The following is a 115343-nucleotide window of genomic DNA, read 5'->3' on the forward strand; positions in this document are numbered from 1 at the left end:
GGCAACCGATGAGAAAAGCCCGTCCCGACATCAGTCGGAACGGGCTTCGTTCGGTGGGACTCCTGATTGAGTACTCAAAGCATGAAATCGCAGGTCGTAAGGTGGAAGCTACCGTCGAGCTGGCACTGGCCTGCGCACGAGAGGCGCGGGAGTCGGGCAAACCGGACCGTTTGAGTAAGCCCGCACCTGTGAAAGTCCGGCGGCTCGAGCCGCATGACGTCGCGCTTGTCTGCCAGCTCTACGAAGACGGCAAGACGGTCTACGAGGTGGCTGCGGAGGTCGGAATCAGCCGGCAACGCGTATCGAGTGTCCTGAAGCGAGCTGGTGTGCAGATGCGGCGACGCTCTCCCACGGCCAAGCAGATCGTTGAGATGCGACGGCTGTACGAGCAGGGCCTGTCACTGGCACAAGTCGGCGAACGAACCGGCTTTGATCACGGCACCGTCTGGCGGTACCTCAAGGAAGCCGGGGTGACCCTTCGTAACAGCAGCGGCCGGCCGGCTCAAGCTGAAACTAAGGCGGAGCTGTCACAGTGAGAGGGAACGGGTGGGCAGAAAGCGAGCGATTCATGACCACCGCACTTACCTACCTGCGCGTCAGCAGCACCAAACAACTCCGGCCCGATCTGGGCCCAGAAGGACTCTCGATTCCCGCCCAGCGCGCGGCATGTGAGGCCACAGCCCGCGAGCACGGCATGGAGATCGTCAAGGAGTTCGTCGAACCCGGACGGTCGGGAACCACCATCACGGCACGGCCAGCACTACAGAGCCTGCTCGAGCGAGCCGCCAACGACCCGGCCGTCGACCACGTCATCGTCTACGACCTATCTCGTCTGGCGCGTAACCGAGCCGACGATGTCGCGATTGTCACGCAGCTCGCGAGCAATGGCGTCACGCTGAGTAGTGCAACAGAGAACGTAGACGCCACACCAGTTGGACAACTCACGCATGGCCTCATTGCCGCCGTTAACGAGTACCGCTCTTCACGAGACGGCGCTGACATCGCGTACAAGATGGGCGAGAAAGCCAAACGCGGCGGGACACTCGGGCGCACCCATCGGCTATACCAACACCCTTGTTCGCCGTGACGGCCGTGACTCACGCAGCATCGACGTCGACCCGATCCGAGGACCACTGATCCGACAGGCCTTCGAGTTGTTCGTCACCGATCGCTACGGCTACGAGCAGCTCGCCGACCTCATGCTCGAACGTGGCCTGAGCCGGAGAGATCACGACCTGACTCGGCTCCGCGCTCGATCGGCAAGACCGGCATCGCCCGACTACTTACTAGCCGCTACTACCTAGGCCTCATCACCCATGCCGGTACCGAACGAACAGGACAACACCAGCCGCTCGTCAGTCAACGGCTGTTCAACCAGGCGCAGGCAGTCATCGAGCGGAGGCAGGCCTCTGGCCAGCGACGTAGGAAACTTGACCACTATCTCAAGGGCATCCTCTACTGCGACACCTGTCTGCAAGACAGCAACCACACCCGTCTACTCAGCTACACCGAGACCACCGGACGGAGCGGCCAACGATTCCAATACTACTACTGCGCCAAGCGGGGCAGAGGGCGCCATACGACCTACATCCCGGCTAAGCATGCCGAGCGGCACGTTGTAGGAATATGGAACGAGCTCCGGTTGACGCCAAGCTTCCAAGCGGTACTGCAAGATGCGCTCCACCCAGCGCCAGTGACCCGGCGACCTGGCCGGAGGTATCGATCAGAATCCGTAGAGGTACGGCGAACCATGAACCAGGCAATCTTCACTTCCATCTATCTCCCTGCCGAGGTGACACAGTATGCCTAGGCTGACTCAGCGCCAGTATGACGCCAATTACCAACAGCTCCGCGTTATATGGAAAAGCGATCGTGCTCGGCTGCTGCACCTAAGCCCAACCCACCAAATGGTCCTGCATGAGTACTACCGGTTCACTGAGTCAGTCTGTCCCGACGGTCTCCGCCGACATCGCAAGATAATCGATCGCGCCATTCCCACGTTGGCACAATCCGCAGGCAGGGCATTAAGAACGGTTAATTCCGAGAACTTGAAACTACATCAACCTAAACCGCTAGTGACACCCTTTGCTTAAGGAGCGTCATTCCGGTATTCAAACAACACCTACACGAACTCTCAGGTCCTATTTCTCTGAACTCTCTTCTTCCTCGGTTTTAGTTAAAATCGTCTGCCACTCGGGAGTATCTAACAATATACCTGATGTATTCAGTATTTTGTCACGCCAATATTTGGCCCTTGCAGGATCTTCTTCAATATCGACACGGATAGCAAATAACTGCAACCCGGTGACGAGACAGTGATCACGCCCTTCGCTGTAAGGCAGCATTTGGTCAGGGAAGTCTTTTTCAGTTCGCAGATCTAACTCAATCTCGCGCCATGTGTTCACAACAAGTATTCCCTTGGGCGCAATGCCCAGTTGCTCCATTTCGGTCGCGACCCACTTTTCAAGCTGAGCAGCATACTTCTCAGCCGCACTCTTTTTCACACCCTTAACTTCGACCACCGCACGCCGCTCGGGAAACTCCACTTTCCAATCATCACGCCCTGGTTCCGGCTCCGTAACAGTGCCGCCAAGCAACTGCAGAACTTCCTTTACCTGCAACTCTAGGGCACGACCGGTACCCAGGAACAGTTGATCCTTAGCCTCGGATTCTTCTTGTTCCTGCTTCAAAACAGTCAGCTTAGTGCGCTCCAGCTCCACGCGTGCCTGCTGCTTTGCAACGGACTGACGTAAAGCAATCTGGCCCTTGGTCGCATATTTCTCGGTCCATGCCGGACGAACACTTGTAGCTGTGTTCGACATTTTTTCAATAGCTTCCAATAAATCAGCTTGAATATCTGGAGCCTCGTCAACATAATCTACCTCATCATCATCCCCTTCTTTGGACTCAGCCAATAAATCCAAAGCCGGCATCAAAATTAATAGACCGCCGTCCTTTGTTTTCAACGATGACCCTACAACACGATCCGTTCGATCAACTGCTGCGAACTTTACTCCGGGCGCCGAGGTCATTATCGCCTCATAAGAGGCGAAATCCTTGTACTTCCTCAAGAGGGACGCTAGCGGACCATCACCCTCGGGACTAATTCGAGTTCCGCTCGCTCGCACCAAAGTGAGATCCGAAACAGGCACAGCCGACCATAAATCGACCTTAGCGACCGATCTAGTCGCGGCACGGTTGCGTCCTGTCCCGGAATAACTTACTTGCCCGGTCGCGACGTAACATTCCTGAGGTGGGCGCACAATGACGACAACAGTTCGACCGGCCCTAAGGAACTCAGCCATCTCCGCTCGCCGACGGGCAATATCAGACTTCAGGCTGACTGATTCATTATCAGAAAGACAATACAAACCCTGATATGTCTGTCCGTAAGCCCTTCCGGCGTAGCGATGGAAAGTGGATTCAGGATCCCAAATCACGACATCGAAATCGAACACACTCGTGTCACTCTCGAAAGTACTACGGAGCGTATCCTCCCCGAAGACGGGATCGTAATCAAGTGACAGTAATCTCATGAATCAATTATACTTCACCACCTCGAAACTGGTAAAAAACACGACAACCTAGCGACAAACATTCTAGGGCCGCCAGAATATTCGTGGATGATGGATGTTGACATAATATGGCTGGCTTTCAGCAACTACTCGATTACCCACCACAACGAATACTTCGACGAGATGGCTTCCCGTGTAAGAAGTCGACTCCCAATTCTCACGTTCGTCAGGAGACTCTCTCCTATTTGCGAGACGCCCTTTGAAGAAATCTCCGCGAAGACCTTGCTGATCGCGCGCATGCTTACCGGTGTTCGTCACTCGCCACCAAATACTTGCCGTCGTCGGCGAGACAAGATCGGCATTGAACTTTATCCATCGACCCGGGGAAACGAGGCCTCCATCGGATTGGTAGGGACTTAAGCGTTTGTTTCGCTTATTTCCTAGCTGCACCCAAGCCTTAACTGACACACGGTAGCGAGAATCATGATGGACGTACCAGTTCATTGCATCGGGAGACTGGGCGTGTGAAGTATCACCGAGCTTGACAGCATACGACGCGGCGTTCTTCTGTACCGCCGGGAAATCCCCGCCGAAAATATCGCGCCAGTATTCGGTTGCTTCGACGTCGGTCTCGGCGTCGACTGCCAGCTGGACTGTTTCAGCTGCCGACTTCAACTCGCGTTTGAAGTCCTGGAATGACTCGTTAGTCCATCGAGCAGCCAAGTTCTCGGTAGGTAGAACCGGATTCCATACATCAGGCGCTGATTCGAGGTCGGCAAGGGCGTCGGCCAGTCCTGTGAATACCGACGCCACACGGTCGGCCGTCGTAGAGGAGGAAGCCGGCATGTGCTCCGAGATCAGTACCTGTAGCACGATCGACTTGATTGCACCGCGGACGTCCTGGTTCTCGTCTCGCCAACGCTTCAACATCTTGACTGTCTCTCGAAATTCGACACCCTGATCTTCGCACCAACTCGTGTACTCGCTGGGGGCGGTTGGATGCCAACCACTGGACTTGCGCGGGGCATCGAGGGGCGCGATCGGGTCATCGCTGACTCGTACCGGCACGACATCTACGTGGAAGCTTCCGATCTCATCGTCTGCATACTGAATCCGCACACAGGGTTGCTTCGAGGTGAGTTTGCCCGAATAGCGACCGTTGTCGTCGAGCGTTTGGTAGAGATCCTCGATTGCACTCGTTGCCGAATCCTCAGTCGAAGCGCAGACACAAATGATATCAACGTCGTACTCGCCACCGTCGACCGGTTTGACCGCCGTACCGTTTGCATATGATCCCTGCAGAAACACTTGCTCATCAGTCAGGTTATAGGTGTCTCGTAGGTACTTCATGAGTGTAGAAGAAGAGCTTTCAATTCGATCGACCTGCTTCTGACCGAGTGATATCTTCTCGACAAAACTAGTGAAGCAATCTTCCATGCTCATTTCTACATGTCTCCCCGGTTCCGCCACATAACAGCAACCCATCTCCACGGTTGCGCAGACAGGTGACCTCGAACATCGCGAAGAAAGGTGTCCGCGATTTCACTATTCGACTTCGGATGGGTGTCATTCGGATCAGCGTTGCCCGTCTTCCCGCGCCGATTCCATGCATCTTGTATCAACGGCAATGTCTCAGACTTGGAAGCTGCGACCAGTTTTCGATAGCTTCGACGCATGTACTTCGATTCGCTACCGATCCATCCTTCGTAGTAGTCCAACCGCTCCTGGAGATCGTGAAACCTATCGGTTATCAACCGATCCGTCTCTTTCGTGTTATCCCTACGCCTAAGTCTGTATAGCATCTCTCGCCACTCGAGCGCAGTGCGATACGCTTCGGCAAACATAGTTCGTTTTCGATCCCTGTGAACGAAGGCTCGTGCAATCCATGCGGAAGAAACTGCGACCACAATTGCAGACGTAGCTGCGGTTGCAGCAACGATCAGTTTCACTTCCGTATCAGTCAGACTCAATTAATTCACCTCCGAACCCACATTGTGGCATGAACTTATTATATTCTTTTGAAACTGAGCTTAAAATAGCAATATTGCAATAGCGGCTTTAAGCCGACGGTACAGCTGACCGGTGTCAGAGATTCTATGAGATATCGTACCGATGGCTACCTACCTAATGCGGTTCAAATCACTTTAACGGGGGTGGCTAGCGTATCGTCCAGGTCTGACACGACTCGCCAAGAACACGCAAAAAGGCCACGTCGGTACAACGTGACCCCAGTTGAAACTTGCTCAATTATCGAACACGTGTTCGAGTTGGTGGGACTCCTGATTGAGTACTCAAAGGGGAAAATCGCAGCTCGTAAGGTGGAAACTACCGTTGAGCTGGCGCTGGCTTGTGTGCGTGGCGTGAGAAGTCGGGCAAACCGGACCGTTTGAGTAAGCCCGCACCTGTGAAAGTCCGGCGGCTCGAGCCGCACGACATCGCCCTCATCTGCCAGCTCTACGAAGACGGCAAGACGGTCTACGAGGTAGCTGCGGAGATTGGGGTCAGCCGACAACGCGTCTCGAGTGCCCTGAAGCGGGCGGGCGTGCAGATGCGGCGACGCTCCCCCACGGCCAAACAAATCACTGAGATGCAACAGCTCTACGAGCAGGGCCTGTCACTGGTGCAGGTGGGCGAACGAACCGGCTTCGATCACGGCACCGTCTGGCACCAGCTACGTGCAGCTGGTGTCGTGATGCGAGATACCCAGGGTCGGCCGGCTCAAGCTGAAACTCAGGCGGAGCTGTCACAGTGAGACAGAACGGGTGGGCAGAAAGCGAGCGATTCATGACCACCACTGCACTCACCTACTTGCGCGTCAGTAGCACCAAACAACTCCGACCCGACCTCGGCCCAGAAGGACTCTCCATCCCCGCCCAGCGCGCGGCATGCGAGGCCACAGCCCGCGAGCACGGCATTGAGATCGTGGAGGAGTTCGTTGAACCCGGACGGTCCGGAACCACCATCACGGCACGGCCAGCACGACAGAGCGTGCTCAAGCGATCCGCCGACAACCCGACGAAGTGCAATGCTCGCGTGGACGCGAACCCCCTACCAGCCATACTGACAGTTGCGGGAGGTCGGTGTCCGGTCTTGGTTACATACCCGCCCACCGGACCATCGCGCGGTTTCCGTACCGGACACAGACCCTCCCAGTGGATTACCCTGCTAGCAGACCTGCGTCGACGCGGTGGGTCGTGCCAGTCACATAACGCCCCGCATCGGAGACAAGGTAGAGAATCGCTTCGGCGGCGTCCACCGTTTCGATCATCGGCACGGGGAGGAGATGACTCCCCATCGCCGCAACATCCTCAGGATTGGCCTCCATCCATGCGGCGACTTCGGGGTTGATAACCATCGGTGTCGGCACGCCGGTCGGATGAAATGTGTTGATCCGGATCGAATCCCTGGCTAGCCACGCGACCGTTACGTGCATAATTCCCACGACCGCGTGTTTGCTGGCCGCGTACGCCGTGATGGCCTCCGTCCCGTCACCGCCCCGGCCGCTCAGACCCTGTGTCGAGCTTGTGAGGACGATTGACCCGCCTCGGCCTCCAGCCTTGATGTGCGGGACCGCTGCACGCACTGTGTTCCAAACACCGACCGTGTTGACTTCCAAGATGTCGCGAAACATTTCCCCGTTCGGAGAGTCCGGCGACCCCGGAGCCATGATGCCAGCATTCGCCACGACGATGTCGAGTCTCCCGAACTGGTCACGGGCTTCGTCAAGGGCTTGGGTCAGCGCTCCTGCGTCTCGTACATCGACCTGTGCAGTGAGAATTGTGCCACCGATATCTCGTACCTGGCTCGCGGTCTCGGCCAGGTCATCGGGGCTGGCCATTGCGTAAGGAACGGATTCGATCTGTTTGCAGATGTCCAACCCCACGATCGTCGCCCCTTCGCGCGCCAGGCATAACGCATGCGCCCGGCCCTGCCCTCGCGCGGCACCAGTAACTAGCGCAACCCTTCCTTCAAGCTTGCCCATCACAGATTCCCCTCGTTGTAGGTGCCATCCTCGTTGGTCTGGCCTCTAACTGATGTGATCATAGGTATTGCACTTCTCCTTTGGTGTAAACAACAATATTGGCACTCGCGAAACACATAGAGCGGCAGAGTAATACGGCGCCGCACAAGGCCGTGGGTATTGTTAACGGGTACGCGGCGAGCGGCAGCGGCTGAGTCCTGTTTGCACAGTTCACCACCGATAGTCCATCGCTGTTTCGTCGTGAAAGTCGAGCGGCAAATCGAGAGAGTCCCAATGGCGTACAACCACATGAAATTTGCAAAGTGCTGGACGGATTTAGCAAGCAAGTAGGAGGGTTATCTTCCAGATGGAGACCGTAAGCTGAGCTTGATGAGGATGTTGCTAGAGATTGCGTCGCCAGGGTCAATCGAAAACGACCGACGAGCGTTCGGAAAATGCTGACGTAGTCGCCGAGAGGAACGTGGTAGGCCGGGCCCGTGCCGCCAGGTTGGACACCTTTGTCGAACACCGTCTTTGATTGCGTAACTGTACGCAAGGGGATTAGGTCAAACCCATCGCGATCGTTCAGATGCGCAACGGAGTCAATCGCGAACACTCTGGCCCGATCGATCACAGTTGCCTCCATGGCCAACGTTCAGTCCTGTCTTGTCACAGATCGAATGGTTTGAGCGTAGGCCCGCTTTTACGTGATGCATGTCGCACTATGCAACACTTCCTAGTCGTCACTTACTACAGGGACTCCGGCCCGACATCGGTAGTCCTGTCCTGCCCTTTACCGGTGCAGCTCGGAAGCTGTCAGCGACTAGTTGAGAGACGACGAGCATGCCGCACCAAGGAACTGGCCTCAGTTCAGGGTTGGTCAGCACCCGTTGACCGAGCTCAGGAGTCGTTTTCTGTTGCCTCCAAGTACTTGGAGCGTGTCGGCTCCGGCCATTCAAGCCACCGCTCAGGCGAACCGGGGTAGCGTGTTCGGACCCAGCGGTGACCTGATCCGATCCGGATCAACCCAGCGCGCATCGTCCAATCCCGAGGTATGGCCAGCACCAACGCAAGAAAGCCACCCTCAATGGGACAAGACTGTCGTCGAGTTGGGTTGAGCCATTACCTATCTGATGGCGCACCCAGGTTTGGTCCTTGCACACTGTTGCCGCGGCGAGCGAGTGAGCGCAGATCAAGAATGTACCTTCTATACGAGAAGATTCAGGGTCCGGACCGCGGGTTCGATTCGTCGTTCTCACGCCCAGCGGCACTCCGAAGTCCGCCGCGGCGCCCCTCTCATCATCGAGTCCCAGTTCTCGCCGGGATGCAGTAGCGACCCGGTCGCCGTTCACGCCTGTAACACCCTCAACTGCGCGGTGACCACGATTGACATGGTGCGAATCGCAACGAGAAATGTCAGGAGACTGGGTCTGCATCGACGGCTTGCGCCCCGCAGTTGCAACTAGGTGTCCCACTACGAAACAGACGGCACTTTGAGTACTCCGACGACCGTAGTGTCCATCAGATAAGACTGCTCAATTGAGCGACGAGGAAGGAAACGGTTGTGCCAGAAGCGTTCATCTACGATGCCATCCGAACGCCGCGAGGCAAGGGGCGCGCCACCGGCGCGCTGAACTCGGTCAAACCAGTCACCCTCGCCGCCGAGGTTCTCAAACAGATCACTCTGCGCAATCCTTGCTTGGACCCCGCAGAGATCGTCGATGTGGTCATGGGCAACGCCACGCCAGTCGGGGAACACGGCGCAGACCTCCCCAAGGCTGCGGCGATGAGTGCCGGACTGCCTGATCATGTCACAGGGATGCAGATCAACCGCTTTTGCGCTTCCGGTCTCGAGGCGGTGAATATCGCCGCCCAGAAGGTCCGCTCCGGTTGGGAGGACTTCGTAATCGCGGGCGGCGTCGAGTCGATGTCCAGAGTCCAGATGGGTTCAGACGGCGGCCCCATGATGTCCGACCCGGCTACCATCCTCGACAACCGCCTCGAGCCACAAGGAATATCAGCCGATTTGCTTGCCTCCCTAGAGGGTTTCACTCGCGACGAGATTGATGCCTACTCGGTGCGCTCGCATCAACGTGCCGCGCAGGCCTGGGCCGAAGGCCGGTTTGAACGTTCTGTTGTGCCAGTCATCGATGAGAACGGGGTCGTTCTGCTGGACCACGACCAGGCGATCCGTCCAGACGTCACCACCGAGGCAATCGGTTCGCTTGCTCCCTCGTTCGCAACGTACGGCTCATACGGGTTCGACGCGATGGCTCTAGCTCGCTATCACTGGTTGGAAAGAGTTGACCATGTTCACTCAGCTGGAAGCTCTTCCGGAATCGTGGATGGCGCCAGCGCTGTGTTAGTCGGGACTGAGGACGCCGGCCGACGCTTCGGGCTTACGCCTCGCGCTCGAATTGCCTCAGCTGCGCTGTCCGGTGTCGACGGCACCCTGATGTTGACCGGTCCGACGGCTGCGACATTGAAGCTTTTCGACCGCACAGGACTGACTGTTGACGACATTGACCTCTTCGAGCTTAACGAGGCGTTCGCCGCGGTCGTGCTCAAGTACCAGAGAGACCTTGCAATCCCCGACGAGAAGATCAATGTCAATGGCGGCGCCATCGCGATGGGCCACCCACTCGGAGCGACCGGCGCCATGATTGCCGGGGCTGCTCTCGACGAGCTCGAACGCACCGAGCGCCGGCGCGCGATCGTCACGCTTTGCGCGGGCGGCGGCATGGGCATCGCGACCTTGATCGAACGAGTCTGAACCAATGATTACTAAGGAGATCACTGCCTTGAACAACCCCGATGTCATCACAGTTTCGAAGAACGACGGCATCGTCACATTGACATTCGACGACCCCGCCTCTTCAGCCAACACCATGACGCCCGCTTTCCGCGCGGCGTTAGGCCGCGCCGTCGCCGACCTCGAGGTCGCCTCGGACCTGCGGGGGGTCATCCTGACGTCAGCAAAGCGCTCCTTCTTCGCAGGCGGCGATCTGACGGCTCTTATGAATGTCAACCGCGAAAGTGTCATGGACCTGCACCGCGAGGTCACTGAGATAGTTAGCGTCCTACGACGCCTCGAGCAGCTCGGTAAACCGGTCGTAGCAGCAATCAACGGCGCCGCGATCGGCGGCGGCTTGGAAATCGCTCTCGCGGCTCACTACCGGGTGGCGCTGAACGGCGTCAAGGTCGGCTTCCCTGAAGTCGGCCTCGGTTTGCTGCCTGGTGGCGGCGGAATCGTGCGCACGGTCCGAATGCTCGGCCTCCGGCCCGCCGTCGAGTTGATCCTGGACGGTCGTACCCTTAACGCGATCGACGCGCGCGCTGTCGGCTTGATCGACGCGGTCGTCGACTCCACCGCGGCCCTCATTTCCGCCGCTACCGCCTACATCGACGCTCACCCTGAGGCCATCCAGCCCTGGGATGCCAGAGGCCACCAGATCCCCGGTCCCGACGCCGAAAGGCTCGGCAACGTGCTCGCCGGGTCCGTGCACATTCGCACCAAGGGGGCGCCGATCCCAGCGCCTCGCGCCATCGTCGCTGCTGCCGTTGAGGGCAGTCGAGTATCGTTCGACACGGCCCAGGTGATCGAGACCCGCTATTTTCTTTCACTAGCCACTAGCCGGGTCGCCAAGAACATGATCCAGGGATCATTTATCGACGCCCGGTCTGTGGCCGCCGGAGCCGGCAGGCCACAAGTTGGTGACGTAAAACCCGTAGAAGTGCTGGCCATCGTCGGTGCCGGGATGATGGGTGCGGGTATCGCCTACCAGGCCGCACGGAACGGCATTCAAGTGCGACTCAAAGATGTCGACGCCGCGGCCGCAGATCGAGGCAAACAGTACAGCCGCACTCGAGTGGCGAAGGAAGTCCAGCGGGGAAAGTTGAGCGAGGAACAGGCCGAGGCACTGCTCGATCGGATCGCGGTAGTCACCGACTACAGCGCTTTCTCCGGGGCTGACGCGCTCATCGAGGCGGTCTACGAGGACCCCGACCTGAAGACCCAGACGTTCCGCGAGGCGGAGCCGCACATGGCAGGTGCACTTCTCGCCACAAACACCTCGACACTGCCGATCAGCGAACTTGCAACGGGAGTGGAGCGACGTGCGGACTTCATTGGGATGCACTTCTTTTCCCCGGTGGACAAGATGCCCCTGCTAGAGATTGTGGTCGGCAGCGAGAGCAGCCCACGCACTGTCGCCCGCGCATTCGACCTGGGCGTTGCCCTCGGTAAGACCAACATCATCGTGAACGATAAGCGGGGCTTCTTCACCAGTCGGGTCATAACCAAGTTCACGGACGAGGCGCTGGCCATGCTCGGGGAGGGGATCAGCGCGGCCTCCATCGAACAGGCGGGAGTTCAGGCCGGCTATCCGGTGCCACCGCTGCAACTCTCTGACGAGCTCACAATCACGCTGCCCCACAAGGTCCGCGCGGAGGCGAAAGCCGCCGCTCTGGCGGCGGGCGAGGAATGGGTGGTGCACCCGGCCGAACCGGTGATGACTCGGATGATCGAAGAGTTCGGGCGCTTTGGCCGGTCAACCGGCGGGGCGTTCTACGACTTTGTGGACGGTCACCGCACGGGCCTATGGACTGGCCTGGAGGAGCATTTCCGCAGGCCAGGCTACAAGATCCCGTTCATAGACATCGTCGAACGGATGCTCTTCGCCGAGGCAATTGAGGCGTTGCGGACATTTGACGAGGGCGTAATGACTTCTGTGCCAGACGCCAATGTCGGCTCGCTACTCGGCATAGGGTTTCCGAGCTGGACCGGTGGAGTGATCACCTTTGCGAACGGGTACGAAGGCGGTTTCAAGGGCTTTGTCGCCCGAGCAGCTGAGTTAGCTGAGAGCTACGGGGCCCGATTTGAGGTCCCGTCAGCGATCGTGGAACGCAGCATCGACTCCAACCGCTTCGCCACTTCGCTAACCTAATTCTTGCGGCAGTGTAGGGGGCGCTGCACGACGCAGCCACCGAACGGAGACACAGTCTGCGCTACGTAGCACAGACTGTGTCTCAGACCCGTCGCTCAATATGATTGATGCTGCGTGCAGACGCGGTTCACCCGTTTCGCGATCTGTTAGATTCTGCGCCCCTGGCCCTCCCAGTACGGCCGACGGATTTCGTACTTAAGAACTTTCCCGGACGGGTTGCGCGGCAATTGCTCTATGAATTGCACCCGACGGGGACGACGGAATCCGGCGATCTGGCTTCGGGCCCACTCGATCAATTCGTCCTCAGCGAGACTGTAGCCGTCCCGTACGACGACAAACGCTGTGACCGCCTCGCCCCAGGTCTCGTCGGGAGTCCCGATGACAGCGACGTCAGCGATCGCAGGGTGCTCGGCCAGCACCTTCTCGACCTCGGCAGGATAGACGTTCTCACCGCCGGTGATGATCATGTCCTTGATCCGATCGGTAATGAAGAGGTATCCCTCCTCATCGAGGTGGCCGGCGTCGCCAGTCCGCAACCACGTGCCGTCGCCGGGACGCAGCTCGGCCGTTGCGTCAGGACGGCGCCAGTATTCCTCGGCGCACTGCGCGGACCGGACCCATATTTCACCGAACTGTCCGGCCGACAGCGTCAGCTGGGTGATTGGATCACGGATCTCGATGTCGACCCACGGCAGTGCTTTGCCGACGGAGGCAAGCAGGTGGTCGTGATGCTCTTCGGGCTCAAGTTGGACGATACAGCCTGTCGTCTCAGTTAGCCCAAAGAGCTGCATCAACGGCGCCTCGAAGACGCTCAATGCCCGACGCAGTAGAGGTCCGGTAATAGGCGCCGCACCATAGGCGATCAGCGCCAGCGAGCTGTAGTCGCGCTTGTCGGCCCCAGGCGTATCCAACATCATCTGCAGCATTGCAGGCGCCACCAGAATAGTGCTGATCTGGTCCCTCTCAATTGAATCCAGTAATGCCAGCGGATTGAACTCGCTAAACAGAACGCAGTGGGCGCCTGCAAAGAGGGCCACCAGGGCCCAGGCAGAACCGCCCATATGGAACAGTGGCATCGCGACCGCCACGTTGGCGCCCGGATGCATCTGCCAGCCCCGCGCAGTCTGCGCAAGGTAGCCGATGTTGCGGTTGCGGACGACGACGCCCTTTGGCAGGCCGGTCGTACCAGAAGTATAAAATTGGATGAAGTGGTCGCTCGGATGTGGGGCCCGGTCCGGTTCGATTGCTGGCCACTGATCTCGCCACAGGTCATAGTCGAACCCAATCGTCAGCTTGAACGTCGCGGGCGGCGCAGCCGTCGCGAACTCACGGTCGGTGACCACCACTCTGACGCCAGCATCGATGGCCAGCTCTGCTATGTCGCTTGCGGTTAACCGCCAATTGAAGGGGGCCATCACCGCACCTATCCGGGCACAGGCCAATAAGACTTCGAAGAACTCCGGCAGGTTTCGACCGATATATCCGACACGGTCGCCCTCCTCTACACCGCAACTTGTGAGTCCATTAGCCACGCGCAGGACCCGCTCGAACAGCTGAGCATAGGTAACTGTGCGACCAGCAGCGGTGAGTGCAGCGGCGTCCGGAGAGTCTTGTGCAAGTTCCCTTATGACAGCCACCGGATCGAAGGTCGTCGGGTCGTGAACCGCCGTCTTGGGCTTCATCGGTTGCGGCGTCATAGTTTCTCCCTCTGGCAGGCGCTTCGCTGTACTAGGCATACGGCCTCAGTGTGGCCTTAGGCCGCGCGAAGGTGTGTCCTACATCGCAACACTGGGTCCGAAAGGTCACCCGGACCGGGTCGTGCGCGAAAACTGATGTCGCGTAATGAGACACAGTACCGACGACCGAGACGCCGAAACTTGGGACTACAGCGCTACTGCCACATACGCCCGACCCTGAGAGCTGAAGGTTGTTAATGACCTCCGAATCGCTAAGCAGTATGTTCCGTCCGTCGTCCGTCGCCCTCGTCGGAGCGTCGGACAAATCGACGTTCTCTCGTTACGCTTACGAGAATCTTGTCGACTTCGGCATGTCAGACCGCACCTATGTGGTTAACCGACGCGGTGCTGACGTGCATGGCCGACGATCTGTCACAAGCTGCCAAGAGATCGGTGAGCGGGTCGACATCGCGTTGCTCATGGTGCCTCAGGCCGCGACGTTGGCAGCCTTACACGACGCCGCCGCCGCCGGAATATCCAACGTTGTCGTCCTCTCCAGCGGGTACGGCGAATCTGGCGAGGCTGGGCAGCGTGCCCAGCGGGAGCTGACTGCAACTGCCGCGCGGCTCGGCATTACCCTGCTTGGACCCAACATGCTCGGCTTCGCCAATTTCGTGGACCGCGCGGTGGTCACCGCCATTCCACGGCTGCCGCAAAAGGCCGGTTCTGTTGCGCTGCTATCTCAGAGCGGTGCCAGCAGCATCGCGATGATGGACTTTGCCCGTATGTCTGGCGCTGACCTGTCGTATCTGGTGACGCTAGGAAACGAAGCCATGATCACCACCGGCCATGTACTCGACTATTTAGTCGACGATGAGGCCACCGAGGCAATTGCTGTCTTTATTGAGACCATCCGCGACCCAGCGACCTTCGCGGCTGCCGCTCGCCGCGCGGCAGCCGCTGGTAAACCCATCGTCGCGCTCAAGGCGGGCAGTAGCGATCTGGCCGCCCGCACCGCCCAGGCACACACCGGCGCGCTTGTCGGCGACGACAAGGTCACCAGCGCGGTGCTGCGCGAACTCGGCGTCATCCGGGTAAATTCCATTGAGGACATGCTCACGACCGCGGGCACCGCCGCTGCCCTCGGCCGCCTCCCCCGTTCGGGTGCCTCGGCGGTCTCCATTTCCGGTGGAGCCTGCGACATCCTTGCAGACCGGGCTCAGGACGCCGACATGGAGTTCCCCGAGTTCGCACCTCAAACTCTCCAAAAAATTGCCGCCGTGATGCCTAACTACGGCACAACACACAACCCTCTCGATATCACCGGGGCCGCAGTCATAGATCCCTCCCTGTGGACCTCGACCATCGAGGCGGTCGGCAATGATCCATCTGTGGGCTCGGTGATGGTGGTCTCAACGATTCCGACGGCCGACACGAGTGGGTCGGCACACCAGTTGAGAACACTTGAGGCGATAGCCGCGGGCATCGCCAAATCCGCTGCACCCGGAATTTTGGTCAACCAGGTCGTTCAGGAAATCACGCCATACTCACGGGACCTCCTCGACGCGGTAGGTGTCCGAGCCGCGATCACCGGTTTGTCACAGGCGGTAGACACCGTCTCTCATCTCCAATGGTGGTCTGCGGTGGTGGACCAGGTAAACGCGACATGCGATGTCGACCTGCCCGAGCCATATGACGGCGAGCCACGCGCCGGCGTGTGGTCCGAACACCAGGCCCGGACATTGCTAGCTTCGGCGGGTGTGAATGTCGTGCCATCCGAGCTCACGACCACAGCGGCAGACGCAGTCTCAGCAGCAGCGCGACTGGGCGGCCCGGTGGCGCTGAAGATTGTCTCAGCACAGATCCTTCATAAGAGCGACGTCGGGGGCGTTGCTCTCGGGGTCGAGGGCGAGGAGGCGGTTCACTCGGCCTACACAGCGGTGCGCGCCGCCGGCGAGTCTGTGGCCGATGCCACAATCGACGGGGTCTTGGTCTCCCCGATGCGGTACGGCGGTACCGAACTACTGGTCGGCGTCGTCCGCGACGAACAATGGGGATTGGTACTGGCCGTGGGGTTCGGTGGCGTGCTCGTCGAACTGCTAGGAGACGCGGCGTTGGCAACGCTCCCGGTGACGCAAGCCAAGGTCACCCAGATGCTGCGGTCGTTGCGCGGCCGCCGACTCCTCGAGGGGGTCCGTGGTGCGCCGCCGGCTGACCTTGAAGCGCTGAGCTCGCAAATCGCCCGGATCGCCAATCTCGCATCGTCGCTTGGGGATGAACTGCAATCCCTCGAGGTCAATCCTCTACGCGTCGACGGCAGCCTAGTTGAGGCGCTGGACGCGGTAATAGAGTGGCGCGGCTGAGGCGAACGGAAGAACGCATGAACACTCTCGATCCCCGCACCCCGGTTGTCATCGGGGCTGGTCAGATAAACGACCGCTTCGGCAGTGACGAATACCAAGGTTTGTCCGCCGTGGGCCTTGCCGCAGCGGCCGCCGAGATCGCTGTCGCCGACACACACGCAGCCGGCCGCCTGTCCGAAGCAATCGATACCGTCGCCGGTATTCGGCAGTTCGAGATATCCAAGCCAGGCGTGCCAGTACCCCTGGGACGCTCGAACAACTATCCTCGTTCTGTTGCGAAGCGCCTCGGTGCCGATCCTGCGAGGGCGATCCTCGACGTGGCCGGCGGGCAAGGCCCCCAGCATCTGGTGACCGAGATCGCTGGAGAGATCGCAGCCGGCCGCAGCCGAGTGGCACTACTCTTCGGTTCCGAAGCGATGTCCACCGCGCAGGCTCTGGTCGGCGCCGAGTGCCCTCCGGACTTCACAGAGACAGTTGCGGGCAATCTCGAGGACCGCGGTTACGGGCTGAGCGGCGTCATGTCACGAGAATTTGCGAACCACGGCCTGATCGGCCCGCCTGCCCAATACGCACTACTGGAAAACGCCCGGCGCGCTCGCCTCAAGCTGAGTAGAAGCGCGTACGCCGAGGAGATTGGCCGACTGTTCGCACCATTCACGGCCGTGGCTGCCGTCAATCCGTACGCCGCGGCGCCCACCGCGCGCACCGCCGAGGAATTGATGGCGGTCACCGGAACGAACCGTCTGATTGCCGACCCCTACACCCGCTACGTTGTCTCGCGCGACAAGGTCAATCAAGGAGCGGCGCTCGTCTTAACTTCGATCGAAGCGGCTCGCGAACTAGGTGTCCCCGAGGATCGATGGGTCTACCTGCACGGTCACGCTGACCTCCGCGATCGGCCGATCATGGACCGACCCGACCTTGCCGACAGTCCGGTGGCGAGGCTGGCCTGCGAACTTGCTCTGGAGATGGCCGGCATCACTACCGCGGATGTGACCAGCTGGGACTTCTACAGCTGCTTTCCGGTTCCTGTATTCATGGCGGCGATCGACGGGTTGGGTCTGGACGCTGATGACCCGCGGGGGTTAACCGTGACCGGTGGGTTGCCGTTCTTCGGCGGTGCCGGCAACAACTACTCGATGCATGCGATCGCTGACACCGTCGACCGAGCTCGCCTCAGGCCGGGAACGTTCGGCTTTGTCGGTGCTAACGGCGGGATACTGCACAAGTACTCGGCCGGCGTCTACTCAACCGAGCCGACGCCGTGGCGGGCAGAGCCGTATGTGGAGAGGGCGATGCAGGCAGTCGTCGATAACGCCGCTGAGGTACCGCAGGTGACTCGGGCGGAGGGGTGGTCTCGGATCGAGTCCTACACAATCCTCCACGGCCGGCAGGGCGCTCGTACGGGGTTGCTGATCGGGCGACTGGACGACACGAACGAGCGTTTCGTTGCCCGCACGGCCGAGGATGACGAGCTCCTCGGTGTCTTGGCCGAGACCGAGCAGCCGATCGGCAAGCGGTTCTGGGCCTTTAACGTTGCGGCCGGCAACCGGGCAACAACAACTCCTCGCGCTAGGCTGCCTGTTCGATCTACGCCGGGACTGTTCGCAAGCCACAAGCACGTCGCAGTGGCTCGTGATAACCACCTCCTCGTCGTCACACTCAACCGTCCTGATGCTCGCAACGCTTTGACGCCTCCAGCGCATGAGGAACTGGATTGCATCTTCGATGAGTTCTTCGACGACCCAGACTTGTGGGTCGCAATTATCACCGGTTCCGGGGACCAAGCGTTCTGCGCGGGAAACGACCTGGTCTACTCCGCAACTAGTGGCAAGCCGAACTACCTTCCAGCCTCCGGGTTCGCTGGCCTGACTCACCGCCGCGCTATGACCAAGCCAGTCATCGCCGCAGTGAACGGCTACGCCTTGGGCGGCGGTTTCGAGACCGCTTTGGCAAGTCACCTGTGTGTGGCCGACGAGTCGGCCCAGTTCGGACTTCCCGAGGTGCGGGTCGGGCTCATCGCTGCCGCCGGCGGTGTCGTTCGACTCCCCCGCGCGATCCCGGAGAAGCTTGCGTTGGAATTGTTGGTGACCGGACGTCGCATTGACGCACGAGAGGCCCAGGCCCTAGGCCTGGTCAATCGAATCGCGCCGTCCGGTCAGGCGCTGTCAGTGGCGAAACAACTAGCAGACGAGATTATGGCCAACTCTCCCACCTCTGTGCGCCTCACCCTTGAGCTACACGAGAAGACTCGAGCGATCGCTGACGTGGTTACTGCGGTCAACGCGCGGACAAGCGTGATGAACGACCTTTTCAGCACGGCAGACCTGGTCGAGGGGATGACCGCGTTCGCCGACAAGCGTCCGCCGCGATGGCTCAACCAGTAGATCAAGGCAGAAGTTCCGGCGAGAAGGCCGCGCGTCACCCGGGACCGCAGTCCTAGGGCGCAATGCCACGATGGCGCGTGACTTCGCAAAGCCTTCAGGGCGGGCATGCGGTCTCTTGACACTTCTGTCAGTAATGGCACATGATTTCCGCGACTGCTTTCTTGAACGAGGAGACTTCCGCATGGCCCGAACTGCGACCGATGTGATGGAAGCCCGTGAGCTCTTTCTCACGGGAGAACTCGAGGACGTCGAACATCTCACGCTGCGCGGTGTGCGTCCTGAGATTGCCGAATCATGGCGGCGGTCCGTGCTACACGGCCTTACTCCGACTCAGGCGCTTCCGCGCTACATCACAGGAGCCGACGCCGACGGACGCCTAGCTCGTGCAGCCGAGACCGTCATCACAAAAGCTGAGACCGCTCTCGAAGAAGTCGATGCAGCACTCACCCTTACAGACAACTCGGGACGCCTGCTGAAGCGATGGGTTAAGAGCTCCCGATTTGAGCGTCGCCTCGACCTGCGCCAAGTCATTGTCGGGACTTCGATCGCTGAGGATTCGGTTGGGACCTGCAGCAGCGGAATAGCCGCCGAGATCGGGCGGCCAGTGATGGTGGTTGGTCACGAGCACTACTCGCAGGGCGCGCTGACCATGACAACCGCAGGCGCGCCGATTCGGCACCCGGCCACCAGGAAGCTCCTGGGCACGATCAATTTCACCTGTGATGTACACGACACCCACAGCCTTATGCTGCCTTGGGTCCAGGGACTTGCTTCCGAGATAGAAGAGGCGCTTCTCGATGTCGGCACGGTCCATGAGCAAGTCTTACTCAAGGCATATCTGCGGTCTGGCGCCGATGCGCGCCACCCGGTGATCTGCCTCGATGACCAGACCCTAATCGCCAATGCCGTCGCCTCCCGCATGCTGGGGGCCACTGACCAGGCAGTCCTGTGGGAGATGGCGGCACAGCGGATCAGTCACGTCGAGCCCACGGTCTCTCCACAGACACTGCGCTTGGAAAACACTCAGATGGTGAGAGTCGACGTAGAGATCGTTTCTCATCAGAGCAGGCCAATTGGTGCATTGCTTCGCCTCACCCCTTCCCGTACCCACCGAACTGACAGGTCTGCCTCGCCAGCCCACCAAGCGCTCGGCGACCTGCGCGGCCGAAGCGCGGTGTGGCTTGAGTGGATCGCGCAAGTCCAGGAGTCGGCCTCGACCGGCGCACCGCTTCTACTCTGGGGCGAGCCCGGCACCGGCAAGACCGCCGTTGCGAAAGCAGTTGCCGACGGAACCTCCCACGTCGTTGAACTTGACGCAGCACTGCCCGACACCACATGGACCGATCGCCTTTCTTCGGCTCTGCATTCCCCGGAGGTAGCCTGGGTGATTCTGCGCCGTCTCGATTTACTCGACACCTCAGACGCTATGGCTACGATCCGGCTCGTCACAGGGTCCACCGCACGCGTGATCGCAACGATTGCCTCCGATGAACTTCCGGAACGTGTGAGCGAGCCTAGAACCAGCTTCGGCGCATGGCCCGGTCCAACCCTGGTCGCACCACCGCTGCGCAATAGGGTGGAGGACCTTCCGGATCTACTCACGGCCCTTTCCGTCGAAGTCTCCGGACACTCCCCTCGCTGGAGCGGCGAAGTAGTTCAGATGCTCGGTCGTCAGACCTGGCCCGCGAACCTGCACTCTCTAAGATCAACGGTGCGAGCGGTTCTGGAGCGCAATAAGGGCCCGGAAGTAGGCATTCACCACCTACCGAGTTACATCTCGGCTCACGGGACGCGACGCCAGCTGACCGGCCTCGAGAACATCGAAGCGCACGCTCTAATGGCCGCACTGCGTTCGGCGAATGGCAACAAGCGTGATGCGGCTGACAGGCTGGGTATCGCACGATCAACGCTGTATCGCAAGATGCGAGCGCTGGGACTCGACCTATCGTCGGCGAACTTCTGATCAGCGCGAAAGCTAGAATCGCGCGTATTGAGTGCGCCTCCGTCAGGCACCGGACGAGCGGGCCTCGTGATCGGGACGACCCAGGGCAGACTCGGAAAGCCCGAGTGGACAAGCGGTCCCGCCCGCTACCAACTCGAACGAACGCACGAAGGAGCGATGCCGCTCACGCCTACACCGCACGCGGCATTCACGACCGTGCTCCGACTGCTGAACACCGGCACGTACCCTGGCGTGTCGGTCGCGGCCAGTCGACTACGCCGTGGTGTCGATATGCGCGCGAACGGTGGTGCCATCGCCGCTCATCCATCCCTCTCTCGACGCGTAGTTGATCATCTGCGACCACTTTTCCGACCAACCCGTGTATTCCGCCAAGGCAGACGCTCGGCGGTACAATTCCGCGAGAACCAATTCGACATGGCCCGGCATCTCGCTTCGGCATGCTAATCCATGCTCTTCGAGGATTTCGATTGTTACTTGGACGGCTACCTCTGTCTCAACAAACAGTTGGTGGAGATTATCGACATCCACGAATGTCAGATCACCACCAGAATTTACGCGAATATAAATATTCACACCTCCTCATTGACGCACAAACCTTGATGTTTACATTAGTGGCCGATTCTCTGCAGCGATGCTTTGTCAGTCTCGTTATTTTATCCTGCATCGAGCAATTATCTCCTAGCAAAGAATGTCGGGCTAGTCACCAAAGGACGACTGCAGGAACCCCGCATCGGCACTCGTTAGTTGTGGGGGTCCCCTGCTGGCGTCCAGACTTCTACACGCTTGAGGAGCGCGGTACCGACATGAACTCCCGCTCGTAATACAGTGCCGGCTCGGTACCACTTGCGGAAACCGCAACGACCTCTCCTACCAGAATTGTGTGGTCTCCTGCCGGGTATCGAGCGTGCGACCTGCATTCGAGCGCCACCGGAGCACCCGCTAGTTGTGGTAGCTGAGATCTACTGCGCACAAACTGAGTGCCTCCGAACTTCTCAGCGCCTCGTGTTGCGAAGAGGCGCGCGATAGGCTCGTGCTCCGGCGCGATAATGTGCACCATCCAACGCTGCACCTGCTCAAAGGCACTGTGACACTCGGCACGTTCCGCGAGACACACAAGAACCAGCGGCGGATCCATCGACACCGAGCAAAATGAAGTAGCGGTAAATCCTCTCTCGACCCCAGAATTGTCTACAGTAGTAACGATTGTCACGCCACTGGGGAACCGCGCCATCGCGCTCCGGAATGCGGAGCCGTCTAATACGTCGGTGGTAGCTGACACCGGGATCCTCATTTCTCTTAGACAACGTCATATGAAGACAACTATCAGGGTAGCTCTGTCGATCGATTACAAGTGTTGCAGTCCGCTACAGGCTGGGGGGGAAGCCACAGCGTCAGCAACGGAGCGGTTGTTCGCGTAGGTACACAGGCCGAATCTTCCGCCTATCGAACTCACATCCGACCGGCGCCTAAGGCATATAGCGGCGGGAACGGACGTGTCGCTCGGTGCATCGGCGTCGGCCCCGGACAGGGCGTAGGGGCAATCGAAGCGGCTGACGGACGGGTACGACAGGAAGTTCAGGCGGCCTGTGCATGCACCACCGGGCTCGGCGAGCTGATCATCGTGATTCTCGCAGCGCGCTCGTATGCCGCGACACAAGCCGAAGGCCAGTTCCCGTTATCGGCCAGTCCCACTCGTTCGGCCCGATTCCACAGCTCTCGGCTATTGGCGACGACGTCGGGCGGCGGCGATGGCCACAGCGCCTGCCACGACGTCTACAGCCGCTCCCGCGGAACTGGGTTCAGCTTCCGCGCACTGTTCCACGCGGTAGGTCTGTGTGTGAAGCGACGTAACGAGCTCGATCAACCTCGATCAACGGAGCCGGTCGAACATCCAGCCCCCGGGTGTATCGCATTGCAACACACGTGTAGCGGTGGCAGTAGCGAAGCTGGGACAACCAATCAAGAGAGCGGCCGCACGGCCCAGTATAGGAGAGACGGTTGACTACCAAGAAGAAACTCAGGTTCGGACTGTTCATGCCCCCCCTTCACCGACCTGGCCTCAATCCTGATGTGGCATTCCGCCATAACCTGGAAATCGTCGAGCATCTTGACAACCTCGGTTATGACGAAGTGTGGGTTGGTGAACATCATTCCGGCGGAGTCGAGCTGATCGATTCGCCTGAAGTCTTCATCGCCGCTGCGGCTGAAAGAACCAAGTTCATTAAACTGGGAACGGGCGTTACGTCTCTCCCCTACCATCATCCACTGAATGTCGCCCAGCGTCTGGTGCAGCTCGATTATCAGACTCGTGGTCGCGTGATGTTCGGAGCCGGCCCTGGCCAATTGATCAGTGACGCCTCCATGTACGGCCTTGAGTCGACTCAACTCCGCCCGCGAATGCACGAGGCGCTCGATGTCATTCTCCGCCTCCTACGCGGTGAAACAGTAACCGAGAAGAGCGACTGGTACACCCTCGATCAGGCTCGATTGCACCTTTTGCCCTACTCCGACCTGGATGTTGTCGTCACCGCGGCCATCACGCCGTCTGGTCCGACGTTGGCAGGCAAGCATGGCGTTGGGATGGTGACATTATCGGCGACGAATCCACAAACGGTCGATGCACTTGAGGGCCAGTGGAATATTGCGGAACAGTCAGCGGCGGCTCATGGCAACACAGTGTCGCGCGACAAGTGGCGGCTGGTCGGCATTGTCCATCTGGCACCGACAATGGAAGACGCACGCCGTGATGTCCACTACGGATTTGACGAGATATTTGGCTACCTGCGGCATATCATTCCGGCCGCCATGCCGCCCGAGACACCAACAGTCGATGAACTAATCGATCTGGTGAACGAAACGGGCCTAGGAGTCATCGGGACAGCCGAGCAAGCCGTGCCAGCGATCCAGCGGCTGGTCGACATGTCAGGAGGATTCGGAGCTTTCCTTCTTCAAGGAGGAGATTTCGCGAGTCACGACGCTACGCTGCGCAGCTATCGGATCTTCGCCGAGCACGTGATTCCAAAGTTCACCGGCCTGAGCGACGCTACCCTGGATAGTTTTCAACGATTCGTCAAGTCGGAGACGCACGTCCAGCAAGTGCAGGCTGGTCTGACTGCAGCGTTCGAGCAGCACGCGTCAAACGGTTGAGATCAGGGGCAAATACTTCGAGGTGTCGCTCGCAACTCGCAACACCTGTCAGCCAACACACTTTCTTTTCAGAAGGGCACTTCAAATGGTCGAAAAAGTTGAAGCCATCAACGAGAGCCTGGTCCGCGAAATCAAGCTCGCCAGCGTACCGCGAGCCGAACGCGACGCTAGGAATTATGATCGGCTGCGGAACAAGGTAGTCCTAATAACCGGTGGCGCGAGCGGAATGGGGGCCGCTGAGGCCCGGTTATTCGTTAACGAGGGCGCACGCGTGATCATTGCTGACATCCAGGATGAGCGGGGCAAAGAGTTGGCGGAGGATCTCGGTGACGGAGCCGTCTACACCCATCTCGACGTCCGCTCTGACGCGGACTGGGCCGCCGCTGTTGAGACCTCACTGAGCGCTTTCGGAAGTCTCACCACATTGATCAATAACGCTGGGCTCGCACGGTATGGGCTCATCCAAGATCAGGAATCCGCAGATTGGTCGAGTCTTGTCGACATCATGCTATTTGGCACTTACCGCGGAATCAAAGCTGTGACACCAGCAATTACCAATGCGGGAGGAGGCTCCATTATCGCCATCTCGTCGCTGGACGGGATCGCTTCCCATCCTGGACTTTCGGCATATTCCTCGGCAAAGTTCGCAGTTCGGGGTCTTGTACGGAGCGCTGCTCTCGAACTCGGCCGAAGCAACATCCGGGTTAATGCGATCATCCCAGGATTGATCGACACTCCCCTTATTCGTCCTGAAGGGGCATCGAAAGAGGCGCTGGCGCCGATGGAAGAGCAGGTGCCTCTTGGCTACGCCGCAGATCCTCACGAGATAGCCCTGGCAGCGCTGTACCTTTCGTCGGATGACTCCTGGTATGTGTCGGGGTCCGACCTTACGGTCGACGGCGGTGTAACCGCCAAGGTTCCGCTGGAGGCTCGATGACCAACGCCACTCAGGGTGGGCGATCGACTACCAGGCAGGCAGACTTCTCGCTGGTCATCGACGGAAAGCTGGTGGCTGGGAGCTCGTCTTTCGGTGTCATCAATCCAGCTACCGAGCGCATCGCCGGAGTAGCTCCCGCCGCAGATGAAGCGCAGCTGAACTCGGCAGTGACGGCAGCCTCACTAGCGGCTGGCAGTTCGTGGGCTACCGATGAAGATGCGCGGCGCGAAGCCATGATCGCGGCCGCCGACGCTCTCGAAGCCGAATCGCCACGCATTGCCGAAATTCTCACTGACGAACAAGGCAAACCACTTGCAGATGCCGTGAGAGAGATCGCCACAGCTGGTCTCTGGCTGCGACACTTCGCCCGGTTAGACGACACACCGGAGGTAATACAGGACGACACCGCCGGATATGCCGAGGTTCGGCGCAGCCCACTAGGAGTAGTCGCGGCGATCACCCCATGGAATTTTCCCATTGCCTTGGCAATGTGGAAGATCGCGCCGGCCCTGCGGACCGGAAATACGCTCGTGCTGAAGCCCTCGCCTTACACGCCGCTGGCGACCCTAGCTGTCGGCGAAGTGTTCGCCCGGCACCTGCCTGCCGGGGTGCTCAACGTAGTCACTGGCCCAGACCCGCTTGGCGCGCAGCTGACTGCGCATAAAGCCGTGCGCAAGATAAGTTTCACCGGCTCGACCGCCACGGGCAAACGAGTCGCCGCCGCCGCGGCGGCAGATCTCAAGCGTGTCACGCTGGAACTCGGAGGGAACGACCCAGCAATCATCTTGGACGATGCTGATCCTCAGGCTATTGCTGAGGATCTCTTCTGGGGCGCCTTCCGCAATAACGGCCAGGTCTGCCTTGCTGTGAAGAGGGCCTACGTCCACGAGTCCATCTACAGGGAGGTAGTCGACCTGCTCTCCGACATCGCCAAATCCATCACTGTTGGTGCAGGCCGCGAGCCGGACAGCCAGCTCGGGCCGCTCAACAATCGTCCCCAGTACGAACGAGTGAAGGACCTTACCACCCATGCCCTGGACCGAGGGGCCGCTCGCGCCACTGCCGGCGGAAAGCCGATCAGCGGTGTGGGGTACTTTTTCGAACCGACGATCCTCGAAGGAGTTACCGATGAGGACGAAGTAGTTGCCGAGGAGCAGTTTGGTCCGGTGCTGCCAGTGCTGTCGTTCCGTGGAGAGCAGGAGGCGATTGCCCGCGCCAACTCGACTGACTACGGTCTCACCGCATCGGTCTGGTCACAGGACCCCGAGCGGGCGCGAGCAATCGGCGATCAGCTTGACTGCGGGCAGGTGTCGATCAACCAGCACGGCAGCGCAGTGCGCCCAGATCTACCCTTCGGTGGCCACAAATCGAGTGGACTCGGTGTAGAGAACGGACGATGGGGCCTGGCCGAGTACACCCAACTCCAGGCGGTAGTTGGGCCCTCTCGCCAATAGACATCGCCGCAGTCGGACTTGGACCATTCCAAACGACACCCTGTGTCCCAACTTGGGACACAGGGTGTCGCGTGTCACACACGATGATGTGATAATGACACTCCCACGCAGAACCTAGTGGGGAGGTGGGCGTAAGGAGTTGCCGACAATGGAATGGTCGTTCTCAACAGTCGCGAAGTCACGTCAGGAGTTCTTCGCAACCGGCTCACTGCCGGCGGACACTCCGGTGCCCCTGGCAGTCGCCCATTCGTGGCAACGCTCTCTACGCAGCGGGTTGAAGACAGACAACGCACTGCCCCGGCCCGGCACCTCAACCGAACCGATCGATGGAAAGCTGGTGCGTGCCGCCCGACAGGTACTCCACGAGCGACGGGATGTCGTCACCAACCTGCCGTATGCGATCGTCCTGACGTCCACAGATGGCAGAGTCCTGCTCCGCGCCACAGACAATTCGAGCTTCTCTAGCACTCTCGACGAGATCGGCGTACTACCCGGCTGGAGCGTCGCTGAGGACGCAGTAGGCACTGCGAGCCTCGCCATATTACAAGAAACCGGGAGATCGGTGATCGTCCGCGGCCCTGAGCACTTCTCAGCGCAAGCGCAGCAGATGTCAAGCGCCGCCATACACGTACGCCACCCGGTCACGCAGCGCAAACTCGGCTGCGTGAGCGTAGTATGCTCGTTCGTCGATTCCAGTCCACTCATGCTCTTGTGGGCACAGGAGTTCGCGTCAGACGTAGCGTCGTGCCTGTTGGACATGTCTACTGAGCGTGAACGGGCACTGTTTGCCACATATATCCGCAGCACCAAGAACGGTAGACAGTCGGTAGTCTGTATCGACGACAAAACCGTCGTCGGGAACGCCAAAAGCACCCAACTAATGTCCCAGATCGACCAGCAGTCGTTGTGGGACCTCGCAGCCACTGTCAGGAAATCGTCGGAAACGGTCAGAAGGTCCTTCGACCTAGAGGGACAGGGCCAGGTTCGGGCCGAATGCGCGCCTATCGAGACAAACTCCGGCCTGCACGCCGGAGTCATCATTCGTTTCGACCGAATCGTAGACGCGACCATGCCGGCACCCGCAACGCTGGTCAAGGAAGCTGAAATACCAGCAGTCGAGCGTTCACTCTCGGGGATGGTTGGCCATACACATGCTTGGCGGCGCTTCTGCGCCGATGCTGACGCGGCAATGGCCCGGCCATCGCCCATCTTGGTGGTTGGGGAACCCGGGACTGGAAAGACCACGGCCATTGAGGCACTGTGTCCACATGACCGACACAGCCTTTGCCACACCGCGGAAGAGTGTTATGAAGCGCTCTCCGACGACAACTGCCGTTTCCTACTTATAGAAGATGTAATGTGGATCGACCAGAAACATCTCCGTTCAATCTTGGCGCGGGCACAGCACCAGAACGTCAAAGTCTTAGCGACATACCGCACAGATGTCGGGGCCCGCGCCGCCACCATGCTGCACGACGTCACAACACACTTCAGCGTCGCAGCATTACCGGCCTTACGTGACCGACGTGACGACCTTCCCGAACTACTGCAGGCATTGACCACAGCCGAATGCGGCCGCGCTGGACCCACCTGGCTGCCTGAGACCGTTTCTCTCCTCAACCGCCTGCCTTGGACTCACAACGTCGCTGAGCTCCGCTTTGTGGTTGCCGACGTTCTCCGCAACCGCCGCGACAGAATAGATGTCCGTGTCTGCGACCTTCCCGCCGACATCCAACTCCACAGAAACATGCGCAAGCTGAGCCGCCTCGAAGAGAGCGAGGCTATCGCGATAATCACCGCTATGCGCGACGCTGACGGCAACAAGAAACTCGCAGCCGAGTTCTTAGGGGTCGCGCGCTCAACCCTCTATCGGAAAGCTCGCGCCTTAGGGTTAGATACGTCAAATTTCAACTTCTGACTGCCTCACAATTCTCGGGCAAGATTTCAAGTTGGCCTCGCTTGGGCTTGGTAGTCGATATTTGATGGTTCGAGGCCAGCCACGCCTCAAACCCTGGGCCGATTTACCACTTTAGGTTAGTCGAACTCCAGAGAAGTCGCATACGCCAAGGGTTGTTGAGAAGTTGGCGCGTAGAACCCACCTCGAATGCGCGCGTCCGATACTGAACGGAACCAGCACCGAGAACTGATCCGACTCGAGCACAAGTCGTCGTCGACGTCAATCTCCCGGCTGTCGTTAAAAGACGCATTCAATTCGTCGCGCAGTACAGAGATTCGGGACGTGTATGGCGTGTCCCCCGTGAACCGGTCCGGGTGGTTCTAGAGTCCTGGCGTGTCCCCCGTGAACCGGTCCGGGTGGTTCTAGAGTCCTGATTGCCCTGTTGAGGGCGGAGAAGGGACGATAGGGATCATGGCGGGACGGAAGCGTCACTCGGCTGAGGACATCGTGCGCAAGTTGCGCCGAGCCGATGAACTGGCGGCCGAGGGCAAGAACGGCGAGGAGATCGCCGCCGACCTCGAGGTGTCGGCGGCCACCTTGTACAACTGGCGCCGCCAGTACGGCGGTATGGACGCTGATGCCGCCAAGGAACTCAAGGAGCTACGCGAGCAGAACGGCCGGCTCAAGCGCCTGCTCGCCGACGCCGAGTTGGAGAAAGACGCGCTGCGGGAGATCGCCAAGGGAAAATTCTGAGCCCGACCGCCAAACGCGCCGCGATCGACATGCTCAAAGACGTGAAGAACATGTCAGAACGTATGGCGTGCAGCGTTGTTGGGCTTTCACGGTCTACCTACCGGCGTCTGCCGTTGGCTCAGACACCGGCCGACCCGGACGCTGGTATGCGTGCACAGCTACGCACCTACGCCCGCAAGCACCCGCGACACGGGTTCCGGCGGGCGTGGGCGCACCTGCGGTTCGACGACGGTATCGAGGTGAACAAGAAGAAGGTGCATCGGCTGTGGACGGAGGAGGGCCTGCAGGTGCGCCGGGCGCCGCGGCGCAAACGAGCCGGGCAATCGTCAGTGCCGATCGTGGCGCCGGATGCGCCGAAGGTGGTGTGGGCATTGGACTTTCAGTTTGACTCGACCGTGGATGGCAAGAAGGTCAAGATCGCATCAATGGTCGATGAACACACCCGGATGTCGTTGCTCAACATCGTGGATCGCTCGATCACCGCCGACCGGTTGGTCGAGGAATTGGAGAAGACCTTCGCGATCTGGGGTGGCCCACCCATGGTGCTACGCATGGACAACGGCCCTGAGTTCATCTCAGAGGCGCTCCAGGCGTGCTGTGCAGGGTCGGTAGGCATCTCCTATATTCCGCCCGGCACGCCGTGGAACAACGGGTTCATCGAATCGTTCAACAACCGGCTTCGCGACGAGTGCCTGAACCGCAACTGCTGGCCCACCCTGCTCGAAGCTCGCGTGGTGATCGACGATTTCAAAGACGACCACAACCACCGGCACCGCCACTCGGCGCTGGGCTACCAGACCCCGGCCGAGTACGCTGCCCGATGCACCCACCAGCACCACCCTGTGGGCTGCGAGATCGACTGACCGACAGCTAGAAGAAACTGGCTCTAGAACTGCCTGGACCGGCTATCGGGGACCTGCCATGTAGCGAATTGCAACATCCATATGTTCATCAGAGCGTGAAACTCACAGCAGATACTAGTCCGGCTTCCGCCAAGAGAACCCGAAAGGAATCCTGCTATGAGACGTATTGAGGTGGAACCCGGCGTGTCCATCGCGTATGACGACATCGGCCCCCGGGACGGCCGCGCGATCGTCCTCTTGCACGCTTGGGGGTTCGGCCGCCAAGCCTGGGATCGCCAATCCCGGGCGTGGTCGACCGACAATCGCATCATTGCGGTGGATCTGCGCGGCCACGGAGACTCTGATAAGCCTACGTCGGCGCTGGGTCCTGACCGGTTAGCCGACGATGCGGTGGCTGTACTCGATCACTTGGGCCTCAGCTCCGCTTCACTGGTCGGATGGTCTCTCGGCGGCGCTGTCGCGGTACGTATCGCTAGTCGCTACCCGAGTCGGGTCGAGAGACTGGTTCTAGTTGCTCCCTTTGGGCCGAAATACTTAGCGGGCGAGAATAATCCGTACGGTGTGCCTACCGAGATCGCGGAAGGGGCGCTGTCTGCAGAAGCTCTTTCGGGCGAAGAGTTTCGCCTGGCAACCATCGATCAAATGCCGAAGTCTCCTTACTCGGAGGGGCTGCGCCACGCCCTGATGACACTAGCTCTACGCGCCCCAACCTGGAGCGCCGGAGTCATGCTTGACGAATTCATGCAGCACGATCTGGGGCCCGAACTGCCCTCCGTCCGTGCGTTGACTTTGATTTGCCAAGGCCGAGCCGACGCGATTGCCCCAGCAGAAAGAGTCCAGCAATACCAAGCGGGAATCTCGAATGCGCGAATCGCGTGGTTCGAGGAATCAGGGCATTCGCCAAACCTAGAGGAGACGGCGCAATTCAACACCATCGTAAGTCAGTTCGTAAACCAAACATAAGAGAGCCTCGGCAAGTGAATAGATGCAGATATTTAGTTACCGGTGCGGCGTCAGGCATCGGCGACGCGGTGACACGAGGACTGGTGGCAGACGGACACGAGGTTGTCAGTCTAGACCGCCACGCACCAGTCATTGACGTCGCGGCTCACATTCCCGTCGATTTGGGCGACCGCCACAGCATCGACGCCGCCATCGATGAACTCGACGGGTCCTGGGATGCGCTGATCAACGTAGCCGGCGTTCCAGGAACCTACCCACCGGAAACAGTTTTTGCGGTGAACTTCCTCGGACTTCGGCATCTCACTGAGAGTCTTATCGATCGACTTCGTACGGGAGGATCAGTAGTTTCGGTGGCGTCGACAGCCGGATTTCGCTGGCCTAGTCACATTGAGGAACTAACAAACCTGATTGTTGAAGAAACATCCTTCGACCTTGGCGCTGCCTGGTTTGCGGCATCTGAGCGTAGTGAGGCCGCTTACAGCCTCTCGAAAGAGGCGGTCACTATATACACACTCCACCGCGCGCTTTACTACGCCAAACGAGGCCTCCGCATAAACGCGGTACTCCCCGGACCCGTGCAAACACCGATTCTCGGAGATTTCGAAGCGACCATGGGAAAGTCGCTCCTCGACAGTGTCAAATCACTCTTCGGGCGGCATGCAACCCCTCAGGAAGTGGCCGATGTGGTAATCTTTCTGGTCTCGCCGAACGCTAACTGGGTCAACGGTCAGGCGATCGCAGTCGACCGTGGCATCAGCGCTGCATGGGCGTCAGGGGTGCTGACACCACCGCGATGACCGGCGAGCACTTCCTGCCAGTTCTCGCCTTGGAACGCAAGCGAAGGGAATCGAGATCAACCCAGGCTCCCTGTACTCACCTCGCAATACTCCAATTCCTGCCATTGCACGGTCGGCGATTACCGCGCTTGGTGAGAAGTCGCGACGAGTATGTTCAGCGGGCAGATGAGTACTGTTGTCCTGTTTCAAGCTCCTCAAGAACAGCTTCGCATGGTCGAGGGGAGGGCGGATTCAACCGGTCGCTGCAACAGCGGGATCGGTTGGTCCTGATCGTAGTAGTTCGTCGAGCTTGTAGGCGGGGCTGCGCCAACCGTGCCGCTTGCGGGGTCGGGCGTCGAGTTCGGCGGCGACGTTGGCCAGGATGCCCGGCCCGTGAAACGACAGGTCGGTTCCTTTGGGAAAGTATTGGCGTAGCAGGCCGTTGGTGTTCTCGTTGCTGCCTCGCTGCCAGGGGCTGTGTGGGTCGGCAAAGTAGATCGGCAGCCCGGTCGCTGCGGTGATCGCGGTGTGCAACGCCATCTCCGAGCCCTGATTCCAGGTCAACGACCGCTGCAAGATCTCGGGAATCTGGGGTACCGCCGCGGTCATAGCAGCAGCGACAGTTTCGGCGGTGTGATCCTCGCGAAGGTGCAACAGCATCACGAACCCGGTAGTGCGCTCGACGAGCGTGCCGATCGCCGAGGGGTTACCGGTCCCCATGATCAGGTCACCTTCCCAATGGCCAGGCACCGCCCGATCATCGGCCTCGGCCGGCCGCTCACTGATCGACACCATGTTTTTGAAACGTGCACGGTCAGAGGTGTTGCGTCCCTGCGCTTTACGATGGAACCGCCCGGTACGCAACGCGATCTGGACCTCCTTTTTGAGTCCGCCACGAGCCTGAACGTAGAGCGCCTGATAGATCGTTTCGTGGGACACCTGCATCTCCGGGTCGTCGGGAAACTCCGCCGACAACGATCCCGAGATCTGTGCCGGGCTCTGCCGGACTTTGAGTCGTTCGGCGACTTCAGTGTAAAGACGGGCGCCCTCGACCAACTTGCGTTGTTTGGGGCGCCGCGCTGCGGCCTGGGCCCTGTTCTGCCCAACCAGAGCCCGATAGCAACCCTGCTGGTCTGCTGGTCTGCTGGTCTGCCACGCACCACTTCCCGGCTGATCGTCGAGGGTGCGCGGCCAAGCAGCCGTGCGATCTGCGCCTGGGTGTAGCCGGCGGTGAGCATTTCTTCGATACCGGCAGCGGTCTATCCAGGACAACGGGCCGCTACCGGGGGCGACCGTTGCTTCTAGTTCGGCATTGATCGTCACAGGGCGCACCCCGCCAGCCTGCTTGAACCATCTTTGGCCAGCCTTTTTCGACACGCCGGCAGTTCTGGCTGCCGCCGCGACAGTCAGTCCCTGACGTAATCCGAACCAGAACTGCCCGCGGACCTCAGCAGATATGGTCCGGCCTTGACCGCGACCGCTGGGCAACGAACGCCCCGCAGAGTGCATCCACGCGTAGCCGGTAAACGATGACACCCCGATCGATCGAGCCGCTGCTACAACCGAGGCCCCCGCATCGATCTCAACCCAAAACCGAGCCCGCAACTCCTCCCCAACGCGCACCCCAGCAACAGCCACCAAAGCCTCCACAAGTCAGGCTGTTGCGGCGACCACTTGACCCTGCCGAGCCTTCGCCCCCTGAATCGTCTACCTACACAATACGTGCGGAAAGTTCTGGGGTAGATGGTGGGGCTGAAGTCTACACGAGGGCAATTAACAATTTCTTAGTTCCCTGCTCGCGGCATTGCGTCTGCCGGAGTTTTCGATGCCCCGAACTCGCAGTGCGCGTTCAAGGGCACTGTTGTCGTTCACTAGACGCACCGAGGCCGGCCCGAGATCCGCTACGATCGTCGCCACTATGGCAGCATCGACCGATTTGTTGACGGAATCAGATCCGATATGTTGAATGTGTATTAATCCAGCCGCGTCGGCAGAGGGCAGACACGGTCGTGCCTGATGGCGCTCTTGTAGCGCCAAAGAACTTGCGTCGCCAGTGTGCAATTGTACGCCAACGGCCCCTTTATGATCTCCATCCACGATGACAAGATAGATCACGTCTGAGTTGGCCAGCCGATAAATTGCAACCTCGTTTTGAGGTACTCTCGCGGTCGAAATCCTCTCAACGGATAATCCGTAATCCAGATAGTCGTCCCGGATATCAGTGACCGTTATCATCGACAGACCTTCCGCGGCGGCGAATCTACCGAGTTCGGACAGATTTGGGAGATCCCATCCCGGGGCTCCACCACTTACAACGGTCGCGAACAGCGCGGCCGGTTGACGACCGGCCGCAGCCACCACCTGAACAGCTGCTTCGGCGATGCTGTCCCGCTCGGCGAGTCCCGCTTCGGCAATGCGCACCGGAACGACATGCCCCGGTCGGGTAAAGTCGCGCGGGCCGCTTTCGACGTCCGCCAACAGCGTAGACGTGCGCGCACGATCGCTGGCCGAAATTCCGGTCGTTACCCCGTCTATGGCGTCGACAGTTACACGTGCCCAGAGCTCGACCAAATCAGTCTCGTCGACACCCTCCATCCTGGGTAGTTCCAAGCGATCACAATCGGACGCTGGCAGTGCGACACATAGGAGGCCCGAGCTGTGCCGGACCATGAATGCAACATTCTGCGCTGTCGCGCATTCGGCCGCAAGAATGAGGTAGCCCTGTACCCGTGAGTGATCTCTATCGTCAACGATCATCACGAGGTTGCCTTCAGAGAGCGATTCTGTGGCTCTACGTATGCGTAGTTGAGGATCGGATCCAATCGGGGCGCATCCTCGACGGGTGCTCCCCGCAGTCTTTTGAGCTCGCGTCATGGCGCTCCGTTCGTCGCGGATGTGCGTACCGGGTCCAGCTCCGCATTGCAAGCGGGCAGTTCTCTTGGTTGACGGCTACGTCTTCAGTAGGACCGTGGAAGACCGAAGGTTTCGGCGAGGTTGTTACGCGCCATCTCGTTGCTGATGGGCGCGATCCGGAACTGACGCAGATCCCGCCAGAAGCGTTGCGCGTGAGTCTCCGACGAGATGCCCATCCCACCGAGGACCTGAATGCCGCGATCGGCCGAGGCAACGGCAAGCTCGGAAGTCACGACCTTAACGATGTTCGCCTCCTTGTGGCAGTTCGCACCCGACGCCTCGCGCCAAGCGGCGTCGAATGTAAGTAGCTCGCACTGCTTCTGGGCGAGGGCGGTGTCGGCGATGTAGTGCTGGATGATCTGGTGCCCGCCGATCACCTTTCCGAATGCGGTGCGGGTCGATGCGTATTCGACGGACTCCTCGAGGATGCCGTCCAGCATGCCCAACGCCAGTGCACCGCTCATCACCCGCTCGTTGTTCAGTGAAGCGACGAGCACTTTGAAGCCCTGGTTCTCGACGCCGAGCAGTTGTGAGTCGGACACGAACACGTCGTCGAGGAAGACCTCACATGACCCCATCGCGCGCATGCCCATCTTGGGGATGTATCTCATCTCGATACCCGGCGAGTCCGTCGGGACGAGCAGAAGTGTCGTCGGGGGACGCTTGCCGGGACCTTCAGGATCGCCGCTTCTTGCGAGCAGCAGCAGATACGTGGCCTGCTTTGCTCCAGTGGACCACATCTTCTGCCCGGAGACCTTCCAGCCACCGGGCACCTTGGTGGCACGCGTGCGCATCGCACCGAGCAGATCGGTGCCGCCGCCGGGTTCGGTCACCGCGATGGAGAAGCGGATGCGACCGGCGGCGAGTGCGGGGAGAAGTTCCTTCTTCTGTTCCTCGGTACCGCCGTGGCTCAGCGCCTTCGCACCGGCGAACGAGGGGATGCCCCACACCCAGGACAGGCCGCCGAGGCTTCGCGCGAGCTCCCGGGCCAGGACAGCGGTGTCAACGGCGTCACCACCCTGCCCGCCATACGCCTCGTCGATGCCCATGGCGTGAAAGCCAGCGTCGGCCATGGCATCCCAGAGTTCGAACGGATACTGGTACTCCTGCTTCTCCAGCTCCAGAGCGCGCTCGGGAGGAAAATTCTTGTCCACCCACCCGCGCACGTAGTCGCGGAAGTCACGGCGGGCGTCGTCCAAATCCAACAGCATGGGCTGACCTTACGATTGTGGGGACTCGGTCGACTGTCCCGAAACAGGACAGCCGGGTGCGGAATTGGGTGTCTCAGACCCGCCACACGAGCGGTCCGGGCCGAGAGATGAAGATGGCGGGGATGACCGCGCTGCGGCCCAGCCGGGTCAGTCCGACCGCGAGCTCGGCGATCTCGACCGGGTCGATCATGGTGTCGGCCGGGACCTCACCGGTCAGAGGTGCGGTCATGTCCGTCGCCACGTAACCAGGGCACAACGCAGTGGCACTGACCCCGCCGAGCGACTCCTCTGTGTTCAGCGTCTCGCACAGCGATGTCAACGCGGCCTTGCTCGCGCCATAAGCCGAGTTCAACGGCTCCGAGGCCGTCCCGGTCAGCGACGAGATCGCGATCACCCGACTCGATCCGGCGTCACCCGCGGTAGCCCGGAGCAGAGGCAGCAATTGCTGGATGAGCAGATACGCAGAGCGGACATTGACGGTCAGCAGCTTGTCCAACCTGCGGACCGGGAACTCGTCGAACGGGCCGATCGAGCCCATGCCGGCATTGAGTACCAGGGCGTCGAGGCGACCGAAGCGGTCCCGGTGTGCGGCGGCCAGCCTCGAGACGTCCTCTTCCGACGCCATGTCCGCCACGACCGCGCTCACCTCGCTTGCCGACTCGGCACGCAGCGAGTCCGTCGCCTCGGCGAGAGTGGATTCGGTTCGCGCACTGACGGTGAGATCCCATCCGGCAGAGGCGAACCGGCGGGCAATCTCGAGACCGATCCCCCGTGACGCGCCGGTCACCAGCGCGGTGCGGCTCATCGCGGTGCCATCCGCAGAGCGCCGTCGAGCCGGATGGTCTCACCGTTGAGCATCGGGTTGTCGACGATGTGCGCAACGAGGTCGGCATATTCGGTCGGCCGGCCCAACCGTGAGGGATGGGGGATCTGTTCCTCCAGCGACGCACGAGCGTCGTCGGTCAACCCCTGCAAGATCGGGGTGGCGAACATTCCCGGCGCGATGGTGACAACGCGGATCAACGATTCGGCCAGATCCCTGGCGACCGGCAACGTCATCCCTGCGATCGCCGCCTTGGATGCGGAGTAGGACGCCTGGCCGACCTGCCCGTCGAAAGCGGCCACCGATGCCGTGTTCACGATGACGCCGCGCTCCCCCTCGACGGGGTCGGTGGCCGCGATCGCCTCGGCGGCGAGCCGGATCACGTTGAAGGTCCCCAGCAGGTTGATCGAGATGACGCGCTCGAACCGGTCGAGCGCGAGGGGGCCGCGACGTCCGAGGGTCTTGGCTGGGTCGCCGATGCCCGCGCAGTTGATCGTGATCCGCAGGGGAGCCAGGGACGAGGCGGTCTCGATGGCTGCCGAGATCTGTTCGCTGTCACGCACATCGGCGGGCACGAAGGTGATGCCTTCCGAGCGTTCGGCGACATCCGCGCCGGGCGATCCGGGGAGATCGACGATCACGACCTGCGCTCCGGCGGCGCTGAGCTTTTCGGCGGTGGCGAGGCCGAGACCCGACGCTCCACCGGTGACCAGGGCCGAGCTTCCGCTGACCTTCACTGAGATTCTCCTTGTTGTGAGACCAGAGCAACCCCTGGTCGATGTAGTCGGCCGTCGTGTTCCATCGTGCTGGTGCGCGACGGGTTCACAGTGCGACGGTGGCGGTTCCGGCGACGACGGGAGGTGCATCGCCGTCCGCGGTGACGGGACGGACCCAGACGTCGCAGTCGACCAGCGTCTGACCGTCGGTGTGGCGCACGCCGGTCACCGTTCCGCCGGCCTCGACCGCATCCCCTGCGAAGACATTTGCGGTGAATCGGGTGGACAGGGAACGGATCGACCCGCGCGACCCGGTCCAGCTGGTGAGCATGTTGATGATGTAAGCCATCGTGACACCGCCCTGGTTGACGAATCTGTCGCCCAGACCCGCATCGCGCACAGCCTCGAGATTGAAGTGAATGGGGTTGGGGTCCTGGAAGATCAGAGCCATGATCCGGATCTTGTCGGCGTCCACCGAGTCGACGAGGAAGGCGGGCAGGGCGTCACCGACGCGCGGTTCGGTCGTGAGTGTCATCTACGCTCCTCGCTTGAAGATGAAGCCGTTGACGACCTCGCCGACAGGACCATCGGACGGGTCGTCTCTGTCGTGGAAGGCCGTTCGGACGGTCACGAAGTCCAGGTGACCGCCGTTCCGGGTCTCCTTGCGACTGACGGGCTCGATGGTCGCAGAGACATCGATCGTGGCGCCGACGCGCAACGGCCGGTGCTGGATCACTTCGCAGTTGCCGAACAACAGCACGTCCTGGGCTCGTTGGCCGGCGAGAGCGCACAGCTCGTCGACGCTGATGCCCATCCCCCGCAGGGCAAACACAAGCCCCCACAACGGGTGCGCGTCACCCGAGTCGTCGGTACCGGCTTCCAGCGCGTAATCGGCCAGCACGCTCTGATACGGCTCGATGGTGATACTGGCGCCCGGGAGTTGCTTACCGTCCAGTGACCGCTTGAGGCCCGCAATGTCGGGGAGATCCGCTGCCGACGACCTGGTCCCCGACCCACCGCTGTCACCGGTGGCGTGCGTTGCGTCGGAGGCTTTTTCAGTAGATGGTGTAACCGCCATCGACGATCACCTCGTTTCCGGTGTGGAACGTCAGGGTCGGATCGGCCAGGAAGGCCGCGATGTCGTGGAACTCCTCCGGCTCCGCCCATCGCCGAACCGGCGTCCGGCCGCTAGTCGCCCGGACGAACCGCTCGTCTGCTTGCAAGTGCTCGTTCATGGCGGTCTTGGTCCATCCCGGGATCAGCACGTTGCATCGCACTCGGTGCCGGGCGAGTTCGACCGCCAGTGTCCGGCCGAGGCCGAGCACCCCGGTCTTGCTCGCACCGTAGGCGGCCATACCCGCCCCGCCGTAGCGGCTGATGGTTGACGACACAACGACCATGGAGCCACCGACTCCCTGGTCGACGAACCGCCGCGCCGCCTCGCGAGTACAGAGGAAGGCCCCGTCGAGATTCGTGGCGAGCACATGTCGCCAGGTGTCGAAGGACATGTCCACGATCGGGGTCTCGACCGAGATCCCGGAATTCGCCACGAAACAACCCAGCGGCCCGAGCGTCGTCACCGTCTCGTCCATGGCCGCGATGACGGCCTGCTCGTCGGTCACGTCGCAGCTCACCGCGAGCGCCTTCACCCCGAATGTCTCGATCTCGGCGACGGTCTGCGCATTGCGCTCGGCATTGCGCGCCCAGATCGCCACGTCTGCACCGGCTTTGGCGATGCCGACGGCGAGAGCGCGGCCGATCCCGTTGTTACCGCCAGTGACGACAGCCGTGGTACCGGTGAGATCGGCGGCCATCAGCGCGCCTCCGGCAACTGGATGTCGATGAGCGTGGCCAGTGCCGCGCGATGTGCCGAAGCGGTGCCCAGACCTATGGCGTCGGCCTTCGCGCGCTTGAGGTAGAGATGCGCCGGATGCTCCCAGGTGAAACCGATACCTCCGTGGAGTTGAATGCACTCCTCGGCCGCCTGCTGCGCGACCTCGGAACAGGTGGCCTGCGCCAGGGCAACGGCGATCGGCAGATCCGAGGACCTCGTCGCGGCACACTCGGCGGCGTATCGCGCGACCGCCCTCGCCTGGGTGATGAGCACCCACAGGTCGGCAAGCCGGTGCTTGAGTGCCTGGTAGGACCCGAGCAGACGGGCGAACTGCCGACGAGTCGCCAGATACTCGACGGTGAGATCCAGGCACCTCTCGGCGAGGCCGAGCTGCTCGGAGGCCAGCAGCATCGCTCCGACCCGCAGGGCGGTGAACACGGCCGCGTCGAGCTCGGCGCCCGCGTCGGCGAGACGTCGGCCCTCGGCGCCGTCGAACGAGATGTCCGAGACGGGTCGGGTCATGTCCAGCGACACCGACTCCGTGATCGTCGCGGTATCAGCGGGCACGAGGTAGAGACCGTCTGTGGTGGGCACGAGCAGAATGTCGGCGGCGCCGGCATCGACGACACCGGACACCCGACCCTGCAGACGCCCGCTGTCCACGGTGACCGACGACGGATCGCCGTCGTACGGCGTCGCCGCGAACGGAATGCACAACACCGCCGTCGACTCGCCCGAGGCGATCTGCTCGAGAACGTCGGCCAGGCGCAGTTCGAGCAGCAGGGCGGTGGAAATGCCGGCCGAGCCGAGGAACGGCACGGGAGCGACCGCACGGCCGAGTTCCTCGGCTACCACTGCGGCCTCGCGCCAACTCCCGCCGGCACCGCCCTGTTCTTCGGGGATCGGCATGGCCGCGCAGCCCAGTTCGCCGGCAAGGGTGGACCACAGACTCGTGTCGACGAGATCGGCCGATTCGGTGCGCGCCAGAACTTCTGTCCACCCACACCGTTTGTCCAGCAGCGATCGCACACTCTGGCGTAGGTCATCTTCGATCTCGGTGTAGAGGAGATTGCCGGTTTCCGGCGTCGTGACCGTCATCGGGGAAGATCCTTCCAAGGCGTGTCCTTGTCGGCGCGCGGCTCGGGCGGGAGCTGCAGCACACGTTCGGCGATGATGTTGCGCATGATCTCCGACGTGCCGCCTTCGATCGAGTTGCCCTTGGCCCGCAGGTAGCGCCACCCAGCCGGACTCTCGGAATGTTCGACGATCACCGGCCGGCGCGCCGAGTAGTCGCCGTAGCGAAGTGCCTCGGCGCCGAGGAGATCGAGCTCGAGAGAGGCGATCTGCTGGTTGAGCCGGGCATAGGTGAGCTTCGACCCCGACGCTTCCGGGCCCGGTTGGCCGGCTGCCTGCTTCTGGCCTAGCCGTTCGGCGGTCAGGCGGGCGACCTCCGCCCCGACCCAGAACTGCATGACCTCGTCGTGCAGTGCCGCGGTGCGCAGCTCCGGCCGCGTACGCCAGACCTTGACCAGTTCCCCGATGGCTCCGCTCTCCCGCGGCACGGTGCCGGCAGCGATAGCGACTCGTTCGTTCATCAGGGTGTTCTGGGTGACGGCCCATCCCTGTCCGACGTTGCCGAGTCGATCCTCGTCGGGGATCTCGACTCCGTCGAGGAAGACCTCGTTGAATTCACTCTCACCGGTGATCTGGCGCAGCGGACGCACATCCACACCTGCTGCACTCATGTCGCAGACGAAGAAGGTCAGGCCCTTGTGCTTCGGGACCGAGGTGTCTGTTCGGGTGACCAGGATCGCCCAGCTGGCGTCGTGGGCCAGCGAAGTCCACACCTTCTGGCCGTTGACGACCCACCGGTCGTCCTTGCGGACGGCGCTGGTCGCGACATTGGCGAGGTCCGAGCCTGCTCCCGGTTCGGAGAAGAGTTGGCACCAGATCTCTTCGCCCGTCCACAACGGACGCAACCAGCGAGCCTTCTGTTCGTCGGTTCCGAATCGGAGGATCGTGGGCGCCGCCATCCCGAGACCGATGATGTTGCGATGGGGCTCGTTGTTGGGGGCGCCGGCTTCTGCCAACAGCCGGTCGACCGTGACCTGTAACTCTCGGTCGAGTCCGCGGCCCCCGAGTCCCTCGGGGTAGTGCACCCACGCCAGCCCGGCATCGAACTGGGCACGCAGGAAATCGAACCGCTCGGTCGTCGACGGGTCATGGGCCGCGAGGAGTTCGGAGACGGCGTCGGAGATGGTCGTGCTCATGGGATCTGCTCGAAGTGCGCGATGTCGAGGATCTGTCCGGTCCGGTCATCGGCCCAGACGGCCCGAACCCGCGCGCCGGGCTTGAGCTGGCCGCCGACTGCGGCGGGATCGGAGAGGTCGAGCCCGCTCACATAGTGCATGAGAAGCGTGCTGGCGCCGTCGAGGCGGATCCCGGCGATGGCGTACGGCGGCTTCGGCCCACCGCGGAAGCTCTGCCACGCCACGGTGAACACCTCCACCTCGCCCTCGGGCGGAAGTTCCTGCCACTCATCGGTGGCCACGAAGCAGGCTTCGCAGTATGCCTGCGGAGGGACGAAGACCCGATCGCACTCCGGACACGCGTTGGCGAGGATCTTCTTCTCGGTCAGCCCCTGCATGAAGCGGCCCCAGGTCCGACCGAGGTGCACGTCGTAGTCGAGGTCCCAATGGACCCGCTGGGTCGTGATGGTGCCAGAAGTTTCGGTGGTCATGAGCGCTCGTACCTTTCCAGGACAGCCAGATTCTCGAATTGGAAGAATGTGCCCCCGGTTCCGTGTGCCAGGCCCCGGCGGGCGCCGGGTACCTGCATCTGTTCCGGAGCGTCGCCCATGAGCTGTAGTGCGACGTACACGTAGGGAGCGAGTTCGCCGGCCACGCCGGCATTGGTGCACAGCGGTCCGCCGGACAGGTTGACCGGGATCTTGCCGTCGATACGGGTCGCCCCCGAGCGGATCAGGTCGATGCCCCCGCCGGGCGGCGCGAATCCGAGCGCCTCGAGTTGCATCGGCTGCATCGGCGCATACGGCGAGAACACCTCGACGACGTCGAAGTCGGCAATCGGATCGTAGACATCGGCCAGGCGATACACCTTGCGTGCCAGGATCGAGAGATTCTCCATCGCGGCGAAATCGCTCTTACCGCCGCCGAGGTACGGATCGCTGCTGGTGGCCATGGCGCCGATGAGAACCGGTGTGGGCAGCACCTCGGCGGCCGCCGCCTCGGAACAGATGAGCAGCGCGTTCGCCGACGTGGACACGGGGCACACCATCGCCATGGTCATGGGACTGGACAGCGGACGAGAGTTGACCACGTCCTCGACGGTCAGCGTGTTCCGCAGGTGCGCATAGGGATTGCGCGATGCATGCTCGTGGTCCTGAACCGCGCTGGCCGCGAAGTCCTGCACCGTCGCACCGAACCTGCGCTGATAGGCGCTCGGATAGAACGCGCCCATGTGATACGCACCCATTCCGAGAGGCTGCTCGACGATCATCGGCGAATTCGTGTTGATCGCCGACTGCAGGTCCACCGCACCGTAGAAGGTCGGCCCGCCGATGCACAACACCCGCTGCCGGTCACCGGATCGGACCTGCCGTGCTGCGACCTGCATCAGGTTGCCGCCGGTCGTTCCACCGGTGTTGATCACCGAGACCGGGATGTCGGCGCCCAAGCCGAGTTGCCGGACGATGTGTTTGGCGCCGAGGACGGTTCCCTCGAAGCCGTCGATGTCGCCGATGACGAGTCCGTCGAGTGCAGCCGGGGTGATGCCCGCATGCTCGATGGCCGCCCAGACCGCCTGCTGGATCAGTTCGACGGCCGACGAGGTCTGCTTGCGCGGCGAGGTCGCTTCGGTGATCCCGACACCGCCGATGAATGCTCGTGTAGACATCAGACTCCCTCCACCACCAACACCGTCGCGGTGTCGGCGATCGTTCCGGTCAACGGATCACTCGACTGTGCGACGCCGTGACCGACTCCGCTGTTCTCCAGCGCGTGCACGACCTCGAGCAACCGCAGTGCACCGTTGGCCACACCGGGGTACGAACTACGAACGCCGCCAGACGGATTCACCACGACACCGGGACCATCGAGGCCGAGGGCGCCGAGAACAGGCGCGTGCAGGGCCGGAGTCGGGGCAGTCAGTTCGACGATTCCGATCTGATCATTCGGCGCTGACACTCCGGCACGCCTATATGCCTCGTCGGCAGCACGACGAGTGGGCGCCGCCGGGTCGGTGAGCCAGGTTCCTGACGGAGTGGTGTCGCCGCTGGCCTGCCCCCATCCGGTCAGTACCGCGCGCGTTGTGCGGGCGCGTCGCGCGCGCGGCAGAGATCCAAGGACGACGGCGATCGCGCCGGTGGAATCGGCGGGCAGCATCAGTTCGGTCAGCGGCCCGTTGACCAGGTCCGAACCCAGGACCTCGGACGCGGAGACTGCCTTTGTCCTGGTCGTGTGCGGTGACGTGGCCCCACGCGAGATCTCATCCGCGGCGAGCTCGGCGAGACGGTCACGATCGATCAGACCCGCACCCAGCGCATGGCCGGCATGCAGCCCCCAGACCGTCTCCGCGGAAAGAGCGACCGGACGGTCGAAGTGCGGTTCGAACCCGTAGTTGGAGATCTGCTGGACGAATGCCCGTCGGTCGGAGGTGGAGACCTCAGGGTTGTAGACCCCGACGGCGACCACGACGTCGGCATCGTTGGCCGCGATCGTCTGCGCTGCGGCGACAATTGCCTGGCCGGCATCACCCTCCAGTCGATAGGACTGGCCGAGGTAACCGCCGGAGGCGGCATTGGTCAGGCCACTGGAGATGCTCCGCCCGTCGTAGATGTCGAGGGACGCGGTGATCGACAAGTCGACCTCTTGTTTGCGAATACCGGCCTCACGCAACGCGTTCGACACCGCCTCGAAGACGAGTTCATCGAGGACCGCGTCCGACTCAACCACCAGCGGCGTCGCCGCCATACCAATGATCGGGATCGGATCGGCCGCAGTGGTCGAAGGATTGAGCCTGGTCACATCGACACCCCGCCATCGACCGGGAGGACGACGCCGGTGACATACGCCGCCTGTGCCGACGCCAGGAATCCGACTGCGGGCGCCATCTCGGAGGCCTCGGCGAACCGACCGGCCGGAACCGAAGCCGTCATCTCCGCGAGTTTGTCCGGCGGCACCGCCGCGACCATGGCGGTGGAGGCGTTGGGCGAGATGGCATTGCAGGTGACTCCGAATCGCGCCACCTCTTTGGCAACCGACTTGGTGAAGGCGATGATCCCGCCCTTCGCCGCGGCATAGTTCGACTGTCCGATGTTCCCGTGCATACCGGTGTAGGACGTCACGTTGATGATCCGTCCGGCGCCGGCAGCACGCATGTGCGGGACGACCGAACGAGTCACGTTGAAAGTTCCGGTGGTGTGCACAGCAAGCACCGAATCCCACTGCTCGTCAGTGAGTTTCCAGACGACGGCATCGCGTGCGATCCCGGCGTTGTTGACCGCGACGTCGACTCCACCGGCCCATGCGACGACGTCGTCGACCGCCGACCGGACCGCATCCCCGTTGCTGACGTCAACAGCCGCCAGATGCACGCGGTCAATGCCACCCCATGCCTCGTCGAGCAGTTTCTTGTCGTAATCCAGCACCGCCACACGCGCCCCGGCGGCGTGGAAGTAGCTGGCTATCTGATAGCCGATCCCCTGGGCCCCACCGGTCACCAGGACAGTGGTTCCGTCGAAGTCCGGCGTGATCTGTCCGATGCTCATCAGACCCTCTCGATGATCGTCGCGTTCGCCATACCGCCGCCCTCGCACATCGTCTGAAGTCCGTAGCGCCCGCCAGTGTCCTCGAGGTGGTTGACCAGCGTCGCGAGCAGGCGGACGCCTGATGCCCCCAGCGCGTGTCCGAGCGCAATGGCCCCGCCACGAGGGTTCAGCTTCTCCGGGTCGGCCTTCAGGTCCTGCTGCCACGCCAGCGGCACCGGCGCGAATGCCTCGTTGACCTCATAGGCGTCGATGTCATCGATGCTCAGACCCGAACGCGTCAGCACCTTCTCCGTTGCGGGGATGACACCGGTCAGCATCAGGAGCGGATCGCTGCCCGTGACCGCGAAATCAGTGAACCGGGCACGTGGAGTCAATCCGAGTTCGCCCGCCTTCTTCTCACTCATGATCAACACGGCCGAGGCGGCGTCGGTCAGCGGCGAGGAGTTACCCGGGGTGATACTCCAATTGATCTCCGGGAAGCGTTGCTGCAGGCCGTCGTCGACGAAGGACGGCTTCAGTCCACCGAGTCCCTCGACGGTCGTGGATGCACGCAACGTCTGGTCGGTGTCATGCACGTGACCGTCGACGGTGATCGGCACGATTTCACGCTGAAACCCGCCGGCCTCGGTCACCTGAGCAGCCCGCTGATGCGAGCGGGCGGCGTACTCGTCGAGTGCCTCGCGGTCGAGTTTCCACCGGGCCGCGATGAGTTCGGCTGAAACACCCTGTCCGATCAACCCCTCGGGGTAACGGGCGGACAGCGGACCCCGGTTGGGATCCTGATCCACCGAGCTGTACCCCATGGGGACGCGGCTCATCGATTCCACGCCGCAAGCGACGACGATGTCATAGGCACCGGCGAGAACGCCCTGGGCCGCGAAGTGCACCGCCTGCTGACTCGACCCGCACTGCCGGTCCACGGTGGTACCGGGCACCGACTCCGGGATACCCGCGGCAAGGATGGCATTGCGCGCGATGTTGAGGGCCTGCTCCCCCGCCTGCGACACGCATCCGGCGATGACGTCGTCGATCGTCGCCGGATCGAGGTCGTTGCGCTCGAGCAGGGCGCGCAGCGTCTCGGCCAGAAGGTTCACCGGGTGGATTCCGGATAGTGCGCCTCCTGGCTTACCTTTTCCAGCCCCTGTTCTGACGATGTCGACGATCACCGCTGACTTCATGTGGCACCTTCTCCGTTCGGAATTCGGACCCTCGGCAAGGACTTCCCCGCGGGTCACCCCTGTTCACTCCGGGGAAAGACCCGGCCTTCCAGGCTTGCGTGTTGGTACTCGGCAAGGATGATTGTTACGTCTACTGACGCATGTGTCAATATAGCCTGCCGTGGCCACACGACCGAGCAACTGCAGACGCGTACGAAGAAGGCAGGACACATGTCAATACCTTCTTGAATTGGGGGCTTGTCACCGAGACCCGGCATCGATGCTCGCGGCGGACAGCGGGCACTTCGACATGGGAGCCCTCGCTGGCGCCCCATCCTGGCCCGCCGCGATTGGCACTGTTAGATCTGCGTCGCCTAGCTTGAAACCCGAGGGAGTAGGGGTACCCTCTGCGTCGTGGAGGACACCCGCTACTAGGAGTACCCAGGTGACACGAACGTCAACACGCGTGCGGCTGTCCGCCGATGCTCGACGCGAGAGGATGATCGACGCGGCGCTGGCAATCTTCTCCGAGCGCCCTTACGAGGCCGTATCGACTGCTGAGCTAGCCACCGCCGCGGGCACTACAAGAACGAACCTGAATTATCACTTCGGATCTAAGAAGAACCTCTACATCGCGGCGCTGCGTCGTTTCACCACGTACCCGCTCGGTCTCGCACATTCAGCCTCCGAGACATCAATCGCCAACGAAGCACAGATCGCGTCGACATTCGATCGCTGGTTGAGCTTTATCGAAACGCATCATGAGCCGTTCAAAGTTCTGACCCAGGCGAGCAAGTCATCGTTCTGCGACGACGAAATCGCAGGCCTCCTGGACGATGCACTCAGCACATGGGAAGACCGGCTGCTGATAATGACCGGCCAGTCGCTAACCGACCGTGCCGCACGAGCGCGCGTACGCGCATTCCAAGCAATGATTGGAGCGGCAACCGCCCAGTGGCTAGAAGAGAAGGTGCTATCTAAAGACGAAGTATGTGGGCTCCTCACCCGCGCATTACCCACGCTCTCGTCAGACTGAGTACGAGTCTCGGCCGGGTAAGACCTGCCCCCCCCCGGGGGGCACCCTACGGAAAGCGGGCACGAACATGCTCTGGCGCAAAGCCGAGCGCGAATCACTTTCCGAGGACGGCTGTGAACAGCTGACGATACGCAGTTCGCGCTTCTGCACCGAGAGTGTTCGACGCTCTTGTTCAGAACAGTGACTAAATCACCCCGAGCTCTGAATTGCTACAGCAAAAGAAACAAAGTGCTACACGCATTTAGCCATTGATATTGTATCCGCGGTCGCCCCGTCGCCGCCCGGCGCGGTCACAGCGAGCGGATGACGATGGCGGTCTACGGGCGCGTGAGCGACGATCGTCATGAGGCCGCCCGCCGAGGTGCTTCGTAGGCTGCAGGCAATGCGGCAAGGGTAGTCAATCCCCCCAATGACGAAGCCCGCTCCGACAGGTGTGTCGGAACGGGGTTCGTTCTGTGGAGCTAAGGGGACTCGAACCCCTGACCCCCACACTGCCAGTGTGAAGTAGGACGTACTCGGGTGTCTACTGTGTTTCAGTTCGTGCAGGTAGACGCGGGTTTGTGTGACTCTGCGTCTAGGCCGTATTGGCCCGTGACTCTGAGACATAGGACAGAGTTAGGACACGTTTGGCATGTCCCCGGTTCCTGCCTCGGGGTCTCCATCTGCAAATGCCCGGTAGTCATCGACCGAGTTCCAGACATCAGGCTTGGGCGCCAACCACTCCGGACGCGGGGATAATCGACGGTGGAACTCTCCAGACATTCCCTCGTGGACATACCTCAGCCTCTCCCGGTAGGTGTAGCGCGTCGATGCTAGGCCCCAATGGATGGTCAGAAAGCCAGGTGAGGCAGCCACGAGTACCGACAGCACGAACGCGGCAGTCTGCCAGCCGGCGATGCCCTCCCTGATGTCCTTGGTCCAAACCCCAAGCCCGATTATCGAGCCATAGGTCCAGACAGCCCCTAGGGCTGCCCAGATCATCATGTGCCACTCCGTCGGCACGCGGTGGTACGCGGCCACTCTCCTAGATAGCCGTTCGGCGTCGGCGCACAGTTCCCGGCGTTGGTCGTCTAGACCGTCGATGGACGTCATACCGCCGATGAGGTCCAGGACCTTCTGGAGGCGCCACCCGTAGTAGCGACCAGGCCCCGCCAACGCCAGACCGATGACGACCATGGCGCCGATCGAAGCCCCCGCCAGTGGTCCCGCCAGGACCTCCGCCCAGTTCCGTTGTTCATCCACTACCTCAGTATCGCAACGGCCCCCACCAAGACCCGTTACACGACGCATGTCGTTGCACCGCATCTACACTCATCCCATGTCAGCCGGTGCGCCTGCTTGGGTGAGCATTACTGCATTGGGAGTCGCAGGGTTCGCCGCCCTCGTAGCTCTCGGATCGGCGTGGATCTCGTTCCTCGCCTACCGCGCGACGGGTCCGCGAATCCTGCTCCGCACGGCCCACATCTCGAACGATCCGGGCAGGCAGCGTGTCATCGTCGAGTTCACAGTGGTTAATCGTGGCCGCGGCGAAGTAAACGTGAGTGAGTTTCTACTGACGCCCGCAGGCACCAGGAAAACCCTTCTGACGGTCGGCCACATCGAAGGGAAGCAGCTACCTTTTCGTCTAGTTGGTGGCGCCGAGCAGAGTTGGCAGGCGAACATCCTGCCGGTGGCGCGTGCGTATCACGAGGGGTTACAAAGGAGGACGTACAAGCCCAAATCCAGTTGGCCGACCCATTTTTACTTCAGTGTTCGAACTGGGGACGGGAAGATCGCGCGTGCCCGAGAGCAGCAATTCGATGCCCCCTCGGTGATTGCTGCTGTAGTCGCCAGGACAGCCGATCCGGTGGAAGACGACGATTGAGCCTCTGACGATTGTGGCGGCCCCGGACCCATGAATGGACCCGAGGCCGTCCGTCCTCACGATTCCGTCAGGCGGCGGTGGCCACCCGGTAGATGGCGGCGGGCTGGTAGACCGAAAGGCCGAATCGGCCTTCCACTCGGGCCTGCAACTGGTTGCGCTGGAACAGTTCGCCGGCCTCGGCGGACCACTCGATGTCGATCCGGCGGCCGACAATGTCGATGCTGGCCGCGGCCGGGTCGAGGACCAGGCCCGTCTTAACGGGGAGCGCGGTGGACAGGACCACCCGCAGACCCCAGATCTTCCGCTCGGTCAGATCGATGGGCACCCCGCGGAAGGCGATGGCGTCCGCCGAGGTGGCGGTGAGTTCGATCTCCTCCCATGCCTCGGGCCGCAGGACCGCGACGGTGGGCACATATCCGGCGGCCTCGGCCTTGGTGAGCGCCTTCCGAATCGAGACGATGGCCGAACTCTCGAAGGTCTGCACCTGGAGTCCCGAGGTGGCCAGGATGCCGGTCAGGTTCTCCCCGGTTCCGTCGCCGGCCAGAACCTGGGCCTCCACCGCGCGATCCAGGCCGAACACGAGTTCTTCGGCCGCGAAGCGCTGGAGTCCGGGCGCGTCCTCCAGGATGAACTTTCCGACCGGTTCACTCAGGTGGGCGATGACCACGGCCCCGGACTCGATGGTCTGGGTTCCCACTTCGCTGACCGGCTTCAGGTCACCCTCGGCCACCGGGGCGGCATTGAGGGCGCGCGCGTTCTGGCGCAGGTAGCGCCACGTCGGCACGGGACGGGTGATGGTCGGGATCACGTCCAGGAGACTGGTCGCGGGCCGGCCGGTGGGGATGACGTCTGGACGAATCGGGACGTCGGTGATGGCCTGGCCCGAGGTCGTCAGCGCCTTGGTGCCCATGCCTCCGCCCTGGAAGGCGTTCTCGGTGTCGGCGCCGGTCATCTTGTTGGCGATGGTGGCCGCGAATGCCTTCCGGCCGGCGCCGAGGGTGAGGAACTGGTCCTGGGTCTCCATGGTCTGGATCTCCTTGTGCTTCTTGGTCTTACGAATAAACTTGGAATCGGGGACGGACTTGGTGAGGGCCTCGGCCGGCGCGTCGGAGGTTCCCCACCGCGCGGTGAACTCCGCCTCCGTGGACTTGCCGTGGATGACGTCCGCGAGGTGCTGGGTGCCGTGGCGCAGGGACGGGGTGGACTTCTCCCACGCCTCCAGGTCGCGCTTGTCCAGTCGCGCGCGGTAGTGGGCCTTCTCCACGGCGTCGGCCTCGGCCTCGGTGAGGTCGCGGCCCTCGGCCTCGGCGGCGTCGATGAGGGCCTGGGCGTCGGCCAGGGCCGACTCCAGGGACGCCACGAGACGTTCGCCCACGGTCATCTCCGCGGTCTCGTCGGTGTCGTCCTTGTCGGTGGTCTCGTCGGCCGCGGTGAACTCCGCGGCGGCTTTGCGGGCCTTCACGAGGGCCGGGGTCCCGGCCTTGTCGGCGGCCTTGGAGGCGGTGATGGTCGCCCGGTCATTCGCTGGACGGGCCACCAGGGATACCTCCACGAGGTCCAGAGACTTCAATTCCTGGGCGCCATCGGTGGCCTTGGTGGCCTGGAGGACTCCGTAACCGATGCTCAGAGACTTCACGCGGCGCGACTTCACCGCCTTGTAGGCCGCACGGCCGGTCTCGGTGTCCAGGTCCAGGGCGACGTGGACGCGGAGGCCCTCGTCGGTCTCCTCGGCGGACTTGATCTGGCCCACCTGCATCCGGGGGTCATCGGACTTGTGCTCCCAGAGGACGGGGGTCACGTCACCGTCGGTGATCGACTTCACCGAGGCCGCGAACGCGCCCTTCACCACCCGGTCACCCTGGGCGTCGATATTGCCGTAGGTGCTGGCCCAACCGATGAACTCACCGTCGGCCAGACCGGCCGTTTTCAGGCCGGACAGTTCGTAATTCTTGTGCAGAACATGCACGATTCACCCTCCTAGGGTGTGAGAGATGGAGTAATCGACGAACACGAAATAGGAACTCCCCCTGGGAGTTTTCGTGTCGGATGACGTTCGCGGTCGGACTTCGCGGGCCTCACCGCTGGTGAGGATGGCGGCCGAACTGGCGACGTGCGCTCCGACGCCCACTATACCGGCGCGGTCACCTCCAGCCGGTAGCCGACGGCCGCGAGTAACCACCGGTCGTCGCCGGCGGAGGACTCCCGGAACTCCCGCCGAGAACCGTCTGAGAACACGGTCACCCTGGCCGCGGAGTTGGCATAGCGGGTCACGACGATGCGGGCGCCATTCTCGGCGGCGAACTCGGTGTGCCGATGCCGTTTACTCCCACGCCCCGTTCTGGCGCTCTCGAGAACCCGGCGCGCGGTCGGGCGGTCGTCGGTCATCGGTCCAGCCGCTCGTCGTCGCGGGGATCTCCGGGTGACCCGGCCGGCGGGCCTCCCGCGGCCGCGTCGGCCTGCTGGACGGCCAGGGCGATGAGCTTGTCCGGAGGAAGGCGGTCAGCGAGTGCCCGCGCAAGCTGCCAGACAAGTCGGGCAACGTGGCCGTGTCGGTCGGCTTCGGTGACGATGCGGTCCACCTGGGCGCGGTCGCCGGCGCCGGCCGCGAGTAGTGCCCGCGTCACGAGGGCGCCTAGCGGGTCGGATCGGGTGGGTTCAGTCATGGCGTATGCCCTTCTGTGGGGTGAGAGGTGGCGGTCAGGAATGCGGCGGGGAAACGGACCGCGGTCCGGTCCGGGTTTGAAACGCCAGGAGACCCGGAGTCCTGGGGTCGAGGTCGAGGCGTAGCGGCACGGACCCCCTACCCCCTCGGACCGGGGCCAGGACGGCCGCTGGCCGCATGATGGAAGCCGCAGGACCGAACGTGGCCAGACGTGAGTCGCGAGCCGCGTACGAGGCGCTCACGGCCGCAGTCGCACCGACATGACCACCGCCGGCGGACACCGTCCCAGGAGACCGCGACTAGATCGCCGAACCGCCGGCCGTGGAGGGCGGCCCAGGGTTCGGTGGTCGGCGTTGTCGCGGTGGGCCGGCCGGTCCTCCAGTTGTGGAGGTAGTGCCGAGCGCACCACCCACGGGCATGGACGGGGCGGCCGCAGTCCACAACGGAACAGGAACTCATCGAGGAGACCTCCTCGGGTTGCCTACGCGGGCGGCCTCGTTCGCCTGTCGCTCGCGAAGTCGCTCCCGACCCTCCAGCCATGCGTCGGCGCGCTGGGCAAGCTCCGAGGCCCATTCGCGGATCGCGAGGAGTTCCAAGGCGGCCGGGTCATCACGATGACGCCGGCGCTCGTCTCTGACGGACTCCGGCTTCACTCGGCGGTCCTCCGTTCCACACGGACAGGCGTTCGCCGTTCCGCCTCATCGAGGACCGCGTCCGAGAGTTCGTGCGGGGACAGGACTCCGATCTCGGCGTTGTAGGTGTCACGCTCCCGTTCCGACCTCACCGGTTCGTACGGCCGTTCTCGTCGCGGTCGGACGGTGGCGTGCCCGCACTGACCCAGGCCGGCGGCCACCGCCTCCAGTTCGGCGGGACGGGCCTCGGTGTAGCTCCGATAGACCGCGGCACCCAGGGATGCCAACTCCGCGGCGTCGGTCACGAGGACCTCTCCCGGGAGGGGTTGCGGGATCCGGTTGTCGAGAACGTTCCAGTCGAACAACTGGATCGTGACCGATGCCGAGGTCCGCCCGACGATGGCGCCGTGTCGTTCTACGGTTCGGCACCCGTGCCCACACATGGTGTCGCTGAACAGATGCACCCAGGCCCCTCGTGGGCCGGCGGAGGTGTTTGTCATCGTCGATTCTCCTTGGTTCGGTTCGACCGAAAATCGGTCCTTGTGGCGTATGGGTCCTCCCCTAAAGGGGGGAGGACGCCACACCACACGCCACAAACGTGGACTTGTGGTGTGTTGTGGCGTCGGTTTGTGGCGTGACGCCACACCCTCTGAACTGGGGTTCTGGCGTGGCATGGGGGAAGTTGTGGCGTGGCGCCACACACTGGGCCGAGGGCCTGGGGCCACACGCCGTTTGTGGCGTGGCGCCACAACTTCATTCGTCGGCATCGGAGGCCTCGGATTCAGGGGTGAGGTAAGCCTCCTGGCGTTCGTACTCCGAGGCCATGTCCTGGGTGAATCCCTCTGTGTCGATGCACTTTTCAGTGACCTTGAACCGGGACGACCCGGTGACCGCCTCCACATATTCGTCGCGCTCCAGGCGGGACCAGGCCTTGTAGAACGAGTCCCGGCGAATCCTCAGCGGTGAATCCTGCAACGCCTTCCGCGCGTTGTCCCGCGTGAACCCGGTGGTGGCTTCCCGCCAGTTGACCCAACAGATCCAGGCCAAGCGGCGGGCGTGGGAATCCCTGGGGGTCACGATGCGCGGAGAGGCGAACGGGTCCCCGCCCACGAACTTCCGAGGTACGTCCCCGCCCACCTTCACGACGACCGAGCCATGGGCGGCGACCATGGCGAACTCGGCACTCATGCCGTCGGGGCCGTTCTTCTGTTTCGTGAGGGTGATGGTCCCCAGGGTGTCCGCCTTGCGCTTGTCGCGGTCCACGTGAATCTCGGTCTCCACCGCGCCCTCCAAGGCCGTGGAACCGCGGGCGTGGGAGGTCCCGCGGGCCGCGTGTCGAACTACGAGGATGCACGACCCCGATGCCTCCGCCAGGTCGTCCAGATAGTCGACGAACTTCCCCTGGTCTGTTGCCGAGTTCTCCTCCAGCCCCACCGTGTAGCGCGCCTGGGTATCCACCACGATGACGCTGGGCCGGATGGTGGCCATCTTCTCCACGAGGGCGTCGGTTCGAGGGTCTCCGTCGATTAGTGGCAGAGACGCCCGGAACAGATAGAGACCTGAGACCTCTCGGCCGCCATTGTTCTCCGCCTCCCAGGCCGAGATCCGTTGTTCCATGCCGGTGAGACCCTCACCCACGAGGTAGACCACGCGGCCCGGGAGGGTGGCGCGTCCGTTCCACGGGCGTCCGGTGGCCACGCAGAGGGCCATGTCGAGGACTACGGCCGACTTCCCCACGCCCGGTTCACCGAACACGCTGGCCAGGGTTTGAGCGACCAGCCACTCCGAGACGATCCACCTCGGGGTCGGAAGGTCACGAACCTGGCGCCGGGTCAGCAGGTTCTCATCGACGAACTTAAGCGCTTTGGCGTTGGCCTCGGCCTGACGTTCCGCGCGGGCCTTGGCGCCCCTCATCTCCACGATGCGCTTGGAGTCGTTCACTGGGCACCGCCGACGGTCAGCGCATCGAGACCGCGGAACGGTATGCTGGTCACGACGGTTTGGCGGTCGTCAAGTGTTGGTCTGGGACGCCCCTCGTGGTCAGCGGGGGGCGTTTCTCTGTGTCGGGACATGAGTGTCTCCTGGGACGTAAAGCGTTGTGCCACAAGGGCCGGTACGGTTCCGGGTTGGGTTGGCACTTCACCGCCGGCCGAGGGTGCCGAGGCCCCACCCGACAGTGAACGCGGCGGCCCCGAGGGTGGCGTAGATGAGGGCGGTCATGCCTCCACGCCCAACATGCGGAGCAGTTTGGCCGAAGGGACTCGGACGCGGCGCGTCCCGAGGCGGATCACCGGGAGGTCCCCGTTCCGGACCATGGTGTAGGCGAAGGCCCGGGACACCCCGAGGTAGCGGCCCGCCTCCTCCACGGAAACCGTTGGAACATGGCGGAGTTGGTCAATGTCTGGAGGGGTACTGGTTCGTGTGCTCATGGCACTAACAATCCATCGTTGAGTGCGAACTGTCCAGAGTGTTAGGCTCTCAACATGCGCACACCACGAAAACAGAGAACCGGCGACGTGACCGACGTCCGCCGGGTGGAGGGCGGCCTGGGAGACCTGTTCGGGATCCTCGTCGTCCTGGCCGGCCACGCCCACTCCTACGTCGTCCGGGTGGTCACCGGGAAGGGCGGTCCGCGCCTGGTGGACCTCCAGATACGGTCCGACGCCGACGCCGCGATCACCCCAGAAACGTTGCGCGCCATACCATCCCGGCGCCTAGCCCACGCCGCGGCCCAGTTCGCCGCGACGGCCGACGGCCAGATGGCCACCCCCGCGATGGTCCGGGACCCCGAGTCCCAGACACGGCCCGGTGAGCGCACCGCCCGCGGGAAACTCTCCGATGCCCACTACGAGGAGGTGGCGCAGCGCGTCCGGGCCGCGGTCCTGGGCGGGTTCCCCGTGCGAAAGACGGTATCGGCCGACATGGGTACCTCCATCCAGACGCTTGACCGCTGGATTCGTAGGGCAAAGGATCTCGGCTACCTGGACGAGGACGAACTACCCCGACGGAAGAACCCGGAGACCAACCCATGACCGAAAATCAGCGCCAGAGAGGCCATCGGGCGGACAACTCCGTTCGGCCGAACATGGCGACGGTAACCGTCAACGGACAGAAGAAGAACGTCCAGAAGGGGTGGCGGGCGCGGCCGACTCTCGGCACGGACCCCGTGACCGGAAAACAGGTCCGGCCCACCAAGGTGTTCCCGACCAAAAAGGCGGCCCAGGAATGGGTGGATGAGCAACGGGAACAGTGGCGTGGGCGAACGTGGGCCGCGAAGTCGGACCGCACGTTCGATGACGTGGCGGATCACTGGATCAAGATTCGAGAGGCCGACGACCGGGTCCGCGAGAACACGGTCCGTGCGGATCGGGAGAGCCTGGCCTACGCGCGTCGCACCTTCGGCCAGGTGGCCGTCCAGAAACTCACCCCCGAGGCCCTCACCGAGTGGTCCCTGACGATGACCACCAAGCACGGTACGAACGCGGACGGGACACCCAGGCCCGGGAAGGCCTTGGCGCCCTCCACCAAACGTCGGGCCATCGTCTCGGTGAAGTCCGTCATGGCCCACGCCGTCACGATGAAATGGATCCCCTACGACCCGTCCGCGCATCTTCAGGCCCCGGAACAGAAGGTGATCGTGGCCGTGGCCGAGGGAGACATATGGACGCCGGCCCAGATGACCGAGTTCCTGGACTACGTGGCCGACCATCGTCTGTCCGGTTGTTTCGCACTGACCCTCCTCGGTCTCCGCCGGGAGGAGGTGGGCGGCCTCCGGTGGTGCGATCTGGACCTGGAGGCCGGAGAGCTACGGATACGCCAGGCCCGCGTGGACGTGAACGGCCGGGAGGTCATCGCGGACCCGAAGAACTCCCGGAGTGTCCGGGACCTCCCGGTCCCCCCGCGGGAACTGGCGATGCTGAAGGCGATGAGAACCCACCATCTCCGGGAACGCCTGGCCGTCGGCCGCCCCCTCGTGGAGGAGGACCTTCTCCTCTCCAGAATCGACGGGACCCCGCTCCCGGTCCGGGAGTACACCCGACTATTCACCGACCGACGGAAGGCGGCCAAGCTGCCACCCATCACCCTCCGGAACCTCCGTCACTCCTCGGTGTCACGGATGCGGGCGGCCGGGGTGCCGGCGGACGTGGTGGCCGCCTGGCATGGGCACAGTGAGCGCATGACCCAGGCCGTGTACGGCCGCGTGACCGACGACCGTCTGGCCGCGGCCGCGGTGGTCCTCTCCAATGCCGTAGGACAGAGTTAGGACAGATTGGCCGCGGTCGAGTTCGCCTAGGACACAAGAAAACCCCCTCCGATCCAGGTCGGAGGGGGTTTCTCAATTGTGGAGCTAAGGGGACTCGAACCCCTGACCCCCACACTGCCAGTGTGGTGCGCTACCAGCTGCGCCATAGCCCCGTATTTTGTTGTTCCGCCCTGTTCAAGGGCACTGGCGAAGTTACACCATCTCGGCGATACCAGCCAAATCGCCAGGACGCCGACCCGATTGGTGTCGGGTCGGCGTCCCGCCCCTCAGGAGTTGCCCCTCTAGGAGTTGCCACCGCCCAGGATGCTGTCGAGCCAGGCATTGCCCTCGAGGACGCCGTCGACGGGCTCGCCGTCGTGCAGCACGGTCGGGGTGCCGACCTGGCCGCCCGTCGCCTTCGACAGTTCGTCGGTCGACTTCTGCGCGGTCTCCTTTGCCTGGGCGACCTTCGCGTTGTCGGTGATGCACGTCGCGGTCGCCGGGGTCGCACCCTGTTCGGTCGCCATGCGTGCGAGTTCCGGGCTCGTGATGTTGCCGGTGCCGTCCTCGGGCGGCTGCGCGGCGAACAGCGCACTGTGGAACCGCAGGAACAGGTCGGTGTTCTGCTCGTCGGCCACGCAGGCCAGCGCGCCGGCCGCACGGGAGCTGTAGTCACCGGTCGCCGATCGCGAGTCCAGGAAGTGCAGCGTGTGGTAGCGCACGCGGAGCTTGCCCTCGGTGACGGCCTTGGTGATCGCCGGCCCGGACTGCTGCTCGAAGACCTTGCACACCGGGCACATGGGGTCCTCGAAGACGTCGATCAGCGGCGCGGTCTCCGGACCCACGATCATCGTCGAACTCGACGCCAGCGCGGCCTGATCGGTCTCGCCCTTACCGCGTCCGCTCCACCAGATCCCGCCGATGACGAGGCCCGCGATCACGAGGATGGCCACGCCGCCGAGCACGTACGTCATCGTGTTCGACGGCGCGCTCGGCTGATACTTCGAGTTGGAGGTGCGGGGCACCGATGCTCCCGGCTTGCGCTTCTTGCTCACATTCCGACAATAACGGCGTCGCGCTGAAAATTGTCTGAGGGATGAGCGCGGGCGGTGACCGCCCGAGACCGGACCGAGCCGGTCAGCTCCCCAACGCCGCGTCGACGACCTGCTGCGCCTCTTGTTGCACCTGCGCGAGATGCTCTGCGCCCTTGAACGACTCGGCATAGATCTTGTAGACGTCCTCGGTGCCCGACGGGCGCGCGGCGAACCAGGCGTTCTCCGTCGTCACCTTGAGACCGCCGATCGGCGCGCCGTTGCCGGGCGCCGACGTCATGATCGCCGAGATGGGTTCGCCGGCCAGTTCGGTCGCGGTCACCTGCTCCGGCGACAGCTTCGACAGCACCGCCTTCTGCTCCCGGCTGGCCGGGGCGTCGATCCGTGCGTAGGCCGTCGTGCCGTACTCCTCGGCGAGTTCGGCATACCGCTGCGACGGCGTCTTGCCCGTCACCGCGAGGATCTCCGACGCGAGCAGCGCCATGATGATGCCGTCCTTGTCCGTCGACCACGGGCTGCCGTCGAACGTCAGGAACGACGCGCCGGCGCTCTCCTCACCGCCGAAGGCCACGCGACCGTTCAGCAGGCCGTCGACGAACCACTTGAAGCCCACCGGCACCTCGAGCAGCGGGCGGCCGATCCCGGCGACCACCCGGTCGATCAGCGACGACGACACGAGCGTCTTCCCGACGGCCGCCGACTCCGACCACTGCGGACGGTGGGTGAACAGGTAGTCGATGGCGACCGCGAGATAGTGGTTCGGGTTCATCAGACCGGCGTCGGGCGTGACGATGCCGTGGCGGTCCGAGTCGGCGTCGTTGCCGGTCGCGATGTCATAGGAGTCGCGGGCGGAGATGAGCGAGGCCATCGCGTTGGCCGACGAACAGTCCATCCGGATCTTGCCGTCGGTGTCGAGGGTCATGAACGAGAACGTCGGGTCCACGGTCGGGTTCACGACCGTCAGATGGTCGAGGTTGTATCGCAGCCCCAGCAGGGCCCAATAGCCGACCGATGCGCCGCCCAGCGGGTCCGCGCCGATGCGGATCCCCGCGTCGTGGATGGCCTTCATGTCCACCACGTCGCCGAGACCGTCGATGTAGTTGAGCAGGAACGAGTAGTCCTGGACGTAGTCACCGCTGCGGGCGCGGTCGAACGGGATCCGCGCGACGCCGTCGAGCTTCTGCTCGAGCAGCTCGTTCGCCCGCGCCGCCACCACGGAGGTGATCGAGGTGTCTGCCGGGCCCCCGGTCGGTGGGTTGTATTTGAACCCGCCGTCGCGGGGCGGGTTGTGCGACGGTGTCACGACGATGCCGTCGGACAGCACCCCGGGGTTGTCGCGATTGAACGTGAGGATGGCGCGACTGACCGCGGGCGTCGGCGTGAAGGAGTCGCTCTCGGCGGTGTAGACGGTCACCTCGTTCGCCGCGAGCACCTCGAGCGCCGTGCGCCAGGCAGGCACCGACAGTGCGTGGGTGTCGAAGCCGATGAACAGCGGGCCGGAGATCCCGGCCGAACGCCGGTAGTCGACGATCGCCTGCGTCGTCGCGAGGATGTGGGCTTCGTTGAAGGCGTTGTCGAAGCTCGACCCCCGGTGTCCCGACGTCCCGAACACCACCTGCTGCAACGGGTCTGACGGATCGGGTGTGTTGTCGTAATAGGCACGCACCAGGGCGTCCACATCGACGAGGTCTTCGGGCAGGGCCAAGGTACCAGCGCGAGGATGTGCCATGATCGCGATTCTGCCACTCCACACGCCGTTCGCCCGGTTGACGACCCGATCCGTCCGGTCGCGGAAACCGAATCGCTACGGTGAGACGATCGTCGTCACCGCATCGGAGGGGCCCGCACACATGCTGATCTCGGGATTGCCGGGGCTGTTGTCCCCCGGACGCCGTTCCCCCAGCCTGCTCGTGCTCGTGCTCCCGGGCGGCACGGACAACAGCCGCACACCGTTCAGTCCCTGGCAGCCCTCCGCGCTGCGCATGTACCCGTTCACCTGGTCGCTGCGCCTTCGCTTCGGCCGGTCCGTGCGCGTTCACCAGGTCGGTTATCGCGTCTACGGCTGGAACGGCGACGAGAACTCTCCCATGCTGCCCGCGCGCGCCGCACTCGACGAGATGTGTCGACGACACCCCGGTGTCCCCGTCGTCGCGATCGGCCATTCCATGGGCGGGCGCGTGGCCGCCCACCTCGCCGCCGACCGCCGGGTCATCGGTGTCCTCGGACTCGCGCCCTGGTGGCAGTTCGCCGACTGGCGGCACATCCAGCCCGGCGCGCGGGTCGTCGCGGTACACGGCGATGCCGACACCCGGACCCTGGCGAAGCGGACCCGCAAGGGCATCGACGAGCTATCGACACAGGGGGTCGACGCCGAGTTCATCCCGGTCCCCGACGGCGGTCACGCCATGCTCGACCACATCGGGTTGTGGCAGCGCAGCGCTCTCGACTTCGTCGGTGAGCGGTTGTCCGCGCTACGACCCGCCTGACGCGTCAGCCCTTCCGACGCGCCCCGGCCAGTTCGTCGACGAATTCGGGGTAGAACTCGACGTACTTCTCCCCCGCCAACACGTACAGCGGGTCGTCACCGGTCTCGGCGTACCCCTGCTTGCGCAGCTCGGTGCGCATGTTCTTGAACGTCGACGTGTGCTCGAGTTGCGGGACGATCCGCACGAACAGCGGCAATGCGTAGGCCGGCAGTCCGGTGCGAACGTGCCGCGCCAGCCCGTCCGCGTCGAACGACTCCCCGTCCTGCAAGCTGATGGCGGCCATGCCGGCCTTGCCGTCGACCCCCGGGATCGGCACACCGAACACGACTGCCTCCTCGACGGCCGGGTGGGCGTCGAGCACGGCCTCGACCTCGGTGGTGGCCACGTTCTCACCCTTCCACCGGAAGGTGTCGCCGATGCGGTCGACGAAACCGATGTGCGAGAAACCCTGATCGCGCACGACGTCTCCGCTGTTGAACCACTTGTCGCCCTTACGCTTCGCGTCGCGGACGATCTTCCGCTCGGTCGCCTTCGGATCGGTGTAGCCGTCGAAGGGAACTCGCGAGTTGATCTGCGCCAGAAGCAAACCGGTTCCGCCACGGCCGACCGGCTTCACCCGGCCGTCGGGACCGCGCAGCGGCTCTCCGGTCTCCTCGTCGTATTCGACGATCGTGTACGGCAACGGCGAGAACCCGGCCGTCTTGGACAAGCCGAAGACATTGATGAATCCGATGTTCGCCTCGCTCGCCGCGTACAACTCGACGATGCGGTCGATTCCGAAGCGTTCGGTGAACGCATCCCAGATGTCCGGGCGCAGACCGTTGCCGACGGCGAGGCGCAGGCGGTGCGCACGATCGGTCGGCTTCGGCGGCTGCGCAAGCAGATAGCGGCACAGCTCACCGATGTAGGCGAACGCGGTGGCGTCGTTCTCGATGACCTCGTCGATGAACTTCGACGCCGAGAACTGCTTGCCGATGGCCAGGCACGCGCCCGACGCGAGGACCGACGACACCGAGATCGTGAGTGCGTTGTTGTGATAGAAGGGCAGCGCCGTGTACATGACGTCGTCGCCGCGCAGCCGGATTCCCAGACCACCGATGCCGTTCATGGCCACCAGCCAGCGATAGTGACTCATCTTGCTGGCCTTGGGATACCCGGTGGTGCCGGACGTGAAGATGTAGATTGCGGTCGATCCGACCTCGATCGACTCGGTGACCGCCAGGTCGAGGGGCGAGCAACGCGCGGTCAGGGTGGCGAGCTCGTCGAAGGTGAACTCCTTCGCCGGGCGGCACCCGGCGGGCACCGACTCGAGCGCCTCCAACAGATCGCGCTCGTAGAGAACGACTTTCGGCTCGATCAGACCGAGGCTGTGTTCGAGAACAGTGCCCCGCTGGTTGTAGTTCAGCATACCGCAGATCGCACCCGTCTTGACGATGGCGAGCATGGTGATGACCACATCGGGGTGGTTGCGCGACAGCACGGCGACGACGTCCCCGCGACCGACGCCCTCCCGAATCAGGAAGTCGGCGAGCCGGTTCGCCCGCGCGTTGGCATCGCGATAGGTGATCGAGGTGCCCTCGAACCGGAGAAAATCCCGGTCGGGGTACTTGTCGACGCTCTGCTGGAAGCGCTTGCCGATCGACATCTTGGTCGTCGGCGGCTTGGGCAGCATCTGCGGCAAGGTGCGCAGGATCGTGCCGGCATCACCACGCAGCGACGCGACTCCCGACATCATGTCGGCCAACCGGATGTCCGGCAGGAGTCCCGTTCCCGATGCGTGATCAACCATGCTTTCCAGCCTCTCCTGTGTGTTGGACGACACACACCCTAGCCGGGATTCGTCGTCAATGACACGGCGGGGCGTAATTGTTCCAATCGATCCATGTGCGGTCGGGCCCGGTCACCGCCGCGCAACTCCCAACGCGATCCTCGCTGCGTCGATGTCGGAGCTTGGCGAGCGCCGGGTGACCGGCCACACTGTCCTGATGACCGACACCTCGCGACCGATGAGCGAACGCCCCGCCGGCCCCCTCGACGGCGTCATCGTGCTCGAGTTGGGCACGCTCATCGCGGGCCCCCACGCCGCACGACTGCTGGGCGACATGGGCGCCGAGGTCATCAAGATCGAGGCGCCGGGCAAGCCCGACCCGATCCGCACCTGGGGCCAGGCCGAGGTCGACGGCCACCGCTTCTACTGGACGGTTCACGGGCGCAACAAGAAAGCGGTCACCCTCGACCTGCGGTCCGATCGCGGCCGCGAACTGTTCCTCGGTCTCGCCGAGCGAGCCGACGTCGTCGTCGAGAACTTCCGTCCCGGAACGCTGGAGCGGCTCGGCATCGGACCGGACGTGCTGTCCGCACACAACCCGGGGCTCGTCGTGGTGCGTGTCTCGGGTTACGGCCAGACCGGCCCGGATTCGACCCGCGCCGGTTACGCCTCGGTCGCCGAGGCCGCGAGCGGGCTGCGTCATCTCAACGGCTACCCGGGCCAACTCCCGCCGCGGATCGCCCTCTCGCTGGGCGACACACTGGCGGGGATGTTCGCGGCGCAGGGCGCGCTCGCCGCGCTGTACCGACGTTCGGTGACCGGCAGGGGGCAGGTCGTCGACACCTCGCTCATCGAATCCTGTGTGGCGGTTCAGGAATCGGCTATCGCGGACTACGACGCCGGGGGCGTCGTGCGCGGGCCGTCGGGCACCCGCCTCGACGGCATCGCGCCGTCGAACCTCTACCCCACCAGCGAGGGCACCCACGTCATCATCGCCGCCAACCAGGACTCGGTCTTCGCGAGACTGTGCGCAGCGATGGGACAGCCCGAACTCGCGACCGACGATCGGTTCGCCGATCACGCCGCCCGTGGCCGCAACCAGGACGAACTCGACGCCCTCATCGGCGACTGGTCACGACAGCACTCCCCGGAGAAGTTGACCGAGATCCTAGGCGCGGCAGGCGTTGTCGTGGGTCCGGTGAACACCGTCGCCGAGGTGGTCGCCGACCCGCACCTGAAGGAGCGCGGGATGATCGCCGAACACTACGACGAACGTGCCCAGCGCACCGTGCTCGGACCCGGCGTCGTGCCGCAGTTCAGCGACACCCCCGGCGGCATCCGCAACGCCGGTCCCCCGGCCCCCGGTTGCGACAACGAGACCGTCTACGGCGGGTTGCTGGGGTTGTCCGAAGACGAGGTCGCGGCGTTGCGGGAGGCCGGGGTCATCTGACACTCGGCTACGGTCGAGGCATGTCACTGGTCGCGACCGGGCTCTCGCGCACCTTCGGACGGCACACCGCCGTCGTCGATGCGAGCCTCGAACTCAGATCCGGCAGGATCACCGGCCTCGTCGGCCCCAACGGGGCCGGCAAGACGACTCTGCTCCTGCTCCTCGCCGGCCTGCTCGCCCCCGACACCGGCTCGATCACGGTCGACGACGCCCCGGTGCAGCCGACCGACATGCGTCGGCTGACCGGGTGGATGCCGGACATCTTCGGCACCTGGGAGAGTCTCACGGCGCGCGAGATCCTGACGACGTTCGGCAAGCTCTACGGAATGCCCACCACCCAGGCCCGGCAACGCGCCGCTGAACTCCTCGAGCTGGTCCACCTGACCGATCTCGCGACGCGGCCGGCACACGAGTTGTCGCGCGGCCAGAAACAGCGACTCGGCTTCGCCCGCGCCCTGGTGCATCGGCCCCGGATCCTCCTGCTCGACGAGCCGGCCTCCGGCATGGACCCGCGGTCGCGGATGGACTTGCGCAGTCAGTTACGCCGCCTCGCCGACGATGGATGCTCGATCCTCGTGTCGTCGCACATTCTCTCCGAGCTCGAGGAGATGGTCGACGACGTCGTGCTGATGACCGAGGGCCGGACCCACGCCCCGCAGGGCGCGGCCGGCGGGGTATGGCGCATCAGACTCGTCGGGGAGCCTCCCGGGCAGGCGCGGGACGTCCGTTTCGACGACGAGTCCGACGCCGCGCGGCACCTTGCACAACTGGTGTCCTCCGGGGCCGCGGTCAGCGAATTCACTCCCGTGTCCACCGGCATCGAAGACGCCTACCTCGCACTCGACCCGGAGCGCCGATGATCACGCAACCCGACGCGCCATCGTCGCGCACGTCATTCACCGGCTGGTGGCGCATGGTCGGGGTCATCGTCGAACTCGAACTGCGCCAGCGGCTCCGGACGACGAGGTGGAAGGCCACGCTCATCGTCGCCTTCGTCGTGATCTCGCTGGCGGTCTTCGGATCGATGTACCTGGCCGTGGGAGTGTTCGGCGGCACCTACACCGGATGGGCGTCGAACCTGTACGGGCTCCTGGTCGGATTCCTGTTGCTGCTCGGGATCATCGTGGCCCCGACGCTGGCGGCGACGACGATCAACGGCGACCGCAAGGATGCAACCCTGGCCGTGGTCCAGGACACCGCGATCGGCAACTGGCAACTGGCGCTCGGCAAGCTCATCGGGAGCTGGGTGGCCGGGATGGCCTTGGTCGCCGTCGCCACCCCGTATCTGATCTGGGGCGTGATCGAAGCGCCGCAACCGATCTGGCGCGGCGTGCTCGGCGCGATCGTCCTGGCACTGATCTTCGTCTGCTACGCGGGAATCGGACTCGGATTCTCCGCGGTGACGGCGCGCCCGGCGGGATCCGCGGTGTTGACGCAAGCGGCCGTCTTCTTCCTCCTCCTCGGCCTCCCGGTGGTCTTCGGCCTCCTGTATCCGACGGTCGCACAGACGCATTCGGTGGTCCGCACCGAGACGACGGTGACCGACCCATCGAGCCCGACGCCGACCTGGACGTGTCGGGAGGTCACCCGAGACGAGGAGTTCCACCATCACGAACGCATCTGGTGGCTCCTCGCCCCGAACCCGTTCTTCATCGTGGCCGACGCCGTGTCCTCGCCACCGGAGAACCCGATGAGATCCTCCGACAGCACGGCGGCTCAGGAGATCTCCCGGACGCTGTCGGCAGTGCGGGCGGGTCCGTACATCGGCCCACGGACGTGCGCCGACATCTCCTACGGTTACGTCGACCAGCACGCCCCCACCAGACACATCGCCCGCGAGGCCGCCCACGAGACGTCCGAGATGGGCCACTCGTGGGTTGTCGGCCTGGGGATCTATCTGGTGTTCGGTGGGCTGGGTTACGTCGTCGCCGCACGTCGTCTCCGGATTCCGGCCGGAAAACTCCCGCGCGGCGTCCGGATCGCATGAGTTCAGCTGACGACGACGCCGGGTTCCAGCCCGGATACGACGCGCTCGCCGACCTGTACGCCACGACGTTCCCGTCACCGTTCTCCAACACTCTGCAGCGTCACGTCATCGATGCCTTCGTCGACCATGTCCGCGGGAGCGGCGTCCCCGGAACCGTGCTGGACGTGGGCTGCGGGCCGGGTGGGGTGACGGCGGAAGTGGCGGCCGCGGGCCTCGATGTCATCGGCGCCGATCCGAGTACGGAGATGGTGCGGATCGCGAGAACATCGCATGCCGACCTTCGGTTTGTCCTCGACGATGCACGGCTGAGATCGCCAGAGCTCGACGAGATCGACATCGCCGCGGTGGTCGCGCGATTCAGCCTGATTCATGTGCCGCCCGGATCCGTCCCGGACATCCTCCGCGGCTGGGCCGCTCGGATGAGGCCCGGCGGCGTCGTGCTGATCGCGGGACAGACCACCGAGGCGGACGAGGTCATCGAGTTCGATCATCGCGTGGCGCCCGCCTGGCGGTGGCACCCGGATCGCATGTCCGCCGCACTGGCCGGAGCCGGGCTCGACGAGGAATGGCGAACGGTGCGCCGCGCCGACGACGACCACCGTTTTCCCGAGTTCCACCTGCTCGCACGGCGACGGTAGCTGCGAGCACGCCCCGAACTAGAAAGTTCGGGCAGCCGAAACTATAGTGTCGGCATGCCCAAGCGCGCGCGTCGTCGGTTCGTCCCCGTCGGGGCCCTCCTTGCCGCCGTCTGCACGATCGTCGCGGGGTGCACGCTGTCGAGCCGGCTCCCTGACGAGAAGGTCGTGCTCACGACGTTCACCGTGCTCGCCGACATCGCCTCGGAGGTCGCCGGCGACCGCCTGGAGGTAGAGTCGATCACCAAGCCGGGCGCCGAGATCCACGGGTACGAGCCGACCCCCGGCGACATCCGGCGCGCCGCGACCGCCTCGCTCATCCTCGACAACGGTCTGAACCTCGAAGCCTGGTTCGCGCAGTTCGTCGACGGCCTCGACGTCCGGCACGTCGTCGTCAGCGAGGGTGTCGAGCCGATCGACATCGCTTCGGATGCATACGCGGGCAAGCCGAACCCGCATGCGTGGATGAGTCCGGTGAACGTGCAGATCTATGTCGACAACATGGTTCGGGCGTTCACGGAACTCGATCCCGACGGCGCCACCACCTTCGAATCCAATGCGGCCGCCTACAAGAAGCAGCTTCAGCAGGTGCAGACCGGCCTCACCTCCGCACTGGCCGGACTGCCTGCCAACGAACGGGCCCTCGTCACCTGCGAAGGCGCGTTCTCCTACCTCGCCCGCGACGCCGGGCTCACCGAACGCTACATCTGGCCGGTCAACGCCGAACAGCAGGCGACGCCGCAACAGGTCGCGGACACGATCGACTTCGTCCGGGCAAACCGTGTCCCCGGCGTGTTCTGCGAATCCACCGTCTCCGACGCCCCGATGAAGCAGGTCGTCAACGCGACCGACGCCCGATTCGGCGGCACTCTGTACGTCGATTCGCTTTCCGAGGCCGACGGCCCTGTACCCACCTACCTCGACCTCATCCGCCACGACGTCGCGACCATCGTGTCGGGCCTGACCGGGAGCAACACGTGAACGCCTCAGCGACAAGCGGTTCCGCCATCGACGTGGCGGACGTGACCGTGCGGTACGGCGACATCCTCGCCCTCGACCACGCGTCGGTGCGAGTACCGGCCGGCCAGGTGTGCGGCCTTGTGGGCATGAACGGATCGGGCAAGTCGACGCTGTTCAAGACGATCGTGGGGTCGGTGACCCCGACGACCGGCACGGTCCGGCTCGGCGGTCGGACGCCGGCCGCGGCGCGTCGAGCCGGCGCGCTCGGCTACGTGCCGCAGTCCGAGGACATCGACTGGACCTTCCCGGTCTCGGTCCGCGACGTCGTGATGACGGGTCGCTACGGCCATCTGGGATTCACGCGTCGCCCGAAACGGTCCGACCACGACGCCGTCGACGAAGCCCTCGCACGCGTCGAGCTCACCGACTTCGCCGACCGTCAGATCGGCCAGTTGTCGGGCGGGCAGCGCAAGCGGGCCTTCGTCGCCCGCGGCATCGCACAGGAAGCCGGGATCCTGTTGCTCGACGAGCCGTTCGCCGGCGTCGACAAACGCACCGAGGCCACCATCACAGCGCTGCTGCGCGAGCTCGCCGACGCCGGGACGACGATCCTGGTGTCCACCCACGACCTGCAGGTCCTACCCGAGCTGGCCGACGAGGCGATCCTGCTGATGCGCCGGGTGATCGCCCAGGGCGCGCCGACCGAGGTGATCACCACCGACAACCTCGTCCGCGCGTTCGGCCTCGATCCACTCGCCCGACCGACTTCCGAACGCCGCGAGTTCGGGCCCCTCGACTCCGAACACCACGAGGAGGTCTCGTGAGCATCGTCGACATCCTTCTCGACCCCTTCGCCTACGCGTTCATGACGCGTGCGCTCTGGGCGACCCTGATCGCCTCGGTCGTGTGTGCGCTGCTGTCGTGCTGGCTCGTGCTGATCGGCTGGTCGCTGATGGGCGACGCCGTCTCGCACGCGGTCTTGCCCGGCGTGGTCCTCGCCTACATCGTCGGCGTCCCGTTCGCCATCGGCGCGGTGATCTTCGGCTTCCTCGCGGTGGCACTGATCGGCGCCGTCCGCGACGGCGGCCGGGTCAAGGAGGATGCGGCCATCGGCATCGTCTTCACGACCCTGTTCGCCTTCGGGCTGGTGCTGATCTCGGTGACGCCGAGCCAGACCGATCTGAACCACATCATCTTCGGCAATCTGCTGGGTGTCTCGACGTCGGATCTGGTGCAGATCGCGATCCTGGGCGCGATCGTGGCGACCCTGCTCCTTCTCAAGCGGCGCGACTTCACTCTGTACGCCTTCGACCGCACGCACGCCTTCGCGATCGGCCTCAGCCCGCGGTTACTGGGCGCGGCCCTCCTGGCGCTGCTCGCCCTCACCGCGGTGACAGCCCTGCAGGTCGTCGGCATCGTGCTCGTGGTCGCGATGCTCATCATCCCCGGCGCGACGGCCCGATTGCTCACCGACCGGTTCGGCCGGATGCTGATCATCGCACCGGCCATCTCGGCGATCTGCGGGGTCATCGGCCTGTACATCTCCTATTACCAGGACACCTCGCCCGGCGGGATGGTCGTCCTCGTCCAGGGCATCGCGTTCTTCGGTGTGTACCTGTTCAGTCCGACCCACGGGGTCATCACCAAACGACGCAAACACCGCGAGAGTGCGTCCCTCGACGCGCTGACTACCGGTTGATCGGCCCCGAGCCCATGACAGACGAAAGCGCCCCACCTGAACAGGTGGGGCGCTTTCTCGTGGAGCTGCCGGGAATTGAACCCGGGTCCTCCGTCGTGTTGTTAGGGCTTCTCCGTGTGCAGTCCGCTATGTCTCTACTTGGATCTCTCGGTCACGCGAACAAGCCGAGATGACGATCCCAGTCGCTGTTTGGTGTTCCGACCTCACCCGCGACCGGCGAGGACGGTGAGCTCCCATGGATGATGCCGGCATCCGGGTCTGGGAGCATAACCCGGGCCGACAGACTAGCCGTCGCTACTCAGGCAGCGAGGGCGTAGTCGCGCTGATTGGAATCGGCGCTTAATTGGTTGCTGCGACGCTCACGGTGGTCTCCAGCCTGCACCGACACGCTTCCCCTATCTCGACGCACGAAGTCGAAACCGATCAGCCCCGAGTAGGACCCGCCGACCGAAGTCAGCGAGCACTTCAGTCTAACAACTCGTTCCGCAGAGTTCATTCCCGTTTCCCCCGAGACCTCCGGCGGGGGTCACTCTCGGCGGCGAAGACCATGGGCGCGAACGCGGTGACGACTCGGTCCTCCCAGTCACCGGCGACACCTCCGGTGCGGGCGCGTTCGGCGACGAGCGCCCCGACGATGCCGTCGACCAGCATCTCCGGCTCCATCGTCGCCGCGAATTGACCGCGCCGTTTACCCGCGTCGAGTACCTCTCGGAGTTCGGCGCGGTGGCGCGCGAGGACCTGTCGGAAGAGCATGCCGAACTCGGGATCGGAATCGGTCAGCAGGGCCGCCATGCCGCCGAAACCGATTCCGTCGAGCACCATCGACGCCGCGTGGGTCACCACCCAGCGCAGCCGGGCCTCCGCGGGAAGGTCCACATCAGGCGGCTCGACGACAGCGACGTCGAGCAGAGCTGCGCCGAGCATCTCGTTCCGGTTGCGGTAGCGGCGATAGATCGTCGTACGCGCCACCCCGGAATGGGCTGCCACGCTCTCGATCGTGACCCCGGCCGGTCCGCGGGTCCGGAGCAACTCCAGGGTCGAACGGACGATCTTCGGGCCGCTGCCGCCTGCCACGTCGTGGTCACCTCACGTTTTCCCGCCGATCCCGGTTCCGACCGTCGGCAGGAATACTACCGCGCCACGAAACGCTACACGTAGTGTTGCGCTACAGTCACTGTAGCGATCCGGGTCGGGACCACTCAGCGAAAGGACTCCTTCATGCACGACACACCTCGATCGACATCTGTGGCTTTCACCGGATATCTGATCCTGCTTCTCGGATTTCTGTTCCTCGGGTTGTTCGTGATGGCACTGGCCGGCGGCTCCGCCGCGCCCGCATGGCCGTTCGGCGCCGCCATGGCCGTCTTCCTGATCACGTCTGTCGCGTGCTTCCGGCATCAATCAAAGCTCAGCCGCCGGTCGCGGATCTCCGGCGGCGACATCGTGTCCGCTGATCCACTGACACCGCTCCTCCGGCGAACCGACATCGAGCGCTACGAGCGCACGTACCGCCCCAGAGCCGTCGTGTCGACCATGCACCGGACGGAGTGGACCAGCGTCGATCGCGCCGCGTGACGACGAAATCCCTCGCAATGGCGGAGTCGTCGAGCTGCCAGCTCATTCACAGCTGCCCGCCAGGCCCGGCCCAGGCGCCACCGGGATCGTGGAGACCTCGTGAGCCGAGGACGGACTCGGCCGACCGACGAGAGCGAGACCGACATGACCTCCCCGACCCCCGGCGAGCACGAACCCGACCGCGCCTCCCCCAACCCGCAGGCGCCCGACCCATCTGACGACGCCGCGACCACGCCGATCAGCCCGACGCCGACGCCGACGCCGGGAGCGAACCCCCATGACTCCGTCGACGCGAACGGCTCCGCCGCCCACCACATGCCCGCCGAATCCCACCCGGTTGCGCCGAAAACCGCGCCGGCGCGCTCGGCCCTGATCGCCGGCGCAGCCGGACTGGCCATCGTCGCGGGCGCGCTGGGTTTCGGGGCCGGCTACATCACCGGTGACACGACGTCCGAGCGTCCCGCACCGGCCGCCGTCTGGCAGCAGGGCGGCAACGGGCCCGGAATGGGAGGCGGCCCGCAGATGGGTGGACCCCAGATGACTGGACCCCAGATGGGTCAGCCCGGCGTGGGCGGCCTACCGGGCAGGCAGAACCACGACGGTGAGAGCGACTCCGAGCCCGACGAGCAGGACGGTCAGAACACGACGCCCGGGGCGCCGACGCAGCAACAGGGTCAGGCCGACACGGGCGCCTGACTCACCCCATCCCCTTCACGCGACGCCCGACCTCACGCTCGACCTCGCGTTGGGCGGTGCGCTTGGCGATGTCCTGCCGCTTGTCGTGGGCCTGTTTACCGCGGGCCAGGGCGAGCTCGACCTTCACCTTGCCGTCGTTGAAGTACATCGACAGCGGCACCAGCGTGAGATTGCCGTCGCGGATCTTGCCCACGAGGTTGTCGATCTCGCGCCGGTGCATGAGCAGTTTGCGCTTGCGCCGCACGGAGTGATTGGTCCAGGAGCCGTTGCCGTACTCGGCGACGTGCAGGGCATGAAGCCACACCTCGCCGTCGTCGATCGTCGCGAACGCGTCGACCAGCGACGCCTTGCCTGCCCGGAGACTCTTCACCTCGGTGCCCACGAGCACGATCCCGGCCTCGAAGACGTCGAGGATGGCGTAGTTGTGCCGCGCCTTGCGATTGGACGCGATCACATTGCGTCCCTTTTCCTTCGGCATGCACTCACCTCCTCGCTCTGATGGTGACCGCTGCGTTGCAGATCACCGACGTTCCGAACCGTCGAGACCGACGGATCATTCCCGGACATAGACACGAAGCGTGACATACGCGGTCGCGCCGGCCAACACAATTCCGCCGAGCACGAGCCACGGGGCGACGAACAGCACGTCGGTCAGCTCGATCCGCGCGAAGAAGCTGACCCCGTACAACTCGCGTAACGCGTTGTCGAAGAAGAACTTCTTGGCCAGCAGCAGGCCACCGATGGCCAACACCGAGCCGACGAAGGCCGACACCACCGCCTCGAGCAGGAACGGCAACTGCGTGTACCAGCGGGTGGCGCCCACCAGGCGCATGATCGAGACCTCGGTCCGTCTCGTGAAGGCCGCGACCTGAACGGTGTTGATGATCAACAGGATCGCGGCGATCGCCAGCACCGAGGCGATCGCGAACGTCGCGTTGCGTACGCCGTCGAGCACGCTGAAGATCCGCTGCACCAGTTTGCGGTCGTCCTTGAAGGCGTCGACTCCCAGATCCTTCCGGGCCGCGTATTTGGTGAGCACCGCATCGAACTGATTCGGGTCGGACACCCGCACACGCAGGGAGGCCGGCAGCGTACCCTCCACGATGTTCTCGGCGAGGTCGGGGTTGTTCGCGAAGATCTCCTTGGCGCGCTTGAAGGCCTCGTCCTTGTCCAGGTAGGTCACCGAGGTGACGCCCGGCTCGTTCTCGAGACCCCGACGCAGCTGGGCACACGGGTCGGATTCGCACTGCGGATCCCGCTCGGTCACCTCGGGATTGAGATAGAACTCCATCTCCACCCGGTCGAGGAAGATCTGCTGGCTCTTGTCCGCCATCTGGATCACCAGCAGACCACCACCGAACATTCCCAGTGTGATCGCGGTGGTGATGATCATCGCGATGGTCATGGTCGCGTTGCGGCGGAGTCCGTGGAGAACTTCGCTGATGATGAAATTCGCTCGCATGTCTGCTCAGACAGTCCTTGGGTCTCGGGGAAGTGTGTCGGGGCCGGCTGCGCGTCAGCCGATCCCGTACACGCCCTGCGGGTCGTTGCGGACGAGTTGGCCGCTGTCGAACTCGAGAACCCGTCGTCGCATCGCATCGACGATGTGACGGTCGTGGGTGGCCATCACCACCGTGGTGCCGCGGCGGTTGACGCGATCGAGCACGTCGACGATCTCTTCACTGGTCTCGGGGTCGAGGTTGCCGGTGGGCTCGTCGGCCAAGAGCACCAGCGGCCGGTTCACGATGGCGCGGGCGATCGCCACGCGCTGCATCTCACCACCGGACAGTTCGTTGGGCATGCGGTCGTGCTTGCCTTCGAGGCCGACGTATTCGAGCACTTCCGGTACCACCTTCTGGACGGTGGAACGCGGTCGTCCGATCACTTCGAGGGCGAAGGCGACGTTCTCCGCCACCGTCTTCTTCTGAAGCAGTCGGAAGTCCTGGAACACACATCCGATGGACTGGCGCAGCTTCGGCACGGACCCTGCCCGCAGTTTGTTCACGTGGAACTCGCCGAGGTAGACCTCGCCGCTCGTCGGCCGGTCCTCCTTGAGGAGGAGTCGGAAGAACGTCGACTTGCCCGACCCCGACGGACCGATCAGAAACGCGAACTCCCCCTTGTCGACCTCGAGGCTCAGATCCTTCAGAGCGGGTCGACTGGACGCCTTGTACTGCATCGTGACGTTCTCCAGCTTGATCACGATGTGCCAGTGTAACGACGACTCCTGAGAGTGCGTTCAGGCGCGACACCCCGTTGCATCCACCCGCCTGACCAGCCGTTTTCCGGCCGGGTCAGCGTGTCGGGACCGTGGTGGTCGGGGTCTGCCCGCCGAAATTCGGGAGAGGGATGTTCGGCAGCCCGGGGATGGTCTCGCGGCTGGTGCTCGGCGTCTGCGACCGCGTCCCGTCCGTCGACGTGCCGTCCGTGCCGTCGACACCGCCGGTGGTGTCGGTCGTCGACGATTCGGTGGTGGTGCTCGTCGTCGACGACGTCGTGGACGGCGGCGGCTCGTAGGTCGGTTCGACCGTCTGCGATGACGTCGGCGCGGGCCGCGCGGGCGCCGGCGCCACGACGCCGTAGCGCTGCGAGGTGTACCCGTACAGCACACAGCACGCCAGGAACACGGCGACGAGGATCGCTGTGCTGGTCCGGATCCGCGTACGCGCGATGTGACCCCAGTCGATGCGCCGTCTGCGGTCGGATCCGGACGGCGACTCCTGCGGGGGCGGATCCTGCGGGGGGATGCCCTGCGTCGGGATGATCTGGGTGGGGTCGTCCGCGCCGGGGATGGGTCGGGCGGTTCGGTCCTCGTGGGGCCCGTCGCGGCCCGGGGTGTCACCTGGGATGTTCGAGTCGGCCATCAGTCTCCCCCGTCCCGGTTGCCCTGGTCGGCGTGCGTCGCCGGCGGACCTCCCGCGGACCGCACCTCACGTGCGGGGACGTTGATCCCCTCCCGCGCCAGCGCCCGGATGATGTGCACACGCAGCGCGCGCCCGACCTCGAACTGTTTGCCCGGCAGGGTGCGCGTCACCATGCGCACGGTGATCGCGTCGAGCTCGAGGCTGGTGACGCCGAGCGACGACGGCGCGTCGAGCAGGAGGTCGTGCCAGCGCGGCAACGCGTAGAACTCACGGCCGACCCGATCGAGCGTCTCGTTGACCATCCCGATGTCGGCCTCGGACGGGACCGGGACGTCCACGACGGCGCGTGCCCAATCCTTGGAGAGGTTGGTCGCCTTGACGATCTGACCGTTGGGAACGGTGATGACCTCTCCCTCGGCGGTACGCAGCTTGGTCACCCGGAGCGTGACGTCCTCCACGGTGCCCTCGGCCGGCGCGTTACCCGTCACCGTCAGGTTGACCACGTCGCCGTAGCCGTACTGCTTCTCGGCCACGACGAAGAATCCGGCCAGGATGTCCTGCACGATGCGCTGCGCGCCGAAACCGAGTGCCGCGCCGATCACCGCGGTGGGTCCGGTCAACCCGCTGAGTGGGATGCCGAACACCGACAGTGCGTGGATGATCACGATGATCGCGATCACCACGATCAGCGTCCAGGCGACGACGTCGACCAGTGCCCGTCGGTGCTTCGCATCTTCGGTCTGCACGATGAGATCGCTGGTCGAGAACCGCGAATCCACGCGCGAGGCGTATTTGTCGGCACCCCAGCGGATCAGCCGGGCCAGGAGCACGGCACCCAGGATCCAGATGACGATCTCGAGTCCGCTCGTCGCCAACCAGACGTAGACCCGGCCGAGCAGAACTTCGGTCGGGGTCGGCGCAGCGGCCAGCACGAGGTCGGCGGCTGAGGTGATCACGCTTCGGTGGTCGCCATCCGCCAGCGGATCCCGGCCTCGATGAACTTGTCCAGCTCGCCGTCGAGCACGGATGTGGGGTTGTTGTCCTCGACGCCCGTCCGCAGGTCCTTCACCATCTGGTACGGGTGCAGCACGTACGAGCGCATCTGGTTGCCCCAGCTCGAGCCACCGTCACCCTTCAGGGCATCGAGTTCGGCGCGTTCCTCTTGCCGCTTGCGGTCGAGGAGTTTGGCCTGCAGGACGCGCATCGCCGACGCCTTGTTCTGCAGCTGGCTCTTCTCGTTCTGACACGTCACGACGATCCCGGTCGGGATGTGCGTGAGGCGGACCGCGGAGTCGGTCGTGTTGACCGACTGCCCGCCGGGGCCGGAGGACCGGTACACGTCGACCTTGATGTCGTTCTCGTCGACGTCGATGTGGTCGGTCGTCTCGACCACCGGCAGCACCTCGACCTCGGCGAACGACGTCTGGCGCCGACTCTGGTTGTCGAACGGACTGATGCGCACGAGTCGATGGGTGCCCTGCTCGACGGAGAGAGTGCCGTACATGTACGGGGCCTTCACCGCGAAGGTCGCGCTCTTGAGGCCCGCCTCCTCGGCGTAGGACGTGTCGTAGACCTCGACCCCGTACCCCTTCTGCTCGGCCCACCGGATGTACATGCGCATCAGCATCTGTGCCCAGTCCGCGGCGTCGACGCCGCCGGCACCCGAGCGGATGTTGACGACCGCGTCGCGCGAGTCGTACTCGCCGGCGAGCATCGTCTTGACCTCCATCGCCTGGATGTCGGTCCGCAGACTCTCGCGCTCGGCATCGGCGTCGGCCAGGGCGGCGACCTTGTCGTCACCCTCTTCGGCATCGGCGAGCTCGTACAGCACGGGGAGATCCTCGAGCCGCTGGCGCAGCTCGGAGACCTTCCGGAGTTCGGATTGCGCGTGCGACAGCTCGCTGGTGACCTTCTGGGCATGGTCCTGGTCGTTCCACAGGTCCGGGTCCGAGGCCTGCATCTCGAGCTCGTCGATGCGACGGCGCAGCTCTTCGAGGTCGAGCACCTTCTCCACGGTGGTCAAGGTGGCGTCGAGGGATTCGAGGTCTGCGGTCACGTCGGGATGCACGGTTATCCAGAGTACCGACAGTCCGGCGCGGGAGCGCCCGGGAGGATCAGAGTGGGTCGGGGCCGGGCTCGGGCATGACGCCGAACCGCCACGACGTCGCGGCCTTGTTCGGCTTGTAGAGAACCGGCAGATCGTCGCCGATCTGCGGCCAGGGGTCCCCTGCCCCGAGCACCAGCGTCCCGTACACCTCGGTGGGGCTGGTCTCGGGACCGACGATCGTCCCGGAGATCGTGCAGAAGCGGTCGCCGTTCTTGTCGGTGGCGCTCCGGATCGGCTCGTCGTCGCGGTCGGAGACCCCGACGATGGTGAACGTGCCCTGCACGAACTGGGAGGCCTTCGCCGCCGACATCGGCTGCGGATTGCGTCCGCGCTGCCACTGAACCACCAGCACCACCACGAGTGCCGCGATCAACAGGGTGAACGTCACGGTCAGCAACATGACAGCTACCCTACCGGGCATGTCCGTCCCTCCCGGCCCGACGAAGTACAGCGACGACGTCGAACTCGCACTCTCACTCGCCGACTCCGCCGACGCGCTGACGATGGACCGGTTCGGGGCGGTCGATCTCCGCGTCGACGACAAGCCGGACCTCACACCCGTATCCGACGCCGATCTCGCCTGCGAGACGATGATCCGCGAACGGCTCGCGGCGCGCCGGCCCACCGACACCGTTCTCGGCGAGGAGTTCGGCGGCGACGCCGCACTGTCCGGACGGCAATGGGTCGTCGATCCCATCGACGGCACCAAGAACTTCGTGCGCGGCGTCCCGGTGTGGGCCACCCTGATCGCGCTTCTCATCGACGGCGTGCCGACGGTCGGCGTGATCTCGGCGCCTGCCCTTCGCCGACGCTGGTGGGCGGCAACGGGTCTCGGCGCCCATGCCCGGTTCGACGACGAAGATGTGCGTCGCCTGTCGGTGTCCGGGGTCGCCGACCTCGGGTCGGCGAGCCTGGCGTTCTCGAGCCTGTCCGGGTGGGCCGACCGCGGTATGCGGGACCGGTTCGTCGACCTCACCGACCGGGTGTGGCGCGTGCGCGGTTACGGCGACTTCTTCAACTACTGCCTCGTCGCCGAGGGCGCGGTCGACATCACCGCCGAACCCGAGGTCTCGCTGTGGGACCTGGCACCCCTCGACGTCCTGGTGCGCGAGGCGGGCGGACGCTTCACCGCGCTCGACGGCACACCCGGACCCGCCGGCGGTAGTGCGGTGGCCAGCAACGGGCTGCTCCACGACGAGGTCGTCGAGGCCCTGCGCGCCTGAGGACGTTCAGTCGGTGAAGGTGATCCGCACCGAGATCGGGTCACTCTGGAGCGCGCGGAACCCGGCCGAGGTCAGACCGGCGAACAGGGGGCGGGTCGCGAAGGAACGCACCCGTGCGGCCACGTCGTCGTCGGGGACGAACTGCGCAGTCCCCGTGCGCCACTGACGGCCCTGGCGGATGCGCACCGTCGCATTCGCCGTGATGTTGATCCCCCATCCCGAGCGCTTGCCATGCTGACTGATGACCCACGCGCCGTCGGCGTCGAAGGCGGCCGACACCGGAACCGTGCGAGCCAGACCGGATCTGCGGCCGACGGTCTCCAGATCCGTTGCCAGGTGGGTGCCGATCCCGAGTCGATTGAGCACGGCCACAGCCGGATTGGCGAGGTGGCGTCCGACCCATCGCTCGAACCGGAACTTCCGGACCGCCCTGGCGTCGGCCGAGGTCACGTTCCGGGTGCTCCGCAACGCGCCGATCCCGTTGCGCCGTACCGTCGTCACCGCGGTCCGCCACAGCGCACGGGTGGGGTCCGGGTCTCCGCCGCCGGCCATCCGGTGCAGTTGGTCGGTGTGCCACTGGAGATCGAGTGCCCCCTCCAGAGACCGGGCCGTCGCGGCGCTGGACAACCGGGCCGGAAGCGGCAACCGCTGCTGTTGTGATGTCAGACGATCGGCGTCGCCGGTCATCACGTCCCTTGCCGCCGTCGGCGCGGTCACCGTCGGCCGGCCGATCCCGACGATGTCGCACGCGCCCTCGGCGATCGCCGCCGCCATGGCCGTGTGCGTGCGGAAACCGCCGGTGACGGCCAGCGGGATCCCGGCGGCGAGTTCGCGGACGGTGACGGCGTACTCGAGGAAGTACGCCTCCCGCTCGCGCGTGCTCGCCGACTGGACAGGTCGCCCTATCATCGCGGGGGACTCGTAGCTCCCGCCGCTGATCTCGATGAGATCGAGCGCCTCCGCCGCGAGCAGCGCGATCACGGTGCGCGACTCCTCCTCCGAGAATCCACCGCGCTGGAAGTCCGCGGAGTTCAGTTTGATGCCGACACCGAAACCCGGCCGGACGGCGGCGCGCACCGCTCGGACGACCTCGAGGGCGAAGCGGGCCCGGTTCTCGATGGAGCCGCCCCACCGATCCTCGCGCCGGTTGGCCAGCGGCGAGAGGAACTGCGACAGCAGGTATCCGTGGGCACCGTGGATCTGCACACCGTCGAAACCCGCGGTCTCGGCCACTGCGGCGGTGGTGGCGAACCGCGTGATGATGTCCTCGATCTCGGCCTCGGCGAGCGCACGAGGCGTCGGCACCCCGGGGATGGCCAACCGGACCGCCGACGGGGCCACCACACGCCCCTCGGTCGTCAGCGGATTGGCCTGCCGCCCCGGATGATTGATCTGCATCCAGATGGGTGATCCACCGTCCTGGGTGGTCTTCGCCCAGCGCGTGAGCGCGTCGAGGTGACGGTCGTCTTCGACCACGACGTTCCCGGGTTCCCCGAGATACCGGCGGTCGACCATCACGTTGCCGGTGATGACGAGACCGTAAGAGCCTGCGGCCCAACGGGAGTAGAGACGCTCCAGACGAGCGTCCGGGCCGGCGTCCGCGTCGCCCAGCCCCTCGCTCAGAGCCGCTTTCATGATCCGGTTCGGCAGAACCTGGCCCGACGGAAGCGTCAAGGGTGCGGACAGTGTCACCGTGTCGGTCATGTTTCGTCTCCTACGACTGATCGCGCGTCCCCCCGCGTGACGGACCGCTATGTATACCGATTGGTCTACCGCCCTGAACCCTAGTAGACCGCTTGGTATACTGCAAGCGTCGGTGGCCAGCGACGCCCCGGCACGACGAGGAGTGGCACCGATGGCAGCGCGCGACCAATTGATCGAGGCGACCGCAGATCTCATGCGACGGCACGGCGTCGCGGGCACCGCCATCTCGGACATCCTCGAGAGCAGTGGTGTCGCCCGGCGATCCATCTACCTCAACTTCCCGGGCGGCAAGTCGGAATTGGTGGCGGCGACGACGCGCAGTGTGGGCGACACGATCACCGCACTCCTCACCGACATCGTCGCCGAGCCCGATCCGATCATGGCGTTCGCCGAGATGTGGTCGGCAGCGTTGTCCGCGACCGACTTCGAGGGCGGGTGCCCCGTGGTGGCCGCCGCACTGGGCCGCCTCTCGGCACCGGAGGCGGCGGCCGCGGCCACCGAGGTCTTCGACGAATGGCGAGGCCTGATCGAGCGCCGGTTACTGGATGACGGCGTCGCGCCCGACGTGACCGCTTCGCTGGCCGCCACCATCGTCGCGGCGATCGAGGGTGCGGTGGTCCTCGCCGAGGCCGCACAGACCACCACGCCGCTGATCCAGGTGGCGACTCATCTCAACGAGCTCGTCGCCCTGCACCGACCGAAATCGGACGACACCCGGAGCGAGTGAGGCGATCTCCTGCTCCCCGAGGTGCGAGCGAAGCGACCTCCTGCTGCGAGTGGGTCTGTGGTTCTTTCGGATCAGCGAGCAGGGCGGGGTGACACTCACACCTGCGTGGCGTGTTCCTTGTCCAGCACCGTGAACTCGGTCGCGTCGTCCTTCATGTCGGCGAGTCGTCCGTAATGGATTCCACTACCGGCGTCGGACAGGATCGCCTGATGGATCGGCACCGCGACCCGGGGTGCCATCGCCCTCAGGTAGTCGACCGACTCGCTGAGTTTCATCCACGGAGCGGCCGACGGCAGCGCGAGGACGTCCACCTGCTCGAACGGGATGTAGAACGAATCACCGGGATGCATGAACTGCCCCGGCTGCTCGGCGGTACCCAGGACGTAGGCGACGTTGTCGATCACCGGGATCTCGGGATGGATGACCGCGTGCCGGCCGCCGGTGAAACGTGCGGTGAGCGAACCGATCCCGATCTGATCGCCGCTGCGGGCGGCCGTCCACTCGCCGGCCACGGCGTCGCCGTTGAGCTGTTTCGTCGTCTGCGGATCGGCGTACAGGATCGCGTCGGGGTTGGCCGCGACGAGATCGGGCAGCTTCGCGACGTCGCAATGGTCGGGATGCTGATGGGTGATCAGAATGGCGTCGAGGCCGCTGATGCCGTCGAACCCGTGCGAGAAGTTCCCCGGATCGAAGAGCACCTTGGTCCCGTCGATCTCGACGAGCAGACAGGAATGGCCGAAGTGGGTGATCTGCATATGTCCACTGTGCACGTTCACACGGCGGCATGGTCGGACAAACGCTCGCTCACACGACGATCGGGAAGACTCCCCAACCGAACGCAGCGTCGAGAATGCGCACGACACCGTAGGTGAGCCACACTCCCAGCAGAACGGCACCGACCGGGCCGAGTACGAGGTCGCGCCACGTGGACAGCGGCGCCCCGCGACGGCGCACCAGGGTGAGGGTCGCGGTCACCACGGTCACGGCGGTCAGCACCAGGAACACCGGTCCGAACACATTGAACGTGAACGCCGACCCGACGTCGCCGTGCATGAGCGCCACCCAGCTACGAGTGAGGCCACAGCCGGGACACGGAAGGCCGGTCATCACCGCGAACGGGCAGAGCTGCGGCCCGTTGTCGACACCGCCCGGGGTGAACACGCAGGCGGCACCGAGTGCGGCCGCGCCGGCCACCGCGACGGTTGTCGCACCCACCACCTGAGTGGCCGATAAGCCCTGTTCGCGGCGGTGATCGAGGGTCATGCGGCCAGCCTAGCGGGTGGGCGGGCAGGCGGTGTCGGACAAGTGCGTGACAAACTTCTTACTCCAAAGTAAGGTTGGGACTTACTACCGAGTAAGATCGGTCGCATCGACCCTGTCCACCCACTCCGGTGGATCCACGCAGAGACCCCGACCGGGGCGACTGGAAAGAAACGGCTGGTGATCATGACAACTCACACCGAACCGCGCGACACCTCCGCAGTCGGCCGCAACCCGCACCCGCGCAACTTCATCGGCACCGCGATGCGCGTCCTGACCACGGTGACGGGCTCGGAGTTCGCCGAGAAGTACAACATCCGCGAACCGATCAACCGCATCGCCTACCAGGGCACCAAGACCGGGTTCCAGACCCTGGGTGCGGCGAACCGCGCCTTCAAGGCAGCCCAGGGCGGCGGGTCCGGCCAGGCCAAGCGGCTCACCAGCGCGCCGAAGGACTACTTCAACCTGACGCCCGACGACGAGCAGCAGATGATCGCCGAGACGGTGAAGGAGTTCGCCACCGAACTCCTGCGCCCGGCGGCCCACGACGCCGACGCCGCGGCAGCAGCGCCCGAGGAGCTCGTCGCACGCTCGGCCGAGCTCGGCATCACGATGATCAACGTCCCCGAGGAGTTCGACGGCGCCGCGTCCGAGCGTGGTGTGGTGACCAACGCACTGGTCGCCGAGGCGATGGCCTACGGCGACATGGGACTCGCGCTCCCCCTCCTCGCGCCGAGCGGTGTCGCCACCACGCTCACCAACTTCGGCACCGACGAGCAACAGCGCACCTACCTACCCGACTTCGCCGGCGAGAACGTGCCGCAGTCGGCGGTCGTCATCGCCGAACCGCGCCCCCTCTTCGACGCGTTCGCGTTGAGCACCAAGGCAACTCGCGTACCAAGCGGATTCCGGCTGAACGGCGTCAAGTCGTTCGTCCCGGCCGCCGGATCGTCGGAACTGTTCCTCGTCGGCGCGCAGCTCGACGGCAAGCCCGCGCTGTTCATCGTCGAGTCCGACACCAACGGACTCATCGTCGAGGCCGATCCCGGGATGGGCGTGCGGGCGGCGGGTATGGGTCGTCTGCTGCTGCAGGACGTCGCCGTCCCCGCATCCGCCATCGTCGCCGGTGAGGGCGATGCCGCGGCGGCCGCATACCGCGATGTCGTGCGCCTCTCGCGCCTCGGCTGGTCGGCGCTGGCCGCCGGCACCGCACGCGCCGTCCTCGACTACGTCATCCCCTACGTCAACGAGCGTGAGGCCTTCGGCGAGCCGATCTCCAACCGCCAGGCGGTGGCCTTCATGGTCGCCACGATGGCCACCGAGGTCGACTCGATCCGCCTCGTCACGCTGCGTGGCGCCGCCCGCGCCGAGCAGGGCCTGTCCTTCGCCCGCGAAGCCGCACTGGCTCGCAAGCTGACCATCGACAAGGGACTGCAGATCGGTCTCGACGGCGTCCAGCTACTGGGCGGCCACGGGTTCACCAAGGAGCACCCCGTCGAGCGCTGGTACCGCGACCTCCGCGGCGCCGGCATCGGCGAAGGCATCGTCGTCCTCTGACCAGCCCTCCGACGTAGCGAAAGAACCTCTCATGAGCATCAATCTCGAACTCCCGAAGAAGCTGCGCGTCACCGTCGATCAGGCACACCAGGCGGCGGCCGAGATCTTCCGGCCCATCTCGCGCAAGTACGACCTCCGCGAGCACGACTACCCCGTCGAACTCGACACTCTCGCAAGCCTGTACGACGGTCTGTCCGAGACCGGCCAGGCCGGTGCGGGCGCGGACGGCGGTCGTAGTCAGCAGAAGAAGGAGAAGCCCCGGGCCGAGGGCGCCGTGGTCAACGGCGGCAACATGCAGTCCGTCGTCAACGTCATCGAAACGTCCTGGGGCGACGTCGGACTCATGCTGAGCATCCCGTATCAGGGTCTCGGCAACTCGGCGATCGCCGCCGTGTCCACCGACGAGCAGCTCGAACGCTTCGGCAAGGTGTGGGCGGCCATGGCCATCACCGAACCCGGCTTCGGCTCCGATTCGGCCGCCGTCTCGACCACCGCCACTCTCGACGGTGACGAGTACGTCATCAACGGCGAGAAGATCTACGTGACCGCCGGGTCGCGCGCCACCCACATCGTCGTCTGGGCGACCGTCGACAAGAGCGCCGGCCGCGCCGCCATCAAGAGTTTCGTGGTCCCGCGGACGCATCCGGGCGTCACAGTCGAACGTCTCGAGCACAAGCTCGGCATCAAGGTCTCCGACACCGCCGCGATCCGCTTCGAGAACTGCCGCATCCCCAAGGAGAACCTGCTCGGTTCACCCGAGGTGGACACCAAGAAGGGGTTCGGCGGGGTCATGCAGACCTTCGACAACACCCGTCCCCTGGTGGCGGGTATGGCGGTGGGTGTGACCCGGGCGGCTCTCGAGGAGTTGCGCCGGATCCTCGACGAGGCCGGCATCGAGGTCGATTACGATCGCCCCGCCGCCGACCAGCACGCTGCCGCGGCCGAATTCCTGCGCATGGAAGCCGATTTCGAGGCCGCCTACCTCCACACGATGCGGGCCGCGTGGATGGCCGACAACAAGCAGCCGAACTCCACCGAGGCGTCGATGTCGAAGGCCAAGGCCGGACGCACCGCCACCGACGTCACCAACAAGGTCGTCGAACTGACCGGCACCCTCGGCTACTCGGAGCGGCTCCTCGTCGAGAAGTGGGCGCGTGACTCCAAGATCCTCGACATCTTCGAGGGGACCCAGCAGATCCAGAACCTGATCATCGCGCGGCGTGTGCTGAACAAGAGCAGCGCCGAGCTCAAGTGATCGCCTGACCCAACGCCTCTCGGCCCCGCCACGGAGTTTCCGTTGCGGGGCCGAGTCGTTGGTGGGCCGAGTCGTTGGTGGGCCGGCGATCAGACGAGCCAGGCGACCCACATGCCGGCTGCGCACGCGGTCACCGACGCGACGAGTGTTCCGATGGCGTACGCCCCGGCCCGCCACCGGTCGTTCCGCTGCACCAGCCGTACCGTCTCGAACGAGGCGGTGCTGAATGTCGTGTAGCCACCGCAGAACCCGGTGCCGGCGATCAGCTGCCACTCGTGTGGCGCCCCGTGGAAGACCACGACCCCCGCGAGCACACCCAGCAACGCCGAACCGCTGACGTTGATCGCGAACGTGCCCCACGGCGTGGTCGTCGGCCATCGGTGTCTGACCGCTCCGTCGACGACGAACCGGGTGACCGCACCGAGCGCCCCCGCCACCATCACGGCCAGCGCGATCATGCCCGCGCCGCCCGGGCGGCGAACGCGATCCCGCAGGCTGCCGCCGCGAGACCGAGTACCACGCTGACAACCGCGTAGGTCAGCGCGGTCACCACCGCGGACGCCCGTGTGAGTTCGGTGATCTCCAGCGCGAAGGTGCTGTACGTGGTCAGCGCTCCGCAGATGCCGGTACCCCCGAAGAGGCGTATGCGCTGGCGCCACCCCTCGTCGTGACCGAGTCGGGCAAGCAATTCCAAGAGCGACCCCAGGATGAACGCGCCGACGATGTTGACCCCGAACGTCGCCCACGGCCAGTGCCCGTGCTGGGCGGGGATCATCTCCTCCGCCCAGTACCGTACGCCCGTGCCGATCAGTCCCCCGGCGAACACCCAGGCGAGCGCATGCACCCGGAGGTGGAGCGGACGTTCGTCTGGGTCGACGGGGAGTTCACGGTGCTCGTCTCGCTGCACGGGCCAAGTCTCCGCTACGTGACGATCACGTACAACACGATCAGATAGATCGGAACGAGCACGTCGAAGAAGAAGATGGGTCCGGCGTTGCCCGCCGTGAAATTCCGGCGGGTCACCATCTCCCGCACGTGGCCCACGGCGGCGCCCAGGTAGAACACCGAGAACGCGATGATGGTGGCCAGGGTGAACTCGTCACCGAAACCCGAGGCGATCACGCCCAGCACACCCGTCGCGAGACTGGCGAGACCCACCTCCCACTGCCACGGCGTCTTCGGGGGCCACCCGATCGACTCGGCGATCGGCTCGCCGACGAACATGTGACCGCAGCCGGTCATCCATCCCTGGACGCCGATCGTCCACAACACGGAGTTCTCGAGCAGGTCCCGGCCCAGATCACCGCCGGGAGTGAACGCGTCGACGACAGTGGCGATGATCGTGCCGACGATCCCGACGAACGGTACGAGCCGGATCGCGGTGCGCACCGCGGCGTCTAGCACTGTTCAGTCCTTCAGCTGTTCGGCCAGGGCCGCCAGTACATCCGGGTCCTCGATGGTCGACGGCACCGTGTAATCCTCGTGATCGGCGATCTGGCGCATGGTCTTCCGCAGGATCTTGCCCGATCGGGTCTTCGGCAGTGCCGGCACGACCGTGACGTCGCGGAACGTGGCGACCGCCCCGATCTCGTCGCGCACCATGGACACGAGCTCGCTGCGCAACGTCTCGGACTCGATGTCGACGCCGGACTTGAGCACCACGTATCCGCTGGGGCGCTGGCCCTTCAGGTCGTCGCGGATGCCGATGACCGCGCACTCGGCGACGGCCGGGTGCGACGCCACCACTGCCTCGATGCTGCCGGTCGAGAGTCGGTGTCCGGCAACGTTGATCACGTCGTCGGACCGGCCGAGCACGAACACGTAACCGTCGGCGTCGACGTAACCGGAGTCGCCGGTGAGGTAGTAACCGTCGAACGCCGACAGATAGGACTTGCGGTAGCGCTCCTCGTCGCGCCACAACCCGGCGAGGGTCCCGGGCGGCAGCGGCAGGCTGATGACGATGTTCCCCTCCTGCCCCGCTCCCAGCAGCGTGCCCTCGGCGTCGACGACTCCCACCCGATACCCGGGCACCGGCACCGTCGGTGAGCCCGCCTTGATCGGCATCGGTTCGAGGCCGCGGAGATTCGCCGCGATCGCCCAACCGGTCTCGGTCTGCCACCAGTGGTCGACGACCGGGACGCCGAGCACCTCCGACGCCCAGGTGAACGTGTCGGGGTCGAGGCGCTCGCCGGCGGCGAACAGCGTCTGCAGCGATGAGGTGTCGTACTCGGCGAGTTGGGTGGCGTCGGGATCGGCCTTGCGGATCGCGCGGATCGCTGTCGGCGCGGTGAACAGTGCCTTGACCCCGTGATCGGCGATGACCCGCCAGAACGCGCCCGCATCGGGGGTACCGACCGGCTTGCCCTCGTACATCACGGTCGTCGCCCCCACGAACAGCGGCGCGTAGACGATGTAGGAGTGCCCGACGACCCATCCGACGTCCGACGCCGTCCACCACACGTCACCCGCCGAGATGTCGTAGATGTTCTTCATCGACCACGTCAGCGCCACCGCGTGCCCGCCGTTGTCCCGGACGACCCCCTTGGGCTTGCCGGTGGTCCCCGACGTGTAGAGGATGTAGAGCGGATCGGTCGCGGCGACCGGCACCGCGCCGACCGGGTCGGCGGCGTCGGTCTCCCGGTCCCAGTCCAGCCAGCCGGCGTGATCGGCTGCGCTGCCGACGATCTCGGGGCGATCCTTGACGATGACCGTGCGCGGTGGCGTCGCCGACATCTCGATGGCCCGGGCCACCATCGGCAGGTACTCGACCGTGCGTCCCGGTTCCAGACCGCCCGACGCGGTGACGACGGCGACGGGTTCGGCGTCGTCGATGCGGGTGGCGAGCTCCCGCGCGGCGAAGCCGCCGAACACCACCGAGTGCACCGCGCCGATGCGCGCGCAGGCGAGCATCGCGATGGCCGCCTCCGGGATCATCGGCATGTAGATCACCACACGGTCGCCGGCCGAGACACCTTGCGCGGTCAGCACTCCCGCGAACCGGGCGACCACGTCGAGCAGCGCCGCATAGGTGTAGTGGCGTCGTTCCCCGGTCATCGCCGAGTCCCAGATCAGCGCCGTCCGCCCGTCGTTGCCGTCCACCAGATGGCGATCGAGCGCGTTGTGGCAGGTGTTCAGCGTGGCGCCGGGGAACCACCGGTAGAACGGGGCATCCGAGTCGTCGAGCGCGGTGGTCGGTGGGGTGTACCAGTCCACCGCTTCGGCGGCGGAGAGCCAGAACGCGTCACGATCATCGCTCGCCTGTGTGAACGCCTCGCTGTAGCTGCCCATGGCCTTCCCTTCACCGTCTCGTCGTGGCGCGCACCCGAAATCGTCGCGGGGTGCCGCATCGCCCTTAGGGTATCGGTGTGATGGCCGCCACGAAACGCGATCGGCGGTCCTGCGCCGACCGGCCGGCGGCCCGCGCCGAGCGGTCAGTACAGGTACTTGCGGTACTGCTCGTCGGTCTCCCGGTCGTCGACCAACGGGACATCGAGCTCGGGCATGACCGTCCTGGTGATCGCCGCCACAGACGGCAGCGTCCGCGGAGTCCACGACTCCGGTTTCCACAGATCCGCACGCAGAAACGCCTTGGAGCAGTGGTAGAAGACCTCGTCGACGTCGATCTCCACGGCCAGGATCGGACGCTTCCCCTTCACCGCCAGGGCGTCGAAGTAGTCGGCGTCGTCCACGATGCGGGCCGCCCCGTTGACGCGCAGGGTGTCGTTGCGGCCGGGGACGACGAAGATGGTGCCCGCGTGCGGGTTGCGCAGGATGTTCAGGTAGCCGTCGACGCGTCTGTTCCCGGGACGTTCGGGGATCGCGATACGCGTGTCGTCGACGATGTGCACCACTTTGCCTGCGGGGTCGCCCTTGGGTGAGACGTCGACGCGTCCGTGGGCATCGGAGGTGGCCAGGAACACCACCGGCGAGGCGGCCAGCCATGCTCGATCGATGTCCGAGAGCGTCGGCCTGACCTTGTCACGAACGACGGCGGCCGGTTCGCCGACGATCTCCCGCAGCCTCGCCTCGTCGGTGATGTGCATGCGGACATCGTGTCACGTGGGCAGAGCTACGCGGGTCCCGGCGCCGGCGTCGGCCACCGCAGAATCCACTCGGAGCCGCGCGAACGCCCGGTGACCACGGACCGCCGACGGAGATGGGACGACCCGTCGGTCACGATGAGGGTGACGTCCTGGTCGAGGCGTGTGGCGAGGCGTCGCGCCGTCCAGCCCGGGCGTGCGCTCCCGGTTCCGATGACCACGGCGCCGGCGCCGGCGCGTTGCGCGGCCCGGAGCAGGACCGCCGTCGGGTCACCGACCTCACTCGTGGTCGACACCGTCCGCGCACCGTGCCATCTCGCGAGTTCGGCGGCGGTCCGCAGGCATTCGTCGATCGCGGCCTGTCCGGACAGCAGATAGGACTCGTCCTTGAGGGCGTCGTGGAGACCGGTGCTCACTTCTCTCCGGCGGCCGCGGGTGGCGCAGATCAGGATCAGATCGCCGGAGTCGCCGAGCAGGCGAACCGCGACCTTCACCGCCCGCAGCGAACCCTCGCTCCCGTCGACGCCGACGACGACCGGATGGCCGAGTCCGGCCGACGGGGCGAGAGCAGTTGGCACGTCTCGGGTTTCGAGAGGTTCCCAGCGTCGGGGTCGTGTCCGCGGCGTCATCATCGTGTCCTCCTGGGTCGGCGATATCAGCTGCTCACAACGCTATGGAGACAACGAGCCCGAATCACCATCCCGCGGGTTGACCGTTTCTCCACCCCAGGGTGGACATCGGAATCCACCGTGGGGCGGTCGTCCGACCGCGGTGCGGAACTATCCTGGAACGGTGAGGGGCTTCACAGCGAACGCGGGCGCCGGGCTGTGGCGTCTCATCGAACGGGCCGGCGGCGACTATCCCCCGCTCTATCCCGCGGTGATCCTGTCGTCCAGCGTGGTGGTCACGCTGGTGTCGACAGCACAGCGCTTTCCGTTCGACCAGGTCTGGTGGGTGGTCGCGGCCCTGGTGCTGGCGGCAGTGACGCTGGCGATGGATCTGTCGCTGCCGCCGACCTCGTACGCGTGCTTCGGGATCATCACCAGTTCGGTCTGCTTCCTGATGATCCCGACGCCCACCGACGCCGCGCCACTCCAGCTCGTCCTCATGGCGGCGATCGCGGCTGCGATGTATCCCCTGCTGACCGGCGTCGCCGTGACGGTCGTGTGCATCGCGGTGATCGTCTGGTTCGGCGCTGTCGGCGGCCTCGACTCGCCTGCGCTCTACGCACTCGGCGTCGCCTGCGGGTGGTTGATCGGCTACATGATGCTGATCCAGAAACGGCTGGCCGACAACCGGGCTCGCGTCCTCGCCGAACGGGCCGATCGCGCCGCGGGCGACGAGCGGCGGCGGATCGCGCGCGAGATCCACGACGTGATCGCGCACTCGCTGTCGATCACGATGCTCAACGTCACCGGTGCCCGCCGCGTGCTCGAACAAGATCGCGACGTCGACGAGGCACTGGAGGCGCTCGCCGATGCCGAGCGCCAGGGCCGGCAGGCCATGACCGAGATCCGCACCATCGTCCACGTGCTGGGAACAGCCGGGCCGGCGGGGACGACGTCGCCGTCGCCCGGTGCCGACGATCTGGAGCGGCTCGTGGCGGACTATCGCAAGGCCGGGGTGGACATCGACTTCACCCTCGACGGTGATGTCACCGAGCTCTCACGGCCGGTCGGTACGGCCCTGTTCCGCATCGCCCAAGAGTCCCTGGCGAACGTCGTCAAACACTCGGCGGGCAAGCGTGCGTCGGTGTCGGTGACAGTGTCCGACGAGGTCGCGCTCACGGTCGAGAATCCCGCGGCAGAGGGCAGGCCGCGGCACTGCGACGGCACCGGCATCGAGGGGATGACCCAGCGCGCGGCGTTGCTCGGCGGCACCCTGCACGCCTCGCACCGCGCGGGCACCTGGTCGGTGCGAGCGACGTTGCCCGCCCGGTCGACTGCCGACGGGGTACCGGTATGACGACGAGCGGCCCGGCCGAGACCACCTCGGTCCCGATCAGGGTCCTGCTCGTCGACGACCAGGAACTCATCCGCACCGGGCTGCGTCGCATCCTCCGCCTCCGGGACGGCTTCGACATCGTGGGTGAGCGCGCGGACGGTTCCGAGGTGCTCGCCGGGATCGCCGAGCACCGGCCCGACATCGTCCTGATGGACCTGCGGATGCGCAATGTCGACGGCATCACCGCCACCACCATGGTCCGCACCCTGCGGGAACCGCCGCCGGTGCTCGTGCTGACCACCTTCGACGACGACGACCTGCTGTCGCGGGCCCTGCGCGCGGGAGCCGCCGGGTTCATCCTCAAGGACTCGCCGGCCGAGGCACTGATCTGGGCGGTCCGTGCCGTGGTTCGCGACGGCGCCTTCCTCGACCCCGCGGTCACCGAACGAGTCCTTCAGGGATTCCGGCGATCGGGCCGCGAACAGGTGACCACCGCGCCCGGGCTGACCGACCGCGAGACCGACGTCCTACGACTCATCGCGCGCGGCCGGACGAATGCGGAAATCGGTTCGGCTCTGGGCATCTCGCAGGTGACGGTCAAGAGCCACGTCAATCACATCTTCACCAAACTCGACCTGCGTGATCGCGCGGCGGCGATCGTGTACGCCTTCGACCGCGGACTCGTGGTCGCCGAGTACGACTGAGCCCCGAGTCGATCAGTCGTGCGCGTCGAGCACCTCGACGTCGACCCCGTCGACGAACCGGTACGGGCCCGCGACGAGCAGACCGCCGAAGTGTTTGCGCAGACGGGACATCTCGGCACGCACTGTGACCGTCCGGTCGTCGACGCCGAACAGATGAGTCGACAACCGGGCCGCAGTGACTCCGTCGGGGTGACGCGCCAGGAAGGTGAGGATGTCCCCGTGGCGCGGCGAACAGCGGTGTGTCCACGCGCCGCTGGCGCCTTCGACGGTCACCTCGACATTGCCCGCACCCGGCGGACCGGTGGGCACCCGTACGACCACTCGCGTGGTAGATGCGTCCGACGTCTCCGCGACCCGCACCAACCACCCACCGGGTAGCGCCTCGACATCGCACTCGCCGAGCGCGCTCACGAAGATGCGACCGGGACCGAGGCGCGGCGGCAGGATGAGCCGTGATCGAGGCGACACGGTGTCCACCGCGGCAACCCACCCGTCGGTGTCGACCGCCAACGCCGGGCCGGGCATGCGGGCGAGAATCGGTGCGGCAACCGCGCGCAACGAGTCGAGGCGACGGTGATGACTCTCGCGGAGTTGCGACTCGGCGAGCCGGGCGACGGCGTGCACCAGCGCCAGGGTCGTCGGATGGATCGTGGCGGCCGGACCGCTGACGTCGACCACACCCAACACCTCACCGGTCCGCGGATCCTTGATCGGCGCACCAGTACAGGTCCACGAGTGATGACTCCGCACGAAGTGCTCCGCCGAGAACACCTGTACCGAACGACCCGACATCAGTGCCGTACCGATCGCGTTGGTCCCCACCGAGCCCTCGGCCCAGTCGGCACCCTCGACGAATCCGAGGGTGTCCGCGCGCGTGAGCACCTTCGACGACCCGCTCCGCCACAGCACGTGTCCGTCGGCGTCCGAGACGACCAGGATGTTGTCTCCGTCGGCGATCAGCGAGTCGAGACCTCGTGCCAGTTCGTCGACGACCTCCGCCAGGCCGGAGCGCCGGCGGCGCTCCTCCAGCTCGTCGAGCGGAAGCGTCCGTTCCCCGACGCAGTCCACGTCCGGGTCCATGCCGGCACGTCGGAGTCGCTGCCACGAATCGTCGATGACACCGCGCGGACGGGCCGGCATGCGCCCACCCGACATCGCGGCGTCGTGGACCGCGCTGAGAACCGACGCGAACTCGCGCGGATCGTCGCCGGCATGCACCGCGGGCTCCAGCTCGGAAGCCGACTCGTAAGCGTTCATTCCCTCGATTGTGCGTCACGTCACAGGCCGACGACAACGGTCCCACCCCTCGCAACCCCCTGCAACCCTTGTCGCGAACCGGCGCGGAGGCGTCTGCTGTCCACAACCCGCTGTGTTCCACATCACGTTCGCGGGGCGCACATATGAGGAGGCATCATGACCCAGACACTCGAGCCGGTCGTCGCGCTCGATCGCACCCCGCAGCAGCGGGTGGAGACCTGGCTGCGAGAATTCGAGTCCGCACTCGCTGCACTCGACATCGCTCGCGCGACGAACGCCTTTCTGACCGACAGCTACTGGCGCGACCTGACCGCGTTCACCTGGAACATCAAAACCGTCGAGGGTCACGAGCAGATCGCCGACATGCTGTCCGCCCGTCTCGCCGACACCCGGCCGTCGAACTTCACCACCACCGAACCGGCGACCGACGACGGCGACGGGGTTGTCTCCGCGTTCATCGCATTCGAGACCGCCGTCGGACGCTGCGAAGGTCACCTTCGAATCCGTCCCGCCGACGAGGGTCGGGACGGCGGCGATGAGGGTGCCGGGGCGGACAAGGCCTGGACGCTGCTGACGACGATGCAGGAACTCAAAGGGCACGAGGAGTCGGCCGGACCGAGCCGACCGCTCGGGGCGGTACACGGCACCGATCCCGACACCCGCTCCTGGGCAGAGAAGAAGGCCGACGAGGAATTGGCGCTCGGCCGGACCGCGCAGCCGTACGTCCTGGTGATCGGCGGTGGACAGGGGGGCATCGCGCTCGGAGCACGGCTCCGGCAGCTCGGCGTGCCCTCGGTCGTCGTCGATCGTCATGACCGGCCCGGAGACCAGTGGCGCAAACGCTACAAGTCGCTGTGCCTGCACGACCCGGTCTGGTACGACCATCTCCCGTACCTGCCGTTCCCCGACAACTGGCCGGTCTTCGCACCGAAGGACAAGATCGGGGACTGGCTGGAGTTCTACACGAAGGTCATGGAGGTTCCGTACTGGAGCAAGACGACGTGCCTGTCCGCCGAGTACGACGAAGCGGAGGCACGCTGGACCGTCGAGGTCGACCGGGACGGTGAGCGCCTCACGCTTCATCCGACGCAGCTGGTCCTCGCGACGGGGATGTCCGGCAAGCCCGCCGTCCCATCCGTTCCCGGTCAGGATGTGTTCGCCGGCGAACAACATCACTCGAGCGCCCACCCCGGACCTGATGGCTACGTCGGCAAGAAGGTCGTCGTCATCGGCTCCAACAATTCCGCGCACGACATCTGCAAGGCTCTCGTGGACAACGGGGTCGACGCCACGATGGTGCAGCGCTCCTCGACCCACATCGTGAAGTCCGACTCACTCCGGTCGATCGCCCTCGGCTCCCTCTACAGCGAGGAGGCGGTCGCATCCGGGATGACCACCAAGAAGGCCGATCTCACCTTCGCCTCACTGCCGTACCGGATCATGCACCAGTTCCAGGTACCCGTGTACGACCAGATCCGGGAGCAGGACAAGGACTTCTACGATCGGCTCGAGGCGGCCGGCTTCCAGCTCGACTTCGGCGACGACGACTCCGGGCTCTTCATGAAGTACCTGCGCCGCGGGTCCGGCTACTACATCGACGTCGGTGCGAGCGAGCTCATCGCCGACGGCACGATCAAGCTCGTCCACGGCCAACTGGACCACCTCACCGAGAACTCGGTGGTCCTGACCGACGGCACCGAGATCGAGGCCGACGTGGTCGTCTACGCGACCGGCTACGGATCGATGAACGGCTGGGCCGCCGATCTCATGGGGCAGGAGGTCGCCGACCGTGTCGGCAAGGTCTGGGGACTGGGTTCCGAGACGACCAAGGACCCGGGCCCCTGGGAGGGCGAACAGCGGAACATGTGGAAGCCCACCCAGCAGCCGGGCCTGTGGTTCCACGGCGGGAACCTGCACCAGTCGCGTCACTATTCGCTGTATCTGGCCTTACAGCTCAAGGCTCGCTATGAGGGAATTCCGACGCCCGTGTACGGCCTGAGCGACGTCCATCATCTGAACTGATGGCGATATGAGAAAGGCCCCGCAACCTGAGGTTGCGGGGCCTTTCTGAAATTGTGTTCGGCGGTGTCCTACTCTCCCACACTGATTAGGGTGCAGTACCATTGGCGCTGGAGGGCTTAGCTTCCGGGTTCGGAATGGGGCCGGGCGTTTCCCCTCCGCTATAGCCGCCGTAACTTTGTGAAACACTTTTCACACAACAGTGTTTGTTTGTTGTGTGTTGTTTCAGAAGTACATAGTGGATGCGAACACGACCACAGTCACTTGTGTGGTGATGTTGTGGGTGTTGTTGGTAAGTCCTCGGCCGATTAGTACCAGTCACCTGAACACATTGCTGTGCGTACAGTTCTGGCCTATCAACCCCATGGTCTGTAGGGGGCCTTAACCCCGCTGAGGGGGTGAGAAACCTCATCTTGGAACAGGCTTCCCGCTTAGATGCTTTCAGCGGTTATCCCTTCCGAACGTAGCTAACCAGCAGTGCCCCTGGCGGGACAACTGGCACACCAGAGGTTCGTCCGTCCCGGTCCTCTCGTACTAGGGACAGGTTTCCTCAAGTTTCTTACGCGCGCGGCGGATAGAGACCGAACTGTCTCACGACGTTCTAAACCCAGCTCGCGTGCCGCTTTAATGGGCGAACAGCCCAACCCTTGGGACCTACTCCAGCCCCAGGATGCGACGAGCCGACATCGAGGTGCCAAACCATCCCGTCGATATGGACTCTTGGGGAAGATCAGCCTGTTATCCCCGGGGTACCTTTTATCCGTTGAGCGACACCGCTTCCACTTGCCGGTGCCGGATCACTAGTCCCGACTTTCGTCCCTGCTCGACATGTACGTCTCACAGTCAAGCTCCCTTGTGCACTTACACTCAACACCTGATTGCCAACCAGGCTGAGGGAACCTTTGGGCGCCTCCGTTACCTTTTAGGAGGCAACCGCCCCAGTTAAACTACCCACCAGGCACTGTCCCTGAACCCGATCAGGGTCCGAGGTTAGAAGTCCAATACGATCAGAGTGGTATTTCAACAACGACTCCATGAACACTGGCGTGCCCACTTCACAGTCTCCCACCTATCCTACACAAACCGAACCGAACACCAATACCAAGCTATAGTGAAGGTCCCGGGGTCTTTTCGTCCTGCCGCGCGTAACGAGCATCTTTACTCGTACTGCAATTTCGCCGAGTCTGTGGTTGAGACAGCAGAGAAGTCGTTACGCCATTCGTGCAGGTCGGAACTTACCCGACAAGGAATTTCGCTACCTTAGGATGGTTATAGTTACCACCGCCGTTTACTGGGGCTTAAATTCTCAGCTTCGCCACCGAAATGACTAACCGGTCCTCTTAACCTTCCAGCACCGGGCAGGCGTCAGTCCGTATACATCGTCTTACGACTTCGCACGGACCTGTGTTTTTAGTAAACAGTCGCTTCTCTCTGGTCTCTGCGACCCACACCAGCTCAAGCAGTAAATGCCGTCACCAGGATGGGTCCCCCTTCTCCCGAAGTTACGGGGGCATTTTGCCGAGTTCCTTAACCACAGTTCTCTCGATCGCCTTAGTATTCTCTACCTGACCACCTGTGTTGGTTTGGGGTACGGGCCGTGTACCAACTCACTAGAGGCTTTTCTCGGCAGCATAGGATCATGGAATTCACCTCAACGGCTACGCATCACCTCTCAGGCTGTATGAGTGACGGATTTGCCTATCACTCGCCCTACAGGCTTACACCAGTACAACCACTGACTGGCCCCACTACCTTCCTGCGTCACCCCATCGCTTGCCTACTACCAGCCAAGGTCCCATGCATCACCCCAACTCGGCACCCGAAGGTGCTCCCGGGGGATCAGGATGGTTAGTACAACTGATTCAGCATGGGCGCGGATACACGGGTACGGGAATATCAACCCGTTGTCCATCGACTACGCCTGTCGGCCTCGCCTTAGGTCCCGACTCACCCTGGGCGGATTAGCCTGGCCCAGGAACCCTTGGTCATTCGGCGGCAGAGTTTCTCACTCTGCTTTCGCTACTCATGCCTGCATTCTCACTCCCACACCCTCCACACCTGGATCACTCCGGCGCTTCCACGGATGCAGGACGCTCCCCTACCCACCCACACACCTGGCCGACCCTCCATAGAAGATCGACGGGCTATATGTGAGTGCCGCGGCTTCGGCGGTGTACTTGAGCCCCGCTACATTGTCGGCGCAGGATCACTTGACCAGTGAGCTATTACGCACTCTTTCAAGGGTGGCTGCTTCTAAGCCAACCTCCTGGTTGTCTTCGCGACCCCACATCCTTTTCCACTTAGTACACGCTTAGGGGCCTTAGCCGGCGATCTGGGCTGTTTCCCTCTCGACTACGAACCTTATCGCCCGCAGTCTCACTGCCACACTCTCACTTACCGGCATTCGGAGTTTGGCTGACGTCAGTAACCCTGTGGGGCCCATCGGCCATCCAGTAGCTCTACCTCCAGTAAGAAACATGTGACGCTGCACCTAAATGCATTTCGGGGAGAACCAGCTATCACGGAGTTTGATTGGCCTTTCACCCCTACCCACAACTCATCCCCTCCATTTTCAACTGAAGTGGGTTCGGGCCTCCACGACGTCTTACCGACGCTTCACCCTGGCCATGGGTAGATCACTCCGCTTCGGGTCTAGACCCGGCGACTCAAACGCCCTATTCAGACTCGCTTTCGCTACGGCTACCCCACACGGGTTAACCTCGCCACCGAGCACTAACTCGCAGGCTCATTCTTCAAAAGGCACGCCATCACCCGCCACAGTAAACTGTGCACAGGCTTTGACGGATTGTAAGCGTCCGGTTTCAGGTACTATTTCACTCCCCTCCCGGGGTACTTTTCACCTTTCCCTCACGGTACTTGTCCGCTATCGGTCACCAGGAAGTATTCAGGCTTACCGGGTGGTCCCGGCAGATTCACAGCAGATTCCACGAGCCCGCTGCTACTTGGGGACACCGTCACGCAAGACCATGTGTTTTCAGCTACCGGACTCTCACCGACTACGGCAGACCATTCCAGGCCACTTCACCTAACACACGATTTTCTCACTCACGCTTCCACAGGCAGATGGAAGAAGACGAACCCCACAACCCCACACGCACAACCCCTACCCGGTATCACATGCGCATGGTTTAGCCTCCTCCGCTTTCGCTCGCCACTACTCACGGAATCACAATTGTTTTCTCTTCCTATGGGTACTGAGATGTTTCACTTCCCCACGTTCCCCCCACACAGCCTATACATTCAGCTGGTGGTAACACGACATCACTCGTGCTGGGTTTCCCCATTCGGACACCCTCGGATCACAGCTCGTTTGACAACTCCCCGAGGACTATCGCGGCCTACCACGTCCTTCATCGGCTCCTGGTACCAAGGCATCCACCGAACGCCCTTACACACTTACAACAACACCTACAAACAACCCCCACACCACAACCCCACAACAGGGCCGCACCGCGAGGACCGAATGTAGACATCACACACTACAAATTCTGCTAAATCACAGACCAACAAAAAAGTTGATTTGAAATAAAGATGCTCGCATCCACTATGCACTTCTCAAACAACACACACCGATCACCCCTTCGCCGCTCCACACCCCATCACAGGGTGGCTCAGCACGACGTCACAATGATCAGCTCAGAGAAAACGTGTGTTCTCTCAGAACCCCGATAGCGTGACAATGAACCCGCCGGCCCTCACAGGCACGGCCGTAACCCCCGACCCTCCCACACGTGTGGAAGCGGTGAGTCTGTCTGATGTTTCACCCTCGAACACACACCCACCGCAACACAAACGGTCACGTAGAAGGTGTTGTTGTGTGCTCCTTAGAAAGGAGGTGATCCAGCCGCACCTTCCGGTACGGCTACCTTGTTACGACTTCGTCCCAATCGCCGATCCCACCTTCGACAGCTCCCTCCCACAAGGGGTTAGGCCACCGGCTTCGGGTGTTACCGACTTTCATGACGTGACGGGCGGTGTGTACAAGGCCCGGGAACGTATTCACCGCAGCGTTGCTGATCTGCGATTACTAGCGACTCCGACTTCATGGGGTCGAGTTGCAGACCCCAATCCGAACTGAGACTGGCTTTAAGGGATTCGCTCCACCTCACGGTATCGCAGCCCTCTGTACCAGCCATTGTAGCATGTGTGAAGCCCTGGACATAAGGGGCATGATGACTTGACGTCATCCCCACCTTCCTCCGAGTTGACCCCGGCAGTCTCCTGCAAGTCCCCGGCATAACCCGCTGGCAATACAGGACAAGGGTTGCGCTCGTTGCGGGACTTAACCCAACATCTCACGACACGAGCTGACGACAGCCATGCACCACCTGTACACCAACCACAAGGGAACGACTATCTCTAGCCGCGTCTGGTGTATGTCAAACCCAGGTAAGGTTCTTCGCGTTGCATCGAATTAATCCACATGCTCCGCCGCTTGTGCGGGCCCCCGTCAATTCCTTTGAGTTTTAGCCTTGCGGCCGTACTCCCCAGGCGGGGTACTTAATGCGTTAGCTACGGCACGGATCCCGTGAAAAGGAACCCACACCTAGTACCCACCGTTTACGGCGTGGACTACCAGGGTATCTAATCCTGTTCGCTACCCACGCTTTCGCTCCTCAGCGTCAGTTACTACCCAGAGACCCGCCTTCGCCACCGGTGTTCCTCCTGATATCTGCGCATTTCACCGCTACACCAGGAATTCCAGTCTCCCCTGTAGTACTCAAGTCTGCCCGTATCGCCTGCACGCCTGCAATTGAGTTGCAGAATTTCACAGACGACGCGACAAACCGCCTACGAGCTCTTTACGCCCAGTAATTCCGGACAACGCTCGCACCCTACGTATTACCGCGGCTGCTGGCACGTAGTTGGCCGGTGCTTCTTCTCCAGGTACCGTCACTCACGCTTCGTCCCTGGTGAAAGAGGTTTACAACCCGAAGGCCGTCATCCCTCACGCGGCGTCGCTGCATCAGGCTTGCGCCCATTGTGCAATATTCCCCACTGCTGCCTCCCGTAGGAGTCTGGGCCGTGTCTCAGTCCCAGTGTGGCCGATCACCCTCTCAGGTCGGCTACCCGTCGTCGCCTTGGTAGGCCATTACCCCACCAACAAGCTGATAGGCCGCGGGCCCATCCCACACCGCAAAAGCTTTCCACCAACCACCATGCGACAGTTGGTCATATCCGGTATTAGACCCAGTTTCCCAGGCTTATCCCAGAGTGCAGGGCAGATCACCCACGTGTTACTCACCCGTTCGCCACTCGAGTACCCAGCAAGCTGGGCCTTTCCGTTCGACTTGCATGTGTTAAGCACGCCGCCAGCGTTCGTCCTGAGCCAGGATCAAACTCTCCATGAAAAAACAGTGAAACAAAACCAGCCCCCCAAAAGAGCCGGCGTTTCAACACAAATCAGGAAAGCACAACCTGACCAAAATAAACCTAGCAAAATGTGACACCCCCACGGGATGGAAGCGCCACACAAAAAAACAAACATCAACATCCACAAAAGATGCTCGATGCCATCACATTGGCATCAGACAATTCATCATCACACTATCGAGTTCTCAAAGAACACACACCCACCAGCTACCCACCCCTTCACAGGGCTCTCACCAGCAGACTTGCATGTCAACCAACCAAGCCACCCCGTCTCCGGGGCAACTCTTCCAGCCTACCAGACCCAAACCGCAGTCCGCAACTCCGAAAAAGTTCGGACTCAAGGAACCTGGCAACCCTCACCATCCTACCCGAGACACAAACAGTCCCAACCAGAACAAACAAGGGGCGGCCAACGACAAACCCGGTCTCCACTCCCCGCCATCAGACCCTCTCAGGCCCTCCGGGGCGGCGCCGTGGCTCGCTGACTCGACATAAGTTACGCACCGCGCCCGTCGGCGTCAAATCGCCTGGTCAGCAGGGGTCGTGAGCCACCAACCGAGGTTCGTCTGCGCAGACTCCATCGGTTCCGCCGGCGGCGCGGGTCCGGGTCGACTCCCGGGATGCCGGCCGGGCATCCACGCGCCGCCGGCCCTCCCCCGTCCCCACCTCCGCACGCATGGATCCGGCGGCTCTGAACCAGGCTTCGAATACCGACGGTGCGGGATCACGCGGAGCGGGGACCGACGGTGTGAAGAGCTAACAGCTCGAGAACCAACGCCGACCCGGCCGGCGGCTCATCCTCGCCGGCGGTGGTTCGCCGAGGCACCCCGGGCACCGGCCCCGACACAAAGCAAGAACCCCCGCCCGGGCATCCCGGGCGGGGGTTCTTGGTGTTGGTAGCGGGGACAGGATTTGAACCTGCGACCTCTGGGTTATGAGCCCAGCGAGCTACCGAGCTGCTCCACCCCGCGTTGGTGAACACAACGTTACACACCGGCTCGTCAGCGATGCAAATCGATACCCCAACCCGCTGCGACCTGGGCAAACGGCAGTGACGGCGGTCACTCACACACGTGTACCCGCAGGTCGACGGTGGCCCACTGAGCGATGTCCAATCACCTCTTGATATGTGATGCCCATCACATCCGGCGTACACTCGGCACACGAGAAGCCACCGCCGAGGAGGAACCATGAACACTCACCGCTTCCACCACGAGAGTCACGGCAACCACCCGATGAGCTTCGTCGGTTTCGTCCTGGCTCTCGGCGGGTTCGCGATGGCCGCACTCTGGCTGGTCCACATGGCGGTCGGCAATGTCGGTCCCGCCATTCTGTGCGGCCTGCTGATGGTGGCCGCCTTCGCCACCGCGGTGTCGATCTTCTTCTCGCTCGGTCATCGCCATCACCACAGCCCCGTCCTCCCCGACAACACCCCCAACGAAACCGAGCGCTACCTGCGGAAATACCGCGGATAGCGGCACTTCGCGCAGACAGCGCTCGGTGTTCGGGCGGCCCGTGACTAGTTCGGGGCGGCCAGGGACTCGTACCTGGCAACCGCCTGACTCAACTGGTCAAGCGCCTGACCGTACGCGGCGAAGTCGCCACCCTGCTGGGCCTCACGCAGGGCCGTGATCGCGTCGCCAATGGCCTTGGCAGCGGCATCGCGCTCGGGCGAATCACCTTGCTGCGGAGGTTCATTCGGCGTCGGCGTGTTGGTGTCCGGCGTCCCGGCCTGGTCCGGCTCGGTCGGCTGCTGATCGTCGGGCACCACGCCGGCGGCGGGCGTGATGCCGACCTGCCGCAGTGCCTCGCCGGTCGTCGGCGCATACCCGATCCGGGCCTCCCGCTCGGCGGGCTCATACCGGGTGATCACGCGGAAGAGTCGGGGGAACGCTTCCTCACCCTGGGCCTGCGCGTACATCGGGACGACGTACAGGATGCCGTTGTCCCCCACGGGCAGCGTCAAGAGGTTTCCGAAGGTCACCGTCGCCGTGTTCTCCAGCGACTTCAGTGATTCGGCAACACGTCCGTCGGTCCGCATCGGGTTGAAGGCCTGCTTCGGACCCGATCGTTGGGCATTTCCGGGCAACTGTTTGACCGTCATCTGGCCGTAGTTCTCGGGGTTCGACGAGACCGTCACGTACGCACCCAGGATCGGCCGGTTGAGGCGGGTGAGCACCGAGGTCAGCTGGAACGTCGGTTGTCCGCTCTCCGGATCGGACGCCACGAAGTAGTACGGCGGCTGATCGAGCCCGCGCTGGTCGGCATCGGGATCGGTCGGGTCCGAGGGAACCGACCAGAAGTCGCTCGCCTGGAAGAACGTCTGCGGCGAATCGACGTGGTAGCGCGTCAGGAGTTGCCGCTGGATCTTGAAGATGTCCTCGGGGTAGCGGACGTGATCCCGCAGCGAGGTCTGCGCGTCGAAGTCGGCACGCGACTTCACCGTTCCGGGGAAGACGTCCATCCAGGTCTTCAGTACCGGGTCCTCGGTGTCGAACTCGTAGAGCTCCACCTCACCGGTGTACGCGTCGACCGTCGCCTTGACCGAGTTGCGCACGTACGACACGGTCTTGTTGATCTGCGTGCGTCCGGTCTGGCCCGGGTTGAGGTCCTGGGCGTCGGCGGTCGCGCTCTGCAGCGAGGTGGGCTGCGAGTACGGGTAGTTGTCGAGGGTCGTGTACCCGTCGACGATCCACTTGATCGAGCCGTCCTCCATGACTGCCGGATACGTCTTCGAGTCCACGGTCAGCCACGGTGCCACCTGTTCGACACGGTCGCGGGGGTCGCGGTTGTAGATGATCTTCGACGCCGAGTTGATCTCACCCGACAGCAGGAAGTTGCGCTCGGCGTACTTGCCCGCATAGAGCACCCGGTTGAACCAGTTGCCCAGGGACACCCCGGCCGGGCCCTGATAGGTGTACTTGTCGTCACCGATGTCGTGCTCACGTGCCTGACCGTCGTCGGAGCCGACGATCGCATAGTCGGGGTCGATCTTCGCGAGCAGCTCGCCGAAGTAGATGCGGGGCTGGCTCACCTGGATCGGTGCGTCGCGCTTGTACTCCTCGGACTGGTAGTTCGAGGTGTCGCTGACGTAGTAGAACGGGTCGCCACCGCCGTCGATGTCGTTGACGTCGCGCGACTCGTTGACCCGGTTGGCCGGAGCTGCGACGAACCCGTCGCCGTGGGTGTAGACGAGGTGCTTGTTCAGCCAGTTCTGCTGGTTCTCGAGGTAGCGGCTGGGGTCGAGTTCACGGACCGCGACCACGAAGTCGCGCAGTTCACCGTCGATGCGGTAGCGGTCGACCGCCAGCTGCGTGGGGAATCCGTAGAAGTTCTGCCGCTGCTGCTGCTGGATGAACGTCGGCGACACGACGTTCGGGTCGAGGATGCGTACGTTCGACAGCGTCGGTACGTCGCTGTTGACCAGCGCAGGCGTTGCCGGCCGGGCGGTCCAGTCGTTCTGGGTGACGACCTTGTCCGGCCCGATCCCATACGCCTCACGTGTCGACGTGATGGCGCGGTCTATGTACTCGGCTTCCTTCTGCGCGGCATTCGGCTTGACCGAGAACTGCTCCATCGTGAGCGGCCAGCCGACACCGATGAGCAACGCGGAGAACAGCATCAAGACGGTGGCGAGTGCCGGCACCCGTAGGTCGCGCAGCACGATCCCGGCGAAGAACGCGACCGCACAGATGATCGCGATCGCCATCAGGATGAGCTTCGACGGCAGCACCGCGTTGATGTCGGTGTAACTGGCACCCGGGAAGATCTCGGCTTTTCGCTGACTCGAGAGCAGCGAGTACCGGTCGAGCCAGTAGGCGGCCGCCTTCAGCAAGAGGAAGGTCCCGGCCAGGACCGCGAGTTGGATACGTGCCGCGGTGGTCACCGAACCGCCGCCCTGCCCCAGCCGGATACCGCCGAAGAGATAGTGGGTGACGAGGTTCGACAGGAAGGCGACCACGACGACCACGAACAGCAGGTTCAGCACGAACCGGTAGAACGGCAGGTCGAAGGCATAGAAGCCGATGTCGAGATTGAACTGGGGATCGGTCCGCCCGAACGACTGCCCGTGCAGGAACATCTGGACGGTCGCCCACGAACCCTGCGCGACGAGGCCGGCCAGCGCGCCGATGATCACCGCGGGGACGATCGCGAACCAGCGGACCTTGCCCATGATGGCGGTGCGGTAGCGCGCGAGCGGATCATTCGGGCCCGCGGTCGGGACGAACACCGGACGGCTGCGGTATGCCAGGGCCACCGCGCCGAAGATGATGGCCCCGACGACGACCGTCGTGATCAGGAACAGGATCACGCGCGTCCAGATCACCTTGGTGAAGACGCCCGAATACCCGACGTCGGAGAACCAGAGCCAGTCGGTCGCGAGACCGATCAGGCGCGGTCCGACGAGCAACAGCACCAGGACGGCCACACCGAGCCCGATGATGATCTTGCTCCTGCGTGACAGTGTCGGCATTCCCGCCGGCCCTCGGACGCCCACCAGACCCACTCTCCAAAGCTCTCAATCCGGACACCGCCCGCACACGACTGCCTGCTGGGCGTGGTGCCCACTGTACTGGCACCACCCGGGTGACCTTCTCACTCGGGGCGCCCGCTCAACGATCGCGACACGTCTGCGGTTCCCCACCGGCACCGCGGACTCGTCGTCGTACCGCGCCTCGGGGCAGGATGAGCACGTGGCCGACCAATCGAATGCCCCGCGTGTCTACTCAGCCGACGACCTCGGCAGCGCCCTGAGCGAGATCATGGAACATGTCGACACGCGCGGTTGGGGACAACAACCGTCGGTGTTCGCGCTGGCACCCACGGACCTGCTCGCCGAACGGCTCCCCGACGTGATCTCCGCGGACGGCCCGGTCCTCACGCCCGTGGAAGAGGACGTCGACGACCTCGACGAGTTCCTGGCGTCGGCGGTCTGGCCGCGAGACGTCGTCGGCGCGGCGGTCGCGATCGAGATCCTCGTCGTGGAGCCCGAAGACGACGACCACACGCCTCGCTACGTCGTCACCGAGACCGGCGACCAGCATGCGGACGAGGAGGTCGCCCGCCTGGTGGTCGGGGTGCTGCGCAGCGGCGCGGACCTGGCGTTGATGCGATTGCGTCCGGGAACCGACGAGGAACGCGAGCTGCTGACCCATCCTCAACTGGCCCTCGAGCTGCGTGCCGCGCTCCGCGGCACCTTCGCTCCTGACGTGCCCGAGGAGTCTGCGCGGGGCTGACCCCACGCGTCCGGGACCGTGTCAGCAGGTCGGCGCCGGACGTCCGGCGCCGATTGCACCCAGCGCGTCGACGGCGCCGTCGAGGGTGTCGACCTTGACCAGCTCGAGCCCGTCCGGTCGCTCGGAAACAGCTTCGGCACAGTTGCGGGCTGGCACGAGGAACACCGTCGCACCGGCGTCGCGCGCGGCTCGGGTCTTGTGGGTGATGCCGCCGATCGGGCCGACCGCGCCCTCGTCGGTGATCGTGCCGGTGCCGGCGATGAACTTCCCGGAGGTCAGCTCGCCGGGACTCAGCTGGTCGATGACCGCCAATGCCAGCATCATCCCGGCCGACGGCCCGCCGATGTCGCCCACCGTGTAGGTGACCTCGAGCCGGGGATCGGCGTTCACGACCTCCGGGACGACGCCGAGGTAGCCGGCCTCGGGGTCCGCGGGATGCTTGCCGAGCGTGACCGACACCGTCTGCTGTGCGCCGGCCCGGACGATCTCGAGCGGCAGCACCGTTCCGGGCGGATTGTCACCGACGACCTTCCGGAGCTGTTCGCCCGTCTCCACCGGTACGCCTCCGGCCCGCACGACCTCGTCGCCGGCGCGCACCACCCCGACGGCCGGTCCGTCGGGTCCGACGCTCGCGATGCGCAGGGCCGTCGGACGGTCCAGGTAGCGGAGTGCGGCGACCGTCGCGTTCTCCTCCGAACCCGTCATCTGCTGGGCGTTCTCCTGCTGCACCTGTTCGGTGGTGCGATCAGGCGGATAGACCTGGTCACGGGGAGTGAGCGAGTAGGTGCCCGACAACCACATCCCCAGGGCGTCGAAGAGCGACAGCCCATCTCGGACGGAGACGGTGGTGAGATTGAGGTGGCCGGTCGTCGGATCGGTTGCCGCACCGTCGATCTGCACGACCTTGCGCTCGACGACCGCGCCGTCGTCCTCCACCTTCGCGGTGCCGAGGGTGTTCAGCGTCGGTCCGGGTCCGAGCGCGGCGTAGGGCACCTGCACCTGTGTGCCCAGGACCAGCAACGCCAGCAGGACCACGGTGGAGACCGCGGCCGCGGCGATTCTCCGGAAGCGGGGGCTCGAACTCATTCCGCACACGATAGTGCCCCGCGGCGGGGCCGAGTGGGTGCGCCGAGGACGCCGGCGGCCACGCCCGGCAAACCATGAGCCGACTACGCGCAGGGCGAACAGTCGTCGCCGTTCACCTACCTCACCGGGCGGTACGGTGGAACCCATGAGTGATCTGCCCTTCGGCTTCTCGTCGTCCGGTGACGGCGACGACGACCGCGACAAGAACAGCGGTGACAAGAACAAGCCGGGCGACAATCCCGGCGGCAACCCGTTCGGCGGGTCCAACCCGTTCGGATTCGGGGGCGCCCAGGGATTCGGGGGCGGCCCGGGCGGCGACTTCGACCCGTCGAAGTTCGATCCCAACATGATCGGTCAGATGTTCTCGCAACTGGGCAACATGTTCAGCGGTATGGGCGCCGGTATGGCCGGTGGCGGGCAAGGCCCGGTGAACTACTCGGTGGCCACCAACCTCGCCCGGCAGCAGATCGGTTCGTTCACCCCGATCCTGGAGAAGGAGAACACCGCATCCGCCGACGCCGTCCGTCTCGCCGACGTCTGGCTCGATGACGCGACCAACTTCCCCAGCGGGGTCACCCAGACGGTGGCGTGGACCCCTGTCCAATGGCTCGAGGAGTCGATGGACACGTGGAAGGGACTGTGCGATCCGGTTGCCGAGCAGCTCGCCCGGACCTGGCAGGACAACCTCCCCGCCGAGGCCGCGCAGTTCGCCGGCCCCATGATCGGGATGCTGACGCAGATGAGCGGCATGGCGTTCGGCACACAGCTCGGACAGGGCCTCGGCCAACTCGCCAAGGAAGTGCTGACGTCGACCGATGTCGGCCTGCCGCTGGCACCCGAGGGCATCGCCGTCCTGCTTCCCGAGGCGATCGCGAAGTTCGCCGAGGGACTCGAACAGCCGGCGCAGGAGATCATCGTCTTCCTGGCCGCGCGTGAGGCCGCGCACGTGCGCCTGTTCACCCATGTCGGCTGGCTGCGTCAGCGGCTCCTCGCCACCGTCGAGGAGTACGCCCGCGGGATCAGTATCGACTTCAGCGGCATCACCGACGCCACCGCCGGGATCGACCCGACCCAATTGCTCTCCGACCCTTCGAAACTCGAAGAGCTCATCAGTTCGTCGACGACGTTCGAGCCGACGACGACGCCGGAACAGAAGGCAGCACTCGGCCGCCTCGAGACACTGCTGGCGCTGATCGAGGGCTGGGTCGAGCAGGTCGTGACCCGAGCACTGGGCGACCGGATCCCGAGCACCGGGGCACTCACCGAGACGATGCGGCGCCGACGCGCCTCGGGCGGGCCGGCAGAGCAGACGTTCGCAACACTGGTCGGTCTCGAGTTGCGACCCCGCAAGGTCCGTGAGGCCTCGGAGTTGTGGCGTCGCGCGCTGGAGGCGACCGACGTCGCGACCAGGGACGGCGTGTGGGCTCACCCCGATCTGCTGCCGGATTCCGACGACCTCGACAACCCCGCCGGTTTCATCGACCGACTCCTGGGCGGCGACGAGCTCGACGACCCGATCGCGCAACTCGAGAAGACCATCGCCGACGAACGGGCTCGCGGCAAGGGCGATGACCGCGAAAGCCCCGATGGCGAGGGCGACAGCGGTGACGGCTCCGCCCGAGGCGGATCGTAGAAGTCCACACCCCCGGTGGATCCGGCCATGTTGTGGATAACCCGCTCGCCGAGCGTCCGTGAGGGCGTCCGGCTGGCACAGTTGCCGCATGTCGCCAGTCCGGACGAGTGCCCGCGCCCTCTCGGCTCCCATCGTCGCGGGGAGTCCGTTCGCGGTGCCACGGCTGCGCCCGGGTACCCCGATTCTCGTCCAGCCCGGGAACTCGGTCCGCGTCGGGATAGATCCGGCCGACAGCCTGCTGCTCGATCTCGACGCCTCGGTGTCGGCGCATTCGGTTGCGGCGCTGCTGCGTTCGCTCGAGGACGCATGTACCTCGGACACGTTCTCTCGCCGAGCACGCCGGGCGGGTCTGCAGGACGACGATCTCGTCCTCGTCCTGAGCAGTCTGGTGTCCGCCGGTCGGGCGGTCGCCGAAGTCGAGCGCCGCAGCTCGGACTTCCACGTCCTGATCCACGGGCAGGGACCGCTCAGCGAGCATCTGACGAGTTCGCTGGCCGGATCGGGCACGTCGTCGGCCCGGCACACCATGCGTCGGCTCCCCGACGGCTCGCTCGACGCCGTCGACACCGACCTGGTCATCCTGACCGACTTCGTCGTCCACGACCCGCAGGTGGTGTTCGCGCTGACCCGCGCCGGGATTCCGCACCTGCTGGTGCGAGTCCGAGACGGGGTCGGGATCGTCGGTCCGCTGGTGCTGCCCGGGCTGTCCGGTTGCCTGATGTGCGCCGATCGTCACCGCTCCGACGCAGACCCGGAATGGCCGGCATTGGCTGCGCAGCTGATCCGCACGTCGGGACAGGCGAGCGCGACCGTTCAGGCGATGACCGCCGCCATCGCGTACTCCCAGATCGAGTGGCTGGTGGCCGCCGTGCACAGCCGTCGGTCCGGGTCGGACTCGCCTGCGGCCCCGCAACTGCTGGACCGAGTTCTGGAGGTGCGAGATGACCCGACTCGACTGGACATCAAGCGGTGGTCGCCGCACCCGGACTGTGATTGTCGTGCCGTACGAGATCAACGAGCCAGGTCGTCTATTGTGTGACGCGGAAAGGATGCTATGACCGACATCACCAAAGGACAGGGTCGCCGCAACGCGAAACTGGCTTCTCTTCCGATCGGTATGGCCGGTCGGGCCGCTGCCGGCTTCGGCAAGCGCATGGTCGGCAGAGACAAGGACGAGGTCAACCAGGAGCTCCTGGAGAAGTCCGCCGAACAGCTCTTCGCCGTCCTCGGCGAGCTGAAGGGCGGCGCCATGAAGGTCGGGCAGGCGCTCTCGATCATGGAAGCCGCCATCCCGGACGAGTTCGGTGAGCCCTTTCGCGAAGCCCTCACCAAATTGCAGGCCGACGCTCCCCCGATGCCGGCGGAGAAGGTCCACAAGGTGCTCGACCAGCAGCTCGGCACCCGCTGGCGCGAGCGTTTCCAGGAATTCTCCGACGTACCGGCCGCCTCGGCGTCCATCGGGCAGGTCCACAAGGGTGTCTGGTCCGACGGCCGTGAGGTCGCGGTCAAGGTGCAGTATCCCGGCGCGGACCACGCACTGAAAGCCGACCTGAAGACCCTGTCCCGCATGTCCGGACTCCTGCAGCGGCTGTCTCCCGGCACCGATGTCAAGGCGATGATGGACGAACTCATCGACCGGACCGAAGCCGAACTCGACTACCTCGGTGAAGCCGACAACCAGCGCGCTTTCGCCAAGGCCTACGACGGACATCCCGACTTCCTCATCCCGAAGGTCGTCGCGAGCGCCCCCAAGGTCGTCGTGTCGGAGTGGGTCGACGGCGTCCCGCTGTCGAAGATCATCACCACAGGCGATCAGAAGACCCGCGACGATGCGGCCGCGAAGATGGCCGAGTTCGAGGTCAGCTCCCCCTACCGGGTCGGACTCCTGCACGGCGACCCGCATCCGGGAAACTTCTTCGTGGCGACCGATGGACGTTTCGGCGTGCTCGACTTCGGCGCGGTGGGTCACTACCCGGAGGGGCTCCCGCCCGAGACCGGTCCGATCCTGCGCCTGGCGCGTGACAAGAAGTACGACGAACTCAAAGAGCTCATGATCTCGGCCGAGTTCATCCGCCCGTCCCATGCGAACAAGGTGACGAGTGCCGATCTCGAGGCCTACCTTCGACCATACGTCGATCCGCTCTACTCCGAGTCCTTCCACTTCACCCGGAAGTGGATGCAACGAGCCGCGGGCAAGGCCACCGATGTCCGCGGGGACGTGTACAAGACCTCACGAAACCTCAACGTGCCCAAGCGTTTCGTGATGGTCTTCCGTGTGCTCGGGGGCTGCGTCGGCATCGCCTCGCAACTCGAGGCGCACGCCCCCTACCGCGCCATCATGGAGGAGTGGGTTCCCGGCCTGGGCGACTGACACCACTCCACAGACACGACACCGACGCCGCGAGCATTTCTGCTCGCGGCGTCGGTGTCGTTGTCACGCAGCGTTCTTGCGCGGACGGCCGCGGGGACGCTTGCGCGCGATGACGGCGCCACGCTCGAAGATCTCGCCGCCCCAGACCCCCCAGGGTTCGGACCGGTCGAGCGCGGCCTGCAGGCACTGGGCCCGCAGCGGGCACTCGGCGCACATCGCCTTCGCACGCTCGAGGTCACGGGGGTCTTCGGCGAACCACAGATCTGCGTCGGCGACCTGGCAGGGCAGGTCGAGCCGGGCGGTCGCTGCGCGGTCCGCCGACATACAGGACTCGAGTACGCATTCGACAGTCATTGGGATTCTCCACATCTGCTCGTTTGGGGTGTTGAACCCGAGTCCTCGATGTGGCTCTGTGTCCGAGACCCCGGAACGGGGCGGAGATTCGAATGACAGAAAAGAGGGCCACGGGTGTCGCCTCTGCGATTCGCCCGTGGCCCGGATTGTCTCGGAGATCTAACTCCGGGAACTTCGGAACAGAACGGGGAACCGACGCGGCGCGGGTGCTACTGCTGCTGCGGGCGGTGCGATTCGCGCTACGCGCGCTTCGGCTGCCAGGTGCAGAGCCGCCGGAGGGAGGGCGACCGGGCGTGCGAAGCTGGTGCACGCTCGGGCGACCGGCATCCAGGAGCGGGTGCGACCGGTACGCGCGATGGCGGGCTGATTGCGCTTCGTGCCATGCGATGTCGTCGCATGCGTGTTTGCCGCACTCAGTTTTGCCGCAGACTGGCAGGTGCCGGCCTGGCGCACGATGATTCCGTTCACTGATCCACTCCCTTCTGGTCTCGTGGCTTTCCGCGTTGTCGTCGGTCGTCGGTGACTGTGGGGGCCTCGTGACGGACGCACTCGACCCATCCCCGTACTGACGGGAATCAGACTAGACGCTGGGCCGAAACCCGCACAACCTATTTTTGACCTGCAGTTTTGACGAGTTCGAGGATGTCGTCGCCGTAGTCGTCGACCTTCTTGGCGCCGATTCCCGAGATCGCCACCAGCGCAGCGGTATCGGTGGGTCGTTGCTCGGCGATCGCGGTGAGCGTCTTGTCGGAGAAGACGACGAACGCCGGTACCTTTTTCTCCTGCGCCCGCTCACGACGCCATTCCTTCAGCGAGACCAGCAGCCCTTCGTCGAGATCCGAGGGGCACCCCGCGCAGCGACCGAGCAGTGTCGCGGTCGAGTCCATCAGGCGCGAACCACAGACCCGGCACGTCGGCCCACGACGGGGTGCTCGCTCCTTCGCGATCGGCGAGGCCGGCGAGTCGTCGGGAACGAGATCGGCAAGGAAACGTGACCGCCGTCGAGCGCGGCCACCCTCGTTGCGGGCCAGCGCCCACGACAGATGCAGATGCTCGCGGGCGCGGGTGACGCCGACGTAGAAGAGGCGTCGCTCCTCCTCGACCTCTTCCCACGACCCCTTGATCGCCTGGCTGATGGGCAGGGACCCGTCGGTGAGTCCGACGAGGAACACCGCGTCCCACTCGAGTCCCTTGGCCGCGTGCAGCGACGACAGCGTGACACCCTGCACGGTCGGTGGGTGACGAGCCTCGGCGCGCGACGCGAGCTCGGCCGACAGCTGCGGCAGCGTCAGCTCGGGATTCTCGGCCACCATGTCCTCGGTCAGCTGGACCAGCGCTTTCAGCGACTCCCAGCGGCTCCGCGCCTGGGCGCCCGACGGCTCCTCCTCGGTGAGTCCGAGTTCGCCGAGGACCGCGCGCACGACGTCGAGGATCTCCACGTCGGGCCTGACCTCCCGGCCGGCGACCGTGGCGAGCTGCCGCATGGCCTGCCGAACCTCGGTGCGCGCGAAGAACGCCTCGCCCCCGCGGACCTGGTACGGGATACCCATCTCGGTGAGCGCCTGCTCATAGTTCTCCGACTGCGCGTTGACCCGGTACAGGATGGCGATCTCCGCGGGTGCGACCCCGGCGCGGAGGAGGTGCTTGATCTCGATGGCGACGGCAGTCGCCGCAGCGGGCTCGTCGTCGTACTCGGCGAACTGCGGCGCCGGACCGGCGGGGCGTTGTCCGACGAGGCGGAGCCGGGTTCCCGCGATCCGGCCGCGGGCCGCACCGATGACCCGGTTCGCGAGGTCGACCACCTCGGGGGTGGACCGGTAGTCCCGCTCCAGCCGGACGACCGTCGCCTCCGGGAACCGGCGACTGAAGTCCAGCAGGTGGTTGGGGGACGCGCCGGTGAAGGTGTAGATCGTCTGGTTGGCATCGCCGACGACCGTCAGATCGTCGCGCTCCCCCAGCCAGGCGTCGAGCAGACCCTGCTGCACGGGGGTCACGTCCTGGTATTCGTCGACGACGAAACACCGGTACCGCGAACGGAACTCATCCGCCGCGCCGGGCTCGGCGGTGAGGATCTGGGTCATGTAGATGAGCATGTCGTCGAAGTCGAGCAACCGGTCACCATCGGGCGAGACCTTGGCGTCCTCGTAGTGTCCGTACACGGCGGCGACCTTCGCGGGCGGCGCCGGCGACTCCCGGCCGAGCCGGCCCACGGCCTCGACGTAGTTCTCCGGCGAGATGAGCGAGGCCTTGGCCCACTCGATCTCCGACGACAGGTCGCGCAGGGTGTCGGTGGCGGTGTCCAGACCGGAGCGTCGGGCCGCCCGCGAGATGAGCGGGAACTTGTTGTCGAGGAGTTCCCAGCGGGCGTCACCGAACGCGCGCGGCCAGAAGTACCGCAGCTGCCGCATGGCGGCGGCGTGGAAGGTCTGGGCCGCGACGCTGCCGCCCGAACCGCCGCCGACACCAAGACTGCGCAATCGGGTCCGCATCTCCCCCGCGGCCCGGGCGGTGAACGTGACCGCGAGAACCTGACCGGGGTTGACCTGGCCGGTGTCGATGAGGTGGGCGATCCGCCGGGTGATGGTCCGGGTCTTGCCCGTGCCCGCGCCGGCCAGTACGCACACCGGTCCCCGCGGCGCGAGGACGGCGGCGCTCTGTTCGGGATCGAGCCCCTCGACCGCGCCACGACTCACCGGCGCCGAGGCGCGACGCGAGGACTCGGGATTCGCGGCAGCAGTCGGGTGAGGCACGGCGTCCACTATGTCACCAACCACCGACGCCGCCCCCAGATGGGAACGGCACAGCAGCGAACAGCACAGCAGGGAACAGCTACGGGCGACAACGATGCCGACGGGAACAGCGGGCCCGGACATGGTGTTATGGGACCCATGAGCAACGTGATCGACGACGAGGCCGGCGCCCGCACCTCCGACACCGGCGAACTGACCATGTACACGACGTCGTGGTGCGGATTCTGCGCCCGCCTCAAGCGCGGCCTCAAGAGCAGCGGAATCACCTGGCAGGAGATCGACATCGAGCTGAACCCCGACGCCGCCGAGTTCGTGGGCAGTGTCAACGGCGGCAATCACGTCGTGCCCACCGTCCTCTACGCCGACGGCACCACAGCCACCAACCCGTCGATCGCCGACGTCAAGGCCAAGCTGGGCGTCTGAGACGCATCGGGTCTGCTCGGCGCGGGTTACCCGGCCGCCCAGGCCTCGATCATCGATCGCGCGATGGAGATCGACCCGGGAAGACGCAGACGATCCGCGTCGTCGGCGCCCGGCGCCTCGGCGCGTGACCAGCCGTCGCCGCGGGCAAGAGCCTCCCGGACCTCATCGCGGTGGAACCACTGCGCGTCGCCGATCTCGCCGTCGAGGAATGCCAGCTCGTCGGTCGGGTCGCCGATGGCCGCGAAACCCAACATGAGCGACCGTGGGAACGGCCAGGGCTGGCTGCCCAGGTAGCGCGGTTCGCGCACCACGATGCCGACTTCTTCGTGCACCTCGCGGAGCACGCACTGTTCGAGCGACTCCCCCGGCTCGACGAAACCGGCAAGCGTCGAATACCAGCCGTCCGGCCACACGGCCTGCCGACCGAGCAGGATGCGGTCGGCACCGTCGTGGACGACGGTGATGATCGCCGGGTCGGTACGCGGGAACTCGTCTCGTCCGGAGTCGACGCTGCGCCGGACCCACCCGCCGCGAGCGGGTTGGGTGGGCGAACCGTCGACCGGTGAATGACGGGCGGTCTCATGCCAGTTCAGGATCCCCAGTGCGGTGGCGAGCAGGCCCGCCTCGTCGGCGGACAGCCGCGTCGCACCACGCCGGGCGTCGTCGGTCGGCCCGTCGATGTGGTGCACACGACGCGTCCACAGGTCGGCGCCACCGTCGGCCGCGTCGAAGCCGAGGATGACCGCGTCGGCCGGTGGGGCCTCCGCGACAGTGGTGGCGGCGACCCAGTGCAACGCACCGGCATCGGTCACCGGGTACCGACCGGCCGCGTCGATCAGCAACACCTTCGCCGTCGGCCATCCGGCGGCCATCCGGTGCGCGTCGTCGCGGATGGCGTCCGCGCGGTCGAACACCGCACGCGACAGCAGGGGCGGTTCGGGCAGCTCGAAATGCACTGGCGCACAAGCCTTTCTCAGAAGCGGCGGATCGGTCAGTCGTCGTTGGGGCTCTTGCGGACATACAGCAGGCGGTCGCCGACCTCGATCTGTTCGACCTCGCTGTCGTCGACACGATGCAGTACGCCGTTGCGCACGACGCCGAGGACGATGTCGCGGGTGTGGGCGGGCGACCCACCGGTCTCGGTCGGATCGACCTCACGTTCGGCGATGGCGTAACCGGCGTCCGGGGTGAGAAGGTCCTCGATCACCTCCACCACCGACGGGGTCATCGTCGCGATGCCGAGCAGGCGACCGGCGGTCTCCGACGACACCACCACCGAGTTCGCACCGGACTGCCGCATCAGGTGGGTGTTCTCCGATTCCCGGATCGACGCGACGATCTTCGCCCGCGGGTTGAGTTCGCGGGCGGTGAGTGTGGCGAGGACCGCGGTGTCGTCGCGGCTGGTGGCCACGACGATGCTCGCGGCGTGGGCCACGCCGGCCAGCCGCAGCACATCCGACTTCGTGGCGTCGCCGCGCACCGTGACCAGTCCGTCGGAGGCGGCCGCCTCGAGGACCGTGGCGTCGGCGTCGACGACGACGATCTCGGAAGGCTTGATCCCGTCACCGCGCATCGCGTCCACCGCGGTGCGGCCCTTGGTGCCGTAACCGATGACCACGGTGTGATTGCGCACGGTATTCCTCCAACGCTGGATCTTGAGCGCCTGTCGAGACCGTTCGGTGAGCACCTCGAGGGTGGTACCGATCAGCACGATCAGGAACAGCACGCGCAACGGCGTGATGATGACGAGGTTGATGAAACGGGCGAACGGCGTGATCGGCGTGATGTCGCCGTAGCCCGTCGTGGAGAGGGTCACCGCGGAGTAGTACAGCGCATCCAGGTACGACAGCTCGTTGTCCTGTGCGTCGCGGTAGCCGGCGCGATCCAACCAGACCACGACCGAGGTGAACAGCAGCGCCAGGGTCGCCCAGAAAACGCGTCGGCCGATCGCCCGGCTCGGACTCTGCTGGAGTTCGGGGATACGGACGACGCCGACCAGTGCATGGTCGGGCCGGTTGACCAGATCGGTACCGCCGAAGCGTCGGCGCAGGCGGTTAGCCACCGGCGCGCTCGCGCTCGTCGAGTTCGCTCACACGCTGCAATGTAGCCCACCACGGCGCCCCACAACTCATCTGGCGGGACTCCCCTCGCGTCACGGGCCGGCTCATCGGGCGAGCTTGGCGGCGAGGGTCGCCTCGTCGGGCAGGTCGTCGGCCTCCAGCGTGTGCCCGTCGCGCACATAGTGGAACGCGGCCCGGACCTTCGTCGCCTCCACCCCGGCCAGCTGCGCCCACGCCAGGCGGTACGCGGCGAGCTGGATGAACAACGATTCCCGGCGGGCGGGTTCGGGGATCACACCGGTCTTCCAGTCGACGACCGTCCACGAGCCGTCCTTCTCGGCGAAGACCGCATCGATCCGTCCACGCACCACGATCCCGCCGATGACGGTCTCGAAGGGCACCTCCACCTCGGTGGGACTGCGATTCGCCCAGGGCGAGGAGAGGAACGCCGCCCGCAGTTCCTCGAGATCGGCGTCCGGGCTCGCGGTCGCGTCTGCGGCACCGGGCAATTCGTCGATGTCGAGGAGTCGGGTCGCGCCGAACCACCGTTCCACCCACGCGTGGAACGCGGTGCCGCGCCGAGCCA

General features: G+C 64.4%; 100 protein-coding genes, 2 tRNA genes, 3 rRNA genes, 1 other RNA gene and 1 pseudogene (2 of these 107 running past the window's edge). 44 read left to right on the plus strand and 63 right to left on the minus strand.

Features of this window, described 5'->3' with window-relative positions:
* Together BCM27_RS25805 and BCM27_RS25510 are read left to right on the plus strand one after the other, a co-directional pair.
* Positions 1–536, plus strand: partial view of a sigma factor-like helix-turn-helix DNA-binding protein gene (locus tag BCM27_RS25805; protein WP_004023627.1) — the 3' portion only. Its footprint begins 31 nt before the window's first position; only the last 536 of its 567 coding nucleotides appear in the window; its start codon lies off the left edge, out of view; it ends in the stop codon at positions 534–536.
* A gap of 32 nt (positions 537–568) precedes the next feature.
* Complete coding sequence (locus tag BCM27_RS25510) at positions 569–1087, plus strand: recombinase family protein (RefSeq protein WP_081487059.1); 519 nt, start codon at positions 569–571, stop codon at positions 1085–1087.
* Positions 1088–1097: 10 nt separating this feature from the next.
* Here BCM27_RS25510 and BCM27_RS26215 read toward each other — a convergent pair whose 3' ends face one another.
* Positions 1098–1232 carry a hypothetical protein gene (locus BCM27_RS26215; RefSeq protein WP_255220197.1) on the minus strand — a complete coding sequence of 45 codons (135 nt, stop codon included), beginning with the start codon at positions 1230–1232 and terminating at the stop codon, positions 1098–1100.
* A 23-nt stretch (positions 1233–1255) separates the two neighbouring features.
* Here BCM27_RS26215 and BCM27_RS26340 point away from each other — a divergent pair, with 23 nt between their 5' ends.
* On the plus strand, positions 1256–1810 hold the full coding sequence (locus BCM27_RS26340; RefSeq protein ID WP_373278313.1) for a hypothetical protein: 555 nt from the start codon (positions 1256–1258) through the stop codon (positions 1808–1810).
* Positions 1811–2141: 331 nt separating this feature from the next.
* On the opposite strand, the gene BCM27_RS25515 is transcribed toward BCM27_RS26340, so the two are convergent.
* Positions 2142–3536 carry a hypothetical protein gene (locus BCM27_RS25515; protein ID WP_004023630.1) on the minus strand — a complete coding sequence of 465 codons (1395 nt, stop codon included), beginning with the start codon at positions 3534–3536 and terminating at the stop codon, positions 2142–2144.
* Positions 3537–3599: 63 nt separating this feature from the next.
* Positions 3600–4958, minus strand: coding sequence for a nucleotidyltransferase (locus tag BCM27_RS25520; protein WP_110117432.1), 1359 nt, complete (start codon positions 4956–4958; stop codon positions 3600–3602).
* Positions 4959–5901: 943 nt separating this feature from the next.
* Between BCM27_RS25520 and BCM27_RS17600 the strand changes: the two genes are divergently transcribed.
* Both BCM27_RS17600 and BCM27_RS26345 read left to right on the plus strand, forming a co-directional pair.
* On the plus strand, positions 5902–6267 hold the full coding sequence (locus tag BCM27_RS17600) for a sigma factor-like helix-turn-helix DNA-binding protein (protein ID WP_157781283.1): 366 nt from the start codon (positions 5902–5904) through the stop codon (positions 6265–6267).
* 32 nt (positions 6268–6299) lie between these two features.
* Positions 6300–6506: pseudogene (locus BCM27_RS26345) on the plus strand (recombinase family protein); the annotation flags it as partial.
* A gap of 166 nt (positions 6507–6672) precedes the next feature.
* On the opposite strand, the gene BCM27_RS17605 reads toward BCM27_RS26345, so the two are convergent.
* Entirely contained in the window at positions 6673–7497 is an 825-nt protein-coding gene (locus BCM27_RS17605) for a mycofactocin-coupled SDR family oxidoreductase (RefSeq protein ID WP_033205615.1), read from the minus strand.
* 1543 nt (positions 7498–9040) lie between these two features.
* On the opposite strand from BCM27_RS17605, the gene BCM27_RS17610 reads away from it, so the two are divergent.
* Together BCM27_RS17610 and BCM27_RS17615 are read left to right on the plus strand one after the other, a co-directional pair.
* A complete protein-coding gene (locus BCM27_RS17610) occupies positions 9041–10249 on the plus strand; it encodes an acetyl-CoA C-acetyltransferase (protein WP_004023635.1) in 1209 nt (402 codons plus the stop codon).
* A gap of 4 nt (positions 10250–10253) precedes the next feature.
* Positions 10254–12422, plus strand: coding sequence for a 3-hydroxyacyl-CoA dehydrogenase NAD-binding domain-containing protein (locus tag BCM27_RS17615; protein WP_004023636.1), 2169 nt, complete (start codon positions 10254–10256; stop codon positions 12420–12422).
* 146 nt (positions 12423–12568) lie between these two features.
* On the opposite strand, the gene BCM27_RS17620 is transcribed toward BCM27_RS17615, so the two are convergent.
* Positions 12569–14119 carry a long-chain-fatty-acid--CoA ligase gene (locus tag BCM27_RS17620; RefSeq protein WP_004023637.1) on the minus strand — a complete coding sequence of 517 codons (1551 nt, stop codon included), beginning with the start codon at positions 14117–14119 and terminating at the stop codon, positions 12569–12571.
* 236 nt (positions 14120–14355) lie between these two features.
* Between BCM27_RS17620 and BCM27_RS17625 the strand changes: the two genes are divergently transcribed.
* The 3 genes from BCM27_RS17625 to BCM27_RS17635 all read left to right on the plus strand — a co-directional run bounded on the left by BCM27_RS17625 (position 14356) and on the right by BCM27_RS17635 (position 20811).
* A complete protein-coding gene (locus BCM27_RS17625) occupies positions 14356–16461 on the plus strand; it encodes an acetate--CoA ligase family protein (protein ID WP_004023638.1) in 2106 nt (701 codons plus the stop codon).
* A 17-nt stretch (positions 16462–16478) separates the two neighbouring features.
* Positions 16479–18848, plus strand: a complete 2370-nt coding sequence (locus BCM27_RS17630) for an acetyl-CoA acetyltransferase (protein ID WP_004023639.1) — start codon at positions 16479–16481, stop codon at positions 18846–18848.
* Positions 18849–18981: 133 nt separating this feature from the next.
* On the plus strand, positions 18982–20811 hold the full coding sequence (locus BCM27_RS17635) for a sigma-54-dependent Fis family transcriptional regulator (protein ID WP_162180540.1): 1830 nt from the start codon (positions 18982–18984) through the stop codon (positions 20809–20811).
* 252 nt (positions 20812–21063) lie between these two features.
* Here the strand turns inward: BCM27_RS17635 and BCM27_RS25810 are convergent, their stop codons facing one another.
* Positions 21064–21384 (minus strand): hypothetical protein, encoded by a 321-nt coding sequence (locus BCM27_RS25810; protein WP_004023641.1) that lies wholly within the window; start codon positions 21382–21384, stop codon positions 21064–21066.
* A 202-nt stretch (positions 21385–21586) separates the two neighbouring features.
* Positions 21587–22102, minus strand: a complete 516-nt coding sequence (locus BCM27_RS25530; protein ID WP_004023642.1) for a flavin reductase family protein — start codon at positions 22100–22102, stop codon at positions 21587–21589.
* A 707-nt stretch (positions 22103–22809) separates the two neighbouring features.
* On the opposite strand from BCM27_RS25530, the gene BCM27_RS17640 reads away from it, so the two are divergent.
* The 7 genes from BCM27_RS17640 (at position 22810) to BCM27_RS25535 (ending at position 31622) form a co-directional block, all read left to right on the plus strand.
* Positions 22810–23958, plus strand: coding sequence for an LLM class flavin-dependent oxidoreductase (locus BCM27_RS17640; RefSeq protein WP_004023643.1), 1149 nt, complete (start codon positions 22810–22812; stop codon positions 23956–23958).
* 85 nt (positions 23959–24043) lie between these two features.
* Positions 24044–24895: an SDR family NAD(P)-dependent oxidoreductase gene (locus tag BCM27_RS17645; protein ID WP_004023644.1), complete on the plus strand. Its 852-nt coding sequence runs from the start codon at positions 24044–24046 to the stop codon at positions 24893–24895.
* On the plus strand, positions 24892–26349 hold the full coding sequence (locus tag BCM27_RS17650; protein ID WP_004023645.1) for an aldehyde dehydrogenase family protein: 1458 nt from the start codon (positions 24892–24894) through the stop codon (positions 26347–26349). The genes BCM27_RS17645 and BCM27_RS17650 overlap by 4 nt, the downstream gene beginning before the upstream one ends.
* Positions 26350–26497: 148 nt before the next feature.
* The gene (locus tag BCM27_RS17655) at positions 26498–28267 is read left to right on the plus strand and encodes a helix-turn-helix domain-containing protein (RefSeq protein ID WP_004023646.1); all 1770 of its coding nucleotides are present in this window, start codon (positions 26498–26500) and stop codon (positions 28265–28267) included.
* A 450-nt stretch (positions 28268–28717) separates the two neighbouring features.
* Positions 28718–29862, plus strand: a protein-coding gene (locus BCM27_RS17665; protein ID WP_085944180.1) for an IS3 family transposase whose coding sequence is annotated in 2 segments (ribosomal slippage) — positions 28718–28985 and positions 28985–29862 — 1146 coding nt in all. Because the reading frame shifts where the segments join, the coding sequence is not laid out codon by codon here.
* A gap of 183 nt (positions 29863–30045) precedes the next feature.
* On the plus strand, positions 30046–30825 hold the full coding sequence (locus tag BCM27_RS17670; RefSeq protein ID WP_157781284.1) for an alpha/beta fold hydrolase: 780 nt from the start codon (positions 30046–30048) through the stop codon (positions 30823–30825).
* A 14-nt stretch (positions 30826–30839) separates the two neighbouring features.
* On the plus strand, positions 30840–31622 hold the full coding sequence (locus BCM27_RS25535) for a coniferyl-alcohol dehydrogenase (RefSeq protein WP_081487062.1): 783 nt from the start codon (positions 30840–30842) through the stop codon (positions 31620–31622).
* A gap of 231 nt (positions 31623–31853) precedes the next feature.
* On the opposite strand, the gene BCM27_RS17680 is transcribed toward BCM27_RS25535, so the two are convergent.
* The 15 genes from BCM27_RS17680 to BCM27_RS17745 form a co-directional block, all read right to left on the minus strand.
* Positions 31854–33110 (minus strand): IS30 family transposase, encoded by a 1257-nt coding sequence (locus BCM27_RS17680; RefSeq protein ID WP_085944181.1) that lies wholly within the window; start codon positions 33108–33110, stop codon positions 31854–31856.
* A 264-nt stretch (positions 33111–33374) separates the two neighbouring features.
* Complete coding sequence (locus BCM27_RS25540; protein WP_004023653.1) at positions 33375–34475, minus strand: 3,4-dihydroxy-2-butanone-4-phosphate synthase; 1101 nt, start codon at positions 34473–34475, stop codon at positions 33375–33377.
* Between the two features lie 83 nt (positions 34476–34558).
* Complete coding sequence (locus BCM27_RS17685; RefSeq protein WP_004023654.1) at positions 34559–35725, minus strand: acyl-CoA dehydrogenase family protein; 1167 nt, start codon at positions 35723–35725, stop codon at positions 34559–34561.
* Between the two features lie 73 nt (positions 35726–35798).
* A complete protein-coding gene (locus tag BCM27_RS17690) occupies positions 35799–36530 on the minus strand; it encodes an SDR family NAD(P)-dependent oxidoreductase (RefSeq protein WP_004023655.1) in 732 nt (243 codons plus the stop codon).
* Positions 36527–37285: an SDR family NAD(P)-dependent oxidoreductase gene (locus tag BCM27_RS17695; RefSeq protein WP_004023656.1), complete on the minus strand. Its 759-nt coding sequence runs from the start codon at positions 37283–37285 to the stop codon at positions 36527–36529. Before BCM27_RS17695 ends, BCM27_RS17690 begins: the two co-directional genes overlap by 4 nt.
* An 85-nt stretch (positions 37286–37370) precedes the next feature.
* Positions 37371–37799, minus strand: coding sequence for a MaoC family dehydratase (locus BCM27_RS17700; RefSeq protein WP_004023657.1), 429 nt, complete (start codon positions 37797–37799; stop codon positions 37371–37373).
* Positions 37800–38342, minus strand: a complete 543-nt coding sequence (locus BCM27_RS17705; RefSeq protein ID WP_004023658.1) for a MaoC family dehydratase N-terminal domain-containing protein — start codon at positions 38340–38342, stop codon at positions 37800–37802.
* Positions 38320–39078 carry an SDR family NAD(P)-dependent oxidoreductase gene (locus tag BCM27_RS17710; RefSeq protein ID WP_004023659.1) on the minus strand — a complete coding sequence of 253 codons (759 nt, stop codon included), beginning with the start codon at positions 39076–39078 and terminating at the stop codon, positions 38320–38322. The genes BCM27_RS17705 and BCM27_RS17710 overlap by 23 nt, the downstream gene beginning before the upstream one ends.
* Positions 39078–40196: an acyl-CoA dehydrogenase family protein gene (locus BCM27_RS17715; RefSeq protein ID WP_004023660.1), complete on the minus strand. Its 1119-nt coding sequence runs from the start codon at positions 40194–40196 to the stop codon at positions 39078–39080. The genes BCM27_RS17710 and BCM27_RS17715 overlap by 1 nt, the downstream gene beginning before the upstream one ends.
* Positions 40193–41368: an acyl-CoA dehydrogenase family protein gene (locus BCM27_RS17720; protein ID WP_004023661.1), complete on the minus strand. Its 1176-nt coding sequence runs from the start codon at positions 41366–41368 to the stop codon at positions 40193–40195. Before BCM27_RS17720 ends, BCM27_RS17715 begins: the two co-directional genes overlap by 4 nt.
* Positions 41365–41838, minus strand: a complete 474-nt coding sequence (locus BCM27_RS17725; protein ID WP_004023662.1) for a Zn-ribbon domain-containing OB-fold protein — start codon at positions 41836–41838, stop codon at positions 41365–41367. The genes BCM27_RS17720 and BCM27_RS17725 overlap by 4 nt, the downstream gene beginning before the upstream one ends.
* On the minus strand, positions 41835–43013 hold the full coding sequence (locus BCM27_RS17730) for a thiolase family protein (RefSeq protein ID WP_004023663.1): 1179 nt from the start codon (positions 43011–43013) through the stop codon (positions 41835–41837). The genes BCM27_RS17725 and BCM27_RS17730 overlap by 4 nt, the downstream gene beginning before the upstream one ends.
* Entirely contained in the window at positions 43013–44143 is a 1131-nt protein-coding gene (locus tag BCM27_RS17735) for a beta-ketoacyl-[acyl-carrier-protein] synthase family protein (RefSeq protein WP_004023664.1), read from the minus strand. Before BCM27_RS17735 ends, BCM27_RS17730 begins: the two co-directional genes overlap by 1 nt.
* On the minus strand, positions 44140–44886 hold the full coding sequence (locus BCM27_RS17740) for an SDR family oxidoreductase (protein ID WP_004023665.1): 747 nt from the start codon (positions 44884–44886) through the stop codon (positions 44140–44142). Before BCM27_RS17740 ends, BCM27_RS17735 begins: the two co-directional genes overlap by 4 nt.
* Entirely contained in the window at positions 44886–46064 is a 1179-nt protein-coding gene (locus BCM27_RS17745) for a thiolase family protein (protein WP_004023666.1), read from the minus strand. The genes BCM27_RS17740 and BCM27_RS17745 overlap by 1 nt, the downstream gene beginning before the upstream one ends.
* 424 nt (positions 46065–46488) lie before the next feature.
* Here BCM27_RS17745 and BCM27_RS17750 point away from each other — a divergent pair, with 424 nt between their 5' ends.
* Positions 46489–47079, plus strand: a complete 591-nt coding sequence (locus BCM27_RS17750) for a TetR/AcrR family transcriptional regulator (RefSeq protein ID WP_004023667.1) — start codon at positions 46489–46491, stop codon at positions 47077–47079.
* A 615-nt stretch (positions 47080–47694) separates the two neighbouring features.
* Here the strand turns inward: BCM27_RS17750 and BCM27_RS17755 are convergent.
* On the minus strand, positions 47695–48321 hold the full coding sequence (locus BCM27_RS17755) for a hypothetical protein (protein ID WP_141638840.1): 627 nt from the start codon (positions 48319–48321) through the stop codon (positions 47695–47697).
* Between the two features lie 76 nt (positions 48322–48397).
* On the opposite strand from BCM27_RS17755, the gene BCM27_RS17760 reads away from it, so the two are divergent.
* Positions 48398–48943, plus strand: coding sequence for a hypothetical protein (locus BCM27_RS17760; protein WP_141638841.1), 546 nt, complete (start codon positions 48398–48400; stop codon positions 48941–48943).
* 67 nt (positions 48944–49010) lie between these two features.
* Here BCM27_RS17760 and BCM27_RS17765 read toward each other — a convergent pair whose 3' ends face one another.
* The 6 genes from BCM27_RS17765 to BCM27_RS26220 all read right to left on the minus strand — a co-directional run bounded on the left by BCM27_RS17765 (position 49011) and on the right by BCM27_RS26220 (position 54666).
* Entirely contained in the window at positions 49011–50909 is a 1899-nt protein-coding gene (locus tag BCM27_RS17765) for an HK97 family phage prohead protease (protein WP_004023670.1), read from the minus strand.
* A 161-nt stretch (positions 50910–51070) separates the two neighbouring features.
* A complete protein-coding gene (locus BCM27_RS17770; protein ID WP_004023671.1) occupies positions 51071–51328 on the minus strand; it encodes a hypothetical protein in 258 nt (85 codons plus the stop codon).
* Positions 51325–51606 carry a hypothetical protein gene (locus BCM27_RS17775; RefSeq protein ID WP_004023672.1) on the minus strand — a complete coding sequence of 94 codons (282 nt, stop codon included), beginning with the start codon at positions 51604–51606 and terminating at the stop codon, positions 51325–51327. The genes BCM27_RS17770 and BCM27_RS17775 overlap by 4 nt, the downstream gene beginning before the upstream one ends.
* A gap of 648 nt (positions 51607–52254) precedes the next feature.
* Positions 52255–52737: a hypothetical protein gene (locus tag BCM27_RS17780; RefSeq protein WP_004023675.1), complete on the minus strand. Its 483-nt coding sequence runs from the start codon at positions 52735–52737 to the stop codon at positions 52255–52257.
* A 253-nt stretch (positions 52738–52990) separates the two neighbouring features.
* Positions 52991–54178: an AAA family ATPase gene (locus tag BCM27_RS17785; protein ID WP_004023676.1), complete on the minus strand. Its 1188-nt coding sequence runs from the start codon at positions 54176–54178 to the stop codon at positions 52991–52993.
* Positions 54179–54453: 275 nt separating this feature from the next.
* On the minus strand, positions 54454–54666 hold the full coding sequence (locus tag BCM27_RS26220) for a helix-turn-helix domain-containing protein (protein WP_004023677.1): 213 nt from the start codon (positions 54664–54666) through the stop codon (positions 54454–54456).
* A 54-nt stretch (positions 54667–54720) separates the two neighbouring features.
* Here BCM27_RS26220 and BCM27_RS17795 point away from each other — a divergent pair, with 54 nt between their 5' ends.
* Together BCM27_RS17795 and BCM27_RS17800 are read left to right on the plus strand one after the other, a co-directional pair.
* Complete coding sequence (locus tag BCM27_RS17795) at positions 54721–55269, plus strand: hypothetical protein (protein WP_110117435.1); 549 nt, start codon at positions 54721–54723, stop codon at positions 55267–55269.
* Between the two features lie 53 nt (positions 55270–55322).
* Positions 55323–56501, plus strand: a complete 1179-nt coding sequence (locus BCM27_RS17800) for a tyrosine-type recombinase/integrase (protein WP_239450616.1) — start codon at positions 55323–55325, stop codon at positions 56499–56501.
* A 79-nt stretch (positions 56502–56580) separates the two neighbouring features.
* Here BCM27_RS17800 and BCM27_RS17805 read toward each other — a convergent pair.
* The 3 genes from BCM27_RS17805 to pgm all read right to left on the minus strand — a co-directional run bounded on the left by BCM27_RS17805 (position 56581) and on the right by pgm (position 59261).
* Positions 56581–56653: transfer RNA gene (locus BCM27_RS17805), tRNA-Ala, on the minus strand.
* A gap of 129 nt (positions 56654–56782) precedes the next feature.
* Positions 56783–57535, minus strand: a complete 753-nt coding sequence (locus tag BCM27_RS17810) for a DsbA family protein (protein WP_004023680.1) — start codon at positions 57533–57535, stop codon at positions 56783–56785.
* Positions 57536–57617: 82 nt separating this feature from the next.
* The gene (gene pgm / locus BCM27_RS17815) at positions 57618–59261 is read right to left on the minus strand and encodes a phosphoglucomutase (alpha-D-glucose-1,6-bisphosphate-dependent) (RefSeq protein WP_033205641.1); all 1644 of its coding nucleotides are present in this window, start codon (positions 59259–59261) and stop codon (positions 57618–57620) included.
* Here pgm and BCM27_RS17820 point away from each other — a divergent pair.
* Positions 59260–60018 carry an alpha/beta hydrolase gene (locus BCM27_RS17820; RefSeq protein WP_004023682.1) on the plus strand — a complete coding sequence of 253 codons (759 nt, stop codon included), beginning with the start codon at positions 59260–59262 and terminating at the stop codon, positions 60016–60018. The two genes, pgm and BCM27_RS17820, sit on opposite strands and share 2 nt — an antisense overlap.
* A gap of 4 nt (positions 60019–60022) precedes the next feature.
* Here the strand turns inward: BCM27_RS17820 and BCM27_RS17825 are convergent, their stop codons facing one another.
* Entirely contained in the window at positions 60023–61807 is a 1785-nt protein-coding gene (locus BCM27_RS17825; RefSeq protein WP_004023683.1) for a long-chain-acyl-CoA synthetase, read from the minus strand.
* 196 nt (positions 61808–62003) lie between these two features.
* Here BCM27_RS17825 and BCM27_RS17830 point away from each other — a divergent pair, with 196 nt between their 5' ends.
* The 7 genes from BCM27_RS17830 to BCM27_RS17860 are packed head-to-tail and all read left to right on the plus strand — an operon-like array spanning position 62004 to position 68517.
* Entirely contained in the window at positions 62004–63236 is a 1233-nt protein-coding gene (locus BCM27_RS17830) for a CaiB/BaiF CoA transferase family protein (protein ID WP_033205687.1), read from the plus strand.
* Between the two features lie 20 nt (positions 63237–63256).
* Complete coding sequence (locus BCM27_RS17835; protein WP_004023685.1) at positions 63257–64096, plus strand: ABC transporter ATP-binding protein; 840 nt, start codon at positions 63257–63259, stop codon at positions 64094–64096.
* Positions 64093–65223 (plus strand): ABC transporter permease, encoded by a 1131-nt coding sequence (locus BCM27_RS17840; protein ID WP_004023686.1) that lies wholly within the window; start codon positions 64093–64095, stop codon positions 65221–65223. Before BCM27_RS17835 ends, BCM27_RS17840 begins: the two co-directional genes overlap by 4 nt.
* Positions 65220–65861: a class I SAM-dependent methyltransferase gene (locus BCM27_RS17845; RefSeq protein ID WP_004023687.1), complete on the plus strand. Its 642-nt coding sequence runs from the start codon at positions 65220–65222 to the stop codon at positions 65859–65861. The genes BCM27_RS17840 and BCM27_RS17845 overlap by 4 nt, the downstream gene beginning before the upstream one ends.
* Before the next feature lie 54 nt (positions 65862–65915).
* A complete protein-coding gene (locus BCM27_RS17850; RefSeq protein WP_004023688.1) occupies positions 65916–66839 on the plus strand; it encodes a metal ABC transporter substrate-binding protein in 924 nt (307 codons plus the stop codon).
* Complete coding sequence (locus tag BCM27_RS17855) at positions 66836–67642, plus strand: metal ABC transporter ATP-binding protein (RefSeq protein ID WP_004023689.1); 807 nt, start codon at positions 66836–66838, stop codon at positions 67640–67642. Before BCM27_RS17850 ends, BCM27_RS17855 begins: the two co-directional genes overlap by 4 nt.
* Positions 67639–68517 carry a metal ABC transporter permease gene (locus BCM27_RS17860; RefSeq protein ID WP_004023690.1) on the plus strand — a complete coding sequence of 293 codons (879 nt, stop codon included), beginning with the start codon at positions 67639–67641 and terminating at the stop codon, positions 68515–68517. Before BCM27_RS17855 ends, BCM27_RS17860 begins: the two co-directional genes overlap by 4 nt.
* Before the next feature lie 57 nt (positions 68518–68574).
* Here BCM27_RS17860 and ssrA read toward each other — a convergent pair.
* Both ssrA and BCM27_RS17870 read right to left on the minus strand, forming a co-directional pair.
* Positions 68575–68948, minus strand: a transfer-messenger RNA (tmRNA) gene (gene ssrA, locus BCM27_RS17865).
* 61 nt (positions 68949–69009) lie between these two features.
* Positions 69010–69591, minus strand: coding sequence for a TetR/AcrR family transcriptional regulator (locus BCM27_RS17870; RefSeq protein ID WP_004023691.1), 582 nt, complete (start codon positions 69589–69591; stop codon positions 69010–69012).
* A gap of 144 nt (positions 69592–69735) precedes the next feature.
* Between BCM27_RS17870 and BCM27_RS17875 the strand changes: the two genes are divergently transcribed.
* On the plus strand, positions 69736–70092 hold the full coding sequence (locus BCM27_RS17875; RefSeq protein ID WP_004023692.1) for a hypothetical protein: 357 nt from the start codon (positions 69736–69738) through the stop codon (positions 70090–70092).
* A gap of 144 nt (positions 70093–70236) precedes the next feature.
* Positions 70237–70788, plus strand: coding sequence for a hypothetical protein (locus BCM27_RS17880; RefSeq protein ID WP_051987181.1), 552 nt, complete (start codon positions 70237–70239; stop codon positions 70786–70788).
* Position 70789: 1 nt separating this feature from the next.
* Here BCM27_RS17880 and smpB read toward each other — a convergent pair whose 3' ends face one another.
* From smpB to BCM27_RS17915, 7 genes are all read right to left on the minus strand, one after another.
* Positions 70790–71266: an SsrA-binding protein SmpB gene (smpB, locus tag BCM27_RS17885; protein WP_004023694.1), complete on the minus strand. Its 477-nt coding sequence runs from the start codon at positions 71264–71266 to the stop codon at positions 70790–70792.
* 75 nt (positions 71267–71341) lie between these two features.
* A complete protein-coding gene (ftsX, locus tag BCM27_RS17890) occupies positions 71342–72250 on the minus strand; it encodes a permease-like cell division protein FtsX (protein WP_004023695.1) in 909 nt (302 codons plus the stop codon).
* A 54-nt stretch (positions 72251–72304) separates the two neighbouring features.
* Positions 72305–72991 (minus strand): cell division ATP-binding protein FtsE, encoded by a 687-nt coding sequence (gene ftsE, locus BCM27_RS17895; RefSeq protein WP_004023696.1) that lies wholly within the window; start codon positions 72989–72991, stop codon positions 72305–72307.
* Positions 72992–73082: 91 nt separating this feature from the next.
* Positions 73083–73652, minus strand: a complete 570-nt coding sequence (locus BCM27_RS17900; RefSeq protein WP_004023697.1) for an Rv3103c transmembrane domain-containing protein — start codon at positions 73650–73652, stop codon at positions 73083–73085.
* Positions 73652–74608 carry a mechanosensitive ion channel family protein gene (locus tag BCM27_RS17905; protein WP_004023698.1) on the minus strand — a complete coding sequence of 319 codons (957 nt, stop codon included), beginning with the start codon at positions 74606–74608 and terminating at the stop codon, positions 73652–73654. The genes BCM27_RS17900 and BCM27_RS17905 overlap by 1 nt, the downstream gene beginning before the upstream one ends.
* Positions 74605–75720 carry a peptide chain release factor 2 gene (gene prfB / locus BCM27_RS17910; RefSeq protein ID WP_004023699.1) on the minus strand — a complete coding sequence of 372 codons (1116 nt, stop codon included), beginning with the start codon at positions 75718–75720 and terminating at the stop codon, positions 74605–74607. The genes BCM27_RS17905 and prfB overlap by 4 nt, the downstream gene beginning before the upstream one ends.
* Positions 75721–75766: 46 nt before the next feature.
* Positions 75767–76159 (minus strand): hypothetical protein, encoded by a 393-nt coding sequence (locus BCM27_RS17915; RefSeq protein WP_004023700.1) that lies wholly within the window; start codon positions 76157–76159, stop codon positions 75767–75769.
* A 19-nt stretch (positions 76160–76178) separates the two neighbouring features.
* Here BCM27_RS17915 and hisN point away from each other — a divergent pair, with 19 nt between their 5' ends.
* The gene (gene hisN / locus BCM27_RS17920) at positions 76179–76982 is read left to right on the plus strand and encodes a histidinol-phosphatase (RefSeq protein WP_033205649.1); all 804 of its coding nucleotides are present in this window, start codon (positions 76179–76181) and stop codon (positions 76980–76982) included.
* Positions 76983–76988: 6 nt separating this feature from the next.
* On the opposite strand, the gene BCM27_RS17925 is transcribed toward hisN, so the two are convergent.
* On the minus strand, positions 76989–78686 hold the full coding sequence (locus BCM27_RS17925; protein ID WP_004023702.1) for a nitroreductase family deazaflavin-dependent oxidoreductase: 1698 nt from the start codon (positions 78684–78686) through the stop codon (positions 76989–76991).
* Between the two features lie 151 nt (positions 78687–78837).
* Between BCM27_RS17925 and BCM27_RS17930 the strand changes: the two genes are divergently transcribed.
* Positions 78838–79413 carry a TetR/AcrR family transcriptional regulator gene (locus BCM27_RS17930; RefSeq protein ID WP_004023703.1) on the plus strand — a complete coding sequence of 192 codons (576 nt, stop codon included), beginning with the start codon at positions 78838–78840 and terminating at the stop codon, positions 79411–79413.
* A 95-nt stretch (positions 79414–79508) separates the two neighbouring features.
* Here the strand turns inward: BCM27_RS17930 and BCM27_RS17935 are convergent, their stop codons facing one another.
* Both BCM27_RS17935 and BCM27_RS17940 read right to left on the minus strand, forming a co-directional pair.
* On the minus strand, positions 79509–80168 hold the full coding sequence (locus tag BCM27_RS17935; RefSeq protein WP_004023704.1) for an MBL fold metallo-hydrolase: 660 nt from the start codon (positions 80166–80168) through the stop codon (positions 79509–79511).
* Between the two features lie 49 nt (positions 80169–80217).
* Positions 80218–80676, minus strand: a complete 459-nt coding sequence (locus BCM27_RS17940; RefSeq protein ID WP_004023705.1) for a DUF2752 domain-containing protein — start codon at positions 80674–80676, stop codon at positions 80218–80220.
* A 183-nt stretch (positions 80677–80859) separates the two neighbouring features.
* Here BCM27_RS17940 and BCM27_RS17945 point away from each other — a divergent pair, with 183 nt between their 5' ends.
* Both BCM27_RS17945 and BCM27_RS17950 read left to right on the plus strand, forming a co-directional pair.
* A complete protein-coding gene (locus BCM27_RS17945) occupies positions 80860–82230 on the plus strand; it encodes an acyl-CoA dehydrogenase family protein (RefSeq protein WP_033205693.1) in 1371 nt (456 codons plus the stop codon).
* A 31-nt stretch (positions 82231–82261) separates the two neighbouring features.
* Complete coding sequence (locus tag BCM27_RS17950; RefSeq protein ID WP_004023707.1) at positions 82262–83485, plus strand: acyl-CoA dehydrogenase family protein; 1224 nt, start codon at positions 82262–82264, stop codon at positions 83483–83485.
* Between the two features lie 89 nt (positions 83486–83574).
* On the opposite strand, the gene crcB (BCM27_RS17955) is transcribed toward BCM27_RS17950, so the two are convergent.
* The 6 genes from crcB (BCM27_RS17955) to BCM27_RS17980 form a co-directional block, all read right to left on the minus strand.
* On the minus strand, positions 83575–83943 hold the full coding sequence (crcB, locus tag BCM27_RS17955) for a fluoride efflux transporter CrcB (RefSeq protein WP_004023708.1): 369 nt from the start codon (positions 83941–83943) through the stop codon (positions 83575–83577).
* Positions 83940–84392: a fluoride efflux transporter CrcB gene (gene crcB, locus BCM27_RS17960; RefSeq protein WP_004023709.1), complete on the minus strand. Its 453-nt coding sequence runs from the start codon at positions 84390–84392 to the stop codon at positions 83940–83942. The genes crcB (BCM27_RS17955) and crcB (BCM27_RS17960) overlap by 4 nt, the downstream gene beginning before the upstream one ends.
* Positions 84393–84406: 14 nt before the next feature.
* Positions 84407–84889: a DUF6790 family protein gene (locus BCM27_RS17965; RefSeq protein ID WP_004023710.1), complete on the minus strand. Its 483-nt coding sequence runs from the start codon at positions 84887–84889 to the stop codon at positions 84407–84409.
* A gap of 3 nt (positions 84890–84892) precedes the next feature.
* Positions 84893–86773: a propionyl-CoA synthetase gene (locus BCM27_RS17970; RefSeq protein WP_004023711.1), complete on the minus strand. Its 1881-nt coding sequence runs from the start codon at positions 86771–86773 to the stop codon at positions 84893–84895.
* Between the two features lie 143 nt (positions 86774–86916).
* The gene (locus BCM27_RS17975; protein WP_004023712.1) at positions 86917–87528 is read right to left on the minus strand and encodes an MSMEG_1061 family FMN-dependent PPOX-type flavoprotein; all 612 of its coding nucleotides are present in this window, start codon (positions 87526–87528) and stop codon (positions 86917–86919) included.
* 26 nt (positions 87529–87554) lie between these two features.
* Positions 87555–88103: a universal stress protein gene (locus BCM27_RS17980; protein WP_231896028.1), complete on the minus strand. Its 549-nt coding sequence runs from the start codon at positions 88101–88103 to the stop codon at positions 87555–87557.
* 214 nt (positions 88104–88317) lie between these two features.
* Between BCM27_RS17980 and BCM27_RS17985 the strand changes: the two genes are divergently transcribed.
* Both BCM27_RS17985 and BCM27_RS17990 read left to right on the plus strand, forming a co-directional pair.
* Entirely contained in the window at positions 88318–89490 is a 1173-nt protein-coding gene (locus BCM27_RS17985; protein ID WP_033205654.1) for a sensor histidine kinase, read from the plus strand.
* Complete coding sequence (locus tag BCM27_RS17990; RefSeq protein WP_004023715.1) at positions 89487–90173, plus strand: response regulator; 687 nt, start codon at positions 89487–89489, stop codon at positions 90171–90173. The genes BCM27_RS17985 and BCM27_RS17990 overlap by 4 nt, the downstream gene beginning before the upstream one ends.
* Positions 90174–90185: 12 nt before the next feature.
* On the opposite strand, the gene BCM27_RS17995 is transcribed toward BCM27_RS17990, so the two are convergent.
* Positions 90186–91430: a helix-turn-helix domain-containing protein gene (locus BCM27_RS17995; RefSeq protein WP_004023716.1), complete on the minus strand. Its 1245-nt coding sequence runs from the start codon at positions 91428–91430 to the stop codon at positions 90186–90188.
* Between the two features lie 156 nt (positions 91431–91586).
* On the opposite strand from BCM27_RS17995, the gene BCM27_RS18000 reads away from it, so the two are divergent.
* Positions 91587–93452 (plus strand): flavin-containing monooxygenase, encoded by a 1866-nt coding sequence (locus BCM27_RS18000; RefSeq protein WP_004023717.1) that lies wholly within the window; start codon positions 91587–91589, stop codon positions 93450–93452.
* Between the two features lie 55 nt (positions 93453–93507).
* Here BCM27_RS18000 and rrf read toward each other — a convergent pair.
* From rrf to BCM27_RS18020, 4 genes are all read right to left on the minus strand, one after another.
* Positions 93508–93624 (minus strand): 5S ribosomal RNA (gene rrf / locus BCM27_RS18005).
* 113 nt (positions 93625–93737) lie between these two features.
* A 23S ribosomal RNA gene (locus BCM27_RS18010) occupies positions 93738–96872 on the minus strand.
* Between the two features lie 426 nt (positions 96873–97298).
* Positions 97299–98821: ribosomal RNA gene (locus BCM27_RS18015) — 16S ribosomal RNA — on the minus strand.
* Together the 16S, 23S and 5S rRNA genes form the textbook arrangement of a ribosomal RNA operon.
* 916 nt (positions 98822–99737) lie before the next feature.
* Positions 99738–99814: transfer RNA gene (locus BCM27_RS18020), tRNA-Met, on the minus strand.
* A 219-nt stretch (positions 99815–100033) separates the two neighbouring features.
* Between BCM27_RS18020 and BCM27_RS18025 the strand changes: the two genes are divergently transcribed.
* Positions 100034–100318 (plus strand): hypothetical protein, encoded by a 285-nt coding sequence (locus BCM27_RS18025; protein WP_004023415.1) that lies wholly within the window; start codon positions 100034–100036, stop codon positions 100316–100318.
* A gap of 44 nt (positions 100319–100362) precedes the next feature.
* Here the strand turns inward: BCM27_RS18025 and BCM27_RS18030 are convergent, their stop codons facing one another.
* The gene (locus BCM27_RS18030; RefSeq protein WP_239404016.1) at positions 100363–103317 is read right to left on the minus strand and encodes a UPF0182 family protein; all 2955 of its coding nucleotides are present in this window, start codon (positions 103315–103317) and stop codon (positions 100363–100365) included.
* A 220-nt stretch (positions 103318–103537) separates the two neighbouring features.
* Between BCM27_RS18030 and BCM27_RS18035 the strand changes: the two genes are divergently transcribed.
* Positions 103538–104080: a PPA1309 family protein gene (locus tag BCM27_RS18035; RefSeq protein WP_004023417.1), complete on the plus strand. Its 543-nt coding sequence runs from the start codon at positions 103538–103540 to the stop codon at positions 104078–104080.
* A 21-nt stretch (positions 104081–104101) separates the two neighbouring features.
* Here BCM27_RS18035 and BCM27_RS18040 read toward each other — a convergent pair whose 3' ends face one another.
* Positions 104102–105166, minus strand: a complete 1065-nt coding sequence (locus tag BCM27_RS18040) for a YlbL family protein (RefSeq protein WP_033206044.1) — start codon at positions 105164–105166, stop codon at positions 104102–104104.
* 145 nt (positions 105167–105311) lie between these two features.
* On the opposite strand from BCM27_RS18040, the gene BCM27_RS18045 reads away from it, so the two are divergent.
* The 3 genes from BCM27_RS18045 to BCM27_RS18055 all read left to right on the plus strand — a co-directional run bounded on the left by BCM27_RS18045 (position 105312) and on the right by BCM27_RS18055 (position 109170).
* Positions 105312–106799, plus strand: a complete 1488-nt coding sequence (locus BCM27_RS18045) for a zinc-dependent metalloprotease (protein WP_004023419.1) — start codon at positions 105312–105314, stop codon at positions 106797–106799.
* A gap of 88 nt (positions 106800–106887) precedes the next feature.
* On the plus strand, positions 106888–107838 hold the full coding sequence (locus tag BCM27_RS18050) for a hypothetical protein (RefSeq protein ID WP_004023420.1): 951 nt from the start codon (positions 106888–106890) through the stop codon (positions 107836–107838).
* 15 nt (positions 107839–107853) lie between these two features.
* Positions 107854–109170 (plus strand): ABC1 kinase family protein, encoded by a 1317-nt coding sequence (locus BCM27_RS18055; protein ID WP_004023421.1) that lies wholly within the window; start codon positions 107854–107856, stop codon positions 109168–109170.
* 63 nt (positions 109171–109233) lie between these two features.
* Here BCM27_RS18055 and BCM27_RS18060 read toward each other — a convergent pair whose 3' ends face one another.
* Together BCM27_RS18060 and BCM27_RS18065 are read right to left on the minus strand one after the other, a co-directional pair.
* Positions 109234–109524, minus strand: coding sequence for a WhiB family transcriptional regulator (locus BCM27_RS18060; protein WP_033206051.1), 291 nt, complete (start codon positions 109522–109524; stop codon positions 109234–109236).
* Positions 109525–110132: 608 nt separating this feature from the next.
* On the minus strand, positions 110133–112283 hold the full coding sequence (locus tag BCM27_RS18065) for an ATP-dependent helicase (RefSeq protein ID WP_004023424.1): 2151 nt from the start codon (positions 112281–112283) through the stop codon (positions 110133–110135).
* Between the two features lie 129 nt (positions 112284–112412).
* Here BCM27_RS18065 and BCM27_RS18070 point away from each other — a divergent pair, with 129 nt between their 5' ends.
* Entirely contained in the window at positions 112413–112697 is a 285-nt protein-coding gene (locus BCM27_RS18070; RefSeq protein WP_004023425.1) for a mycoredoxin, read from the plus strand.
* 26 nt (positions 112698–112723) lie between these two features.
* Here the strand turns inward: BCM27_RS18070 and nudC are convergent, their stop codons facing one another.
* The 3 genes from nudC to BCM27_RS18085 all read right to left on the minus strand — a co-directional run.
* Entirely contained in the window at positions 112724–113653 is a 930-nt protein-coding gene (nudC, locus tag BCM27_RS18075; RefSeq protein ID WP_004023426.1) for an NAD(+) diphosphatase, read from the minus strand.
* A 35-nt stretch (positions 113654–113688) separates the two neighbouring features.
* Positions 113689–114759, minus strand: coding sequence for a potassium channel family protein (locus BCM27_RS18080; RefSeq protein ID WP_004023427.1), 1071 nt, complete (start codon positions 114757–114759; stop codon positions 113689–113691).
* A gap of 102 nt (positions 114760–114861) precedes the next feature.
* Positions 114862–115343, minus strand: partial view of an ATP-dependent helicase gene (locus BCM27_RS18085; protein WP_004023428.1) — the final stretch only. Its footprint extends 2908 nt past the window's final position; the window shows 482 of its 3390 coding nt (coding positions 2909–3390); the start codon falls outside the window, past its right edge — the gene reads right to left on this strand; its stop codon occupies positions 114862–114864.

Origin of the sequence: Gordonia terrae (genome assembly GCF_001698225.1) — a bacterium.
GTDB classification, from domain to species: domain Bacteria; phylum Actinomycetota; class Actinomycetes; order Mycobacteriales; family Mycobacteriaceae; genus Gordonia; species Gordonia terrae.

Excerpts from the sequence above, each read along its gene's own strand:
- BCM27_RS25510 (WP_081487059.1), top strand. The coding sequence starts at position 569 with ATGACCACCGCACTTACCTACCTGCGCGTCAGCAGCACCAAACAACTC.
- BCM27_RS25515 (WP_004023630.1), bottom strand. The coding sequence starts at position 3,536 with ATGAGATTACTGTCACTTGATTACGATCCCGTCTTCGGGGAGGATACG.
- BCM27_RS25520 (WP_110117432.1), bottom strand. The coding sequence starts at position 4,958 with ATGAGCATGGAAGATTGCTTCACTAGTTTTGTCGAGAAGATATCACTC.
- BCM27_RS17605 (WP_033205615.1), bottom strand. The coding sequence starts at position 7,497 with ATGGGCAAGCTTGAAGGAAGGGTTGCGCTAGTTACTGGTGCCGCGCGA.
- BCM27_RS17615 (WP_004023636.1), top strand. The coding sequence starts at position 10,254 with ATGATTACTAAGGAGATCACTGCCTTGAACAACCCCGATGTCATCACA.
- BCM27_RS17620 (WP_004023637.1), bottom strand. The coding sequence starts at position 14,119 with ATGACGCCGCAACCGATGAAGCCCAAGACGGCGGTTCACGACCCGACG.
- BCM27_RS17625 (WP_004023638.1), top strand. The coding sequence starts at position 14,356 with ATGACCTCCGAATCGCTAAGCAGTATGTTCCGTCCGTCGTCCGTCGCC.
- BCM27_RS17630 (WP_004023639.1), top strand. The coding sequence starts at position 16,479 with ATGAACACTCTCGATCCCCGCACCCCGGTTGTCATCGGGGCTGGTCAG.
- BCM27_RS17635 (WP_162180540.1), top strand. The coding sequence starts at position 18,982 with ATGGCACATGATTTCCGCGACTGCTTTCTTGAACGAGGAGACTTCCGC.
- BCM27_RS25530 (WP_004023642.1), bottom strand. The coding sequence starts at position 22,102 with ATGAGGATCCCGGTGTCAGCTACCACCGACGTATTAGACGGCTCCGCA.
- BCM27_RS17645 (WP_004023644.1), top strand. The coding sequence starts at position 24,044 with ATGGTCGAAAAAGTTGAAGCCATCAACGAGAGCCTGGTCCGCGAAATC.
- BCM27_RS17650 (WP_004023645.1), top strand. The coding sequence starts at position 24,892 with ATGACCAACGCCACTCAGGGTGGGCGATCGACTACCAGGCAGGCAGAC.
- BCM27_RS17655 (WP_004023646.1), top strand. The coding sequence starts at position 26,498 with ATGGAATGGTCGTTCTCAACAGTCGCGAAGTCACGTCAGGAGTTCTTC.
- BCM27_RS17680 (WP_085944181.1), bottom strand. The coding sequence starts at position 33,110 with ATGCACTCTGCGGGGCGTTCGTTGCCCAGCGGTCGCGGTCAAGGCCGG.
- BCM27_RS25540 (WP_004023653.1), bottom strand. The coding sequence starts at position 34,475 with ATGACGCGAGCTCAAAAGACTGCGGGGAGCACCCGTCGAGGATGCGCC.
- BCM27_RS17685 (WP_004023654.1), bottom strand. The coding sequence starts at position 35,725 with ATGCTGTTGGATTTGGACGACGCCCGCCGTGACTTCCGCGACTACGTG.
- BCM27_RS17690 (WP_004023655.1), bottom strand. The coding sequence starts at position 36,530 with ATGAGCCGCACCGCGCTGGTGACCGGCGCGTCACGGGGGATCGGTCTC.
- BCM27_RS17700 (WP_004023657.1), bottom strand. The coding sequence starts at position 37,799 with ATGACACTCACGACCGAACCGCGCGTCGGTGACGCCCTGCCCGCCTTC.
- BCM27_RS17705 (WP_004023658.1), bottom strand. The coding sequence starts at position 38,342 with ATGGCGGTTACACCATCTACTGAAAAAGCCTCCGACGCAACGCACGCC.
- BCM27_RS17710 (WP_004023659.1), bottom strand. The coding sequence starts at position 39,078 with ATGGCCGCCGATCTCACCGGTACCACGGCTGTCGTCACTGGCGGTAAC.
- BCM27_RS17715 (WP_004023660.1), bottom strand. The coding sequence starts at position 40,196 with ATGACGGTCACGACGCCGGAAACCGGCAATCTCCTCTACACCGAGATC.
- BCM27_RS17720 (WP_004023661.1), bottom strand. The coding sequence starts at position 41,368 with ATGAGCACGACCATCTCCGACGCCGTCTCCGAACTCCTCGCGGCCCAT.
- BCM27_RS17725 (WP_004023662.1), bottom strand. The coding sequence starts at position 41,838 with ATGACCACCGAAACTTCTGGCACCATCACGACCCAGCGGGTCCATTGG.
- BCM27_RS17730 (WP_004023663.1), bottom strand. The coding sequence starts at position 43,013 with ATGTCTACACGAGCATTCATCGGCGGTGTCGGGATCACCGAAGCGACC.
- BCM27_RS17740 (WP_004023665.1), bottom strand. The coding sequence starts at position 44,886 with ATGAGCATCGGACAGATCACGCCGGACTTCGACGGAACCACTGTCCTG.
- BCM27_RS17745 (WP_004023666.1), bottom strand. The coding sequence starts at position 46,064 with ATGAAGTCAGCGGTGATCGTCGACATCGTCAGAACAGGGGCTGGAAAA.
- BCM27_RS17760 (WP_141638841.1), top strand. The coding sequence starts at position 48,398 with ATGTCAGCCGGTGCGCCTGCTTGGGTGAGCATTACTGCATTGGGAGTC.
- BCM27_RS17770 (WP_004023671.1), bottom strand. The coding sequence starts at position 51,328 with ATGACCGACGACCGCCCGACCGCGCGCCGGGTTCTCGAGAGCGCCAGA.
- BCM27_RS17775 (WP_004023672.1), bottom strand. The coding sequence starts at position 51,606 with ATGACTGAACCCACCCGATCCGACCCGCTAGGCGCCCTCGTGACGCGG.
- BCM27_RS17780 (WP_004023675.1), bottom strand. The coding sequence starts at position 52,737 with ATGACAAACACCTCCGCCGGCCCACGAGGGGCCTGGGTGCATCTGTTC.
- BCM27_RS26220 (WP_004023677.1), bottom strand. The coding sequence starts at position 54,666 with ATGAGCACACGAACCAGTACCCCTCCAGACATTGACCAACTCCGCCAT.
- BCM27_RS17795 (WP_110117435.1), top strand. The coding sequence starts at position 54,721 with ATGCGCACACCACGAAAACAGAGAACCGGCGACGTGACCGACGTCCGC.
- BCM27_RS17800 (WP_239450616.1), top strand. The coding sequence starts at position 55,323 with ATGGCGACGGTAACCGTCAACGGACAGAAGAAGAACGTCCAGAAGGGG.
- BCM27_RS17820 (WP_004023682.1), top strand. The coding sequence starts at position 59,260 with ATGATCGCGATTCTGCCACTCCACACGCCGTTCGCCCGGTTGACGACC.
- pgm (WP_033205641.1), bottom strand. The coding sequence starts at position 59,261 with ATGGCACATCCTCGCGCTGGTACCTTGGCCCTGCCCGAAGACCTCGTC.
- BCM27_RS17825 (WP_004023683.1), bottom strand. The coding sequence starts at position 61,807 with ATGGTTGATCACGCATCGGGAACGGGACTCCTGCCGGACATCCGGTTG.
- BCM27_RS17830 (WP_033205687.1), top strand. The coding sequence starts at position 62,004 with ATGACCGACACCTCGCGACCGATGAGCGAACGCCCCGCCGGCCCCCTC.
- BCM27_RS17835 (WP_004023685.1), top strand. The coding sequence starts at position 63,257 with ATGTCACTGGTCGCGACCGGGCTCTCGCGCACCTTCGGACGGCACACC.
- BCM27_RS17840 (WP_004023686.1), top strand. The coding sequence starts at position 64,093 with ATGATCACGCAACCCGACGCGCCATCGTCGCGCACGTCATTCACCGGC.
- BCM27_RS17845 (WP_004023687.1), top strand. The coding sequence starts at position 65,220 with ATGAGTTCAGCTGACGACGACGCCGGGTTCCAGCCCGGATACGACGCG.
- BCM27_RS17850 (WP_004023688.1), top strand. The coding sequence starts at position 65,916 with ATGCCCAAGCGCGCGCGTCGTCGGTTCGTCCCCGTCGGGGCCCTCCTT.
- BCM27_RS17875 (WP_004023692.1), top strand. The coding sequence starts at position 69,736 with ATGCACGACACACCTCGATCGACATCTGTGGCTTTCACCGGATATCTG.
- BCM27_RS17880 (WP_051987181.1), top strand. The coding sequence starts at position 70,237 with ATGACCTCCCCGACCCCCGGCGAGCACGAACCCGACCGCGCCTCCCCC.
- smpB (WP_004023694.1), bottom strand. The coding sequence starts at position 71,266 with ATGCCGAAGGAAAAGGGACGCAATGTGATCGCGTCCAATCGCAAGGCG.
- ftsX (WP_004023695.1), bottom strand. The coding sequence starts at position 72,250 with ATGCGAGCGAATTTCATCATCAGCGAAGTTCTCCACGGACTCCGCCGC.
- BCM27_RS17900 (WP_004023697.1), bottom strand. The coding sequence starts at position 73,652 with ATGGCCGACTCGAACATCCCAGGTGACACCCCGGGCCGCGACGGGCCC.
- BCM27_RS17915 (WP_004023700.1), bottom strand. The coding sequence starts at position 76,159 with ATGTTGCTGACCGTGACGTTCACCCTGTTGATCGCGGCACTCGTGGTG.
- hisN (WP_033205649.1), top strand. The coding sequence starts at position 76,179 with ATGTCCGTCCCTCCCGGCCCGACGAAGTACAGCGACGACGTCGAACTC.
- BCM27_RS17925 (WP_004023702.1), bottom strand. The coding sequence starts at position 78,686 with ATGACCGACACGGTGACACTGTCCGCACCCTTGACGCTTCCGTCGGGC.
- BCM27_RS17930 (WP_004023703.1), top strand. The coding sequence starts at position 78,838 with ATGGCAGCGCGCGACCAATTGATCGAGGCGACCGCAGATCTCATGCGA.
- BCM27_RS17935 (WP_004023704.1), bottom strand. The coding sequence starts at position 80,168 with ATGCAGATCACCCACTTCGGCCATTCCTGTCTGCTCGTCGAGATCGAC.
- BCM27_RS17940 (WP_004023705.1), bottom strand. The coding sequence starts at position 80,676 with ATGACCCTCGATCACCGCCGCGAACAGGGCTTATCGGCCACTCAGGTG.
- BCM27_RS17945 (WP_033205693.1), top strand. The coding sequence starts at position 80,860 with ATGACAACTCACACCGAACCGCGCGACACCTCCGCAGTCGGCCGCAAC.
- BCM27_RS17950 (WP_004023707.1), top strand. The coding sequence starts at position 82,262 with ATGAGCATCAATCTCGAACTCCCGAAGAAGCTGCGCGTCACCGTCGAT.
- crcB (WP_004023708.1), bottom strand. The coding sequence starts at position 83,943 with ATGATCGCGCTGGCCGTGATGGTGGCGGGGGCGCTCGGTGCGGTCACC.
- BCM27_RS17970 (WP_004023711.1), bottom strand. The coding sequence starts at position 86,773 with ATGGGCAGCTACAGCGAGGCGTTCACACAGGCGAGCGATGATCGTGAC.
- BCM27_RS17975 (WP_004023712.1), bottom strand. The coding sequence starts at position 87,528 with ATGCACATCACCGACGAGGCGAGGCTGCGGGAGATCGTCGGCGAACCG.
- BCM27_RS17990 (WP_004023715.1), top strand. The coding sequence starts at position 89,487 with ATGACGACGAGCGGCCCGGCCGAGACCACCTCGGTCCCGATCAGGGTC.
- BCM27_RS17995 (WP_004023716.1), bottom strand. The coding sequence starts at position 91,430 with ATGAACGCTTACGAGTCGGCTTCCGAGCTGGAGCCCGCGGTGCATGCC.
- BCM27_RS18000 (WP_004023717.1), top strand. The coding sequence starts at position 91,587 with ATGACCCAGACACTCGAGCCGGTCGTCGCGCTCGATCGCACCCCGCAG.
- BCM27_RS18025 (WP_004023415.1), top strand. The coding sequence starts at position 100,034 with ATGAACACTCACCGCTTCCACCACGAGAGTCACGGCAACCACCCGATG.
- BCM27_RS18030 (WP_239404016.1), bottom strand. The coding sequence starts at position 103,317 with ATGCCGACACTGTCACGCAGGAGCAAGATCATCATCGGGCTCGGTGTG.
- BCM27_RS18040 (WP_033206044.1), bottom strand. The coding sequence starts at position 105,166 with ATGAGTTCGAGCCCCCGCTTCCGGAGAATCGCCGCGGCCGCGGTCTCC.
- BCM27_RS18045 (WP_004023419.1), top strand. The coding sequence starts at position 105,312 with ATGAGTGATCTGCCCTTCGGCTTCTCGTCGTCCGGTGACGGCGACGAC.
- BCM27_RS18050 (WP_004023420.1), top strand. The coding sequence starts at position 106,888 with ATGTCGCCAGTCCGGACGAGTGCCCGCGCCCTCTCGGCTCCCATCGTC.
- BCM27_RS18055 (WP_004023421.1), top strand. The coding sequence starts at position 107,854 with ATGACCGACATCACCAAAGGACAGGGTCGCCGCAACGCGAAACTGGCT.
- BCM27_RS18060 (WP_033206051.1), bottom strand. The coding sequence starts at position 109,524 with ATGACTGTCGAATGCGTACTCGAGTCCTGTATGTCGGCGGACCGCGCA.
- BCM27_RS18070 (WP_004023425.1), top strand. The coding sequence starts at position 112,413 with ATGAGCAACGTGATCGACGACGAGGCCGGCGCCCGCACCTCCGACACC.